Source organism: Erysipelatoclostridium sp. DFI.2.3, assembly GCF_019132535.1.
Classification (GTDB): Bacteria; Bacillota_I; Bacilli_A; order Erysipelotrichales; family Erysipelotrichaceae; genus Clostridium_AQ; species Clostridium_AQ innocuum.
In genome coordinates, this window is record NZ_JAHOOJ010000004.1 from 115,344 (window position 1) to 230,686 (window position 115,343).

Consider the following 115,343-nt stretch of genomic DNA (forward strand, 5'->3'; position numbering starts at 1 on the left):
GTCAATGCAATGCATGATTCTCTGACTCCCCTTGGCGGCATGATCACCATGTTTCTAATGCAGCTAGGCGAGGTCGTTTTTGGCGGTGTGGGCTGCGGCTTGTACGGTATGCTGGCCTTTGCCCTTTTAACGGTGTTCATGGCCGGGCTGATGGTCGGACGCACACCGGAATACATCGGCAAGAAGATCAATGCCTTCGACATGAAGATGGTCTGCATCATCATTCTGGTACCGCCGCTGTGTCTGCTGCTGGCAACCGCAATCACCACCCTTTTCCCGGCAGCACAGCAGCTGCAGGCTGACGGCGGGTGGCTGAGCAACACCGGAAGTCACGGCTTCTCTGAAATTCTGTATGCCTACACCTCCATGGCGGGGAACAACGGAAGTGCCTTTGCCGGCTTCCAAGCCAATACGGTGCTCACCAATGTGATGGGTGGTACGGTGATGCTGCTGGTACGCTTTCTTCCCATGGTTGCGGTTATCTATCTGGCGCAGAGTCTGGCCAGCAAGAAATATGTACCGGCCGGTTCGGGTACACTTGCGACAACATCCCCGCTGTTTGTCGGATTTCTGATTGTGATTGTGCTGATTGTCGGAGCGCTGACATTTTTACCGGTTCTGGCGCTTGGGCCGCTTGCGGAATTCTTTACGCAGCTGCATGTACTCGGTTGAAAGGGCAGGTGATATGCTATGAAGCAGGTAAATAAACAGGCAGTATACAGGGATTCCATACTGCAGGCATTGAAAAAGCTAGCACCCGCTGTTCAGGTGCATAATCCGGTTATGTTTATCGTATATATCGGGGCAATCTTTACTACCATATTGTTCATTGCCAATATCGCGGGGATAACGGATGAACCGTCCTGGTATGTATTCGTTATCGCGCTGATTTTATGGTTCACCGTGCTGTTTGCCAATTTTGCGGAGGCAATCGCAGAGGGCAGAGGACGGGCACAGGCGGAAAGCTTGAAAAAGTCAAGGAAGCAGGTAATTGCACATAAGCTCTCAAGCATTGCAGAGAAAGAAGCATATACCGATGTATCCTCCTCTGAATTGCAGGTGGGTGATATCTGCTATGTAAAAACAGGAGAAATAATACCGATGGACGGGGAAGTGATAGAAGGGATTGCTTCTGTCGATGAATCGGCAATTACCGGAGAAAGCGCACCGGTAATACGGGAATCCGGAGGTGATCGCAGTGCGGTGACAGGAGGCACGACCGTTGTCAGTGACTGGATCGTACTGCGGGTTACTGCCGCAAGCGGTGCGTCCTTTCTGGATAAGATGATTGCCATGGTTGAGGGAGCGGCACGAAAAAAGACGCCCAACGAAATCGCTTTGCAGATTCTGTTGATCACTTTGACCATCATCTTTCTGATGGTTTGCGCAACGCTGCTTCCGATTTCCCGGTATGTGAGAGATATGGTGGGACAGGGATCGGCAGTATCCCTGAGCAATGTGGTTGCCCTGCTGGTGTGTCTTGCCCCGACAACGATCGGTGCCCTGCTGTCCAGTATCGGCATTGCCGGCATGTCCAGACTGAATCAGGCAAATGTACTGGCAATGAGCGGACGTGCCATTGAAGCAGCCGGTGATGTGGATGTACTGCTGCTGGATAAAACCGGTACGATAACGCTGGGAAACCGGCAGGCAGTTGCCTTTCAGCCCGTACAGGGGGTGCAGGAGCAGGAGCTTGCGGAAGCAGCTCAGCTTTCCTCTCTGGCGGATGAAACTGCCGAGGGAAGAAGTATCGTTGTACTCGCAAAAAAGAAATTCAATATCCGTGAGCATTCCATGCAGCAGCTTCATGCCAGATTTATCGAATTCTCCGCAAGAACCCGCATGTCCGGCATTGATATGGACGGCGGTATGGAAATTCGCAAGGGTGCGGCAGATGCGATCAGAAGATACGTGGAGGCCGGTGGGAACACATATCCGAAGGAGTGTGAAGAAGCGGTTCAATCCATAGCTGAGCAGGGGGGGACACCGTTGGTTGTCGCTAAAAACCATAGGGTGCTCGGTGTTATCTATCTGAAGGATATCGTAAAGGACGGTATACAGGAAAATTTTGAAGCGCTGCGCAAAAGCGGTATCAAAACGATTATGATAACCGGGGATAATCCGATGACCGCCGCAGCCATTGCAGCGGAAGCAGGCGTGGACGATTTTGTCGCTGAGGCAACACCGGAAACCAAGCTGGAGCTGATTCGGGAATACCAAAGAAAGGGGCACTTAGTTGCTATGACCGGGGATGGGACAAATGATGCACCGGCCCTTGCACAGGCGGATGTCGCTGTGGCGATGAATTCCGGTACACAGGCAGCGAAGGAAGCAGGCAATATGGTGGATCTTGACTCCAGCCCGACCAAGCTGATTGAGGTTGTTCGCATCGGAAAACAGCTGCTGATGACACGCGGGGCACTGACCACATTTTCCATTGCCAACGATGTAGCGAAGTATTTCGCCATCATACCGGTGCTGTTTATGGGAATCTTTCCAAATTTGGCCGCTCTGAATATCATGCATCTGACAAGCACGACCACGGCAATTCTTTCCGCGGTTATCTACAATGCCTTTATCATTATCGCATTGATTCCCTTATCCCTGCGCGGCGTGAAATATCGGGAGCTTCCGGCGGATAAACAGCTGCGGCACAATCTGATGATATATGGTGTCGGAGGAATCATCCTGCCATTTATCGTTATCAAGCTGATTGACATGGCACTTACCATGTGCGGCATTGCTTAGGAGGTAGAAAGATGAAAAAAGGAAAAAAGACATGGATCGCGGCATTGCTCTGTATGTTGTCGATGACGCTCATTTGCGGATTGCTCTATCCGCTGGTTATGACTGTCTCGGCATCGCTGCTCTTTCCTGAACAGGCCAATGGCAGCCAGCTTACGGTGACAAGGAATGGCAAAACGCAGAATGTGGGATCCGCCCTGATCGGACAGTCCTGGACAAAGCCGGAGTATCTGATCGGACGACCAAACAGCGGCGCACCGACAAACCGCAGTGCTGTTTCCGACGAGCAGCAGCAGGCGGTTGCTGATTCTGTGGCATGGTGGCATGCATTTGATCCTCAAACAAGGGGAAAGGATATACCGGAGGATCTGGTAACGGCATCCGGCAGCGGTGTCGATCCGGAAATCAGTCCGCAGGCTGCCTATTTTCAGGTGGAGCGCATTGCCCGTGTACGAAAGATATCACAACAGAGTGTTCGCAAGATTATCGACAAATACACCACAGGCAAAACCTTCGGATTTCTGGGAGAGGAACGCGTCAATGTGTTAAAGGTCAATCTGGAGCTGGATGGTTATACGATCAGTGAGTAAAGGTATTTGCATCATCTTAACATCACCTCCTATCTGCTAACGGCACATTAACCTGACCGCTGTTAGAATATAGGTGTAAGGAAGGTGATGGATATGTTGAGTACCATCGATATCGTAATCAGTGCGGGAGGTATTCTGCTTGCGGCTGGTCTGCTGTATGCAGCCTACCGTCTTATGAAATCTGCCGTTGATACCAAGCAGTGCCATATGCACTGAAGTAAGACATTTTAAACAAAGCAATAACGATGTAAAGGAACCCTGGCGGTACCTGTAAAAGTAGCGTGTAAGCACACAGTGTCCTACATGCTCTAGCAGGTACCTTTTTTTATAGAAATCTGCTGCAGCTGAAAAACAGCACGGATAAAAGAAAGCGCCCGCATCTTGTCGAGGAACAGAGAGAACCCTACTTGTTCATTTCATTTTATACTGAAAAAAGCACCTGATCGTATCGGTGCGTTCATTCACTGTACGTACAGGTGCTGATTGAAAACAGTGCTGCGGTTTCCCTGTTTTTTGGATGATCATCTGCCATGGCGGTATGCACGCTCCAGCGCTGTATACGGTGCACCTTGCGCGCTGTACCTGCGAGCATGTAAATCACGATCACGATCACGATGCCCAATACAAGGCAGAACAACCGGTTTTCGATGGCTGTTTTGGTGTCCAGAATGACAAGGGATGCATTCAAGGCTGAAATGGCATTGATCACCTGCTTGTATTTGTATTCCGGTAGAAAGAAGCCGATATAACCCAGAAGCATGATGACCAGCATTGCATACTGCTGAGGAATCAGCAGCTGGAAGAAAACGAAGAACAGCACGATCCCGGCCAGTGTACCGATGAAACGGTGGCGTATCCTTTCCAGTGTTTCGGAAAATTCCAGCTGTGTCAGGGACATCACGACGATGCTGATCCATAACGGCTTGGAAAGCTGGAGGATGGAGGCGATGAGCATGGCAAGCGATATTCCCAGCGACATGCGAAGAATATAGCTGCGATGCAACCTACTGCGCTGAAACTGCTCTTTCAGGGTACAGCCGTCTCTGCCGATGCCCTTTCGTTTCCAATTCAGGACGATACAGCCGCAGATCAGCAGTGCTCCAAAGCTCACGCATGCCAGGCGTGCAGGAAACTGCGTCCAGGGAACATAGGTGGATTGTGAAAATACAAAGCAGAGCAGAAAGGAGATGTTCGCCTTCATTTCCATTGGCTCACTGATGAGTGCCAGCAACAAAACGAGAAACCAGAAATTGATGAGGAAAGCGAGAGCGGGGTGCAGCAATGCACTCTGCGCAGCGATTCCCCCGCCGATATACAGCAGCAGAACAATGCAGCATATAGCGCCGGGGCGTACATGCAGCTCGCTGTTGGGAAGCATGGTGAAGCCTACGGACAGGGCTACGGCAGTCAGCGTATTCTCCGCATGAAACATCATTTGAAACAAAAAGATAAAGCCGACATTGATAACAAACCGAAAAGCATTGTAGAGCGCTTCTTTAGCAAAGGACATACTGATTTTGCGCATGACATCACTCCTTTTTTAACCTTTTCTTGCTTTTTTACAAAGTTTCCGTTATGATGTGCATATAGTAAATATCAATGAATAGTACATAATCATGTACTAATTGTATTGTATCCGTTTTTGAAAATATGTCAATACCAAACGAAGGAGGATATCACCATGAACCACACGACTTCCATGCAGGAACTGATTCGATTGCTGCCGCACTGGCACTATAAAGTAGAGCGCAGCATCCGCCGGCAACAGAAATCAAGACAGATCAGCTATGAAACTTATTTCTGTCTGATGACGCTGAAAAACTGCGGACAAATGAAAATGGGAGAGCTCGCAAAGGCAATGCGTCTCAGCAAGCAGCAGGCTACCCACATGATTGACAGTCTGCATCGCTATGGTCTTGTGGAACGAAGTGAAAATCCTGGCGACCGGCGAAGCATCTATATAGGAATCACAGCACAGGGCTTTCGCTTTCTAAAGGAAAATGCGCTGGATGCCACAGCATTATATGAACAGATGCTGCAGAAGCTCAGCGACAGGGAAATCGCAGCTTTTGAACAAGCCGTCCATACCATGCTGGAGGTACTTACAAAGCTGGATTAGCAGGTAAGTGCTGAATACAAATAGTTGCAGCGCAGCATTTCCATATAGAATAGAAACCGGTTACTTTATGAAGCTATATCAAAATGGGGAAAGGAAGCTGATCACCGGTGTAAACCATCATTCGCTTCCTTCTGCATGGGCTGAGGCATTTCAAGTAAGAAGCCTTTAGCCACAATGAAAAGTAAAATGCTGTTTCAGAGCTGAAAAAAAGCGTGTAAAACGCAGGCGATCGTTAAAGCAAAAGAAAAAAGACGCTTCATGATTTCAAGTTCTTTCTAATTTAGGGTGTTTGCGGACAGAGGAAATTCAGCTTCCATTGATAAAAGTGTTGAATCTCCTGTTTAAAGTTACCCAAATCGTTTAAGAACCGATAGCAGATGAAACGCCTTTTTTTAATGCTGCTTGATAAATCGAAGTCCTACGAAATCCACCCGAATTTCAGGCATGCCTTATAGATGCCGTCATCGACATTGCGCTCGGTAACGTAATCCGCCTTTTTCTTCAGCGCATCGCAGGCATTGCCCATAGCAATACTGAACCATGCATCATCAAACATAACCAGATCGTTATAATCATCCCCGAATACGACAACATCCTCCACAGGGCCGCCAAGGCGCTCCATCATATCCAGAATGCCTTCCTTCTTGCGGTCATGCTGAAACATCAGATACGTCTCGACAAAGCGAAGATTCCCCAGCGTATCCTTTTTCGTAAGTCTGTGCTCCTCCTCTTTGGGAACGGATATGTAAAGCTTATAAATATCCTTTACCTGATCAATGTCAAAGTCCGCATGGAATATGTAATTGGTTGGTTCCTTCCGCTCACCGCACTGCCGCAAGAAACGATCATCCACATCGTACACATCGATCGAATCATCCAGCATCACCAGTGCACCATAGCCCAGAGCGCGTGCTTCCTTATAAACTGCGATTGCCTTCTGCCGGTCTAGCGGTGTATTCATGATCAGCTCATCATTGATCACCAGACCGTTCCCTCCGCAGCATACCATGTTATGCAAACCCGAAGCTTCCATAAAGCCCCTTGCTTTATAGTGAGCTCTTCCTGTGGCGATTGCGACAAAATGTCCTGCCTCCTGCAGTCTGTCCAGCGTCTTTTGGGCACTGGGAACAATTTTTTTCGTCGCATTATCCGTCAGCGTACCGTCAATATCGAAAAACATATACTTTTTCTTCATGAAATCCATCCTCCTTTATCGTCTTTATCATAACGGCTAGGAGGGAAATTGACAAGAAAAAAACGATGCTGGGCAGCGATTGCAGGCTGTTGTCTTTCCCTTACCGACAGCTGTAGGCATCCTGTTTTTCAGCGTTTGCTCATAATTTTTCAGCTTATGCACAAGCTAAGTAAAGAGAAAAGGAGTTGTGTTTATGAAAATCGGATACGCCTGTATATGCCTTGATGCGCAATTTCATTTTGAAACCTGCATCCAGAAATTTGCGACAGAGGACCGTCTGCGCAGTATTATCCGTGCTAATCTGGAAACACTGCAAAAGCTGCTGGAGTATAATGCAGGGCACAACATCCGTATGTATCGTCTGTCCTTCGACCTGATTCCCTTTGGCTCCAGTCCGGTCAATACCATACCCTGGCTGGATGAATTTGCTGCGCAGTTTCAAAGCCTGGGGGACTATGTACGAAAAAACAATATGCGTGTATCCCTGCATCCCGGTCAGTACTGTGTGATCAATTCACCGCGAGAGGATGTCGTAGAGCGCAGTATCGATGAGCTACTGTATCATGCGTCCATTCTGGAGGCGATGGGATTGGATGCAACACATAAAATGGTGCTGCATGTCGGTGGCATCTATGGCGATAAGCAGCAGGCGATGCAGCGCTTTGCAAGGGTATACCGGCGTTTGGATCCCATCATTCAAAAGCATCTCATAATAGAAAATGACGACCGCTACTATACAGTAGAGGATGTCTTGTATTTGTCAGCGCAGCTTTCGATTCCGGTGGTATTCGATAATCTGCATCATGCCATACTTCCTCCACCAGTAGAGCGCACACAGCTGGAATGGCTCCGTCTGGTATCCGGCACATGGAAAAAAGAGGATGGCATCATGAAAATACATTTCTGCCAGCAGGATGTGAAAAAGCGTAAGGGAGCACATGCGATGCACATTGATGCCGATACATTTCTGGAGTTTATCCGCGAGCGGGAAGGGCTGGATATGGATATCATGCTGGAGGTAAAGGATAAAAACATATCCGCAATCAAATGCAGGAATCTGTTAGAGAAAACGCTGCAGGATGCACAAGCGGAGTGGAAGCGATACCGGCTGTTGTTTTTACTCGACAGTACCCGCCTGTATGAGGTCTGGAATACGCTTATGCACAGCAGCTGTGGGATTCAAAGTCTTGATTTTTATCATGTATGCGAGGATATCGGCAGAAGAGTGCACACCGCTTCGGATGTTTCGCGTATGCTGCAGCATGTAATACAGAATACGGACTGGACACAGCGTACAGCTAATCTGCTGCTACGTGCTGTAACGGCATATGAAGCCCGGGAAAAAAGCCTGGAGCAGCTGCTGGACACCCTGCTTCGAGCGTGTGAGCGTGAACAACGGTATGACCTGTATGATGCGGTGCTGCTTCTGAAAACCTATGAGGTATAAAACCGTAAGGATGAGACATACTACCTATGACAGGAGGCTGGAATATGAATAAACTAGTACAGAAAGCAGCGTGTATCGCGCTTTTGGCAGCACTGATGGGCGGCTGCAGTATGAATGACAAGAAGGATGCAAATACGAAAACAAACGAGACCAAGGAAGCTGCGGAAAAAAGCGTAAAGGACGCCAAGAACAAGACGGAAGACAGCATTGATAATGTCATGAATTATTTCAAGGATAAAGGTCTGAAATATGAAAATTCCAAGGCGATCACCGATATTGACTTTGCGGCTTATGAGGGCAGAAGCTTTGATTACAACGGAAGCACCGGATATTTGTATCGCGTGAAATCCGATGATGACAATATGAAAAAGGTCCTGAAGGAAGCAAAGGATAACGGCAAGGTGAAGGTCAGCATCAATAATAAGGAACAGGAATACGGTGCCAAGGTAAACGGTGATTTCCTATTCCTCTACGATACCAATGCAGATTGGAATGATGTTGTCACGGCATTCCCGAATTATACCTATGCAGGTACGGGGACAACCGGAACCAACGGAACAAATGGTGTAAGCGAGCCCTCCAATCCGGGGACTACGAAGAATGCGAATGAGCAGAACAGCAATGTCAATACACCAAATGATGCCAAAAACGGAATGGAAGACTAAATAGCTTACATAGAAAAGCGGATGCACCTCATTGTGAATCTGCTTTTTTTATACAGCCATCGTATGAATCTTTCAAATATAGGGTAGGGAAGCTCACTTGCAGTAATAGCATGCATTTTTTTATATAGGACAGCGTATAGGGTAAGCCGCTATGCTGATGATATTGCTGTGTTCCCATATTTTTATAGATAAATTGCATTGTTACATGTATAATGTAACAATAGGGCATATCATAAAGACATCAAGAAAGGATGTGCCTTATGATGAGTGATAGAAAACTGGCAACAATGATGTTGAATGCTGTATGGAATGAGGATGTCAGAGGTCTGCGTCGCGTACTTCGCATGGGAGCGGATCCAAACTGGATATTCAATGGATATCCGATTCTGATTCATGCTGTTTTCACAAGAAATGAAAAAATTATGATGCTGCTGATCAAGGCAGGGGCCGTGCAGGTTGAGGAGGCACTGGGCTTTGCACTGGATCGCTGTGTGGGAGAGATGATATTTCCGCTGGCATTTCTGGGAATCGTGCCAAAGGAGGAAGAGGTCAAGGAGGAATTCGGACCTTACCCGTCCCGGTACTGTCCGCTCGATTATCCGCTTCCTGCACGAGCATAGACGGGAGGAATTATGAAACGATGTGCTGCCTGTATCCGTATGCTTCAGCTTTTGCGTTCCCGCGGGTTTATGACGCGCGAGGAGCTGGCACAGGAGCTGAATACCAATGTTAGAAATATTCTGGAATATCGCAAGGAGCTGGAGGAAGTGGGGTATGTGATTGAAGGGACGACCGGAAAATACGGCGGTTATCAGCTGAAATCCGGAACGCTTCTTCCCGTGGCGGGGCTGTATGAGGAGGAGCTGCGCTCCCTTCAGGAATCCAGACGCTATCTGGAAAGCCACCGTGATTTTCTGCCTTATGCAACATATTGCAGAGCAATTGATAAATTTCTGGCAACAACCACGCTGCAGGTGCGGGAAAGCGGCGTGTATGTGGAAGAGAGCGCGGATGTAACCGGTGCAATGATATCGATGATACGCATCTGTGAGCAGGGAAGAGATGCCCTTTTTGCAGTGGAGCTGCAATATAAAAGTCTTCATGCTTCTGATTTTGAAACCATCGTCATTCAGCCCTATGAAATCATCAATGTAAAGGGCAGCTATTATTGTCTTGCATATTCGCTGAAGGCCAGAGCTTATCGAAACTTCAAATTCAGTGAGGAGCGTATGCGGAATGTGCGGCTGACCAGACGTCCGTTTGTACGGGATGCGGACTTTCATATCCGTGATTATATCGGGAAGACAGGACTGATCCGTGATGAAATCATCGAGCTGAAGCTGTATGTCTATGGAGAAAGCGCCCGCCTGATCAGTGAAAAAAAGCCCGGTATTTCTCCGGTGCTGGAATGGGTGGATGAGCAGACACTGTATCTGACCACCATGATGGAGGGAAGAATCAGTGCGCGTAATTTTCTGCTGTCGCTGGGAAACCAGTGCCAACTTGTCAGTCCGCAGGACCTGAAGCAGGAAATCCATGCGATTGCAAAAGATATGCTCGCTTTATATTCCTAATTTCTCTTACATCTGGTATAATTTTACCTGGAGAGTGAGTTGATACGCAATGCTGCATCTTACAGATATAAAGAAATATGAGCGCTGTCCCAGAGCCTTCTGGCTGTCACGGCGCCAAAAAAAGGAATTTGTTCCCTTTGTAAATTATAATGAAAGCATGAGCGAGCTGGTAAAGCAGCTGCTGATGATCCGCGAAGAGGATGCGTTCGTCGGACAGGCGAATGACAGTGGGGAACTTGCATTACAGGCGCTGCATGAGAAAAAAGTGCTCATCCACGCCCGCTTTGTCTATGAAGATTTAAGAATCAACGTACCGTTTCTGGTACAGGAGGATGGCAGGCGTATTCTTTATTTCACCTATCGCAGCTGTTTTCCCAAGGAGCATGAGGCTGTCCGTATGGCACAGTATCTGGCGGTGCTGGAAAAGCTGGGGGTCTCGATTGATGCAGTGTATGCCATTCATCTGAATGCGGCGTATGTCCGAGGAAAAGAGCTGGATGTCAGACAGCTGCTGATCGTTGATGAATATTTATACAACGGTAAGAACAAGGCGCACAAAACGATTCGGGAATTGCTGGATAAGCAGGAAATCGATTTGGATGCCATGCTGGAAAAGCTGCATGCCTGTGAGGCTATGGACGATATCCCCGTCAAGCGAAGTCATGTGTGTACACGCGGCGGCAAGTGTATGTATTATGACGACTGCTTCCCGGAAGTGCCGGCGGATGATTCCATTTTGAATCTGGTGCAGGCTGCTCAAAAATATGAAATGCATGAGGAGGGGATCACCACCCTGCGGGATGCGGATATCGATCGAATCGAGGGAACACGTCATCAGTATGCGCAGATCATGGCGGCCCGCAATCACGGACTGTATGTGGATAAGGGAGCGCTGCGCTGCTGGAAGAAGGCACATATCCAGACACCGGTTTCCTATCTGGATTTTGAATGGGAAACCTATGCGTTTCCTCCGTATGAGGGTATGAAGCCCTTTGATGTCCTGGTTTTCCAGTATAGTCTGCATATTGAGGAGCAGCAAAAGCTGCGTCATGTCGGCTTTATCGGAGAGGGGGACTGCCGCAGGGCTTTCCTTGAGCATCTGCTTGCCCATATTCCGAAGACGGGAACGATTCTCGTCTATAATATGGATGGGGCGGAAAAGCTGCGTCTGGTACAGCTGGCACAGCAGTTTCCGGAATATGAGGAGCGTTTACGTGCTGTGTGGGAGCGTATGGTTGATCTGTCACTTCCGTTTTCAACCGGAAATGTCTATGATATCCGGATGGCAGGCTTTTACTCGCTGAAGAGGCTGGTACCTGTATTCTCTGATTACAGCTATCAGGATCTGGAAATTTCCTATGGTATGGATGCGGTTGAAAAATGGAGGGAATACTGTACGGCTGACGCAGAAAAAAAGCAGGAAATCTATGGGCAGCTGGAGCAATACTGTGCCATGGATACCTATGCTGAATATATCGTGTATCATGCCCTGGAGGATATGATGCGTGACTAAGCGACATATGGGAGCCTATTTGTGTGCTCTGCTGTTATTTGGCACACTGGGTCTGTTTGTACGGCAGGCGCATGTCGCAGGTGATGTGCTGGCCTTTCTGCGAACGCTCATCGGTGCCGCGTTTCTGGGTGTTCTTCTTTTGCTTCAAAGACATCGCATACAGAAAATCGGTGGCAGGCAGCTGCTGTATGTACTGCTGTCTGCCGCCTTTCTGGGCTTTAACTGGGTCTTTCTGTTTGAAGCCTATGTCGCAGCTACGATTTCCATTGCAACGGTGATATATTATACAGCACCGCTGCTGGCGCTTCTGGCGGCGGTCTTCCTCTTTCATGAGTCTGTAACTTTGCGTATTGTATTGGGCATCGTACTGACGATGGGAGGCCTTTTGTGCATAACGCAGGTAACGGGCACTGCTGTGCAGCTCAAGGGAATACTGTTTGCGGCTGCCGCTGCACTGTGCTATGCGGGTGTGTTGCTTACAAACCGGTTCCTTCATGATATCGACGGTCTGTACTTTACCTTTTTGCAGCTGCTGTGCTCTGCAGGTATTCTGTTTGTTTATCTGCTGCTGGAAGGACGCATTCAGCTGATACCAGAGCTTCCGGCAGCCTCATGGCCCTGGATCATGTGTATCGCCGTGGTGCATACCGGAGTCGCCTATGCGCTGTATTTTACTTCACTGCATCATCTTACCAGCTCGCAGGCAGCCGTTGGCAGCTACCTTGATCCCTGTATAGCGCTTCTATTGTCGATTTTTCTTCTGCGTGAGCCGTCCACCCTGATGCAGGGAATCGGAATTGCTGCCATAGTAGGCGGTATTATAATCAGTGATTCACCAGCATGAACCGTGTCTGGTGAATTTTTTTGTCAGCAGTCTTTCTGCCACTGCAGTTTCTTTGACAAAGGCTGTACAGCGGGTGAAGACTGCCTGTGCTGTTCATAAGGGGGTTCATCAAAGAGCTGTCAGTACAGCTGCACAGTGAATACGGGCGGTACTGCCGTAACTTCAGGCAGATGTATCACCTGCAGAAGCAGGGACTCCCATGGACATAAGAGCCTTGTTTCCTATGAATGCTGGAATCATCCGGACAAAGGCGGGTAAGGGTCACAGGGATACTCTTTCAAATTCCGCCAAAGCTGTGGTACAATAAGCAAAAGGAAGTGAGCATATGCTGTATGATCTTTACCGGAAGCAAAAGACTTCCCCACAGAAAGCAATGGAAGGTCAATTTCTGTTTGGCATATACAGGCTGGAGGAATGGAAGGGTCTGGTAGAAGCCTTCGGGTTTTCACCGGGGACCCTTGTGGAGCTGAATCACATGGATCAAAGCCGCACGCTGCATAAGCTGGACAGCTATTACGGCTACTGCTTTGGCTTTGTACATCCGCTGAAAGTCCGTAAGGAAGCCGCAGCAGGTATTGGTTTATACTGCCGGCAAAGGGAAGTGATTCTAATCAGTGAGAATACGGATCAGCTGCTGGATTTTTTTCGGCTGCTTCAGCAGCTTCCGGCAGCACAGCTCAGTGCTGAGCATATTCTTTCGCTGTTCTTTGAATTCCTTTTGAAGAAGCATAAGGAGGAGCACGATCAGCTCGAGGATTTGATTGAGGAGCTGGATAATGATGTTCTGAATGATAATCTGCAAAATTTCAATCAGCGGATTACCGGAATCCGAAACAGGATTCGCTACCTGCTGCAATATGATGAGCAGTTCAGCGATGTATGCGAGGAGCTGCTGGAGGATGAAAACGACCTGTTTGCCCGAGAGCAGCTGCACCATCTTCGCATCTGTTCCGATCGGGTGGAACGACTGGGACAGCATACCCGCACCCTGCGCGATTACAGTGTGCAGGTTCGTGAATCCTATCAGGCGCAGGTGGATATCCGCTTGAATCGCATGATGTATATATTTACGATCGTTACGGTGATTTTCCTTCCGCTGACACTGATTGTCGGCTGGTATGGCATGAATTTCACAGGAATGCCGGAGCTGCATTGGAGGTATGGATATCCCTTTGTCATCATTCTTTCTCTTGTTTCCATCGGTATCTGTGTATGGTCTATTTACCGAAAACGGATACGAAAATAAGAGGGAGGAAGACTTCACGGATAGCGTATGCGCGTCACTCTGGCTGTATTGCATAGGGGAAACGTATGAGATGGAGCGGTATGTGTAAGGATTTAGACAGGCTTTGCAGAGGACAGGTCATGGATACTCATCGGTTGTCTGTTATAGACCTTGTGGGACATCGGTAGAAACAACGATATAGAAATTACTGCCACGCATATATTTGTTTTCGCCCTTATTCAAGCTGTTTTAAAGATATAAAGCGGTGAATGGTAACGAAACATAGGAAGGAATGTGTAAAAAATAGCGGAAATAAGTTGACAAAGGCTAACAAATTGCATATACTAAAGGAGAAGTTAGACAAATATAACAAGATTGTGGTACATTCCTTCTCACGTACTGTATTCTTTTTCCTCTATAACTTTACAACCCAATGATAATCAGCTCTGACTTCTATTTATAAAGGACGGTTCCTCGACCGTCCTTTTATCTGGAAGACGTGGAATTCAAATGGTGAAATCCACAATGCAACGCCCAATCAAATGCTTAACTAGACTCGTGAACTGTCTTTTGGACGCAGGACTCTATATTTCATTGTAAGATAGATACGCCTGCTTACCGGAAGAGGTGGTGTAATTTTTAAAATAAAAGTTGACAAAGGCTAACACATGGTGTATTCTATAGGAGAAGTTAGATAAAACTAACAAGACTGCAGAGCGTTCCTTTCTCACGTGCTGCTGTATTGTATCCTCTATAACTTTACAACCAATACTATCATCTGACTTCTTTTCTGAAAGGCGGTTTCCTCGACCGTCTTTTTTTAGTCCCTTTAAGAAGCCATGCAGGCAGCCAGACGGGATTAGCATCCTGTCTTATCTCTGGGACAGGCAAGTGTAAGGGCTATCTTAAAAAACATCATCAAAAACACGTAAAATCCGATGGGAGAAGCCGGAAAAGTATGGTAAGATTATAGCGCAAGTGAGGAGTGTGTATTGCTATGGCTTTTTTACCAACGACCAGAGAGGAAATGCTGGAGCAGGGATTCGAGAGTGTTGATTTTGTTTATGTGAGCGGAGATGCCTATGTGGATCATCCGTCCTTCGGCTGTGCAATTATAACGAGAACATTGCAGGCATACGGCTACAGCTGTGCTATTCTGCCGCAGCCCGACTGGCACAACGATGAGGAATTTACACAATTCGGTGAGCCGCGTCTGGGGTTTCTTGTATCTGCCGGAAATATTGATTCCATGGTGAATCATTATTCTGTCAATAAGCGAAGAAGAGATAAGGATTCCTACAGTGATGAGGGAGTTATGGGAAAGCGGCCGGATCGCCCGACCATTGTCTATACGCAGATATTAAAGCGTCTGTTTCCGCATAAGCCGGTTCTGATTGGCGGTATTGAGGCAAGTCTGCGGCGTCTTTCCCATTATGATTACTGGGATGATAAGGTGCGCAGAAGCATCCTCATCGATTCACAGGCTGATTTATTGATGTATGGGATGGGAGAAAACACCATCATCGAGGTTGCCGATGCATTAAACAGCGGATTGCGGGCAGAGGATCTCTGCTATATCCGGGGAACCTGCTGGAAAACCAAAGCTCTGGAATACCTGAGCGATTATGTGCTGCTGCCCTCCTATGAAGCGGTGTGTGCAGATAAGCATACGTATGCAAAGAGCTTTCACATACAGCATGAAAACATTGATGCCATCGCAGCCAGTGTGCTGGTGGAGCCATATGACGGCTGGTATGTCGTACAGAATCAGCCTCCGCTGCCGCTGACGCAGGAGGAAATGGATTTCACCTATTCGCTGCCCTACGAGCGCACCTATCATCCTCGCTATACATATATTCCTGCGATTGAAGAGGTACAGTTTTCCATTGTCAGCAACCGCGGCTGTTTCGGCTCCTGCGCTTTCTGTGCAATTACGCATCATCAGGGACGCGTGATTTCCACAAGAAGCAGGGATTCCATCGTCGATGAAGCGAAGCGTATTACGGAAATGCCGAATTTCAAGGGCTATATTCATGATGTCGGAGGACCGACTGCCAATTTTTCAAGAGAAGCCTGCGATAAGCAGCGGGAATACGGCGCGTGTAAGAATCGGGAGTGTCTGTTTCCCAAGGGCTGTGCAAATCTGAAGGTGGATCACAGCCGCTATCTGGAAATTCTTCGGACAGTGCGCGCACTGCCAAGAGTGAAAAAGGTGTTTATCCGTTCCGGTATCCGCTATGATTACCTGATGTATGATAAAAATGATGAGTTCTTCGATGAGCTTGTACAGCATCATATCAGCGGTCAGCTGAAGGTCGCTCCTGAGCATATCAATGCGGCAGTGCTGGATAAAATGGGGAAGCCGAGAAAAGAGCTGTATCTGAAATTTGTGGATAAATTCAAGCAGAAGAATGAGCAGTTCAACAGGAATCAGTTCATTGTTCCCTATCTTATGAGCTCTCATCCCGGCAGTGATCTGCAGGCGGCGATCGAGCTTGCCTGCTATCTGAAAAAAATCCACTATACGCCGAAGCAGGTTCAGGATTTCTATCCGACTCCGGGGACACCGGCAACCTGTATGTATTATACCGGTCTGGATCCGAAGACGATGCGTCCGGTTTATGTTGCACGAACCTATGAGGAAAAAGCGATGCAGCGGGCACTGATGCAGTTTACCTATCCGCAAAATTATGATCTTGTCTACAAGGCGCTGAAGACAGCCGGCCGTATGGATCTGGTGGGGAATTCACCGAAATGTCTGATACCGTATCGCAAGGGGCATACCGGAAATAAGTTTGCAGGAGGAAGACAGAAGGAGCAGCACAGAAAGTCCTATGCAAATAAAGCTTCGAAACCGCAGCGAAGGGGGAACCGCTCATGAAAATCTTTCGTGAGGTGCTCGTGATCTTCGGACTGTATTATGTCGGAGAGCTGATCAGTACGACGTTGTCCCTGCCGCTTCCCGGAAGTCTGGTCGGTATGATTCTGCTGTTTGTGCTGCTGCAGCTGCATATTGTTGAGCTGGAGCAGATTGCGACGGTTTCCGATTTTCTACTGGGACATCTGCCGTTTTTCTTCCTTCCTGCCGGTGTGGCGCTGATGGCCAGCTTTTCTGCGATGAAGGGCTTATGGATCTGGATGATGGTCATCTGTCTTGTGACAACGATCATCACGATGGGCTGCAGCGGGCGTATCATCCAGCATATGATGGAAAGGAAATCAAAGCCATGAAAGAGCTGCTGAAAAATCCGATGTTCGGCATCCTGCTTTCGCTGGCAGCCTTTGAGGCAGGACTCTTACTGCAAAAGAAGACAAAGCTGATTTTCCTCAATCCGCTGCTTACCGCCATCATGATGGTCATCGCTGTGCTCATGCTGAGTGGAATCGGGCTGGAAACGTATCAGCTGGGTGGTGATATCATTTCCTTGTTTCTTGGTCCTGCCACCGTGGTTCTGGCTGTTCCGCTGTATCAGCAGGTGCACAGCCTGAAAAACTATTTTGTTCCGATCATGGTAGGGATCGTCTGCGGAATTGCTGTCGGACTGGTATCCACGCTGCTGTGTGCCTGGCTTGTACAGATGGAGCCTGCCATCATCGCCAGTCTCGTGCCGAAATCCATTACAACGCCGATCGGCATGGAGCTGAGTGTTGAACTGGGCGGTATTCAGGCAATTACCGTACTTGCTATTCTGGTCACCGGCATCATCGGTGCCGTTGTGGCTGAATTTGTTTTCCGTGTTTTTCGCATCGAGCATCCGATTGCGCGGGGAATTGCACTGGGCTGCAGTGCCCATGCGATCGGAACCAGCAAGGCTTTGCAGCTCGGGCATGTGGAAGGCGCAATGAGCTCTCTTGCGATCGGTGTATGCGGAATTCTCACGGTTTTTCTCGCACCGCCGGTATGGAGTCTGGTATCTGCTTTACTATAATTCCATAACTGCATTGCATATGTATAAAAGGCAGGCACACGCATAGTTCGCGAGCCTGTCTTTTTCGTATCGGTATGCTTATATGGGAGGAATATTCAGCTCTTCACTGATTTCAAGCAGTAATCTGCAGTCACGATTATGCAGTGTGCCATCAATGGGAAGTGCAAGCAGCCTTTGGAATGCACATACATTTTCTGTAAAGGAGGCATTGCTTTGGCTCTTGTCATAGGCCTTCAATACCTTCCTTAGCAGCATCTCCATGTCCGATTCCTTCAGCTGTTCACATAAGGCAGGGGGCTCACGCTTCAGAATATCAGCATCCTGCAGGCTGTGGTACAGGTGTTTTGCTTCCTTTTTCAATACCTGCTGCCATTCCGCTTTGGAAGCAGCTGTCCTGCTGCTTTGGCACTGGGCGAGCCAGGCATACAGAAGCGATTTTCCAAGAAACAGCTTCAGTATTTCATAGCTGCCATTTGTCTCTTGCAGCAGCAGCTCCCATGCATCCCATGGCAGAAGCTGTGCAGGCTCCTTTGGCAAAGCATTTACAAGCGCCTGCAGTGCGCGCTTCCTGCTGTTAATTTTATCCTTGGCTGCGGCACTGTCTGCACCACCGGCTTCTATATGAAGCTGGTTGTACAGCGCAGCTTCGCTTATCTCCTGCTCATCTGTTGCACATACGGGAACACAGGTCTGAAGAAAACGCTGCCACTGTTCTTGCTCGTGTGTCGTGGAAGAGGCTGTCCCGCAGGCAGCAATCGACACAGAGCAGGACATATGCTTCTCAAAAACCTCCTCAGCGATTTTATATACGCGCTGATGAAGGAGAAGCCAGGGCGGCAGGAACGCCGGATTCGTCTCCCTTGAAAGCTGCATCCAGATATCCTCCGCGCGCTGACGGAGCAGCTCCGCCGGCAAGGTAGGATTCAGATAGCGCAGAGCATACAGGAAGGCTTCAAAGGAAAACGACGGTTTGTTTTTTTCATGCAGCTTGTGCAATGATTGTAGCATTGGCTGAGTCTGTATATGCAGCTTTGGCATCATATAAACGATGAGCTCACTGTGTACGCCCGGATACAGGTGCAGGACGATATGAGCGGCATGGAAGTGCTTTGCACGGATATCGATTTCATATCCGGCAGTCTGTGTTTCGTCCACATACAATGGGATTTCAGGTGTTCTTCCATCCTCTTTTGTCATGAAGAAATCTTCATAGACAAGAACGCTGTTGTGCTTCATTGTAATGCGGAGCATGGCATTCGGTATATTGAAAAGTCCCAGACCACAGGTGGCATGGATCTGTAACGTACCTGTTGCGATAGTATCACCCCCTACTTTACGGTATGTGAATGCAAAGAAACGGCATGGTGGTTTCGCCTACATCTTTATGTGAATTATGGGATGATTGCATGGAATTGTGGATTTCAAAGTACAGCTGTTGACCATCCAGGGCTTCCGTATTATAGTATGTGTAAATGTTTCATGCAGGGAATATGAAAGGCAAAGGTACGTGCTTTTATAAGAAATGAGGAAGTGATTGCTCATGTACTTCGCTGCAAAATAGCAGTCCGATGGATACGATAAATCCTTTGTGCACAAAGGAACTGCGCATGAAAGAAAAGGCGAAGCACAGGATGATGAAGCACTCGATCATCCGTTTTTATAAAGCGTATGGTGTTACACAGCCTACATTTGAAGAAGACACAGCCGGCAGGCTGAGCGACTTGTTTATCGAACAGGCAGGAAGCTCCACCAGACTCTTTATTTCAAAAGCTCAAAGAACGCCGGATTACGGAATTGCGGATTCCTGGCGGCTGCCGCGGTCCTGCATCAGGAGGTGCAAACATGAATAAACAAAAGAAACCCTTATATTTTTATTATCTGCTGATACTGATTGTCATTGTTGCGGGAAATATGCTGTTTTCCGCAATGGAACAGAGTCGAATCAAGGATGTCAGCTACAATACCTTTATTAAACAGACAGAACAGAAAAAGATCGACAAGGTGGAAATCGGTGATCAAAGCATCAGCTATACGCTGAAAAAGGATGAAAAGACGATTTATCAGACGGAAACGATGGAAACGGATACCGCGCTGTCTCAGCGGCTGTATGATGCCGGGGCAACCTTTACAAGAGTACACACGAAGGAAATGAATCCCTGGCTGTCCTTCCTGATAACGGGTATCCTGCCGATTATTCTGCTGTTCTGGTTCGGTAACCACATGTTTAAGAAGATGCAGAAGAAAATGGGCGGTGATGCCATGAGCTTTGGGGGAGGCGGCTTAGGCGGCTTTGGAAAGAGCGATGCGAAAATATATGTAAAATCACAGACAGGGAAAACCTTTCTGGATGTGGCTGGACAGGAGGAAGCCAAGGCTGCGCTGCAGGAAATGGTGGAATTTCTCAAAAGTCCCCAGCGCTATACCCAGATCGGTGCACAGATGCCAAAGGGAGCTCTGCTTGTCGGGCCTCCGGGTACCGGGAAGACACTGCTTGCGAAAGCGGTGGCAGGGGAAGCAAATGTACCGTTTTTCTCAATCAGCGGTTCGGAATTTGTCGAGATGTTTGTCGGGCGCGGAGCTGCCAGAGTCCGTGATCTGTTCAAACAAGCCAGAGAAAAGGCACCGTGTATCGTGTTTATTGATGAAATCGACACCATAGGAAAGAAGCGGGATGGTGCAGGTGTGGGTGGTAATGATGAACGGGAACAGACGCTGAATCAGCTGCTGGCGGAAATGGACGGCTTTGACGGAAGTACCGGCGTCATCCTTCTAGCTGCTACCAATCGCCCGGAATCTCTGGATCAGGCACTGCTTCGTCCGGGACGCTTTGACCGGCGCATACCGGTGGATTTACCGGATCTTGCCGGGCGTCAGGCCATTTTGCAGGTACACGCCAAGGATGTTCGCATGGGCAAGAATATTGACTTTCGTGCAATCGCAAGAGCGACTGCCGGTGCGAGCGGTGCGGAGCTGGCCAATATTATCAATGAAGCTGCCCTGCTTGCGGTCAAGGATAACCGGACACAGGTCATCCAAAAGGATTTGGAGGACAGCGTGGAAACGGTGATCGCCGGATATGAACGTAAAAACGCTGTCATATCAACCAAGGAAAAGCTGATTGTATCCTATCATGAAATCGGCCACGCACTGGTTGCGGCCAAAGCGAAAAACAGTATGCCGGTAACGAAAATCACGATCGTACCGCGAACAAGCGGTGCACTTGGCTATACCCTGCAGGTTCCGGAGGAGGAAAGCAACCTGATTACCAAGGAGGAGGCATTCACCAAAATCATGACCTGCTGCGGCGGACGTGCTGCAGAGGATCTGGTGTTCCATTCCATCACCAGTGGAGCCAGCAATGATATCGAGCAGGCAACCAAGATTGCCAGAAGCATGATTACGCGTCTGGGAATGAGTGAAACCTTCGGGATGACAGCACTGGAAACCGTGAATAATAAATATCTGGGCGGCGATACCTCGCTTGCCTGCAGCGATCAGACAGCAACCCGTGTCGATGAAGAGGTCGTCAGGCTGATACAGCAGGCCTATGAGGAAGCACGCCGCATTCTGGAGGAGAACAAGGAGAAGCTGCATGAGCTGGCAAAATTCCTGTATGAGCGTGAAACGATAACAGGAGAGCAGTTTATGGAAATCGTCAATCGCGTTCCTCAGCTCGAAACAGCACAGAATTTGTAGAAAGAAAGCGAAAAGCAGCGCTTTCTTTTGCGTTATGAAAGGCGTGCTGTGCTATAATAGAGTATGTAAATACGTGAAGCAAGCACAAGGAGGGTTCTATGCCAAATATTATTACACATAAGATTTTTGCGGAAGAAGTGCTGAAGAGCATGACCAAGCACGATATCCGTTCCATGATAGAGCGTCATCCGCAGATATTCTACATCGGCAGCAATGGTCCTGATTTCCTGTTCTTTTCTCATATCAAGCCATGGGAATCCTATAAAAGTCATGCGCTGAACAGGCTGGGCAGTGCCATGCATGCACATGGTATCAATGCGTTTTATGAAACAGCAATCGAATGCATCCGTGCACAGAAGCATGAGGATGTAAAGGAGCTGATGAGTGTTTATCTGTTTGGTCACCTGTGTCACTGGGCGCTGGATAAGACGACACATCCCTATATTTTCTATCGTACAGGGAACTGCCGGGGTGTCAGTGCAGGTCTGCATCACCGCTTTGAGTCTATGATGGATACCATGATGCTGAAAAAATACCGCGGCTTGAGTATCCGGGATTATCCGTGCTATGAAATCTGTGCATATGATGAGGATATTCTGAAGGCGATCGCCCGCATATACGTACCAGCTGCACGCAAGGTTTATCACCATGAGGTTAAGGTACACGATATCAGGGAAACCCTGAACTCCTGGTATGATGTACAGAAGCTGCTGTATGATCCTGCAAATATTAAATATCCGCTGTTAAAGGGCTTTGAGACGCTTGCACGCAAGCCCTGGGCTGTCAGCGGCAACGTTGTCCGTCCGTCTGTGGATGAGCGCTATGATGTATTGAACGAAGAGCATGCGATCTGGAAGCATCCGTGTGATGATACGATCACATCCAACGCTTCTTTTATTGATATGTTCAACGAGGCAATTGAAACGGCTGTTCGTGTGGTTGACAAGGCATACGGCTGTATAGAATACGGAGCTGACAGTCAATCTGTGCTCGAGCTTCTGCAGGATGCCGCCTACGATACCGGAATGGACGGCAAGCGGGATATGAAGTATTTCGATATTATCTATGACTGATGTAATTGCTGGTAAGGGGCATGTCCATGGTGCTATACATACGACATGCTCTTTTCTATAGGAGAGCTGTCAAAGATTGTGCATATACTGAAGGAAGAGAGGAGAATGTACTATGAAGCTGTTTGATTTGCATGCGGACATCGGATACGATGTCATGCAGAAGAAGCACACGGAAACAGATATACTGAACCGCTTTCATCTGCAGAAGTTTTTAGAGGGTGAGGTTTCTTATATCGGTATGGCATCCTTTTTTGAGGGAAGTGAAACGTGGGACTATATGCAGGATATGGTTTTGTCACTGAAAAAGGAAATCGAGCATTGCGAGATGATCGATTTGGTGCTTTGCGGGGAGGATTTAACGGAAAACGGACATATCAAGGCAATACTGACTGTGGAGGGAATGTGCGGTATCAAGGAGCATGCCAGAGAAAAAATCGAGTGGCTGTATGCGCAGGGTGTACGCATTGCCTCCTTTTGCTGGAACGAGGAAAATCTGCTGGCAACCGGCGTAAAGGGGAATCCGGAGCATGGCCTTCATCCGCTTGGGGAAGAGGCACTGCAGGCAATGATTGACTGCAATATGCTGGTGGATGTATCCCATGCCAATGAGCGAACCTTCTGGGATATTATGGCACATCCCTCAGCACGCGTTATCGCCACGCATTCCAATGCGAGAGCGTTGTGTGATCATCCCCGGAATCTTTGGGACGATCAGATTATCGCTATCGCAAAGCGGGGTGGAATCATCGGTATGAACAGTGCACCGGCGTTTGTCCATGAGCGTCCTGAAAAACGCGATATCCCTCATCTGGTTGCTCATATGCACTATATAAAGCAGCTGGCAGGAATCGAAGCACTGGCACTGGGGCTTGATTATATGGATTTCTATGAGGGCTGTGAGGAGCTGCATACAAAAAATCTGGAGGATTGTTCAAAGAGCCAGCGTTTGATTGAGGGAATGCTGACCCGGAATTTCAGTGAGGAAGAGGTAAGATTGATTGCCAGTGAGAATGCTCTGCGTAAGCTGAAAGAGGTTTTGTAAAGAAAGTTAAAAAAAGTTTTGGGCGCCCCTGAGCGCTTTTTTTTATCCTTTTAACTGCTTGAAGTCCTTTGTTTCTCATTGTATGCAAGGTTTGCATCACATAAGAATAACACGATAAATACCATGCTTGCTCGTAATGGTACTTGTTTTTATATAAGAGAAAAAGTATAATAAACACGACTTTTGTAAAATATTGTATTTGCGGTTGGAATGCCGTTTAACATTATGCAAAGGGAATGATGGAAATCGTGAAAATGGCGGGATAAGGGATTTCAGGAGGATGATGGTTATGGTTAGAGGTATGAAACGTCTGATGGCATTTTTCGTAGTATTTACACTTTTGTTTCAAATGACAGATATGCCGCTGCATGCGGAAAACAGCAGGGATGTCAGTGCTTTACTGACAGTTAAGGAAGCGTATATTGAAACAAAATCATAAGGATGTTGTGGAAAACAGGATGTTGACAGATACCGATCCGGTATCTGTATCTGTTAATTTTAAGGTGCCCGTTTTAGGAGACGGATTGACAGAAGAGGATTCTTATGTAAGAAAAGGAGATACTGCTGTAATTGAGCTTGCAACGAAGTATAAGCTGGCAGATACCGCTTCTCCAAGCTTTGCTCTGACAAGAAAGGTTGAGGAAAACGGCGGCAGCAGAGAAGTTAAAATCGGATCGCTTCGCATTGTTACAGACACTGATGCGAATAAAGTATATGCCCATATCGTTTTTGACGGTGATGATGAGGTGTTTGATGGACAGCCCATAGCCGGGGGAGGCGCCTGGTCAAATGTCAATTGTAAATTCTCAACAACTCTGGAATATAACGGTATAGGAGATGGCGCCAAGCCTGGAGAACATGCTGTAACCATTTTGGGAAAAAGCTTTTCTGTAAAGGTGCCGGAACCGCCTGTTATTATGACTAGGAAAAAAGCGGAGCTGTTGAAGGAAAGTTTGTCAGCTGGAAGGTCAAAATAGATGCGCAACAGGCAGGAGCAGCTGCAGATTTTGGCGGCTATGTATTTCAGGATAATCTGAAAAGCGTTGGAAGCTATGTGGACAGATCCTTTAAAATCGGAACGGCAGAGGATGGCAGTGATGCTGTAGAAAAAGAGGTTTCCTATGAAGCTTCACTGCTGCAGCACACATTTCCGGAATCGGCAAAAGGGATTTGCTATGTGTTTTTCAAAACGGAAATCCCGGATGCTATTTATTATGCAAACAGCGAAAAAACGATAAGAAATATCGCTGTCATCCTAAAGGATAAGGAGCAGGTCAGTACATCCAGTGCCAGTGTGAACTATGATGGAACCTGGATAAAAAAGGAATTGAATGGAATTAACCATAAGGATGGAACGATATCATGGACGATTACAGCAAATCAGCCTGCTGCATCGTTAGCGAATGCAGTCATTACGGACAAGCTGGATAGTAAATTGAACTGGCAGTCTGCAGCTTTGGAGATATATAATGGAACCTCCTGGGACGCAGGATCTGCTTCTTTTTCCAATGAACCGGCGGATGGAAAATATGAAATTGGTACTATAAATGCCAAGGTTCGACTGACAATCACGGCACAGCTCAAGGATAAATCGGAAATAGAGCATACCGTGGTATCGGTAAATAATAAAGCAACACTCAGCTGGGAAGGGAATACAGGAGTTGGCAGCAATTCTGTCTACAGCAGCATCGGATTCAATCCGATCACCAAGACGAAAGGAGCCTATGATGCGTCTGCACATACGGCGACCTGGAATGTGAACGTGGAGCAGTCCGATGTGAATGATGATTTACGTGTGCTGGAGCTGCTTGTGTATGATGCATCCTTTACCTGGGATGATGCTTATGAAATCACAGACAATACTGGAACAGACTTAACGACAGTAAGCAAAGAGGTTGTAAAGAGCTTGACTCCCAGCTGTAATCAGCGGTATGTAAAGGATTCCTTTGCTACGGAAGCTGACAGTGCTGCTGTTCCTACACTTCATCATATCAAAAAGAATGGTACGGTGATTGCGGATGTTCTGGTCGTCACAGGGACGGATGTTAACGGGCTGGCTGTGGATAAACATAATCAGAGCTTTTCTTATAAATCCCAGATTACCAATCCGAATATTTATTTGAGTAATGATAATCAGAGCGGAAACAGTGTGAAAAATACAGCTTTTCTTTATAGTGGCAATAAACTTGTGAATCAGGCAAATGCAACTGTCAGCTGTCCGAATACCATACTGTTAAAGGATGCTTTGACAGCTGTGGATGGTGCAAAGGATCTGACGAATGCTGACAATGTTAATAAACAGGCCTCAGCTGCTGATAAGCTGTATAATTATAAAGATGGCTCTGCAGTTTTCCGCCTTCAGGTCAATGCAAGCGATTTGAAGGATATGACCAATGATGTAACAACTGTCGACGGCGAACAACTGGGAGACATTACCGTGAAGGATATCCTTCCGAAGGGATGGGAGTTTCAGAATATCACAGCGGATAAAAAGTTTTTGATATATGAAGGGGTATCCGCGAACGGAAAGGTTACGGTGAAAACACTTGTTGAACCGGATTATATTACCAGTGATTTCACGAAAGCAGGAGAAGCTGCATTCACCTTTTCCTCATTGCAGAAGCCATATGTGATCCTGTTGAAGGCAGGACCAAATGAGCAGACGGCAAAGGGATATTTCGATAAGAATCAAAAGATTAGTCTTGAGAATGCTGCTTCCCTGACCGCAGAGCATATGACTGCGGAAAAGCATGTAAAGCAAAGCATACAGATAAAAAGCACCACAATATCCAAAACAAAGCAGCGACCTGACAATGGAATTCTGCAATGGAAAATCACCTACAATCCCTATATGCAGAAATATGGGAATGCGCTTATTCAGGATACCTTGTCTGAGGGAATCGAGCTGCGGATGAAATCTGATGGAGCTCTGGATATGGATGAACAAAACATAGCCATACAAGAGCTGGATATGGAAGCAGACGGTACCCTGAAGGCAGGGAAACCACTGAAGGATATAGCAAAATACATACGACATAATCCTGTAAACAGAACCTTGTATTTTACAATCCCTGATGAACAGAAAGTCTATCAGCTGATTTATCTGACCGATATAACAGGGGATTATCAAAGTACGCTATCCAATCACGCTATCCTTGCTTCCGGTCATACAGAAGAATCCGGAGTTACCGTGAATGACCAGGTTTATCGCTCAGATGCCCAATCTACAATGCAGCGCAGCGGCTGGCTGGAAATCACCAAGGTCAATGAGAAAAATATTCCTTTGGAAGGAGCGGAATTTACCGTATTCAGTAAGGAAAATGATGCTGTCATTCGAAAGGGAGTCACCCCGGTGAGTGGTGTTTTGACAATCCGGGGTCTGCCGATTGGAAGCTATTATATGAAAGAGACAAAAGCACCTGATAATTACCGGCTGTCACCGGTTGTTTATCAGATTGAGGTCATAAAGGAAGATGCATCCGTTCTTACAAAGATCAATGGAAGTAAAAACACGCTAACCCTGGTCAATACACAGGAGGGAACGAGCGGTGATTTAAAGATACGCAAGGAGCTGAAAGGAAATGATACTGATTCTGATATGGAATTCAAATTCAGAATTCAGGCAGGTAAGCTAAACAAGGAAGTAGCCTATCTTGGAGAGGGAGGAAAAAAAGACGGCACGCTTGTCTTTACGGATGGTAAAGCGGAATTTACCTTATGCGGAGGGCAGAGTATACAGCTGGTGAATCTGCCGAAGGATACAGATTATACGATTGAGGAACAGGAATATCAGGAATTGGGGTATCAGATTGAAAAACAGAATGATAAAGGAACGATCAAAGCAGACGTGCTGCAGGAAGCGGTCTTTACCAATATTCGAAACAAGGTGTTATCGCCTGTATATTATCAGATGAATGTACATATTTCATTAGATGGACAAAAGCCGCAGAACGGACAGTTCCGGTTTCAGCTGAAGGATGAGATGGGGGTAGTGCTGCAGACAGTGAAAAATGATGGCAGTGTGATTAAATTAAAGGAATTGAAATTCAGCATTCCGGGTGTTTACACCTATCAAATTACACAGATGACCAATGCTGTGGATACGATTCGATACGATGAGGGCTTGTACACCGTTATCATCACCGTCATTGAGAAGGATGGTCTTCTTACAGTGGAGAGTGTTGTATGGGAAAAGGACGGGAAATTCTACAAATCAGATACACCGCTGTTTTCAAATACGACATCACAGGAGGAAACACCACAACAGCCGATTGCACCGGATGAATCACAGGAAGATGCAACATCGGATACAGAAGAGAAGGAAACACTTCCTGAGAAAGAGCCGGTAAAGATAAAGGAGCAGCAAACAGGGGATAAGAACAAAGGAGCAGTAAAGCATGAAAAGAAAAAGGCGACAGCTGAAACCTATGACAGCACGCATATGACATTATGGCTTTTGACTGCTTCTGTATCTCTTGCCGTGCTGGGAATCATCAAACTGTATGGGATGCGGAAAAAAAGCTAGATTATATCCTGCAACCACACGAACTATCACCAGCATCAAAAAAGAGGAAACTATGATACGGAATCAATCAGCGCTGTTATAGTATTTAGATTGATGATTTCCACAGAGGAACGACGCAGCAATCTGCATATGACTGCCGCAAAATGAGATAATTTAGATTCATGCATCTGAAACGAGCGATTGCAGTAGCTTCGGGAATGAAACGGATATGGTTATTCAGCGTTTCCTGCTTCAATGAAGCAGCAGACATCTCTCTTATAAAGGAAAACAGAGTATATGTCTGATGATGTAATCTTTATGGAAATATAAAAAAAGGGAGATTCTTCTGTTGATGTAAATCAACGGATGCGATATCTCCCTTTCCTTCCTGCTTGAATATTATGCGTGCTGCTCTGCTTTCATGCTTTTCACCTTTGCATTAAGCAATCGCTGCGCAGCTGCCGGATCATTCACATCCATAACACACGCTTCCATCGGACACATACCGGTTTTGGTACGGTTGATGATATAGGGAACCTGTTCGTCATAGGTTACTGGTATGTTGTACAGCTGGAAAATTTCCAGGGCATGCGAGGAAATGACACAGGCATGTACCTGATGTACGTCTCCGCGGACCATTAACAGCGCTGCTGCTTTGCCAATAACTTTGTCAACCAGCTGGGCACCCTGCAGATGTCCCTGATCCAGCAAATGCAGGATGGGAAGGATGCCGTTCGCATGTTCCTTGTACAGCCGCTGCTTCTGCAATACGACACAGGTAAGCTCCTCCGCTTTCAGAATTCTAATGAGTTCATCCATGATTTTCTCCTTTTGTTGTAAAAAAACAGGTCATTTTCCTTGCTTTTTCAATAAAATCGTGAAAATGAAACTGTATGAAAAAAGACGATATGCATCATCGCCCTTACAATACTAGTCTATCACAAATCCATGGAAAATGTAAGCCTGTTAAATCTAATTTTTTTGCGTATAATAAAGATATACAAACAAGGAGGGATTTTATATGAAAGTCCAGATCTACGGAAAAAACATTACAGTAACTCCAGCGATTGCTGAAAAAATCGAGAAGAAATTAAACCATCTCGAAAAGTATTTCATAATTGATGAAAACGTAGTCGCTAATGTGGTGGTGCGGGTGTATCCGAATAAACAGAAAATCGAGGTTACGATCCCTACAAAATTTGCAGTATTGCGTGCAGAGGTTGTACAGGACGATTTATATGCAGCTATCGATTTGGCGATTGATAAATTAGAGGATCAGATTCGTCGTCAGAAAACAAGACTGACAAGAAAAAATAAAGAGAAACTGGCATATGCGTTCATTGAAGAAGAGGAAATTGAGGAAGAATTTGACGATACCGATAATGAACTGGTTCGTACAAAATCACTGGTTCCGGATACCATGGAGCTGGATGAGGCAATCATGCGTATGGAAATGCTGAACCACAGCTTCTTCATTTACCGTGATGATGAAACCAAGGAAATTGCGGTTGTCTATAAGCGTCATGACGGCGGTTACGGATTGATTGAAACAGAATAATAGAAATCAAAAGGCGATGTGCTACCAGCGCATCGCCTGTTTCTATGCTGAAGGAGATTATACACATAATTCACTATTGTATCAAAATGCATTTCACACGATGAGGCTTTCAATTGTAAACGTACCGGATCAGCGAGTGAGATGCTGACGGTGTTATCATTATCACTGTTCAGCGGTATTCACGGGAGGAACCGCTACCTACAGCTTTAAGAAAGAGACAATTACACGATAGAGAAAGTGTGTAACACATATAATGTACAGCGGATAGGGTAGATGTGAGCTCTGCATAAATCGATTGATAAGCTATGATACGCAACAAAAATATAAAATCAAGATGTAAGCCGGCTTTGACAGTTTGTGATAATGTAAACTCTTTTACAACTTTGGGTTGATTTCATCCGCTTTCTATCCATTGTTATCAACTGGCATTTTATTTATAATGGGAATGTAGAAAGGTTGTGATCATATGGAGATGACGCTTGGAGGCAGAATTCAGACACTGCGAAAGCAAAGAGGAATTACACAGGAGGAGCTGGCCAAGGCTATGCAGGTATCGACACAGGCAGTATCCAAATGCACCAAAGGCGCGCAGAGCGGGAATGCGGCGGAACACCGGATGCCATGCTGTTACCGCGGCTGGCAGATTATTTCAATGTTTCAATTGATTATTTGTTTGGAAGAGGAAAACAGGAGCCGGAAAGACTAAGTGATCTTGTCTTTCAGAAGCTGAAGGGGCTAAAGCGAAGCAAGCAGCTGGAGCTTGCGTTTGAAATCTGCTATATGATGGAAAATGCAATCGGTAAGATTCCGCATCATGAGGCACTTCCCGATCAGGAAAACTTTATGATGCAGGAGGGCGCAGAGCCCCTGCTGTATCAGGTTTTGCATGATGATGTATATTCCTGCATGCGTCTGAATGAGGAATTTCATTATTTTTTATATGTACCGCAGCCGTCCTGTGGTTTTTTACATGCACTTCCCGCACAGGAGGAATTTGAGGAGCTGCTGGCCTTTTTGGATAAACCGCATTGCTTTGCGATGCTGTATCAGCTATCAAAATGTCCGCAGGGAAGAGGCTTTCAGGTAAAAGGGCTTGCGAAAAAGCTGAGCATTGAAGAAGCTGATGCCGCACAGATTTTACAAGATTTAAAAAAACGGCAGATTGTTCATGAAATTCAGCTTGAGAAGGAAAAGGGCTTGGAGCCGATTTATGTACTCAGTGAAAAGCCGGGCTTTCTGCCCATGCTGCTGTTTATGGCCGCCTACATACAGTCAGGTATATTATACGGATACTTCGCCATGGATCGTGAGCTTCCTATATTGAATGGGGAGGTGTCCCATGAATAGCATCAAATCTGCGGTATACAAAAAGAATCGGCTGAATTTTATCCTTGCCTTGCTGGGCTCGATTGGTAATGCAGGAGTTGCTGTAGGGGTTGCCTTTTTACTGCGTGAATTTGTTGATATATCAATCAGCGGTTCCATGGATGCTCTTTACCGTATGCTCAAAATGTTTGTTCTGCTTTTGCTTGCAATGGTGCTTGTGGATGTCATCAGCTTTATATTTACCAACCGCTTTATCTGTCGTGGAATGCGTCAGTACAAGCATATACTTTTTAAAGGGCTGCTGCAGCGTAGTATTTCGTCCTTTCAAAAGGAAGCAGTTGCACAATGCATGTCCGCATTGAGCAATGATGCGACGGTGATCGAAAAAAATAATCTCGAGGCAATTTTTGAAATCTGCACGTATGGGATGATGCTTGCTGCAGGTCTTGGCTCTATGCTGTATCTGGACAGCTATTTAACAATCTGTGTGATTCTGGCAAGTATGGTGCCGCTGCTGGTTTCCGTATTCTTTTCCGGCGCTTTGCAAAGAGCAGAGTGTTGTACATCGAAGCACCATGCGGACTTCATTGCTCTGCTGAAGGATTTGTTCAGTGGTTTTACGGTAATCAAAAGCTTTCAGGCGGAAGCTGTAGTGCTCGATGCTTTTGAGCAGGAAAATGCAGCGCTGGAGAAATCCAAAAAACGTCGCAGGGATCTGATTTCCATACTGATGCTGCTGTCGCAGATATCCGGATTTCTAGTGAATCTGGTCGTTTTCGGTCTAGGTGCCTGGTTGTGTATCCAAGGCAGAATTACTGCAGGGACGGTGATTGCATTCGTCCAGCTGCTGAATTATATTACACTGCCGATTGAAAAGCTCCCTGCACTGTACTCAACAAGAAAGGCCAGTGCCGCCCTCATGGAAAAAGGGGAAGCTGCTTTGCATGTGAAGGAGGAATCGCTTCCTGAGAAAACAGTAACAAAGTTTCGGCAGGCTGTAGCATTGGAGCATGTGAGTTTCTCATATGAGGAAGGGAAAAAGGTTTTGTCTGATATCAACATTCGTTTCGAAAAGGGAAAGCGATATGCTGTTGTTGGAGCGAGCGGAAGCGGGAAATCCACTCTGCTGCAGCTGTTGCTGGGATATGATCGAGGCTATGAGGGAAAAATTTTTCTGGATGAAGTAGAGCTCAATGCATTAAGCAGAGAAAGTCTCTATCGTCTGGTATCCATGGTGGAGCAGAATGTTTTTGTATTCAATGCAACACTCCTGGATAATATTACAATGTTTCAAAGCTTTCCTCCGGCAGTCTGTGAACATGCCCTAAAGCGCAGTGGTCTGGATGCATTTGTACGTGAAAAGGGTGCCGAGTATCTGTGCGGAGAGAACGGCTGTCTGCTATCCGGTGGGGAAAAGCAGCGCATCAGTATAGCACGCGGTTTCATTCGCAATGCACAAATCCTTATGATGGATGAAGCAACGGCGGCACTGGATACTGCAACCGCCCGTTATGTAGAGGAGTCAATCCTGCACCTTGACGATGTAACCGCAATCGTGGTTACCCATAAGCTGCATGCCGATATTCTGAAGCAATACGATGAGATTCTCGTTATGAAGGATGGACGAATTGAGGAAGCAGGAACATTTGAGGAGCTGTATGCAAGAAAGGGATGCTTCTATTCCCTGTATCGTCTAAGTGTCTGATATGAAAAAGGATCTCTTATAGAGGTTCTTTCGTGCGTTTTACATAAAAAAGCAAAAAATAGTTGAAATCCGAAAGAAAATTTGCTATTATTATTAGGCGTTGAGATGTCTACATAGCTCAGCTGGATAGAGCACACGCCTTCTAAGCGTGCGGTCGCAGGTTCGAATCCTGCTGTGGACGCCATTCGAAAATACAGGGCTTTCCTTTCATGTTAAGGAAAGCCTTTATTTATTGTAATAGTATATCCCCCTCGCAGGAGGCATTTATCCTGTTAGGAAAGCGTTCGCGCCTGTAGATGCCCCAATAAAACCTGTTTCTGACAGCATCAAGTTTTTCGAAAATATGAAAACAGCGTGTAAAATTATATAAAAGCATTTATAATAGAAGCATAGCCGATGGGAGAGGATTTCTATGGATAAAAATTATGAAAGCTGGAGTCTGGAAGATATACAAGCTGAGATCATGCATGTACGCCTTATCGATTTGAAGCGGGAATATGAGCTGTGTATGATATTATCAGAAAAGGCAAAGCTGTCCAATGACATTTATGCACTGGCCTTTGCCTATACCTTTATCAGCGATTTTTATCTGGCCTCAAAGAAAAATAAAGATTGCATCCGTTATCTGGAGCGTGCAAGAAAGCTGTGTGAAAGCACGGAATACACTGAGCTTCTAGCCAGAATATACAATTTCTATGGAATGTATTATAATTCGAATTATGAAGAAATCAAAGCCCTGGAGGCATATCTGAAATCACTGGATGCAGCTGAAAAATGTCAGAATCTGACCCTGATGTCAAGCGCATATAACAATATTGCGACATGCTTTGAATTAAAACGCAATTATACAGAAGCAATTCATTATTATAAAAAATGCTATGAGCTCCTGCAGTCTATGGAAAAGAACAGCGCCTATTCCAAAGCTATCGTGTTATCAAATCTGTGCAACTGTGAGTATAGATTAAAGGACGCTGCAGCATTGCATGCTTATTTTTCCCGCTTTGAAGATCTGGACCGGCAGAGCTTTGAGGAATCGATGAATCTTTTGTATCTTTTCTGTAAGCTGATGTATCTGCGTCTTCATGAAGCTGTATCTGTGCAGGCTGTTATGGAGGAGCTGCTGATTGAACAGGAGAAGGTGGAGAATCGTTTACTTGTTTACCAGATCTTAAAGAATATATGCTCCATAATGCTGGAAATAAACAATCAGCCGTATTCGGAAAGGCTGCTGAAAATTCTGCAGGCTATTGAGGATGAGGATGATATCAAATCCAGAAGAGAGCTTCAGAAGCTAATTGTCAGCTATTATGAAAAATTCGGCACAAAGGAAGAGCTGCTGCAGGCATATCGCGAGTTCTATACCATTATCCTTACGATTGAGGATACCGATATGGAGGATAACAGCAGTGGGCTTACCGCGGCTTTGGAGCTTTACCGTACGAAGGAACGACAGGTATCCCTGGAAAAAGAAAATGAGCAGCTAGAACGGCTCATGAATATCGATGATTTAACCAATATCTATAATCGTCGCTGCTTTAATGAGGATATTACAGCTACTGATTTACAAAAAGAGAAAATTGTGGCAGTGGCGATGCTGGATATTGATTATTTTAAGGAATATAACGATATTTATGGACATCAGATGGGGGATCAGGCATTGGTAAAAATCGGCCGCTGTATGAAGCAGTATGAAAAAAAGGGGGAGATTCAGTTTTATCGGTATGGAGGGGATGAGTTTTCTGCTATTTTCATCGGGCAGTCAGAGGAATCCGTACGGAAAACGATGGCGGCACTTACGCATGATATCCGTGAACAAAAGATTCCCCATAAGGGCTCAAGGACAGCACAGATTTTGACCCTGTCCTTTGGTTATGCGTTCAGCTCACAGGAGCCTGTGGATATGACAGTTCTGATCAGGCAGGCAGATGAACAGCTGTATCAGCATAAAAAGCTGCGTCGACAGCGGTGTAAACATGCAGATGCAGTTACAGGGAACGTACAGTAAACCAATGGAAAAGGAAGCAGAGCGTTAGTGTTATAAATAAAAAATTTAAAGCGATAGCGACGTTTGCTCAATATAAAGGATATAAGTATAAGTACATTTTACAGGAATGGAATATACTCCTGTAAGGGAAAATTTTCTGATATGTCAGATACAGAAGCAGAGACGCTCACATTTGATAGCTGCTTCTGTTTTTTTTCTTCTGTCTCAAGGTCTGTACATTTATAACAGAAAAACGGTACGTTTCTATTAAGAGTAGACATAACATGTATCTATTCCCATACCATTGAAATGATTTTAAACTGTATGTAAATGCGATACATCCTTAGAAAAGCTACATCTTGTATAAACGAAGGTAAAAATTTCTTTTTATAATAAGTAGGAACGTTTTTTTATTTGTGGATTTGTTTCCATGAAAAGAATATAATAAAGATATAACAATAATCGCCATTAAATATGAATCCGTAAAATTGCAGATGGAAAGGAAGAGGACCATGTATCATGAACATGTAGCTGTAACTGTTTTATCGACCACCTCTGATATACAGGCCTGTCTGGAACAGGGTATTGCCCGTGATCTTATGCATTGCCATATTCAAACATCCGGTGCACATGGTGCCTGGCATAGCAGTGACATCATTCTTTGTGAGCTTTCTCTGTCCAGTCTGCAGCCAATTCGCAGCCGAATGAGGGAGGATGCCTATCTGCTGTATATCTGTGATGCTGATGCTGCTTCCTGTGCGGATTGCTGGGACGTTGCAGATGAGGTGATTTGCCGTCCGCTGTCTATGGCATATCTTGAAAAGCGTATCCGTTGTCTATATGAGTGCTATCGGCAGAAGGAGCGTGCATGGCTGCTGGATACATATCTCAATACCCTCATTGACAGTATGCCGGATCTGGTTTGGTTTAAGGATGAGGAAGGCTCTCATGTCAAGGTAAACAGCGCTTTCTGTCATACGGTGGGAAAAAGCAGAATGGAGATTGAGGGAAAGAATCACTGTGCAGTGTGGGATGTGGATGTTGATGACTGTGCCGAGACAGAGGATATCGTACGACGGGAAAAGAAAACCTGTCAATTCAACGAGCTGGTGAAAAGCCCGCATGGACTGCGGCAGTTTCGCACCTATAAATCGCCATTATTTGATAAACAGAACAGGATTATTGGCAGTGTTGGCATCGGGCATGATATCACCGATTTGGAAAATATGAGTACCGAGCTGGAAATCCTGTTAAACAGTATGCCATTTGCCATCCTCATTCGAGATCAGGCGGGGACTGTGCTTAATGTCAATGATAAATTTACTGAATTTTTTGCTGTATCCAGAGCTTCCATCCTCGATGTAGCATATGATGACTGGTTTTCGTCCCTGCTGAGGGAAGGCAAACAGCTGAAAAAGGAGTCGAATGGAAAGGCGATTCTGACATTTGAGGGGAATCGCAGAATTTTGGAAATCAGCAATGAAACAATTTATGATATATTCAAAAGTCGCGTCGGGGATTTGTGTATCTATCGTGATATGACGGAGGAATACCTTCTTGAACAGCAGTTGAGCAGTAATTCCAATACCGATTATCTGACTGGTCTATACAACCGCAGATATTTTTATGAGTATTATGCCGATTTACGGAAATTTAAGCAGATATCCATACTGTATGTGGATCTGGATTATTTTAAAACGGTGAATGATACCTATGGACATCAGGTAGGTGATGAAGCGCTGCGTATCAGTGCAGAGGTGCTGAAGAAAATGTTTCCAAAGGATCTGATTGCACGTCTGGGCGGTGATGAATTTCTGGTATCCATGACAGCAAGCATGAGTGCGCAGGAGCTGCTGCGGCAGGGGAACCGGCTCATTCATGAACTGCAGAAGCACTTTGAGAGGAATGCTTATTATATGAATCTGTCGGCCAGTGTCGGAATTTCGTATACTACAGATCCCGTAATGCGTATTGATGATTTGATCCGAGAGAGTGATACGGCATTGTATAAGGCGAAGCAGCAGGGCAGGTCAAAATGTCAGCTGTATGAACGGGCCGCAAGCAATACGCGATATTTGAAAAAAGCCATCCGCTGAGGTGGCTTTCATATGGAAAAAGAAGCTTAGACCGTCACTTATATAATATATAGGAAAGGCATCTGTTTTCAGAAGGTAAATTGCCGTGGACGCTCACTTGCTTTTGGGGTTAATCGTAAAAAACATCCCGGCTGCTTCCGCATGTTTCCTGGAATGTGTGCGCTGATACGGATACAGCGGGAATCAAGACGAGGCTTCATGACTGCTCAGGGACGGCAGGCGGAATCAAGCTGTATATGCTCACACAGCAAGGTGTGCTATCGATGTTATGCGAACGTGCGAAACGAATGAGTGTTTTCGAAGATTTTGTCAGGATTATGTGAAACTGTAGAGAAATGTTACGAAAATGGGTTCAGAAGCTACTTTATAATTGATAAAAACGAGCGATTATGCTATATTAGTGTATGTTTAGTCGTAAAGGAGAAACCATGGATACTTATTATGAGGATATTCTAAAAAAGGTGGAAACTCTGATGAAGGATGCGCAGTTTGCCGAAGCATATGCCATTCTGGATGAGGAACTCTCCATGCCGTATATTCCAAGGGAATATGAGGAACCATTGATCGCATACTATAACCAGTGTCGCAGTGAGTGTAAATGGAAAGATACCGCAGTTCGGGAAGAGGACATTGAAACTCTGCTGAAAGGTTCTCTGGAGGAAGCGTTTCTTGCGATTGAACAGCTGAAAAAAAGTAATATTCGTAATCACATGGATGCTGTGGCGGACTATCTGTCTCAAAACCCGCACTATCTGGTTCGTTCTCTGATGATCGAAGCCATGATGGAACAAAACATTACCGATGAGGTCAGTGTGGATATCGACGGTCTTGAGGTTACCTTCTCTCCGTGCAGTCTGGATGCGCCTATGGAAAGCGAGGGGGCACTGGAAGCGGTGAATTATCTGAAGGACTGGTTTGAAAACGACAATCCGACATTTACGATGATGTGTGTGGAAACTTTGGTGAAGGAGGCGTATCTGCGTCTGCCCTTCAATATTGAAGAGGATGAGGCACTGCCGCTGGCTGCTGCTGTGACTGCCTATGTGTTTCATGCCTATGAGGAACATGAGGCATGGATGCTCTTTGAGGAAGAAAAAGGTCTTGCACAATACAGGGGTTATGAATTATTATTAAGGAAGCATGAAATGTAATGCTGTGTGCGAAGAGATTGATACGTAGGAGGTATGAACAATGAGTTCAACATGGGAATTAAAAGAAAAATCAACAGGTGAATTAACAGCGACTGTCGAAGGTGATACCTGGAAGGATGCTCAGAAAAAAGCATTCAGAAAACTGGCAAAGAAAGTAAATCTGCCGGGATTCCGTCCGGGTCAGGCTCCTGAGAAACTGGTAAGAAAGCAAATCAGCTCTCAGAATATATTGATGGAAGCAATCGATGAGGTTGCAGGAGATGCATTAAGTGCAGGAATCAAGGAACATGATTTGTGGGTGATTTCCCGTCCGGCACTGGATATCGAAAGCATCGATGAGGATAAGGTAACATTCAAATTCAACGTAACAGTAAAGCCGGAGGTGAAGCTGGGAGCATACAAGGGCCTGGATATCACAAAGGAAGCTGTTGAAGTAAGCGATGCGGATGTTGAAGAGGAAATCACACGTCTGCAGGAGCGTTTTGCGGATCTCGTAGTGAAAGAAGAAGGCAAGGTTGAAAACGGAGATACTGCTGTGATTGACTTTGAAGGCTTCAAGGAAGGTGTTGCATTCGAAGGCGGTAAGGGAGAAGCATACCCGCTCGTAATTGGAAGCGGAAGCTTTATTCCGGGCTTTGAAGAACAGGTTCTGGGCATGGGAATTGAAGAAACAAAGGATATCAATGTAACCTTCCCGGAAGATTATCAGGCAGAGGAGCTTGCAGGTCAGCCGGTTGTCTTTAAGGTGACTGTTCACGAAATCAAATCCAAGGTACTTCCGGAAGCAGATGATGAACTGGTAAAACAGGCAGAAATCGAGAATGTGGAAACACTGGAAGCATTCAAGGAATATTCCCGTAAAAACCTTGAAGAAAGCAAGAAAAACCAGGCGGAGCAGAAATTTGAAAATGAAATTCTGACAGCCGTTACAGAAAATGCCGAGGTGGAAATTCCACAGGTTATGATCGAAGAGGAAACAGACAGCCTTGTGCGTGATTTCGAACAGCGTCTGCAGTCTCAGGGATTCGGTCTGGAGCAGTTCAAGCAGGTAACTGGGCAGACAGATGAAATGATTCGTGAGGAAATGGGCAAGGATGCCTTCAATAAAGTAAAAGTGCGTTTAGTTCTGGAAGCTATTGCAGCGGAAGAAAAGATTGAAATAAGTGAAGAGGATGTCAACAGTGAGCTGGAAAATATCGCCAATATGTACCAAATGCCGGTTGAGCAGGTAAAACAGTTGATTTCCAACGATGCGGTGTCGTATGATTTACGTATCCGCAAAGCATTAGAGCTTGTCAAAGAAGCAACGGGCAAGTAATCATGCTGCAAAAGACGCTGGAGCGCGTCTTTTTTGCCTATGGAAAGGAGTGTAGGAATCATGAATGAAAACGATGCAAATCCAATTGTACAGCTTCCTTTGGTCTGTACGCGCGGTGTTGTAGTGTTTCCGAATCAGGAAGTCATCATCGATGTCGGTAGAGAAAAGTCTACGCGTGCAGTAGAAGAAGCACAGGAAAAATACGAAAGTCAGGTCGTTCTGGTAGCACAGCGGGATCTGGCACTGGAAGAGCCTGATGTGAATGACGTATATTCCTATGGTACTCTTTGTCAGATCAAGCATATCCGCAGAATGGATGGTTATCTGCGTGTGAAGTTCAGAGGTATGCAGCGTGTGGAGCTGCATACGATCATCAACGATGATACACTGATGAGTGTAACGGCGGAAGTCAAAACCGATATTGCGCAGGATCCGATGGAAGAGGTTGCTCTGGTAAGAAAAATCGCCAAGCAGTTTGAGGAAATCGAGGCGGTTTCCCAGACCATTCCAAAAGAAATGATCAATGAACTGGCAAAGGGCGTTTCCGCACCTGTGCTTTCTGATCAGATAGCACAGCTGTTTCCTTTTACGCTTGAAAAGCGACAGGAACTGCTGGAAACATTAGGTGTGAATGAGCGTCTGTACCTGATTCTTCAGGAAATCGAGAGTGAAAAGGAATTATCACAGATTGAGAATAAAATCAATGACAAGGTAAAAACAAGAATTGAGGAAAGTCAGAAGGAATACTACCTGCGGGAGAAGATGCGTGCCATCAAGGAAGAGCTTGGTGATGTGCCGGATACCGATAAGGATGTGGATGCGATTCGCAAGCGTCTGGAAGAAAATCCGTACCCTGACAGCATTAAGGATAAGATCAGAGATGAACTGTCCCGCTATGAAATGCTGCCAGCCGCAAGTGGAGAAACCGGTGTTATCAAAACGTATATCGACTGGATGATGGATCTGCCGTGGTGGCAGGAATCCAGGGATAACGAGGATCTGAATCTGGCAAGTGAGATTCTGGATGCGGATCATTACGGTCTGGAAAAAATCAAGGAGCGTATTCTGGAGTATCTGGCTGTCAAGCAGATGACGAATTCTCTTCGTGCACCGATCATCTGTCTGGTTGGTCCTCCCGGTGTCGGTAAAACATCCCTTGCGAAATCCGTCGCAAGAGCACTCGACCGCAAATTTGTGAAAATATCACTGGGTGGTGTGAAGGATGAATCTGAAATCAGAGGACACCGCAGAACCTATCTGGGAAGTATGCCGGGAAGATTTATCCAGGCAATGAAAAAAGCAGGGACGGTGAATCCTGTCTTCCTGATTGATGAAATCGACAAGATGGCAAGTGATTACAAGGGTGACCCTGCAAGTGCCATGCTGGAGGTATTGGATCCGGAACAGAATTCTCTGTTCTCCGATCACTATATCGAAGAGCCGTATGACTTAAGCAAGGTACTCTTTATCGCAACGGCAAATTATCTGGAGAATATACCAAATGCGTTGCGTGACCGTCTGGAAATCATCGAGCTCAGCTCCTATACCGAGCTGGAGAAAATCGAGATTGCCAAGCGTCATCTGGTGCCGAAGCAGATCAAGGAAAACGGTTTGAAAACATCGCAGCTGAAAATCGATGATGAAATGATCAGCTTCCTGATTCGATATTATACAAGAGAAAGCGGTGTTCGACAGCTGGAGCGTGTGATTGCAACCGTCTGCCGTAAGAGTGTGCTGGCAATCCTGAAGGACAATAAGCGCAGTATCAAGGTAACCAAAAAGCTGGTGAAGGAATGGCTCGGTCATGAGAAATTCGAATACGGCAAGCGGGAAACAAAGGATCAGATCGGTACGGTTACCGGCCTGGCATATACCTCCTTCGGAGGCGATGTGCTGCAGGTTGAGGTCAATCATTTTGAAGGTAAGGGAAAACTGGTCATCACTGGTCAGCTAGGGGATGTTATGAAGGAATCCGCAACCATTGCCTATGATTATGTACGCGCCAATGCCAAAAAATACAAAATCCAGCCGGAGGTGTTCGAAAAGAACGATATTCATATCCACGTACCGGAAGGGGCCGTTCCAAAGGATGGACCAAGCGCCGGTGTAACGCTGACAACCGCTCTGGTATCCTCTTTGAGCGATACGCCGGTCAAAGCCAATCTGGCAATGACCGGAGAGGTCACACTGCGTGGAAATGTCCTGCCAATCGGCGGTCTGAAGGAAAAATCCATGGCGGCACATCGTTGTGGAATTACGACAATCGTCATTCCCAAGGCCAATGTCAAGGATTTGGATGATGTACCGGCAACGGTAAAGGAAAGTGTCAACTTCGTACCTGTGGAACGTGTGTCTCAGGTGCTGGATGTTGCCCTGGTTAAATAGCATGATACAATTTCAGAAAGCGGAGCTGGTCATTTCCGCACCGGATAAGAAATCATGGCCGGATACGACACTGCCGGAAATTGTTCTGGCTGGCCGAAGCAATGTCGGCAAAAGCAGCTTCATCAATGCCATGTGCGGACGCAAAAAGCTGGCCTATGTCGGGAATACGCCCGGCAAGACCAGACTGCTGAATTTCTTCAATCTGGATGACAAGTATATGTTTGTAGATGTTCCCGGCTACGGCTATGCGAATATCTCGAAAACACAGCTGATCAAATTCGGACAGATGATGGAGGATTATTTCTCTGAACGAACGCAGAAAAAAGGTGTTGTGATTCTTGTGGATGCCAGACATAAGCCGACGGATGATGATATGACGATGCTGGAATTTGCCCGTTATTATGAAATCCCTGTTGCAGTTGTGGCAACTAAGTGCGATAAGGTGCCGCCGACCAAGCGCGCCCATCATTTCGCAAACATCCGTAAGACACTGAAGCTGAATGCGGATGAGCCCCTGTTTCCTTTCTCAGCTGTTGAAAAGCAGGGAATGGAGGAAATCTGGAGCTATCTCATACCGCTGTTCACTTCCTGATAAGAAGCACCGAGTCTTCTCTAACTAGAGGAGGCTCTTTTTTTAACAGCGTAAAAAAGGAAAGTAAGCGTTGGATATCGAAATTCGCGTAAGATGCGCAAAATCCTATAATAAGTTGTAACTGTAAAGGGAATGTCATATAATGAAGTTAACCATAAATAGGAGCGACCCATGGAGGACTGCTTATGTATACAGACGATAGCAAAATCTGTCATACTGCCTTGTGATGTGTATGCGGATGGGGAATATGCTGCCCTTCATAGAAGGTCCGGTATGCTCCTGCTTTGCTACTTTGAACAGGATAGCATACAGGTTGAACATTTCCTGCAGCAGCATAGAAATGAAAGCAGTCTGTGTATACCCTATTGTGACATTGATCATATTGATGTGCCAATTTCCCGAATACCTTACGGCAGTCTGTATGGAGTCCGATATCATATCACCCTGAATTTCATCGTATAGCAAACAGATGGGGGAAGCTGCGAGATAGAATCCACTGCATTTTCTTTAATCGACGATTTGCAAACGCTGCTGCGTGAAAAAGGAATACCTCTGTTCGATATCATTGCAATGACAGATATCCTACATGCTGTCTCTATTGAAGAACTTCAGGTATATCTGAATGAAAACTATGAACTGTATATGAAAAAGTATGGGATTGGCAATATGAGAATCACAAGGAAGCGGAAAGCCTGATACATGCAGATGTACGTTAAAAATATGAAGAAGGAGGAGATGCCATGGAAACGCTACTTGAAATTATTATGGAAATCGTAATGGAAGGAACGTTGTATACTGCAGGAAACAAGAAAGTTTCTCTCTGGATTCGCATACCGCTGATCTTGGTATTGCTGCTGTTTTTCGGCTTTATCATTGCGGGCAGCTTTCTGACAGGCATAATCATTGTGAAGAAAGAGGGGTTTTTCAAGGGTCTGATCATGCTTGGTATCTCCGTTCTGATGCTGGGAGTCCTGATAAAACTGATTGTTGATTATAGAAAAAATTGGAAGTAGTCTTTAAAACAGCCTAACAGGGGCAAGAAATGTTTTGAAATGCAAAGGCATGTGACAGCACGCTTTGCGCCTTTTTTGTAGGGATAGTATTTAAAAAATATGAATATATTTGTATATCCATGTAAGGGACATTGGCAGGCAGCTATGCTGCATGGATTGATAGCCGAAGACAGGAAGCAGGATGTAAGTGTTTGCATGTGTTCGGGACATCCTTTTGTTGTTGTCACAGTTTTTCAGAATAAAAGAAATATCGCATTTGTTAGAAAGCAGGTTCTTTCTTACTTTAGGGTGTTTGCGAAAGGGAGACTTCAACTTCTATTGATAACTACAATCGTATGGATGTCTCCCTATGTTAAGTTTACCCACAATCGAGAAAGAACCAGAAAGCGATACGATACGTTCTTTTACATTTGCATCGTAGTCTGATTGTTAACAGGTGAATTTTACAGGTATGCACTTGCCGTGAATTGTGAAGACTCTGTATTGATTTAGATTTGATTTAGATTTGTTCTGCCAGCTATTGACAGTTTACTGGAATCGTATTATTATTTATTTAACTAATTAGTTAAATAAAGAAACAGGAGGAATTCTTATGGTGTTCTTGAAAAAATACGGTGCTTATGGTATTCCGGTGTGCTTACTGCTTGTTTCCCTGCTGTTGTATCCACGCCTGCCAAATGAGCTTCCGATGCAGTTCAGCTTGAGCGGTGAGGTAAATCGAACCATGAATAAGGAATTCGCAATTTGGTGTATTCCTGTACTGGAGGCTGTTATTCTTCTATATACCGATTGCACGGATAACCGTATTGCAGGACTTGCGATTGCAATTCTGCTGACAATCATTCAGCTGGGCATTATGCTGCTGGTTATGAGGTAAGTATATGGATATGTTTAAAGCGATGGCAGATCCGACAAGACGGCGGATTCTGCAGCTGCTGAGTGAAAAAAATCTAAGTGCCGGAGAGATTGCTGAAGAATTCACAATGTCAAAGCCGGCCATATCCAAGCATCTGGATATATTGAAGACCAGTGAGCTAATCACCTGTGAAAAACAGGGACAGTATGTAATTTATGCGATCAACACATCTGCTGTGGAACAGATGTACTGCCGCTTTCTGGATGTGTTTGATGGAATGTCCTTTCATGGAAAGGCGCAGAAGCATGAAAAATGATCGCTGGATGATGCTTTGCTGTGGAGGTATTCTGCTCTGCGTGTGTGTCTCACCATGGCTTCCCTATACGGAATGGGGAATTCTGCTGTTCTCTGTCCTCAGTGCTCTTCGGCTGTATTTTGCGAATGATGTGATAACCGGACTCGATCAGGCAAATCCGAAGAACCGTACCGTACAGGAAATGGCTGTGGTATGCATGTTTTTTATTATGATGATGGCGGTAATCGCTGCTTTATATGCATGCGGACAGCTACAGGAAGCTGTAAAAGATAAACTGCAGTTTTCCATGGTGCTGTTTCTGGTACTGGTATATGGAAACGCTGCACCAAAGCTTCCCTGTAATCGTCATCTTGGTCTTCGGCTGCCATGGACGACGGCAGATGAAAATACGTGGCGGTATGCACATCGCATCTGCGGCTATATGAGCTTTCCGACAGCTTTTTTCATGCTGTGCGGATTTGCAATGCACCATACCGGTGTTCAGGCAACTGCTTTTGGGTTTGGCTTTGTCGGGATTCCGGCATTCCTATCCTATCGTTATGATCAGAAACAGAAAAAAGACAGAATCTAAACGGTTTGCAGGTCGGCGAACTGTTTTAGGATTCTGTCATTTCTATATTATTTTTCTTCTACCGCAAGAATCAGCTCTTTCGCATAGGGCAGTGATGCGATCCAGTCGCACACGGTATGCCATTCATCCAGCTTGTGGTTTCTTCTTGCATAATAAATGTTCATCAGCGTTTCATAATTCAGCGTACAGGTACGCATCTGATGGTAGCTGCTCGGCAGCAGCTGAATCATACTGTACCAGGTTTCCTTATCCTTTGTTTCCAGATAGTCTTTCCGCAGATCCTCCAGGACGGAAACGGTATGTGCCAGCGCCTCCTGTGCCTGTGTATTCATACGCTCATGGGAAAAATCATCCAGCGTAAAGGGCTTGCTGGCAATCTTGTGCATGGTGGAGGTGGAGTTGGCCACGGTTGCCACCTTGTATGTATCGTATTCCTTCCACCAGTACAGCGGGGCAGTAAAATCGACAGAAACAAATATCTGACGGATGAATTTACGGTGATCACTGCCTGCACGTGCCAGACGCTGTGCCAGATTCAGATCGTTTGGTCCCATAATGAAGTTTCCCTGTTCATCATAAAAGCTATCCATGCGATTCCAGCTGTTCATCGGATTACGGGCACCGCGAATGGCATTTTCAAAATTCATTACACTTGTTCTTTCAATGGTAATCATGTTAACATCCTCATTTCTTTCCAATCCATTCTATCATATTTTGTCACTTGTGGACAGAAAAAGACCAAGAATTTAAAAACGGCAGTCAGGCTGGCGGAAGCAGTGCAGCCTGGCAAAGAGCAGACCTGCAAGGAATCTGTACAGGCAGGCATACTTTGTGTTTCTGCGGCATACATAATGATAGGAGGCTACGCTATGAAAACAATGAAAATAGAAAAAGAGCTGCAGTTCGCAGATCAGGTCAAGGAGCCGCGTTCCCTGCAGGTACGGGAATCACTGGAATACCATAAGGAAGCAGAGGGCATTCGTGCAGTAGGTCCCCTGCGTGTACAGGGAAGCTATGTGAATGATGAGGGTGAGCTGCAGGAATATGAGGAAGTATTGGATATGGATGTACTTGCACCGAATCACAAGCTGTCACAGGAGCGTTTTTATCTTGATATACAGGAATATCAGAGTGTTCCTGCCAATGGCGGTTTGAATTTGACGATTCTTATGGGAATTCACGGATTGCAGGAGCAGCCGGCACCTGTTCAACAGACGGTTGTTGAACAAGACAATGTGCAGCCGGAGTTTTCAGCATCCCGGCAGCCGGCACCTGCTCAGCCAGAGATGCAGGACAATACCCTGCATACACTTGAACAGCTGTCTGCTACAGGCTCGCAGGAAAATGAAGAAGTGGCACAGGAGGAAGAGACACCACAGGAATCGGACACCACAGCGATGTCGGAATTTGAAGATTTGTTCGAAGACGATGAAACAACGTATACATCCTACCGTATGGTCGTCGCCAGAGGGAATGACTCCTATGGAACCATAGCACAGCGCTATGATGTGAAGGAAGATGCTTTGCGTCTGGCCAATAACAATAAGGAAGTAAACGAACGTACGCTGGTGATTCTTCCCTCTGTCTGAATTTGGCGGACGCATGAGTATATGAAATATGCAAGCAGTTTATGCGGGGACAAAAGCATCAATATAAATGGTGCTTTTGTTTTTTTTTGTATATCTGCGGTTTTCACCAGATGTCTGCCTTCTTTCACGCTCAGGAATATGTGAGGGAATGACTTTGTCGCCGGAATCGTGTGTGCAGTTGGGATATATGGATAGCATAAGCAGCCCCTGTGTATAGGACTTGACAGATTTTCTGTACAGGTTGTGAATGTTTCATTATCGTTAACTCATCCCCATTTTGCGCGCGGAAACACACGGCATGAATGCTGTCTTAAATTTCTTGTTTTATCATAAATTGGATGTTCTTTCACACTACCTGTCACGACATGCCGGTCAAGAGCCTTTACAGGAAGGAAACAGCTCCTTGATCCGATAATCAGCAAGAGATGCCTGTGTGCGGTGTTAAAAGCCTCAGCTGCCCGCAAAACTAAAAAAGAGGTTGAAAACCGCTGGACTTTTGTTTATAATAGAAAAGTAAAATGCGTTAGAAAAGAAGGAGTACCACAGATTTTCAGGTAGAGAGAGCTTTCGGCTGGTGGAAGAAAGTGCTGAAGCTGCGGGAAGGTAGTCTTGGAGCAGATATTCTGAAAGAGAAGTAGGAGTATTCGTAAAGCACGGCGTTAACGTGGTCGAGGCACAGCACAGCTGTGTAAAATAAGGTGGTACCACGTGAAAACGTCCTTTGCGGGACGCTTTTTTTATATTCGGAGGTGATGGTATGCGCTTGGATATGCCCTGTGTGGAAACTGCACATCTGCTGCTTCGTCCTGTAGAAGAAGGGGATGTATGTGACATGTTTACCTATTACAGCGACCCTTTGGTCATGCGGTATTTATCTCTGCATCCTCATACGGATATAGAAGAGACACTGAACAGTATCCGCAGTTATTTTCTGACCTGGGAAAAGCGCGGTGTACCGCAGGCCTGGGTGATGGTACATAAGCATGATGACAAGGTGATCGGTAATCTGGATATCCATACCATTGATGGGGATATCGGCGAAATTGGTTATCTGATGCATCCGGATTACTGGAATCAGGGCTTGATGAGAGAAGCTGTCAGCGCGCTGGTGAAAGCTGGCTTTGCGCATGTCGGGCTGCGCCGCATGGAAGCCTATGTGGCTGTGGAGCATCCGGCGAGTGCAGCGGTTTTAAAGCATTGCGGCTTTGTACAGGAGGGAATCCTTCGCAAGCTGGCATTGCTGAGTGATGGACGATATCACGATATGGTGTTAATGAGCATTCTGAAAGAAGATATTCTTACAGAAAGCTTCCGTTTGGACAAGTAAAGGAGAAGTGCGTTATGAGAAAAACATTAGATACGAAATATGATCATCTTCACGTTGAGATGGACCACTACAAAAGCTGGATCGATCACGGCTATTTTACAGCAGGAGATAAGAGCAAGGACCCCTTCTGCATCGTAATACCTCCACCCAATGTAACCGGAAAGCTGCACTTGGGACATGCATGGGATACCACCCTGCAGGATATTGTTTCCCGCTACAAGCGTATGCAGGGCTATGACATGCTGTGGCTGCCGGGCATGGATCATGCCGGGATTGCGACCCAGGCCAAGGTTGACGAGCGTCTGAAATCCGAAGGTATTTCACGATATGATATCGGGCGTGAGAAGTTTCTTGAGCGTGCATGGGAATGGAAGGAGGAGTATGCCTCCACGATTCGCAAGCAGTGGGCAAAGATGGGACTGTCCCTTGACTATTCCAGAGAACGCTTTACGCTGGATGAGGGACTGAGTGATGCGGTACGCAGAGTATTTGTGGACTTATACAATGATGGTCTGATTTATCAGGGAGAGCGTATCATCAACTGGGATCCGCAGGCTAAAACAGCCCTTTCCAATATTGAGGTTATTCACAAGGAAATTGAAGGTGCGATGTACTATTTCAAATATAAGGTAGTGGAAACCGGAAAAGAGCTGGTGATTGCGACCACCCGTCCGGAAACCATGTTTGCGGATCAGGCGATTTTTGTACATCCGGAGGATGAACGTTATAAGAATATCGTCGGAATGCACGTTATTAACCCTGCCAATGGGGAAGAACTGCCAATCATGGCGGATGATTATATCGACATGTCCTTTGGTACGGCGGTTATGAAATGTACACCGGCACATGATCCGAATGACTTTGCTCTGGCGAAAAAATATCATCTGGCAATGCCGATCTGTATGCATCCGGATGGTACGATGAATGAAATGGCACACAAGTATGCAGGAATGGACCGTTTTGCCTGCCGTAAGGCACTGGTTGCCGATTTTGAAAAGGATGGTGTTGTGGATCATATCGAACAGCACATGCATCAGGTTGGACATTCGGAAAGAACCGGTGTCATTGTGGAGCCTTATCTTTCCAAGCAGTGGTTTGTCCGTATGGAGCCGCTGGCTGAAGAGGTATTAAAAAATCAGGAAATCGAAGAACAGAAAATTCACTTCTATCCGCAGCGCTTTGAAAAGACCTTCCATCAGTGGCTGGAAAATATCGAGGATTGGTGTATCTCCCGTCAGCTGTGGTGGGGACACCGCATTCCTGCCTGGTATCATAAGGAAACCGGTGAAATCTATGTAGGGATGGAGGATCCGCAGGATTTGGAAAACTGGATTCAGGATGAGGATGTTCTGGATACCTGGTTCTCCAGTGCACTGTGGCCGTTCTCCACGCTGGGCTGGCCGAAGGAGACGGATGATTTGAACCGTTACTTCCCGAATGACGTGCTTGTGACCGGCTATGATATCATTTTCTTCTGGGTTGCCCGTATGGCTTTCCAGACACGCTACTGCATGAAAAACCGTCCGTTTAAGGATGTATTGATTCACGGTCTGGTACGGGATGCGCAGGGACGTAAGATGAGTAAGTCGCTGGGCAACGGTATTGATCCGATGGATGTGATTGCGGATCACGGTGTCGATGCACTGCGCTTCTTTTTGACAACGAATTCCACACCAGGACAGGATTTGCGCTACATCGATGAAAAGGTCGAGGCAAGTGCGAACTTTATCAATAAAATATGGAATGCGAGCCGCTTTGTCCTCATGCAGATTCCAGAGGATATGGAGGTTTCCGACATTGATTTGAGCAATGCCTCCATGATCGACAAATGGATTTTGAAGCGCTTCAATGAGGTGCTGGAAAACGTGACGGCGAATATGGAAAAATATGAGTATGCGCTGGTTGGAAATGAATTGTACAGCTTTATCTGGGATGATTTCTGCAGCTGGTATATCGAGCTGAGCAAGGCAGGTCTTTCCAGCGATGATGAAACACTGCGCAGGGCAACACAGTCCACGCTGGTAACGGTGCTGAGCGGTATCGTACGTATGCTACATCCGTTCATGCCGTTTGTGACAGAGGAAATCTATCTGGCAATTCCGCATACTCAGGAAAGCATCAATCTGGAGGCCTGGCCATGTGCAGTGGATGCGGCGATGAGCGAAGAGGAAATGACAGCGATTCGTCAGCTGATTACAATGATCGAGGCAGTGCGCAGTCTGAAGGTGGATTACAACCTGAAGCCGAGCATGGACATCGAGGTCATCATACGGGACGAAAACGGTAAGAATATGCCAAGTGTTTCCTATATCAATGCCATCCTGCAGAAGATGTGTCATGCGACATGGATCGATGAGGACAGCGCTGTGGAAATGGCAGTGCGTCCGATTCTGAACGGTACGCTGAATGTTCCACTGGCCGCAATCATCAATGTGGAAGAGGAAATCGAAAAGCTGAGCAAGGAAATCAAACGTCTGCAGCAGGAAATCAAACGTGGAGAGGGCATGCTGAGCAATCCGAATTTCGTAAACAAGGCTCCCGAAGCAAAGGTCAACGCAGAGCGTGAAAAGCTGGAGGGTTACCGCTCCCAGTATGCGATCGTTGAAAAACAGCTGGAGGAAATGAAGAAGAAAGCATAGCTTTTCTATAAACGGGCATCTGCATATTATGATTCGTAAAAAAGCAGATGCCTTTTTCACATTTCTTACGGTACGTAAAGTCTTGCCGAGCGCTTGTTCCGCGCAAGGCTATTCCCTGTACCTTTCCAATGCATAAAAAAACCGGCAAATTTTGAAGTGCCGGTTTTTACTGTGACCTTATATCGAAATGGACAGTCGCTTTTCCCTTACCAGAATATGAAGTGCATGCAGAACATCCGAATCGTACAGCTGCTGCTCCTGTTCCATGATAGACAGAGCCTGTTCATAGCTGACGGGATTGTTGTAGGAGCGTTTACTCGTAATGGCATCAAACACATCCGCAACCGCAATGATGCGTGCATCCATCCGGATTGCATCTGCGTGCAGACCGCGGGGATATCCGCTTCCATCCATTCGTTCATGGTGCTGCAGGGCTATCTCTGCAATTATTTCTCCATGTGATTCCATCAGCAGCTGCCAGGAAGCCTGGGGATGCAGCTTGATAATGGAAAATTCCTCAGGAGTTAATCGTCCCGGCTTTTGCAGAATTTCAATTGGTGTATAATATTTACCAAGATCATGGAAGGTTGCGGCTGCGCCCAGTGTCAGAATATCATAGCCCGGATCCAGCTGCAATGCAATGGACATGGAAAGACTGCTGACCCGTCGGCTGTGTCCAATCGTATAGATATCCTTCAGTTCGACCTCCCGCAGCTTTTCAAAGCAGGCGTTGGTCGCATTCACCTTTTGATAGGAGCCGCTCGTACTGAACAGCATCAGACGGCAGGGTGTTTTGGAAATTCCGTGAATAGCAGTTGCTTCATAGCTAAACAGTGCGCTGTCATCCTTTTTTAAGGAAAAGACTTCACTGCTGGATTGAAACTGCATTTCTCCCTCCAGCATGTATAATACAAATACTGCATCCCGTTCGTTTTCCTCCCATGTGATACCAATATGGGTATCGCTGCGAATATTATACAGTCCGGTCTGCAGTTGCTGTACGGCATGGATTTCTTCAGCATTCTGGGGACCCTGCTCCCAGAAGCTTTGGTTATGCTTGATTTCTACTGTCATAATGTGCCCTCTTCCGTGTTTAGTAAAAGTATAGCATAAATTTATAAAAGTTAGTATTTTTGTCCGAAATACCTGTAGAAAATAATATTGCATCCCATACGCGGAAATATGGAATTCCATTACTATTACATTGCATAATCGTGGCTACTGAGTGTGTACGTAAATAAAGAAAAACAGAATATACATCAGATCATAACGATCACTTCGTATATGCCACAGAGATACCGATAAATGCACAACTGATGTTCTATCTGCGCTGGAGATGTTTAAGCCTGATATTCAGCCAGCATGCCGGCAGGCTTCTCATCGCTTTCGCAAATAGCTTTTTGCCGGAACAGAAGGTGTTCATCCGATCAGGAATCATCCAAAGACCCCGGCAGGGCAAAGGTACACTTATGAAGCATGCAATCCCGACACAATGGCTGTGTTGCTTCGGACGCTCCTTGACTCCCATAAAGGTCATCAAACTGGTATCTATCATTCGCCTTTGGTTATGAAACTATTCTGTGTCTCACTGCGGATTACGGATTGTCAACATTTGAATGTAAGGAGATGAAATACTCTTTGCTGATTTACATCTGTTACATTTTTACTTATTGCTATTACTATGCATGGGTTGATTGGAAGGGGAGCATCATAATATGGTACGGTAATAGAGAAATGCACAGTCTTTTGAAATAAAAATGAGAGAGAATGTAAAAATATGAAAGAATGTGGTTGACGAAATTGCAAAAAGGGTGTAACCTATGAAACATAGAAGTTGTGATTAGGGAGGATTCGTATATGAATATCGAAATTATAGAAGCATCACAGAAAAAAGAAAAACCGGACTGGAGCAGTGATCTGGGCTTTGGTAAAATCTTTACCGACCATATGTTTACCATGGATTGGACAGCAGAGCAGGGCTGGTGCAATGCCAAGATCGAGCCGTATGCGCCGATCTGCATGGATCCTGCAAGTCTGGTTCTGCATTATGCACAGGAAACCTTTGAGGGGCTGAAGGCCTATAAGACAAAGGATGGCCGGGTGCTGCTGTTTCGCCCGGAAATGAATGCGCGCCGCTTCGCCAATTCCAACCGTCGTCTGTGTATGCCGGAAATGGATGAGGAGATGTTTGTAGAGGCGGTAGCTGCGGTTGTAAATTATGAAAAGGACTGGATTCCGACTGCCGAGGGTACCTCACTTTATATCCGCCCGTTTATGTTTGCGACGGAAGCTGCGGTTGGGGTACATCCAAGCAATGCCTACAAATTCATGATTCTGCTTTCTCCGGTTGGAGCGTATTATCCGGAGGGTGTAAATCCTGTGAAAATCTATGTAGAGGATGAATATGTGCGGGCTACCAAGGGAGGCACCGGATTTACAAAGTGCGGCGGCAACTATGCGGCCAGCATTGCTGCGCAGGTCAAGGCGGAAAAGCTGGGGTATACCCAGGTGCTCTGGCTGGATGGTGTGGAGCGAAAGTATGTCGAGGAAGTCGGAACGATGAACGTCATGTTCAAAATTGATAATAAAATCGTTACGGCACCCTGTGATGGAACAGTATTGCCGGGTGTTACCAGAGATTCCATTCTGCAGCTGTTAACCTCCTGGGGCTATGAGGTGGAGGAACGCCATCTCGCTATTGATGAGCTGATGCAGGCTGGTAAGGAGGGCCGTCTGGAGGAAGCGTTTGGTACCGGAACTGCAGCGGTTATTTCTCCTGTCGGAGAGCTGAATTTCAAAGGGGAAATCACGGTGATCAATGATTTCAAGACCGGAGAGCTGACACAGAAGCTGTACGATACACTGACCGGTATCCAGTGGGGCGATGTTGCGGATACCTATGGCTGGACACGGGAAGTAAAATAATCATACCAGGAATCATCCCAACGGTTGATTCCTTTTTTTGCGCCTTCTTATACAATAGGGATGTTCAAGGATGGATGAGGAGGAGTTTAGAAGGAAGTATTACGTATACATGCAGTCACTGGTCTATATGATGCAGTATGGTGAGGATAAGTAGCTGTGGCGTATGAAGCGGATACTGCAGTCTCTGGTATCCTTTTTCTCTTATCTGGGTGGTATGATTGCATTTACCATGCTGTCTGTGATTCTGTCGGCCTTTATGACGCTTGCCGTGTGCCGGCTGTTTGGTGCTCAAATCGGCTTTTCCCTGCCGGTTTATGCCGGTCTGCTGTTTGTTTTAGCTTTGTTTGCGACAGCCTTCGCCCTGTTTTTGAATATGCTGTTTGCACAGAAGGTTACAGCCAATATGCTGGGAAGTGCACTTGCTGTTTTGGCATCCATTATCTCGGGTGGCTTTTATGAGGTGGCTCATGAAGGAGGAATTCTGGATACCATTGCATCCATGCTGATGACCAAGGCTGTTTTACAGCTGAGTGAATCACTGGAGGCAGGGCTGACAGCACAGGCTGTGGAGCATCTGGGTTTTGTTTTGCTGTGGGCAAGTGCCTTGTTTATCGCGACACTCCTTGTGCAGTGGATGCATAAAACAGCCGCAGATTGATTCTTTAACTTAATGACATTGAGACTTAACCTTTTATTTTCCTGTAATTCAATTGTATTACAGGCCACATGTGAAAAATCACAAAAGCACTATACTTATGTGGTATTTAATGTAAACACATACAATATTGTTATTTGCATTGACAAATAGGTATATTAAATATAATAATCTATTTGATAAGATATATTCGATACTCATAATTCGGTGGAGGTGAAAGAAAAATTATAATGTTAATGATATATTATCTTGATGGAGGGAAAATATGAAAAAAATTCTATCAGTTGTATTCTGTTCATTATTAGCATTCTCAATGAATAGTTTTACAGGGGCAAAAGCTGAAGAAAACGACATGTTGTATTACAAAACTATTAAATCAGAAGTTGCTGATACATATGCAAAGGAAACAGTTTATGATTTTTTGATTGCTGAAAACACAAATTAAGCCAATCTTAAATGAGAATATAACTATGGGACAGGGTATTTATGTTCAGGAGACGAGCAATGATAGCATCCCAACTTATTATTATCCTATTTATATTGATAATAAGTTAACTTATGTTTATAGAATTTTTCGATGATGGAACAGGAAATTATACAGGTATTTTTAGTGAAAATTTTGTAGATGATTTAACTAAATATGCTGGAAATACCCCTGAAGATGCTCCTATTATATCTTTAGACCCACAAAATAACCAGGAGTTATTTATAAGTGATAATGGAACAACGATTGTAAACAGTAAAACTGGAAGTGTAGAAGCATTTCGAACAAAAGCAGAATTTAGAAGTGCTTCTGCTTTCAAGCCAGTTGATATTTCAGACAAAACCAGCTTTTTCGTCAAACCACAAACTAGAGCTACAAGTTATAATTATATGCTAAATATAAATATTCTTGAAACGCAGGGAAGTACAAACTGGTATTTTGCTTATGTTACTGCTACAGCCTTGCGCTATAAGGATAAGAATGTGCGAGCCTCAACAATAACTAATTATTTTAATTTCGGCACACAGACAGCCTTATCAGTTGACAATGCGAAGAAGTATCGTAAAACAAAGGGTGTTACATATGATGGAAGGTACTCAGGCTCTATTATGAATTCTTCTCTTCATGGTTATTTAAGGGGGGGCAATCCGGTACATTGGTCTATGGATGTATCAGGAGGAGGTAATCATGCTTTACTTATTCATGGTATAGAGGGAAGCAGAAGAAGGGTATGGAACCCTTGGTATTCGTACTCTGAATGGTCTGTAGATGCAGTAACTTATAAATCTGCGGGTGGAACAACCATGAAAACACGTGGTTATGGCATGTATTTTTAAAATGAAATTAAAATATTTATTGACTTTCGCTTTCATGATTACATTCACTGGGTGTTCTACACCTCAGGAATCACCTCCGGTTGTTTATTCGGATGCAACTTTGCCATTTGTGTTGCCTGAAGGCATTTTCTATCAAGACAAGATTTATTGGAAAAGTGATGTAGACACTCAAGAAGAAATAAATGGACAAGAATTGGGTGTAATAAAAGAAAGTGTATCACGATAAGAATTTCCAACAAGTAACCTAAATGTAACAAAATCTGCTAAGAAATATATAGGGGACAAAGTAATAAAAAATGACAACTCATTATTCGTTAAACATGATAATAAAATACTACATTTTATCTATACAGACAAGATGGAACTTGGCGAAGAGATGAATGTATTTGACAGCAATAATTCTGAGGATGCCTCGTATCCACCACATTTTATTTATAATGGTATGCGTTATTTACCAGCAACAGTAACTGAACCAGATATCTTTGAAGCGATTCCAGATTCATTTCAGTATGTTGGTAAGATGAAAGAAGAGATTGCTGTATATGCTAGCAGAAACTATACAGGGGTTCACATTAAGAGAAATACAAAAATGTATATTGGAAAGAACCAAAATCGGTTTATGCTTTTACAACATCCGAATGGATTTATTGAACTTTATGAATGTATAGCATATAGGGAATTGAATAATCAAAGAATTTACTAAAAAACTCACGGCTCTATCGTGAGTTTTTTAGTAAATTAACATTATGATAGAAAGCAATAGCAATTTTCACCTAAGCTTATCTATATACCATATGTCATAAGAAACAATACTATGTAAAATGTTTATACCTTTTATTTAAAAAGTTTCTGCTTTTTATGGCATTTTATGAATGCTTCGAAATCAATAAAATCAACAGACTCTAATCATAAAGAGCAATTCAATGTAGAATGCAGAAAATCAGTATTGGATAAACGAGACTGCTTTCTCCATGCAGTTCAAATCACTGGAACAGGGTGATTTTTTTGACTTTTACCAATCCTACAGGTAACGGTCCATCAGCTCTCCTTGATTTTATCCTTTAAACCGTCGCTAAAGACAATTTGATATCCCTTAACACTGATGGCATCCGTACCATTCTCCGGTTTCTGGATATCATCGTACACCCAGATGGCATTGACCTGAATGTTTTCTTCCTTCTGCAGGCGGTTGATCAGCTTTACGCCTTCCTCATGGCTCATCGTATACAGCGTTGTGGAAAGGATGTCCGCTATGCCGCTGTTGTCTGTGATTACCGTAACAGAACGGCTGTGCCGAGCCGGCATCAATGTATCAGGGTCAATGATATGATGCATGATCTTACCCTTATACGTATAATAGCGCTGGTAATCACCGCTGGTCACAAAGGATGTGTCGCCCTTGGATTTTACAGAGATTAAAGAATCGGTGGACTGTGCTTTCAGATTTGGAATCTGGATGCCGACGGACCAGGCTTCGTTATCCGGTTTATCGCCAATCAGACGGATATTACCACCGCCGTTGATAATGGCATGCTGCAGACCGTCCTTTTGCAGCTGATCGGCAATCAGTTCCACTGCATATCCCTTGGCAACACCGCCGACATCCAGAGATACATCACGATCGTCGATATATACCGTGCTGTTTTTTTCGTCGATCTGTACATGCTTCCAGCCGCTGTGCTTTGCGGCTGTCTGCAGCTCCTTCATGGAGGGGATACTGCTTTCCTTATTCTTCTGGTTTGCCAGCGTTCCCGCCTCACGGTAATCATGCCATATGTTTAAAACACTGCCCATCGTGATATCAAACTGATGATTGCTGATCGTATCGTAGGCTTTTGCCAGCTTTAAAAGATCCAGGATGACAGGCTCGACCTTGACCGGCTGCCTGCCGGCATTGTCATTGATGGTTTTGATGTTATTCACACCGTCGTAGCTGTTGTATTTGTCAAACAGACGGTCGTAATAGCGAAACTGCTTTTTCAGCTCGGCACTATAGCTGTTGAAGGCAGCTTCATTCTCCGTATAGGCGGTAAAGCTCACCACGGTATCAAAGCCGATATCCGTTGCCGTCATGGAATATTTATGGAGTGCCTTTTCACTGCAGCCGCTCAGCAGCAGCGCACCCAGCAGAATGCTTAGTATTTTTTTCATGTTATCACCGTTTGACATTATACCATTATTTCCACGAATTTAAACCGGGATGCATAAGAAAACTTTATCATTTCCTACAAGAGCGAAGCATTCGTTTTCAGTAACAATTTAACATTTTTACAAAAGTCCTTACCTGTATGGAAAGCGAAGGAAACCGGAGGGAAACTACCAGAAAAATCCTTAAGAAAATGTTAAATTTCCGCTTTTTATCATGGTATGAAAATGCTATAATAAAACCGGTATGTAAAATGTGTCAGCACATTCACATATGATATGGAAGAAGTAAGAGAAAGGTAAGGTGACTGTGATGTCATTGTTTAAAGGACCGATGCGTCAGCACATTCCGGGCCATAAGGAACTCAGCGACCATGTAGACATCATGGAAGTGAAAGCCGGCAGCAAGGTATTTATCCCTTTGATCTGCGGGCCTTCTGTGAATCTGGAAATACTGGTTAAGGAAGGTGACCATGTTTCCATTGGTACAAAAGTTGCCCAGTGCAATGAACGTAATGTTGTTCCTATTTTTGCAAGTGTTTCCGGTACTGTGGCAGGTACGCAGAAGCTTATGCATTCTTCCCTGAAGCCGGTGGAGCATCTTGTTATTGAAAACGATGGATTGTATGAGCGTGTACGTTCGTTTGAACCGCTTGATTATAAGAGCGCGGATCGTACAGCGCTGATCGATTTCATGATGAATGCGGGAATCATCGGTCTGGGTGGTGCAGGCTTCCCTGCATATATCAAGTACAAATTTGCAAAGGATGTAAAGAAGCTGATCATCAATGCGGTGGAATGTGAACCGTTCATCACTGCGGATTATAAGATGATTCAGGCGCACAAGGAAGAATTTGTTACCGGTGTGGCAGCCATGAAGAAAATGGCGATGGCACCGGAGGCAGTAATCGCAATCAAGAAGACGCATCCGGATCTGATTCAGTTTGTGGAAGAAGCAGTCAAGGGCATGGAGGGCTTCAGCGTAGCGGCTGTGCCGGATGTGTACCCGATGGGCTGGGAGCGTGTTTTGGTGCGTGAAATCATGCATGCGGAATATGAAAAGCTGCCGGGTGAGGTTGGTGCCATTGTCAATAATGCGACAACGGCGATTGCATTTGGCGATGCACTGCTAACAGGAACGCCAATCGTATCCAAGACGCTGACCGTATCCGGAAATGCGATAAAGAAGCCGGTCAACGTACAGGTTCCGGTCGGTGTACCGGTATCTGAAATCGTAGCGGCATGCGGCGGCTATACCTGTGAGGACGTAAGGCTGATTGCCGGAGGTCCGATGATGGGGAAAACGATTGTCAACGACAAATTCGTGATCGACCGCAATATGAATGCATTGACCATTCTGGAAAACAAGCCGTTTGACAGCATTGCCTGTCTGCGCTGCGGGAAATGCTCCGACCACTGTCCTGCAGGACTGCAGCCGGTGCGTATTGCACAGGCGGTAAAAACAAACGATAAGAAAGCCATGGAAAAGCTATGTGCCATGGATTGCATCGAGTGCGGTCTTTGTACATACATCTGTCCGTCCCGTCTGGATGTGACGGAGAATGTTCGCCGTGCAAAGCGTCAGCTGATGCTGGCTAAGAAGTAAGGGAGGGTATTTTATGAAATTTACATTCCATGCATCACCGAACTTACGTCAGAAGCAGAGCACACAGCAGATTATGCTGGAGCTGATGATCGGGTTACTTGTGGTGTTTGCATTTTCACTAATTTATTATAATCAGGCATATAGCTTTGATCATATGCTGCAGGCAATCAAGCTGCTTGCGGTATCCCTGCTTGTCGCATTTGTGACTGAGCTTGCCTGGGCATTCTTTATGAAGAAGGATCAGAAATTTGATCTGCCGTATATCAGGAAGTTTATGGGAGGCTCCTTTGGATGGATCACAGCGATCATCTTAACGCTGATGTGTCCCATCAGTATCCGCCCCTATGCGCTGGGAGTCTCCACCTTCTTCGCTATCTTCTTTGCGAAGCTGTTGTTTGGAGGCTTTGGAAACAATATCTTCAATCCGGCTGCTGTGGGAAGAGCCATCGTCTTTGCGACCTTCATGGGGGCAACGACGGATGTCATCACCTCAGCAACACCGACAACCGTTATCGCGAGCGAGTTTAACTGGCTGGTGACAAATCCGGAAATGATCAAGGATATGATGAGTGAAATCGGCGGTATCGGAAAGCTGCTTACCGGCTGGTATCCGGGTGCGATCGGTGAAACAAGCGCAATCATCATTCTACTGGTCGGTGTTGTATTGTCCATTCGCCGCGTTATTGACTGGAGAGTTCCTGCTGTGTATCTGGGAAGCATCTTTGTTCTGGCGGCCGGTATCGCACTGCTGCGCGGTGTAGGAAGCTATGACGGCATTCCGGGCTTTATCTGGTATCCGCTGGTTCATGTATTGACCGGTGGTGTTGTCTTTGGGGCAGTGTTTATGCTGACCGATCCGGTGACCTCTCCAACGAGTGCACAGGGGCGCTGCATCTTTGCGCTTGGAGCTGCCATCATCACCGTGCTGATCCGTGTAAAGGCAAATCTGCCGGAGGGATGTCTGTATTCCATTCTGATGATGAATATGCTGACACCGATGATTGAAAAAGGGCTGGAAGGAAAACAGCTGGCTCTGCGCAAAAAAGCGACGATCATCTTCAGTATTGTTGCAGTTGTCGGTATGGGAAGCGTACTGCTTGCCGGAAGCGTTATTGAAGCAAAGGAGCCGGCTCCTGCTGTTATGCTGAATACTGCGGACAAGGATGTCAATAAATTTGAAGCCAAGCTGAGTGGAAAGACAGAAAACAGTGATGGCACCGTGACCTATCATGTGGAATCACAGGGGTACGCATCCACAGAGGATCCAACCATCTATAACAAGTTCGATATCACCGTGAAGGATGATAAAATCGTCACGGTTGTACCGACGGAAATCAATGATACACCGTATCAGGGTGATAAAATTGACAATCCTGCATTCCTGGATCAGTTTATCGGACAGGATTTGAAAAAGGATGTCGAGGTAGAAAAAAATGATGCGGTAACAGAAGCTACGTTCTCTTCCAAATCAACGGTACGCGCCGTTGAAGAGGTACGTAAGGCTCTGGGATATTAGGAGGTAAGAATATGAAAAAGATACTACATCTGACTGTCTTCTTAGCTCTGATTGCTGCCCTGGCCGGAGGAGCGCTGGCGTTTGCCAATAACATGACGGCTCCTGTCATCGCTGCCAATGAGCTGGCTGCGGAAAAGGAGACACTGAAGGAGATCTATCCGGATGTGAGTGATGATGCATTTGTAAAGGTGAAAGACAATGCTTCCAAAACCATTGAGAAAATATTCGAGGTGGAAGGAAAGGGCTATATCTTCAAAATGAAGGTAACCGGATATAAGGACGGTACCAGCTATTTGGTGGCTCTGAACAAGGATGGAAGCGTGTATGACTATGTTGCGATTTCCAATGGAGATACACAGGGGCTCGGCTCCAAGGTAACGGAGAAGCCGTTTCGTGAATCTTTAAAGGGAAAGGATGCAGCAGGTGAAGAGATTCTGGATGATACGATTACCGGAGCAACGGTTTCCAGTAAGCCGGTTATTGAAGGAATCCGTGAAGCAGCCAAATATCAGGCTGAGAATCTGAAGTAGGAGGTGGATGAAGAATGAACCGTAAAGAGAATTTTACAGCAGGATTCATCCGTGAAAATCCTGTATTCTCCCTGTATCTGGGACTTTGTTCCACCCTGGCCATTACGACCACGCTGAACAATGCCATCGGTATGGGAGTTGCTGTTATCGTAGTATTGATCATGTCCAATGTGATCATTTCCCTGATTCGTAATATTACACCATCGGAAATCCGTATTCCGGTGTATATCGTTATCATTGCAACACTTGTAAAAATCATCCAGATGCTGATTAAGGCATATGCGCCGAGTCTGGATTCTGCGCTGGGTGTCTTCATCCCGCTGATTGTTGTAAACTGTATTATTCTGGGCCGTGCGGAAGCCTTTGCCAGCAAAAACGGTGTGTTTGATTCTGCACTTGACGGACTTGGCATGGGACTTGGGTACACCGTATCCATCATCCTGATGTCCGCAATCCGTCAGATTATCGCAACGGGAATCCTGTCCTTTGACAATCCGTTCGATGCTGCACAGAATATTTTCTCAATCCGTATTATTCCGGAAGACTTTGCAATCTCCATGTTCTCTCAGCCGTTTGGTGCATTCTGTACGTTTGCATGTCTGGCTGCGGGACTGGCTGCCTATAAGTCTCACCAGCAGAATAAGGCGAAGAAGCTGGAAAAGGAGGCGAAATAAACGATGAACTGGAGCAATTTATTTGTGATGCTGATTACGTTTGTCTTCATTAACAACGTCGTCCTGAATCAGTTCCTTGGTATGTGCCCGTTTATGGGGGTATCCAAGAAGAGCAGCTCTGCCATCGGTATGGGTGCTGCCGTTACCTTTGTAATCGTAGCTGCATCATTAGTTACCTATGGTTTGTATTATATGGTACTGGATCCGCTGGGACTTCAGTATATGGATTTGATCACGTTCATTCTGGTCATTGCCGCACTGGTTCAGCTGGTCGAAATGATCATTAAGAAGCTGAGTCCTTCCCTGTATAAGGCACTTGGTGTCTACCTGCCGCTGATCACGACAAACTGTGTCGTATTGAATGTGACACTGAATAACATCACCAGCGGTTATAACTTCGCGGAGATGCTGACATATTCCATTGCGATTCCTGTTGGTTTCACGATGGTGCTGTACATCTTCTCTACAATACGTGAGCGTCTGGATGCCTGTGATACGCCGCTTTCCTGGAAAGGAAATCCGATTGCCCTGATCGTTGCAGCAATCATGGCACTTGCCTTCAGCGGACTGATGGGTCTGGTTTAATATGAAGGCATTACTTCCCGTCCTGTATCTGGGGGCACTCGGTGCAGTTTATGCGCTGGTGTTTTACTTCAATCACAAAACACCGCTTCCCAAGGGATGTGAGGATTTGAAAGCACAGTGCAAGGGCTGTCATGATCATTCCTGCTGCAACAACCCTGCACATGAGGAATAGAAAGGGGTCGTCACATGGTAACTGCAATCGTTATGATGCTTGTTCTGGGGGCAATTCTTGGTCTTGGGCTGGGAATTGCGGATAGATTCTTAAGCGTTGAAGTCGATGAGCGTATTGAAAAGGTCAGCAGCATGCTGCCAAACTACAACTGCGGCAGCTGCGGGTATGCGGGCTGCAGCGGACTTGCCGAGGCACTGGTAGAGGGTGAAGTCACTGTTGTCGGTACCTGCAAGCCTTGTAAACCGGATCAGAAAGCAGCCATCGCTGAATATCTGAACACAACACCGGGACCGGATGGTACCTGTGTTAAGGTAAAAGCTTAATCAATGAAGTCAAGGAGTATTCTTTCGCAATGAAGGATGCTCCTTTCATATTTTAAGGAAAATACGGTGAACAGAGAATTACATATGGTTGAAAGTGTGCTATAATGAAAAAAACAATCGAATGGCAGGAGGATCGGTTTATGTATGAAAGAATGTTGAATAAGCAGGAACAGCCTCAGTATAACGAAATGTGTATGCACTGCAAGGAATGTGGGGAGCTGTTTGCCGGTTTGAATACATGGCTCATGGAAACATTTGCAACGCATCAGGACATTACCTTTCCCTATGGTAACCATTACGGCTGGGGAATTGCGCATCGTAAGCGTAACAAGCTGATGTGCAATGTGTTTCCGGAAGCGGGTGCTTTTACCGTCATGCTGCGGTTATCGGATACACAATTTGCATCGGTATATGAGCAGCTGCAGCCTTATGCAAAGGAATATGTTGATAACAGATATCCCTGTGGCAACGGCGGCTGGATACACTATCGTGTATGTGAGGAAGCTCATATGGAAGATATTCAGCGACTGCTCTTTCTTCGCTGTGACTAAAGATGCAGTAGTATGGAAGTAAGGAGTGAGAAAGTTGAAAACATGGGGATATATGGTTCTTCTGTTTAGTATCTGTATCCTTGGCGGCTGCAAGGATACAGAGGCTGAGACCGTCCAGGGGAAAATAGTGAAAGCGGAAAGCAGTGAGCAGCTGCTTATGGTAAACGGACAGCTGTATTACAATACGAAGAAAACCGATAATGAAAGTCTGCGCTGCGGTATGATGGATGGAGAAATCGACAGCATGGTAGGGCGGACAGAAATACCGAAAAAGGATAATCAATCCAACTTCGCTATCGGTATCAGCTATCAGATAGGGGATCAGGAGATAGAGCTGGCTATGGATGGGGGCTGGGTCATATTCAAACCATGGAAGCCAGTTGTTCCATTGGATATAGAGGAATAAAAAGCGAACGTATACACCACTGGGCAGAAGGACTGCCAAGCTTCTATAGTTTCACATCTGCCGAAATAGGAGGAATGAAAATGCTTCGTCCATATTGCGGTAAGGAAATGAAAGCAGGGTTTGTACAGGCCGCTTCCAATAGTATTTTCTCTGAAAAAAAGCACCTTGTGAGGATGCAGCCTGCAAATGATCAGGAGGTGCTGCTGGCAGAGCAAACCTTGTATCCCGCTGCTATAGCTGCATATTACTGCACAGTCTGTCACCGGGTTATTATGAATGGCGAAGAAAGATTATAATACAAAAATAAGTGAATTACAATGTAGTCAGTTACGTTTATAGAGAGGAGTGTGAGAAATGTTATCCTTAAAAAAAGTGCTGTTAACGGCAATTGCATCCTTTCTGGCATTTGCAATCCTTGCAGGTATATTTGCCGATTTATTACTGCTTATGCTTGGTCTGACAGGAGTGAGTTTTGATATGTATAGAATTCAGATCTGCCTTGCATTTTTATGTTCCGTAATGGTAACATGTACCTATATCATTATCCGTAAAATTTATGAGCTTTCTCTGGATTTCAGCCGATGGAAGAATAAGGATAAGATGCCGTTTTAGCACGATATGAAAACATTACTCTTTTTCCATGTCTAGTCATAATGAAGACAGATAGGATACTATACGAATGTTAAAGAGGTGATGACGGCATGGAAAGCTTTCAGGAATGGCTGGATTTTGTATTGGACATGCCATTACCTGACGATAGCGCTGCAGTGAATTTCAATTTATGTGAACAAGAAGAAAAAATCTAATCAATCGAATTCGCAGGTACAGGAGGCTTTGATCCACAGGATGATGACTAGTAAGGAGATTTTTGTAACACGTGAGGCATTGTCCGGCTGAAAACAGGTCCTTACGGAAATGATTATAAGGCTTTAAGCATATCTATCCTGCGGCTGATATACGGAAACACTGAAGGCATATACCGGAATCGGTATCGGTTTTGTGGTTGGAGATATCTACATACTGTATCAAAATGAAGCTCAATGTCATATAACAACAGGTAATAGAGTTTACACCATGCAGAAAGGTGCATACTATATCATGGTGATGAATATGACAGTTATGGTACGTCCCTGGGATGTAGAGGATGCGATGGAGCTGCACAGCTTGTCCATGCATCCGTATTATTTAAAAAAAAGAGTCTGGAAATTCCTGTATCCGGATACCTTTCTTAATGCCGTATCAACGATTCATTTTTATCAGCATGCAGATCCGCAGCGGTATTTATTTCGTGCGGTGGAGCTGGACGGCAGTGTTTGCGGCTTTCTGGAATGTGAAAAAAAGACCAGCAGCAGTGCGGAGCTGTCCTATTGGCTGGGTGTACATTACTGGCATAAGGGAATCATGCAGCAGGCGGTTCGTGCTTTGTGCGAGGAGGCCTTTGATACGCTGCAGGTGCTCTCCATTTATGCACTGGTTGAAAAACGCAACACCGCTTCCATGCATGTGCTGGAGGCAAATGGATTTCAAAGAGAGGAATTCGGAAAGCTGTACATGTTTAAAAAGTATAAGTAGGACATGTGTGTTGTATTCTTTTACAGGCTGTGTATGAGAAAATGTAAACGGATGAAATAGTGTAGGCAAGAGGATAAAGAACGTTTGAATTTCCAAGCGTGTGACATCCTCTTTTCTTGTATCTCTCCGATATGCGAAAAGCTGATTGAATCGTGTGCTTCCTTCTGTATATATTGAAATGAAAGGAATTGTAAATTAGTTAAGAATATTGAAAAATATTTCAAAAAAAGATATATTTTGGAAATAAAATCATGTATAATAAGAAGGTATATGAAAGAGGAGTGAAGCTATGGCAGTTGAAGATCTGATCATACCAAAATATTATGAAAACAAGCTGGATATCATATCCACGGAAATCGCCATCAAATATGTCAAGGACCTGTTTGAACGTCGTCTGGCGCATCATTTGAATCTGATGCGTATATCCGCACCCCTGTATGTTTCCAAAAGCAGCGGATTGAATGATGATTTGAACGGTACTGAGCGTCCGGTAGCGTTTGATATCATGGAAATTGAGGGTGAGGACTATCAGATTGTTCATTCTCTTGCGAAATGGAAGCGTATGGCTTTGAAGCGGTACAATCTGAATGTAGGTAAAGGAATTTATACCGATATGAATGCAATCCGACGGGATGAGGTGCTGGATAATCTGCATTCCTGCTATGTCGATCAGTGGGACTGGGAAAAGATAATCAGTCGGGAGAATCGGACGATGGAGTTTCTGAAAATGACTGTACGTAATATTATGAAGGCATTGAAGGAAACGGAGAAGGAGCTGGATATCGTTTATGAAAATCTCATGCCGTTTATTCAGGAGGATGTGTATTTCATCACTGCACAGGAGCTGGAGGACCGCTTTCCTGATCTGACACCAAAAGAGCGCGAGTATGAGATTGTAAAGCAGCATAGAACTGTCTTCCTGATGAAAATCGGAGATACCCTGAACAGCGGGGAAAAGCATGACGGACGTGCCCCGGATTATGATGACTGGGCATTAAACGGTGATATCCTTCTGTATTATCCGGTGCTGGATACCGTACTGGAAATAAGCAGTATGGGGATCCGCGTGGATGCTAAAGCATTGGCAGAGCAGTTGAAAAAAGCAGGCTGTGAGGAGCGTAAGAATCTGCCGTTTCACAAAATGCTGTTGCAGGATGAGCTGCCGTTAACCATTGGCGGAGGTATTGGTCAGTCCAGAATTTGTTTGATTTTATTAAACAAAGCACATATCGGAGAAGTACAGGTTTCCCAGTGGAGCGATGCCATGCGGGAGGAATGTGAAAAGCATAATATCGTATTGTTATAGGACATGAAGGTGTCCTATTTTTTATTCTGCAAGGAATGCTGTCTTCACGACATGAAAAAAACATTGTATAATGAATATAGACATAAGAAATTGGGAATTTCTTGATAGGGAATATATAATATTTTGATTGCGAAAGGAGAATGACGGGCATACAGTTGTCTGTCGTAGTTGGGGTATGGAAAAGAGATTGGAAAAAAGGCTTGATGAAATATCAAACTATTTACTATCGCATGGGAAGGCAAGTGTTAAGGAACTATCCGACTGCTTTGGAGTGACAATGGAAACCATTCGTAAAGATTTGGAGTTCTTACAGAGAAAAGGCATTTTATTTCGTACGCACGGCGGTGCTGTTTTACGTAATTCATTTACCGATGTACCGATCGATGTTCGAACACAGGAAAAAATTGAGATAAAAAAGGCAATCTGTATGGAAGTAATCAACTTTATTCACGATGACGATGTTGTTTTCGTTGACCCCAGCTCTACAGCACTTCCGCTTGGGAAGCTCTTTAGCTTTCGCAAGAATTTACTGATTATCACGAACTGTTTTGAAATGATGAATGAATTAAAGGAAAGCAGAAATGAGGTAGTCTTTCTCGGTGGGAAGTATTCACGAAGCGGAAATCGTACAGAGGGGCAGTTTGTATCCGATATGGCGAGTCGGTTTTCTTATGATGCTGCGATTTTTGGAACGGATGGCTGTCTTGGATTTGATGGTCCCGGGACACAGACAGAAGATGCAATGTTTTTAAATGAAATCATATTGCGAAGAAGTAAATGTAAAATCTTGATTACGCTGGCAGTTAAGTTTGAACGAACATCACGTTATCAATATGGCGTGTTTCAGGATTTCGATGCTCTGGTTACAGATAAGATTGATCGTGATCTTAATCATAAGTTAAAGATTGGTAAGATCATAGAAGTTAACCGTTTTGATACTGAATAAAGAAATACGGGCATGTCTGATGATATGTCTTTTTTTTATGTGCTTGTAAATTTTTGAAACAAAACAATTCGGAAGTGATATAAATTTTGAATCAATAGTAAAAAGATTTGATTTCAGAATTAAAAAGAAATCTATTGACTAATATACTGTAAAATATACAATGTAATTGTAAATGGAAACGATTTCATAAAAACAGATTTAATTAAAAACTTTTGAAACAAAAAGGAGGAGTCAAAATGAAACATATCGTTATTGGAGCGCATGGGAATCTGGCAGAGGCCTTTTTAGAAACTGTTCGGATGATAGCCGGAACAGAACAGACGTCCTGTATTCATGCCATCGGAATGAAGGAGAATATGGATCCGCAGGCATTTATCAAAAAGGCAGAGGAGCTGATCGATGAGGATCGAGATGGTGAATATTTGCTGTTGGCGGATTTATTCGGAGCAAGTCCCTGCAACAGTCTGCTTATGGCATTTCAGCATTGCCGCTACCGTCTGGTAACCGGCTTGAATCTGGGAATGGTCTTAGAAGTATTATTTCAATTCGATGATATGTCTTTGGAAGAAGCGGCAGAGCACATGGTAGAAATAGGGAAAGGAGGTATTCAGAATGTGATTTTGCCTGCATAAGGGATGGAAGACGTATGCATACATTAGAAAAAAGGAGAGGAAAAAATGACATTATTACAAGCAATCTTACTTGCGATGCTGTATTGGCTGGCAGCAGGTGAAATCTTTGTACCGTTCACCTACTGCTTCTGTGATTTAATGCTTATCTCACTGCTTACCGGTGTTATTTTGGGGGATCCGGTAAAGGGCTGTATTGTTGGTGGAACTATTCAGCCGCTGTATCTGGCACTCACTGCCGTTGGAGGCGCTATGCCGGTGGACAAAGAAGCGGCCGGTATTGTGACGACGGCCATGGTCATAACGGCAGGCATATCGCTGGATCAGGGTCTGGTGATTTCTTCGGCAGCTGCACTGATCATGGCGCAGCTGCACACAGTAAAGCGTTTGGCTATGGTTTGGACGGTACATCATGCGGATAAAGCAGTGGAAACCGGAAATGTAAAAGAGCTTACCCGTACCTCACTGCTTTACGGACCACTCATTCGTGCGGTGATTTTCCTGGTGCCGATGACCATCGTATTGAAATACGGCGTAAACAGTCTGGGTGTTCTGATGAACGGCCTTCCGGATTGGGCAAACAACATGTTCTCTCTGGCAGGCGGACTGCTGCCTGCACTCGGATTTGCCATGGTCATTCTGGTCATCGGAAAGGGACAGCTAATACCGTTCTTTATCGCAGGCTTCTTCTTTGCTCAATATTCCGGTCTGGGAGCGGTACCGGGCTGTCTGCTTGGTATTTTTATTGCCTGGCTCTATACGATTTTTACAAAAAAGGAAACAGACAATGGAAGCCTGTTTGCGGATTTACTCAATCTCAAAAATGCGGAATCCAAGGCAACACATATTCTTAGCAGGAAAACCTTGAAAAAGGTTTGGTTCAACTGGCGCCTGCATGTCTGCCATGTGGATAATGTTGAGCGTTTACAGGCAATGGGGATGTGTTTAACCATGGCACCGGCATTGGAAGAGCTGTATCCGGATGACAAGGAAGAACAAATCAAAGGATTGAAACGACATATGCAGTTCTTTATCACAGAAAATATGATTGGTGGTATCATTCCCGGTATTATTACATCACTGGAAGAGCAAAGAGCGATACAAAAGCGGGATCAGGTGCCTGAAGATCAGCTGATTTCCGAAGATCTGATCAACAGTGTTAAAAACGGCATGATGGGGCCTTTTGCCGGTGTTGGTGATACCCTGAATTATGCGACATTGAAGCCACTTATCTCCACCTTCTTTATGGGCTTTGCGCAGCAGGGGATGCTGTGGGCACCCATTGTAGATGATATTCTACTCTATGTCATTCTCGTATCGGAAGGTAAATTCATGTTCAACATGGGCTATAAGCTGGGAACCGATTCAGCAATGAATATACTGCAAAATAATGCAGTGCAGAAAATCGTAACCTTCTTCTCTATTGTCGGATTGTTTGTGATGGGTACTATGGCAGCACAAAACGTCAATGTAGCTGTTATCTATGAAATTCCATACGGGGCAAAGGATATGATCAGTATTCAGGAGCTGCTGTTTAATCCGATTGCCCCGGGTATACTCTCACTTCTTGCAGTCTTTGGTGTTTACGCTTATCTGAAGAAAGGCGGCACCGTGTTAAAGGTTACGCTGGTACTGCTGGTAATTGCCATCGCACTTGGAGGTCTGGGTATTCTGGGTGTGTAATTCAAAAAGGAGGAAGCAGAATTGACTATGAAAAAATTTATCAATCAGCCGGAGCGCTTTATTGATGAAATGCTGTACGGGCTGTATGCGGCACATCCGTCGTATTATACGTGTGTGAATGAGGATGCGCATTGCCTGATAACCAAGCATAAAATTGCAGGAAAGGTAGGAATCGCAACAGGTGGAGGAAGCGGTCATCTTCCGCTGTTTCTGGGATATGTCGGTAAAGGAATGCTGGATGGCTGCAGTGTAGGTGATGTCTTTCAATCACCAAGCTCAGAACAGATGCTTGACGTCACAAAAGCCATTGATTCCGGAGCGGGAGTTCTCTATATCTTTGGAAATTATAACGGGGATATCTTTAATTTTCAGATGGCTGCGGAAATGGCAGAGATGGAGGAGGATATTGAAGTATGTCTGTCGATTGCCGGTGAGGATGTGGCAAGCGGTCCACGTGCAAAGGAACAGGAAAAAAATATTCGTCGAGGTGTTGCAGGCATTTTCTTTGTGTATAAATGTGCAGGTGCAGCTGCTGCGGAAATGCTGCCACTGGATGAGGTGTACCGGATTGCAGAAAAAACAAAGCTACTCGTGGCAACCATGGGTGTTGCTTTGAGCCCCTGCACTGTCCCAAGAATCGGTCATCCCAGCTTTACGATAGCGGATGATGAAATGGAAATCGGTATGGGAATTCATGGAGAAGCAGGGCTTCGCAGAGGAAAGATTTGCTCGGCGGATGATATCGTAAAGGAAATTGTACCGCCTGTTATGCAGGATTTGCAGCTGCGGCATGATGATGAGGTGTGTGTATTGATCAACGGTCTGGGAGCTACTCCATTAGAAGAACAGTATCTGATTACTGGGCTGGTACACCGTTTGCTAAAAGATGCGGGAATACGAGTCCATAGAACGTATGTCGGAGAATATGCGACATCACTGGAAATGACCGGCTTGTCTATCTCTTTACTGAAGGTTGATGAGGAACTGAAGCGATTGATGGATGCTGCGGCAGATACCCCGATGTTTAAACAGTTTGGAGAGTCAAAATGAAAACAGAGGGTATAAAGCGTGTATTCCACGCATGGAATTTGATATTTCAGGAGCATGTAGAGCAATTGACTGCGCTGGATTCTGCTGGTGGAGATGGAGATCTCGGTGTTGTTATGCGCGATGGATTTCGCATTGCGGATGAATTTGTCACGGATAGTGATGAACATGATATTGGTAAAATGATATATATGGCAGGAAAAAAATTTAACAGCATCGCCTCATCTTCCATGGGGACACTCATTTCCAGCGGCTTTATGAAGATTGGAAAACAGCTGAAAGGAAAAGAAGAACTGAAGGATGCTGAGCTTGCGGTATTGTTTCAGGCAATGATAGAAGGTGTCATGACACTCGGCGGTGCAAAAGAGGGGGAGAAAACATTTCTTGATGCGCTTTGTCCGGCACAGCGTGCCTATGCTGAGCATGTAGATGAAGGGAAAGCAAGAGCCTTGCAATGTGCTGTCACTGCTGCAAGAGAAGGTGTGGAGAAAGCTAAAATGATGCAGGCAAGGCATGGAAGGCTGGCATTCCGTCAGGAAAATTCCATTGGTATGGTCGATCCGGGAAGTGTAGTTGCTGCATTGTATGTGGAAGGAATACAACAGGGGCTCCGTGATGAAGAATAAGAAACTGCTGTTCGTTAAGCTGACAGGGCTCACACTTGCAATTTACTGGTTTATCAGCAAGGGGGGGACACAATCTGTAGACACCTCTTTCGGATTGCAGGAAAAACGAGAAGCATTTGATATGTTTGATGTTGCATCATCCTGGATGATCTGGCTGGTTATAGCATATCTAGTCTTCGTTGCTCTGCGCAATCTGTATTCGAAAAATGTTAGAAAACCAAAAAGCAATATGCAGAAAAAATATGCAAAATTAAGGAGATAGGCTTATGAAGCTGCAGGAATACCGTTTTTTAAGCGGAGATGGCGAGGATGAGCTATATGGTTGCGCATGGCTTCCAGATGGCCCGGTGAAAGGTTATATACAAATTTTACACGACCTATATGATCATATTGAGCGCTATATGCATCTGCTTCAGTTTTTTGCCGAACATGGTTATGCAGCCTTTGGACACGATTTGGTTGGTCATGGAAGGTCTGTATATAGAAACGGTCCCGGTCAAATCAGTGCAAGACATACCTATAGACACTTTATCGAGGATGCGGAAACAATGTTTTATCTGGTTGTTAAGGATGCCATGCCAAAGAAGGAACAGAAGAAGTCCTATATTCATGCATTGATCGGCTTTGGTTTCGGCAGTATGCTGGCAAAGCAGTATGCAATCATGACAAGCAATTGCAATGCATTGATCTTATGCGGTGACTACGGTTTTCCCTCTCTGTATAGAAAGGCAATGAACATATATGCAAAGGAATGTCGCAAAAAAGCGGATACGGAACCGGCTGAAAAAACGGAAGACTATATTCTCTCCCATTATGGCATTGATAATATGGATACCTTTCTTGAAGAGAGAGTATCAAAGCCTCGTGAACAGAAAAAGCTGAAACGTGACGCCTGCTGTCAGCTTTCTTACTCCATGCAGTATATGTTAAACAGAATTACACTGTGTTCTCTGTATATGACGGAAGACTGGATTTCACAGCTTCCCGAATATCTTCCGATTTTATTTATGAGCGGGTATGAGGATGTGTTTTCCAATTATACCCGTGAGTTGGATGTCGTCATACGGAAATTAAACTATGCCGGTGCAGAGAATATCTTTTATAAATATTATGAACACAAGAAGCATGAGTTGCTGTTTGAAGATGCTGCAGTGAATGTCATGCAGGACATGCTTAAGCTGATTCGGCGTCTGGAAGAACATAGCATAGAAAGGAAGGAATGAAATTATGTTGGTATCAATGTTGGAAATCTTAGAAAAGGCGAAGGAAGGGGGATATGGTGTTCTGGCACCGAATGTTTTTAATGAAGACTCTGTCAGAGTTTGTATAGAAGCAGCTGTTGAGCTGGATTCACCTCTTATTATTGATGTTTTGCCGGATAATCATAAGGATATTGTTTCCTTTGGAAAACTGATTTGTTCAATGGCGAATGAGGTACGGATACCGATTGCACTGAATCTGGATCACGGAGATAGCTTCGAAGCCTGTGTAAAAGCGATTTATGGCGGATTTACAGGTGTTATGGTGGACCGCAGTGCATTGAGCTTTGAGGAAAATGCACGGCAGGTCGCGGAGTTTAAGAATATCTGTGCACCTCTTGGCATCACAGTGGAAGCGGAATTTGGACAGATTGCGGATGGTTGTGATTACGAAGAAAAGCGCGATGAATATCTGACAGATCCTGTGAAAGCAAAAGAGTTTGTTGAGAAATCAGGCTGTGACTGTCTAGCGGTATCCATTGGTGAAGCACACGGAGAGTATACCGGAAAGGGACCGGATATTGATTTTGAGCGATTAAAGGAAATAAAGAACCTGGTGGATGTACCTCTGGTATTCCATGGCGGCTCATTCTCAGGGTTTGAAAATATTGCGGAATGCTGCCGAATTGGTACACAGAAGGTGAACATGGGGACTGATGCTTATAATTATGGACTGGATTGTCTGTTCCATGACGGGCGTTATCAGAACGGAGAGAATATTGGCGCAAGAATGGCAGGCGATATTATGTGGGCAGGCTATAAGGAGCGCGTGATGGATTATATGAAGGTAACAGGTTCTGTCGGTAAAAACTGGATCAAAATTGAAAACTAAGGAACGGTGATGAAAAATGGCACGCATAGGTTTAGTCAGAATAGACAGTCGTTTGATACATGGGCAGGTATGTACGCAGTGGTTGTACAGGACGAATAGTAAAAAGGTGTATATTGTTGATGATGAAGGTGCGAGCAATTCCTTTTTGTCCAGCATTTATAAAATGGCATGTCCGGTAGGTGTTGAACTGGAAACGATATCGACAGAGGAAGCCGGAAAGAGATGGCAGCAGGATCAGTTAGGTGATCTGGAACCGATTTTCGTCCTGTTTAAAAATATGCCGATGGCCTACAAGGCTTATAAGGCAGGCTTTCGCTATACTACCCTGCAGGTAGGTGGAATTGGCGGTGGTGTCGGACGAAAAAATATTGTCGGACCGATTTCGTTTGATGATAACGATGCAAAAATGCTGGATGAAATGTTCCAGGATGGATTGGAGGCTTATTTCCAGCCGGTACCGGATAATCAAAAGGTATCCTGGATTGATGTAAAGGCTAAGCATTACCCGAATTTATAAAGGAGATTATGATGAAAGATGTATACATAAGAAAGCCAAATGATAAGGAACGCAGGCTCTTGGAATCCTGTCCGATTTGGGAACATGAGCCTGCTCAATGGAATGCGGAATATGATGAACGTTGTGAAACATGTCTGATAATCGAAGGAACAGCAGTTGTGAGTGGCAGTGACGGCCAGTCCTATGCGTTCACAAGGGGGGATCTTGTGACCTTTCGTCCGAATATGAGCTGTGTATGGAAGGTACTGGAGAAAATCCGTAAGCATTATCTATTTGATATGGATACAGACGAACATAGTGCTTCGTCATGATTGAGAACTGATGAATCTGTAAAAAAGAAGTAATAGCCCCTTACAAGAGGAAATTTACTTCTTTTTTTCAACAATGATGCCTGCACCCTGAAGCATATAAGAATTAATGAAAGGGTCAAACACAATGCAAAAAACGATTCCTGTTCGGGTATATGACTGAATTGAGGATGTCTTTCTTACATGTTGGAAAGCTATACGTATGATGGCTTGTGAGAACCATTGCAATGTGGTATAGTATCTATATGCTTTTATAGTAATGTAAGAGGAGATGAAGCAGTATGCAGAAATCACAAAAGCTTACCGCATCGATTTTACTGGTTGCCTGTATCACCTATAGCCTGTTTTTTCCTGATTCTGTCAATACGGCACTGGTCTTTGTTTTGTATGCCTGTCTGCTCATGTATCTTTTCAGCAAACGGGAGCTGCCGGTTCTCTCCCGTATGAAAATCATGATAGCAGCATTTATGTTCAGTATGCTGATGACGGCAGTGTGTATTGCTGCGGCAGAGCTGCTTCGCGGCTATTTCCTTTTTGATGGTGTTTTGATGGGCTGTCTGATGTTTCTGGCTATGGGAGCTGTCATCCAGACCTTTTTTTGATTTTGCAGGAATTTCTGCCGGATGTGGTACAGGTCGTGCTGCTGGTGCTGGCGGGCCTTTATCTGATTAACATCGGGGTCTTGAGTGCAATGATGTTTTCTACATTATCCAATATCGGGTTAACAGGCGCGAATACGGAGTATATATTGCCCTGGGATCTGCTGGGCATCGCATTGTGTATTGTGCTTGCTGAGGGGGTACTGTTTGCAGGAATTCACAGGCTGCGCCTGTATTTTCAGAGCCGATAACAGCATGTGATCATTAGGAGAACAGGTACTGCTGATTCTTTCTCTCAGGATATGGAAATCGTGAAAAAAACAGCTGCGCCGTACATGGAAAAGGATGAATTCGTTTTGCAGTTCAACTGTGTATCAAAGATTTCATCTGTTTTTCGTATAAGAAAAGCAGGAAGAAAATAAACCTGCTTAATATAGAATTGAAAAAAATAATTGAGATAATGAAATTGTATCCACAGAAAAGAGTATCCGCAATAGGTTTGATTTCCATGACAGAAAGCCAGGATGTATACTTAAGTTTTTTCTTACTTTAGCAACAGGGAGAATTCAACTTCTATTGATAAAACCAATCGTGTTGAAGCCTCCCGTTTTAAGCTTACCCGCAATCGGGAAAGAAGCTAACATTATTCCAGTCTTCTTTTATGCAGATACTGGACCATTCCTCAGGTAAGAAGAAAGAACCCCATATCAGCATATACGGATACAGGGATGGGGAAAGCTTTTAGGATACAGGCATCTATGCGAACTTCTGTAAAGCTGTTGTTTCTGCCTTCATCCTTTTAGTGCTTTTTCTGTGTAATCAGATGTTCGTCGATCAGTTTTTGAATCTGTGCCGGTTCCGGATCGATATAAATGGTTTTGTAATTTGACAGGGAAACAAAGCTGCCCTTGTTTCCGGGAATCTTTTTCAACTGGCGAATCGTGCAGTAATTCACAGGAACACTGGAGGAATAGCGGGCGTTGCTGTACCAGGCGGCAAGCATGGCGGCATTGCGCAGAAGCTCCTCATCCGGCTGCTCACAGGTGATTACCACATGGGCTCCATGCACATCCTTGGTATGCAGCCACATATCGCTTTTTTTTCCCAGACGCCAGGTAACGTAATCATTTTGCAGATTGTTTTTACCAACATAGATATATACGTCATCGAATGCAAAGGTCTCATAATGTGGAAGCTCCTGCTTCTTTTTCTTTCGTATGCGGGTTTTAACAGCCTTGACATAGCCCTGTCGTGCCAGCTCCTCCCGAATTTCCATAGCATCCTGTACGGTCGCCTGTTCCAGCTGGACCTCCATGGATTCAAAGTAGCGGATTTCCTTTTCGCATAGGGCAAGCTGTTCCTGAAGGATAGCCTGTGCCCGCTTGCTCTTGTGGTATTTCTGATAATAGCGGTTGGCATTTCCCTTGATATCAAAGCGCATGTCCAACGGAATATGGATATCCTTACCAGTTTCAAAAGAGGGGAGTGTGACGGTTTCCCTGCGCTCGATACTTCCCATGTAGGCAAACAGTAAATCACCGTATTCCCTGTATTTATCGCAATCCATTGCCTCCTCCAGCGTCTGCTGCAGTTTTGGGTATTTTGAAGTATTCTTATGCAGCTCCTTGCGCACGGCACGAAACAGATCACCACTCTGCTGCTTGATGCGAACCTTTTCCTCCTTCTGGAAAAAGAGCAGATCCATACCCTTCATCAGCGGATACTGCCGTGCTTCCACCTCCAGATGTGTCAAAGGTATGCAGTGAAACTGGGTTTTGTCCTGCACGTCACTCAGATACAGTGTATCGGATGTACGAATCTGTTCCAGAATTTCATCGAAGTTTTCACCCTGCGCCATACGATACTGCACTTCTCTGGAAAGCAGCGGAGAAAACCCGTGAAACTGTTTGGTAAAGGATTCACTTGGATCTATTTTTTCATAATGATAGGGATCCTGCTTTCCGGTATGCGGTGCAGGCAGCTGATAAAGCGCTCCCGGATGAATGGTGCGGCGGTTGTTTTCAAACGGCGGAATGCGTTTTAAGGCATCCAGAATATGCCCCTCCTCATCCACCAGAATCATATTTGCATATTTCCCCATGAGTTCGATATAAAGATGCCGGTCATGGATATCACCAAGCTCGTCCCTTGCCTCGATTACCATATGCAAAATGCGATCCAGACCGACCTGATTCAGAGAACGAAGGATTCCTCCGTCAATCTGCTTTCGCAGCAGCATGAGAAAATTTCCCGGTGTCTCCATCGTGGTATATGATTCCTGAGTCAGATTGATACGGTTGTATACGCTGTGTAAGGAAATCATCAATCGTCGTGTTCCCTTTGGTGTCCGTATTGTAAACAGCAGCTCGGTATCGCTGATCTGTTGCAGCTTTGTAAGCTTGGCAGGCAGAAAGCTCTGCAGCTCTTTCTGTACCTGATGAAGCAGTAATCCATCTAATGCCATAAAATCACCTCGCTGCTCCATTATATCATACCAAAAGGGCATGCTGAGCGCTAACTTTCATATGTTTGCGGCTGATAAATAGAGAATTGAGCATTATACTATAGGAAGAGACACATGTGCAGCTGCTTTATGGAATAGCGAAGCTTGAATACGATCATAAAATCGAAATAGCTTTTCTATCATGTAAGGTTTTCTATTTCTTATACTGCTCTTATTTTTTAAGCTTTGTCTGCGAACTGTTTTTTGATTCGAAGTGAATTCTTGCGTGATATGTGTGACTATTTCCAAAATGGAATCTGTGTTTCTTCTTTCTCAAGATAGGATTTTCTTTATAATCTGTATTTTCGACAGAATATATGCTACACTGTAAATACAAAAAAAGGAGAGGTCGGTCTATGAGAAACTATATAAATAATACATTGCATTCACATCTAATTTATCCGCAAAAGTCCCGGCCTTTCGGTAGCTCAACCGCTTGCTAGAAGCGTTTTTTCTTATGCTTTTAACAGTTTAAGTTATTCTTTGCGATCCTCGTGTAACACGCTGCACCTGAGCACCGCTTGTCGGCGGTAAGGACTGCCTTGTTTTTGTCGCATCCATTCCTGCGTATGATACGAAACAGCAGGAACCTCTATATGCTAAATAGGTTCAAAAAAAGCAAAAACATTTGACCAGATAAGGGAATTCACTAATGCTTTTTATGACTGTTGAGTGAAAAAATCAAGAAATGAGCAATCTTTTTTACGATTATAGCTAAAAAGTAGTTAATTTATTCAAAAAGCCTAAAAAAAACAGAAACACGTTTGACATACCCTGCCTGCACTAGTAAAATAAATGTAAGAATAGTAAGGGGTGTGCTCATGAAAAAAGGTTTATTGATTATTATCAGCGGACCAAGCGGTGTAGGCAAAGGAACTGTGCGTAATTGCTTTATGAATGATGAATCCTTAAAGCTGGCGTATTCCATTTCCATGACAACCAGATCACCAAGACAGGGTGAACAGGATGGCGTTGATTACATATTTACAACAAAGGATGAATTTGAACAGGCGATCCATGACGGCGAGCTTTTGGAATGGGCAGAATTTGTAGGGAACTATTATGGTACTCCGATGTCACAGGTAGAGAAGCTGCGCAAGGAAGGCAAGAATGTATTGCTGGAAATCGAGGTACAGGGCGCTACACAGGTACGTGAAAAATGTCCGGAGGCGCTGACCATCTTCATTATTCCGCCAAGCATGGAGGAATTGGAAAAACGGATACGGGGCAGAAGAAGTGAGCCGGAGGAAATTGTACAGCAGCGTTTAGCCAAGGCAAGTAAGGAAATCAAAATGGTTAATAATTACAAGTACATCGTATGCAATGATGATCCGCAGCTGGCAGCGGATATGATTTCCACAATTATTAAGCGTCATATGGAGATTGACGAATAAACACACGATACAGTGTGTTTTTTTATGGAAATCCGACATATTCCACATGCACAAAAAGAGTATACCGGTGACATTCGAAAACACCAATCGCATTCCCTGTATCATGGACAAGCATTGCTTTTTGAAAGACATAATACGGTTTTCCAAAAGCAGACACGTGGATGCTGTTCATGTATACGGATAAATCCTTTGTGATTAGGAATGCTCGAAGCTTCATGGCACCGCTATACGTGCAGCATGTATATACCAGGAAGATAGCGATGATGATCCATAGAATGCGTTTCTTTTTCATATCTATCCTTTCTGTAAGTTCCGCATGGATGCTTACTTAGCTGTTAACAGTATAGCACAGATGACATAGAGAGTATTGAATGTCATGGAATCGTAAAAGGTTTGTAAGAAAAGAATAAAGAGTAAAAGGAATGGCTATAAGAAAAGCAGCTGTCTCATGACAGCCGCCTATCTTTTTTTACTTATACGATACCCTGATCAATCATGGAATCAGCAACCTTGATGAAGCCTGCAATATTTGCTCCGGCCATATAGTTTTTACCAAGACCGTATTCCATAGCAGTATCAGACACTGTACGGAAGATGTTTTCCATGATGTCCTTCAGCTTGGCATCCACCTCTTCAAAGGTCCAGGACAGACGAGCGGAGTTCTGTGACATCTCCAGTCCTGAGGTTGCGACACCGCCTGCATTGCTTGCCTTGCCCGGAGCATACAGAACATTATTTGCCTGTAATACCTCAATGGCATCCGGTGTTGTCGGCATGTTGGCACCCTCGCATACAGCGATACAGCCGTTTTTGATCAGCGTCTCCGCATCCTTCTTATGCAGCTCATTTTGTGTCGCACAAGGCAATGCGATGTCACATGGGGTATTCCAGATGCTTTCTGACGCATGGAAAGTCGCACCGGCAACCGCATCTGCATATTCCCTGATACGTCCGCGTTTTACTTCCTTGATTTCCTTCATCACATCCAGATTCACACCGTTTTCATCAACGATATAACCGCTGGAATCGCTCATGGCAATTACCGTTGCCCCCAGCTGTGTTGCTTTTTCCGCAGCATAGATGGCTACGTTTCCGCTTCCGCTGACAACGACTTTCTTGCCCTGGAAGGATGTGCCGTTCGCCTGCAGCATGGCCTCTGTGAAATAGCACAGACCATAGCCGGTTGCCTGTGTTCTGGCAAGAGAACCACCCCAGTTTAAGCCCTTTCCGGTCAGAACACCGGTGAACTCATTACGAATGCGCTTGTATTGTCCGAACATATAACCGATTTCACGTCCACCGACACCGATATCACCTGCAGGAACATCAGTATCCGGTCCGATATACTTGCACAGCTCTGTCATGAAGCTCTGGCAGAAGCGCATGATTTCCGCATCGCTTTTTCCCTTCGGATCAAAGTCGCTTCCACCTTTTCCTCCGCCCATTGGAAGACCGGTCAAAGAGTTTTTGAATATCTGTTCAAAGCCCAGAAACTTGATAATAGAGATATTTACACTCGGGTGGAAACGAAGTCCGCCCTTGTAAGGTCCGATTGCAGAATTGAATTCCACACGGAATCCTCTGTTTACCTGCAGCTTACCGCTGTCATCAACCCAGGGTACACGGAAGATGATCTGGCGCTCCGGTTCGACGATTCTTTCGAATACGCCTTTTTCGATATATTCCGGATGTTTACCTGCGACTTTTTCCAGTGACAGCAGGACTTCATCAACAGCCTGAATGAATTCTGCGTCATTCGGATTGCGTTTGACGACTGCTTCTTTAACATAATCTAGCTTAGCCATAGTAATTTCCTCCTTTAGCCTGTTTATATTATATACGCAAACCTTCAAAATGAAAATAAAAAAATGAATTTTTTCATTTGAATGAAAATATATTCACAAGAGATGAAAAATAGAACCGCGTTTCATCGTCTTTTTATGACGGTGTTTTTTCAGTATGCATACTATACTGAGAAACAGGTGATGAACTATGAAGCTATGTGATGCAGCAGTGGGAAAAACCATGGTCGTTACGAACGTCCATATGTGTAAAAAAGAGAAGGACCGCCTGTTTTATCTTGGGATATATCCGGGTATGCAGATACGCAAGCTGCGCAGTGCGCCAATGCAGGATCCGTGTCTGTATTTTGCGGCAGGTAATCAGCTGATTCTGCGTAATAAGGATGCGGCTTGTATCGAAGGGGAGGTGCTGGAATGAACTATCATGTGGCCTTTGTCGGAAATCCGAACGTGGGAAAGAGTGCGTGGATCAATGCGCTCAGCAATGCGGATTTCAAGGTTGGAAACTGGCCGGGGGTTACCGTTGAAAAAAAAGAAGCCAATGTATGCTGGGGAGGAGACAGCTATCATATTATAGACCTTCCGGGTACCTATTCCTTGACGAATAATGGCAATGAGGAAAGCATAACGGCAGCATATCTTCAAAGTCAGCAGGTCGATTTGATCGTCAATGTGCTGGATGCGACCAATCTTCAGCGAAATCTCATGCTGACGCTGTTTCTGCGTGAGCTGCAGATTCCCATGCTGTTGATTTTCAATTTCATGGATGAGGTTAAAGACTATGGTATTCATATCGATACAGCAGCCCTTTCAAGGCGCCTTGGAATGGAGATACTGGCGTATTCCGCCTTTGACCGCAGACATTATCGTGAGGTGCGTCAGGCAATTCAAAGGCAGGTGGAACAAAGGACGGTGTTTTATCATCCGTTGCTGAATGAGGAAGAAGATGAAATCTATACATCGTTGTATACGTATATCGAGCAGCATGGACCATCGCATGCAGAGGCTGATGCACGCCTGCTGCATCATCTTGCCATGGGCTGTATGCGGGAGGACGTGCTTGTCATGAAGCAACTGGAGGCCTGGCATATGGATCCGGTAGTGCTGCAGAAGCTGTGTCGGGATATGAACGAAGAGAACGTGCGCGCAGGGTATTGCCGTGCTGTGGAATCCCTGATGCACAATGTGGTACAGGATCCGAAAAAGCGATATGCGAAAAGTGAACGTATCGATGCTTTCGTATTGCATAAATGGCTGGGGCTTCCTCTGTTTCTGCTCGTTTTTTCCTTTCTTCTGCTTTTCGTCTTTCAGGCCTCCGCCCCGCTCAATGATTATATCGGCTATCTGCTGCAGGATGTGCTGGCTCGCTATGTTTCCTTTGCCCTGCAATGGGCGCCGCATGTCCTGCGGCAATTTCTGCTGCAGGGAATTCTTGCGGGCGTCGGTGGTGTACTTGTGTTTGTGCCGTTGATGGCACTGCTGTATTTTGTGTTATCTTTACTGGAGGAAAGCGGCTATATGGCACGCATCGCCTTTTTGCTGGACCGGCTGATGAATTCCTTCCATCTCAGCGGAAAGAGCTTTGTTTCCCTCATGCTGGGCTTTGGCTGCAATGTGCCTGCCATCTATGCGACCCGCACGCTGGATAACGAGCAGCAGAAGCGTCTGACAGCCTTGCTGGTGCCCTTTATGTCCTGCGGTGCCAGATTGCCGGTATATGTACTGTTCGCCTCTGCCTTTTTTCCGGATAAGGCGGCACTGATGATGCTGAGCATCTATGGAATCGGTATCCTGCTTGCTCTTGTACTCGCGCTGATCGCATCCCGCTTTCCGATTTTTCATGATGATGCGATGCTGGTACTGGAGCTTCCACCCTACCGTCTTCCCTCGCTGCGTGTTGTGCTGCACAAGGTGAGGGAGGAGGTGAAAAGCTATGTGCGCAAGGCGTGCGGCATCGTCCTATGGGCCATGGTGATATTATGGGGGCTTACCTACTTTCCGGGCGGAAGCGTGGAGGACAGCTATCTGGCTCAGGGGGCCAAGCTGGTACAGCCGATCTTTGCACCGCTTGGATTTGGCGACCGTTGGGAATGTGTTGCTGCGCTGCCCGGCGGGATTATCGCCAAAGAGACGATCGTCGGCTTTCTTGACACCGTGCTGCAGCCGGCAGTGCATGAGGAAGCTACTACTGTCAATATCAGCGAGGATATCCGTGATATTCTCTATAAGGGAGGTACTGCGTTAAAGGAAAGTGCCACCTTCTTTCTGCACACCGATGTAGCCGTCAAGCCGCAGGGAGATGCTCAGGTATCCCATATCCGTGCTCTATGGACTTCCAGGGATGCAGGAATCCGCTCCTTCAGCTTCATGGTATATGTCCTGCTCAGTATCCCCTGTATTATGACCTTGCAGGCGGTCTATCACGAATATGGGAAAAAGCTTTTGTTCCTAACTCTGACAGTTATGCTGCTCGTTCCTTATCTTGTCTCCCTGTTTATCTTTCAGTTCTTTTCCTTATTTTTATGAGGATCAATTAGATCTGTTTTCATAACAGTTCTTATCTGCTTTCGGACTATATCAAATCAGGATCAGCTGTATCTTCAAACGATATCCCTGATCCTTTTTTGCGCTGCTTTCTTTTCATAGCCGCCTATGAATGAAAAACTTCAGGGCTTCGTTTTTCTTTTTCTGCTGTTTCCTGTATAATGAAACAAAAGGAAGGGGAATGATTTTATGAGACTGTTATTCAAACAGCGCATGTTTACCTGGTTTGACAGTTATGATATATACGATGATGCAGGGCATACCATATATACAGTGGAAGGAAAGCTGTCCTGGGGACATCGTCTGGTTATCTATAATGCAATGCGGGAGGAAATCGGAGAAATACGGGAGGAGGTATTTACCTTTCTTCCACGCTTTCGCATGTATATGAATGGAAGCTGTATTGGCTTTATCGAGAGGGAATTTACGTTTTTTAAACCAAAGTATCACTTGTCCTGCAACGACTGGAAAATCGAAGGAAATTTCATGGCATGGGATTATGATGTCATCAGTGAGCAGGATGGATGCATCATGCATGCCAGTAAGGAAATTTTTCACCTCACAGATACCTATGTGCTGGATATCCGACAGGATGGACACGCGTTGTTATCACTTATGATCGTTCTTGCCATTGATGCGGCAAAATGCTCGGGAAACGGGTAAGAATGCGCAATCTGCATGTTCATCCATAAACAAAAAAGTAGTTCGTAGGCATGGCAGCGGAGCGTGGATGAGGGATCCTTCGAAGGGATCATAGAAGCAGGAAAAAGGATTTTACAGGAAGGAAACGGACATTGATAAGTGGATGTGAAGTAATCGGTGATTCGTAAAAGAAAAAAGGATTTATAATGCAAGGCGTGTGGAAGAGAAACAGTATACTGCATATAAAATGGCAGGAACCTGAAAATACCGTATCCGGCAGTTTTTCGCCTATCAGAATTTTACAACTGTTATACGAATGATGAGCAGGCCGTAAGCTTACAGGAAAATGAAATGCAGGGAAAATGAAATTGCGGAAAATGAAATTTTGTGTATTCTGTTTCAAATTGAAAAAAAAAAGACTATAATAAATATCGTATAGGTAAAAGTTTAAAGGAGATTCTCTATGGCTAGAGTAAGTAAACAGTTTTTAGAAGCATATAAGCCTCTTTCCACGAAGGAGCTGAAGGATCCTGTTATATTCGTTGTGGATATGATCGAAGGCTTTGTACATGAAGGAGCCCTGCATGATGAGGAAATCAATGCGGCAACCGTGCATATTGAAGCCCTGATACGTGATGCAGAGCAACGGGTTATTTTCATTGCGGACTCCCATCCGCCAAAGACGCGTGAATTTAATTCCTACCCCTCTCATTGCGTCATCGGTACGAAGGAAAGTGAGGTTATTCAGGAATTACAGCCGTATGTGCAGGAGCTGATGCGTAAGAATTCTACGAATACCTTTACGTGTCCGGATTTTCAAAGCTTTTTAACGGAGCGTATGGACAGTTATCGTGATATCGTCATCACCGGCTGCTGTACCGATATCTGCATTCTGCAGTTTGCGTTATGTCTGAATGCATGGCTGAATGAGCATAATAAGACAGACCAGCGGATCATCATACCGCTGAGCTGTGTGGATACCTATCATATTGAGGGAGTGCATGATGCTGTATCCTGCAATGAATTCAGTATCCGCAACATGGAGGCAAACGGTATCTGTATCGTTTCCTCACTGGAAAGAGAGGATTGATTATGAAAAGTCTGGATTATAAATTTGATTTTCGTGATGAGCGGAATCTAAGTCTGGTCATGGATTTTTATGAGCTGACCATGAGTCAGTGCTACTTCAATTCCGATCATAAGGATCGTGTTGTCACCTTTGACCTGTTTTATCGCAGAAATCCGGACAGCGGCGGCTATGCGGTGTTTGCGGGGCTGGAGGAAATTATCGGATATATCCAGAATCTGCATTTTGAGGATAGTGATATTGCATACCTGCGTTCGCTGAACCGCTTTAATGATGAATTTCTGGAATATCTGCGGCATTTCATTTTTACCGGTGATATCTTTGCGGTGAAGGAAGGAACACCGGTGTTCCCGTATGAACCGCTGATTCGCGTAAAGGCGAAGATTATCGAAGCACAGCTGCTGGAAACGGCAATGCTGTTGTGTGTCAATCATCAGACCCTGATTGCAACAAAGGCAAAGCGTATCGTCAAAGCAGCGCAGGGCAGAGCCATTATGGAGTTTGGTGCCCGTCGCGCGCATAACTTTGATGCAGCGAATTATGGTGCCAGAGCTGCCTTTATCGGCGGTGTGGCAGGTACGGCAACCACCTATGCCGGACAGAAATTCGGTATGCCGGTTCTGGGAACCATGGCACATTCCTTTGTACAGTCCTTTGATTGTGAATATGATGCATTTCTGGCATATGCAAAAACGTATCCCGACAGCTGTACGGTGCTGCTGGATACCTATAATACCTTGAAAAGCGGTCTGGTGAATGCGATTCGTGTGGCGAAGGAATATCTGGAGCCAAACGGCTATCGTCTGCAGGGTGTGCGCATCGACAGCGGGGATATGGCGTATTTATCCAAGAAAATCCGCACGGCACTGGATGCGGCAGGAATGGAGGACTGTAATATCGTAATTTCGAACTCCCTGGATGAATATCTCATCCAGTCCCTGATATCACAGGGGGCGCAGATCAACAGCATGGGGGTTGGCGAAAATCTGGTTTGCAGTAAATCCGCGCCGGTATTCGGCGGTGTGTATAAAATGAGCTCTATTTTTGACGGGGATACCATGATACCGAAAATCAAGGTTAGTGAAAATGTTGAAAAGGTAACAAATCCCGGCTATAAGGACCTCTACCGTATTTACGATAAGGAAAGCGGCAAGGCTGTTGGGGATCTTATGACCATACACAAAGAGAGCCTTGATCCGAATCGTGATCTGACCATCTATCACCAGATGAACAGCTGGAAAAACAAGACGATTCCAGGCGGCAGCTATGTTTTGCGTGATTTACTGGACCCGATCTTTCTAAACGGGGAGCTGGTGTATGAGGTTCCGGATCTGCAGGAAATCCGTGCGTACAGTGAACAGGAATTTTCCTGTATGTGGGATGAGATTCTGCGCTTTGAATATCCGCAGACCTACTATGTCGATCTCAGCAAGCAGCTGCTGGATCTGAAGCTGAAGATGCTGGAGGATGTAAAGCATGCAGGATAAGCTGAAGCGCCGTGAGATTCTGCTGAAGAGAATTCTGTATATCTGTGCGGCTGTTTATATTGTTACACTGCTGTATGCGTTTTATCACAATTATACGGTCAGGGATATGAATGCACTCGGTATGACCTTCGTCGCTGTGCTGACGCCCCTGATTGTACCGGTTGCCTTCAAGCTGCTGCATTTCAAGCCGGTGTATGAAATCTACATCGTGTCTACGATCTTTACGTATTTTGCCTCCCTGATTGGAAGCAGCTATCACTGGTATTCCTACCTTGGCTTTGATAAGGTCCTGCATTTTTCCAGCGGCTGGTTCATCACAACGCTGGCGGTGATTCTGTATTTCTATCTGAAAAAGACGAATGAATTTCCGGATAAGAAGGATTATCATGTATTTCTCGTCTTTATCAATGCTGTGAATATCGCTGTCGGTGAAATCTGGGAATTCTATGAATATGCCATGCTGATTTTCTTCAACAATGACTGCATCAATCATTATTCACAGGGCGTGCATGATACGATTACCGATGTCCTGTGTGCCACGGTGGCAGGGATTCTGCTTACGCTGCTGATTATGCGCTATCACAAAACAGGAAAGGGAAATTTCTTCACCAATGTCTATGAGAAATTTTATGAGCGCAACATTGCGGGGAAATAGACAGGATCTGACAATATTCGGTTAACCGGGGTATGCTGCATCACAAATATGATGACAAAAAATGGAAGCGGATGAAGGCTTCTGTTTTTTTTAGCTGCCATATGGAAAATGCCTGATGAAAAGGAATTGCACAGCATACGAGTTCCCTGTATAATAGAATAAGGTAAGGAGAGATCGCTATGAAATGTAAGCAATGTGGTGCAGAAATTGAAAACAGCAGATGCTGTCCGTACTGCGGCAGTGAGAATGCGGATTATGATGCAGCAGCGGATGCAATACAGCAGGATGAAGCAAGACAGAATATACCCGGACAGGGGAGAGGACGCGAGGTTTATGACAGTGATAAGAGTAAAATGGTTACATTTTTGTTAGCCCTGTTCAGCGGTCCCCTGGGGCTTCATAATTTTTATACAGGAAGATGGGGACGTGCATTGTTCTACATGGTAACCATGGGATTTCTTATGTTTGGCTGGCTCTATGACCTGTTTATGATCGCAACCAATAAGTTTAAGGATGCAAACGGTGATTATATTGTACGATAGGAGGATGCGCTAATGGGATTCAGTGATCTTTTGATGGGGCAGTTTATCGATGTAATTGAAAATGATAAGGATATGAGTCACCTGATCGTTTTGAAATATCAGAGAAACGGCCGTGATAATGAAATCAAGCAGGGGGCAAGGCTGATTGTCAGAGAAAGTCAGGCTGCGGTGTTTATGAGCAAGGGAGAGCTGGCGGATGTGTTTTCCGCAGGCTCCTATACGCTGAATACGGAGAATATGCCGATTCTATCCACACTGCAAAGCTGGAAATACGGCTTTCGATCACCGATAATCAGTGATTTGTTTTTTGTTAGCTTAAAGGCACTGACAGATAATAAATGGGGAACGAGAAATCCGTTTATCATAGAGGATCCAACCTTCGGCGTGGTTCGGGTACGCGGCTTTGGAACATTCTCGCTGCGGGTCGTAGATGTTGAAAAATTCATGCGGGAGCTGGTCGGCGTTCAGATGATTTATCAGACAGATGATGTGATCGAGTTTGTTCGTTCGATCGTGATTGAAAGCCTGATTGATGTGATCGCCGAAGAAAAAATCCGTGTTGTTGAGCTGGCAAGCAAGCTGCGCGAGATATCCGAAGCTGCCAGAGACAGTGCGAACGAGAAAATGGAAACGATGGGAATCAGCCTGCTGATGATCAATATTGAAAATATCTCACTGCCTGAGGAGGTTGAGAAATTTATTGATGAGCAGTCCGGAATCAATCTTGTTAGCGGGAATATGCAGAATTTTCAGCAGTGGCAGCAGTCGCGTGCAATGCGGGATGCAGCGCAGCAAAGCCAGGGTATTGCGGGTATCGGTGCAGGCTTTGCCTTTGCCCAGCAGATGAATACCACGGCAGCACAGCCTCAGGAGCCGGTTGTTAAGGAAGTGATCCGTATCAAATGTCCCAACTGCGGAGAGCTGAACAAGGAGGATGCGAAATTCTGCTGTGAATGCGGAACGTCCCTCATCACGAAGAAATACTGCCCGCAGTGCGGCGGGGAAGTGGAGACCGACAGTAAGTTCTGCAGTACATGCGGACAGAAGCTGTAAACGAAGAAAGCGTTGACAGAAGTCTAGCGCAGAACCATAGAAGAAAAGGAGTGTTTTTCACGCTTGGCAGCGTAAGGGAAGCACTCCTTTTGTGTACAGGTAAAATCAGTAACTCTTTCTCAGTGGGAATCGCGGTATGGTAATAAAATGAATATCGTGGAGAGTTTGTTGATGAAAGCCATGAAGGAAGCTATATTTTCGCACCGGCATCTGCTTGACAGCTATCGGTATGCTGCGATTCATCAGTCTGCACGCGAAGCGGGTTCAACGCCGGCTCCTGTGATTGCTTTTCACGCTCTCTGCGCTTTTTCTCCTCCAGTAGGGCCCCCATGATATCCTCTGCCATCACCGGTTCGTTATCCGGCAGGAGTACGCCCTCGAAAAACAGCTTCATATTCTGATAGCATGTCCAGCTGACCTCCGGATCCATCAGCAGACGATGATGCCCGTCATGTAGAAGAATCAGCTTTTTGCGGCTGTGTGGAATTTTATTGTAGGCCCACAGGGAGCTTTTTACAGAAATGACCTCATCGGCATTCCCATGAATGATAAAGACCGGACACTCCACAAAGCCGATATATTTCTTCAGGTTTTTTACCAGCTCCGTAAAGGCGCCGTAAAAGGCACGCGGGAGCTGGATTTCCTCTTTCTTTTCATTTCCCATCAGTGAGGATGCGGATTTTGTAAGGACACCGGTGATTATATCAACATTCATATAGCTGAATGCGGGAGCCAGCAATAGAAGGCGCTTTACGGGGCATACAACAGCCAGGTAGGAAGCAATCACACCGCCCATCGAGAAGCCGGCAAGATAGATATCTCTACCGCTGTCTCTATAGGAATCTACGACCTCCTTCGCTCTGGAGACCCATTGCATCCAGTCATGATCCTGTTCATCAAACAGATCATACATGTCAAACTGTATGATATCAAAGCCGTCCTGTTTACCCCAGGCAGCGAAATTATCAAATTCATTTCTGCGTCTTCTGCCATAGCCGTGTATCGTGATGATCACAGGCTTTTGTACGGCAGGCGGCAGTTCTTCTTTCTTTAACAGATGTTTCAGCCAATCCAGCATATTTCTCACCCTTTCTGTTTCAATTATACCATAATTCTTTTCCCATTCGACGCTTTTTGACGTATAATAAAAGAAGTCAATGTGAGGGATGTCCGTGAAGAAACGAGCTACGCTGCTTATCATAAATCTGGAAAAGATCTACACGATGGATATGGTCAACAAGCATCCGCTTGTTTTTCAGCACGCCTTTATCGCCATCCACCATGAGCGGATTCTGGCGGTCGGCTGCGGCAGCTGGCGGGAATATGCGGATAAGGATACCCGGATTCTGGATGGCAGAGGTCATATTGCAGTACCTGGCTTTATAGAGGTAGAGGCGCAGCTGAGTACAGCCTCCGAACGCGATGGTCTGCGCAGACAGCTGGAGGAGGGTATGGCGTATATGCGAAACGGGACGCTGACACTTGCCTGCAGGGGTGGCGGTGCAGCAGCCCTTCGTGAACAGCCCTGCTTTGAGATACTGGATGCAAACCCTGCGTGCATACCGGTTATGTATCCGTATGCAAGCCTGTTCCAAAAAAACAAGAAGCGTCTTTGCCGCTTTTGTATCAGCGCAGCCGGTAATTATGCGATTCAGGATCAGCTGTGTGCGGCACAGCTCATGGGGATGGCGGAGGTCTATGATGCATGGACATTGCTGCAGGCACTGACTGTATGGCCTGCAAGAGCACTGGATCGCGGCGAGCTTGGACATATCCAGCGAAATGCACAGGCGGATATCCTTTTGTTTGCTCACACGGATATCCATGCACTCTTTCATACGCTGGGCAACCGATACCTGGCACAGGTTATAAAAAAAGGTATTCGCTTCTTTCCGGATATTCTTGTTTCATGAGGAAATTCGACAGTTTTCCTTACTCCTGTCATATAGTATGGTAGAGAGGTGAAAACTATGGAAATCATTCAACATGAACAACAGAAGCATAATATTCTTCTGACATCGGATTATTGTCCGAATCAGGCGATGATCAATGAATTTCAGACCATTTTTTTTACATGCAAGCTGCAGCGGATCGAGCTGTGTGAAAAGGAGCTGAAGGATTTTATCGTCGATGACGGTGCCAGATTTCTTATGCTGCATGTGACGATACGAAATATAACCAATGAGATCCTGACAATGTATAAGGATGACTTCATGATAACCTTTGATAATGAGGGGCCGTTTGAGGCTGAGGATAATTTCGGAATCCGCAATCAGCTGTCGGACGAATATGCCCTGAAGCCGCAGGAGGAAATCAGTGGCTGTCTGGTGTTTATCATCTCCTCCTCGGCGAAGAAAATCATGCTGAGCTATACGGAGTATTTTGATGATGAAAGTGAAGGCAAGACCTATAAGCTGAAATATAAAATCGGCTGATTTACAGGAAAAAGTTTCATAAAAAGAAAAAAAGAGAAAAAGACTTGACGATTTGATTAAAATAAAGTAACATAATGGGCAGATAAACAATGACATAGAAAAGAAGAGTAAGCACGTAGGCTTTTAAAGAGAGTTTCCGTTTGGTGAGAGGAAATAAAGAGGAACTGCTGAAAATGGTCTTGGAGTCGCGCAGTCGAACAAGGTAGGCTGCGACGTGTTCGCCCGTTACAGCGATAGGGTATAACTTTCCTTCAGGAAAGCGTACTTGATGAGGTTTCCACTGTGAGGTGGGAATAAACTTAGGTGGTAACACGAAATTCAGCTTTCGTCCTATGGGATGAAGGCTTTTTTATATGTAGAATACAGGAGGAAGAGGACATGATCAGATTAGAGCATGTCAGTAAGACATTCGACAGCAGGGCGGGGAACGTGCATGCCGTGCAGGATGTTACACTGACGATACAGGATAAGGAAATCTATGGAATTATCGGCTTCAGCGGTGCCGGCAAATCAACACTGGTACGCTGTATTAATCTGCTGGAGCGTCCAAGCAGGGGAGCAGTCGTGATTGATGATCAGGATATCACAAAAATGAAGGATAAAGAATTAAGAGCGATGCGCAAGAAGATCGGTATGATTTTTCAGCATTTCAATCTGATGCGCAGCCGTACCGTCTATCAGAATATCGCATTTCCATTAAAGGGAAGCGGATTAAGCAAGGCGGAGATGGATCAGAAAATTCGCAGATTGCTGGAGCTGGTGGATCTCAGCGATAAGGTCGATGCTTACCCGTCGCAGCTCAGCGGTGGACAAAAGCAGCGCGTGGCGATTGCGCGGGCACTGGCGAATGATCCCAAGGTGCTGCTGTGTGATGAAGCAACAAGCGCACTGGATCCGCAGACGACCAAAAGCATTTTAAAGCTGTTGAAAAGGGTGAATGAGGAGCTGGGAATCACCATCGTATTGATTACGCATGAAATGGCCGTTATCAAGGAAATCTGTGACCGTGTGGCGGTTATGGAAAACGGATATGTTGTGGAGGAGGGAAGCATTATCGACATCTTCTCAAAGCCGCAGGCAGAGGTAACGCGCAATTTCATCGCTTCAACCAGCAATGCCCATCGTGTGCAGGAAATGCTCGATGCCGGTGCCAGTGTGACGAGACTGGAAAAGGGACAGCGCATGGTGAAGCTGAACTATGATTCCGTCAGCACAAGCAAGGCGCTGATTTCGGAAATATCCAGACGGTTTCTGGTGGATACCAACATCATTTTCGGAAATGTGGAAATTATCAAAAATACACCGCTTGGTGATTTGATTGTTATCCTAAGCGGGGAGGAAGCACATATCGATCAGGCACTTGCCTATCTGAAGGCGCATGAAGTAGGCGTGGAGGTGATGAAATCATGCTAGAGCTTTTGAATCAATTCGTACCGAATATCATGGATAAGCTGCCGGATTTCTGGACAGCAATTCTGGAAACCTTCATCATGCTGGGAATCGTCGGAGTGATTTCCTTGTTGATCGGCACCCTGTTCGGTGTCATTATGGTCGTAACCAAAAAGGAAGGTATCCTGGAGAATGCAATTCTTTATTTCCTGATTGGAAAGGTGATTGATTTCTTCCGGGCCATCCCCTTTATCGTACTGATTTTTCTGATAGCACCAATGACCCGTGCCATTGTTGGAACGACCATCGGATTGCGGGGAGCCATGCTTCCACTGGCAGTCGGTGCCATCCCCTTTGTGGCCAGACAGATTGAAAGCGCGTTATCCGAGGTGGATAACGGACTGATCGAAGCGAGTCAGGCAATGGGCTGTTCTCCGCTGGAAATCATATTCCGCGTATATCTGAAGGAAAGTGTACCGGGCATTATCCGTGCAACAACGATCACGCTGATCACGCTGATTGGCTATATCGCCATGGTAGGAGTCGTTGGCGGCGGCGGACTTGGTGACTTCTGTATCCGTTATGGTTATAATTCCTTCCAGTTTGATGTGATTTATGTGTGTGTTGCAGTGCTGCTGCTGATTACTTCACTCATTCAGGGAATTGGAAATTTTGCGATTCGTAAAACCACGCATTGATGTGGTAAGGGAGGGACACTTGTGAAGCACATGCTGAAGCAGAATTGCCGGATCTGTCGAATGTGCAGCTCACAGATTCGACAGAAATAATCCGGAGCCAGATGTGTGTATGCAGATACACAGGCTCTGGCGCATAAATTAAAACAATATAGAAAGTTGAGGGAAAGAACATGAAATTAAAAACATTGGCAGTTGGATTATGTACGATTGCACTGCTGGCAGGCTGCGGTGCAAAGGGCGATGATGCCAAAAGTGAAAAAGAGGACAAGACGATTCGCATCGGTGCGAGTGTAACACCGCATGCGGAAATTCTGAAGCATGTGAAGCCGGCACTGGAAAAAAAGGGCTACAAGGTTGAAATCGAAGAATTCACAGATTATGTAAAACCGAATCAGGCACTGGTCGATGATGAGCTGGATGCGAATTTCTTCCAGCATAAGCCGTATTTGGTCGACTGGGCAAAAAAGGCTAATGTCTCAGACAAACTCACAAGCGTGTTTGCGGTACACTTTGAGCCGCTGGGTATCTATTCCAACAATCATACATCATTAAAGGAGGTTGCTGACGGACAGAAAATTTCCGTGCCGAATGACCCTACCAATGGCGGACGTGCGTTGAAGCTGCTGGCAGATAACGGAATTATTACTCTGAAAGAGGGCAAGGGTGTCGATGCGACGAAGCAGGATATCAAAGCATATAATAAAAAGGTGGAAATTATTGAAATGCAGGCAGAAACCTGTGCGACAAGTCTTCCGGATGTTGATTTTGCAGTTGTTAACGGAAACAATGCCCTGAATGCAAAAATCAGTGACAAGGTGCTGGTGACGGAATCCAAGGATAGTGAGGCTGCGCAGACCTATGCCAATATCATTGCGGTACAGACAGCTCACAAGGATGATGAGAAAATCAAGGATTTGATTGCGGTGCTGAATACCGAAGATGTAAAGAAGTTTATCGAGGAGAAATATAACGGGATCGTTGTACCACTGGTACCGGTAAACGAATAAAAGAAGAGAGATATAGATGCTGGATTTATCGGTATTCTATATCTTTTTCTTTTCTCTGCCTGCTGATGAAATGAAATTGTAAGTGTTTTCTTTGTGTAAAATGATGTGATTTCCCATGAATATGACAAAAATCAGTAGCTTTCTACTATGGAAAACAGTATAATAGAGAGTACATAAGGAGGGCATATGAAAAACATTAAGACATATCTGAAAAAGAACGGCTTTTTTGTTTTCTTGCTGACTGTCATACTGTTGATTATCATTGCCTTATCCGTCTATATCTTTGTAAATACGCAAGCGCAGCAGGAACCGGTGAAGCCGGTGGTGACAACACCGGAGCCTGCACCTGCAAAGACAACAGCGGAAATCACGCAGTTTGAAGGAGAATATCGAAAGGATTTGCGATATATCGATGTCACCTGGAGCTATGAAAAGCATTCTTCCACAATCAACAGTGTAGAATTGTACATCAACAATACGTATGTTGACAATGTATCGGACTACAGCAGCTATCAGATTTCAAAGGATGCATACAATTACGCAACCGGAGAAAATGTGCTTCGCCTGATTCTGAATTTATCAAATGGAAAGACTGTGGAAAAAAAGACAAAGGTTTTTGTTAATTATGTAATCAGTATGGAGCAAAGCGTAAGGCAGGTTGGCAATGCCACGGAGGTAACACTGAAATATCAGTATGATAAAGTGCATCCTGTCGATGTGCCGAGCATCTTTATAACCGATGCCAGTATCGTCAGCGGGGAAATTAAGTATATCGGCACACAAACCAAAACCAGAGATGGCAGCGTGTATGCGGAAACGACCTATCAGATCAACTGGCCGGAGGCAGTGGTCACCTATCAGCAGTTTGATGTCCGCTGGTCCTTTAAGGATATACAATACAGTAAGGATTTTCTGGCAGAAAAAGGAAAAGCAGTGGAACAGGCAACGGAGTAGGGCAGATAAATCTGCCCTGTTTTCAGGTAAGGAGGACAGGAATGAGAGTATTACATACGGCAGACTGGCATTTGGGAATGGATCTATATAAGGTGACGCTGATGGAGGATCAGCGCTGGTTTAAGCAGCAGCTGAAAGCGATTATCGAGGAAGAATGCATCGATGCCGTGCTGGTGGCGGGAGATGTGTATGATACGATCCTGGTCAGTAAAGAGGCGATTGAATTATATGATGATATCATGTATATGCTGTGTATGGAGCTGAAAAAAAAGGTGATTGTAATTGCCGGTAATCATGATTCGGCAACCCGTCTGGCATCCCTGTCAAGGCTGCTGGAGGGGATGGGGCTGTATATCATCGGAAGTCTGAAGGAAAAGGTGAAGGGAATCCGGGTGGATGACTGTATGATATACCCGATTCCGTATTTCCATGTGGAGCAGGTAAGAAAGGTCTACCAAAAGGACGTGCATTCACAGGCGGAGGCTTTCAGCTGTATTTGTACGGATATTCTTTCTACGGCAGACCATGCATATCGGCCGATTGCCATGGCGCATGCCTTTCTGGCAAATGCCGAGGTATGCGAGAGTGACCGATTTGCGAATGTGGGTGGAGCGGAGCTGGTTCCCTCCGCTATATTTGACGGGTTTTCCTATGTGGCCATGGGACATCTGCACCGCCGTCAGCATGCCGGTGGGCGTGTTTGGTACAGTGGCTCACCGTTGCCGTATTCCTTTTCGGAGGCTGATCAGCCCAAGGGTGTGCTGATTTATGACAGTCAGACGGATACGGTAACAAAACGGGATATTCAGCCCCTGCATCCACTGCAGGTATGCAAGGGAAGCTATGCGGATTTAAAGGAGAGAATGCTGAAGCATACAGTGCCGGATCATGCCTATGTGAAAATTGAGGTCACGGATTTGCCGGTATCCTATGAAATGCTGGATTACTTTCGACAGGGCTATGAGAATCTTCTGCAGCTGAGTGGAAAAAGCATGGAGCAGGAACAGACGAATATCACGATACGATTACAGGATTTGGAGACGATATCCGATTTGGACATTGTACAGCAGTTCTTTCAGGATTATTATGGGGAAGAGCTGAGTGAAGCAGCGAGGCAGCTGTTTTTACAGGCACAGCAAAAGCTGGAGAAAGAGGAAATGTATGCGACCTGAAATATTGAAGCTGCAGGCCTTTGGTCCTTATGTAAAACAGCAGTGCATCAATTTTCATGTATTTGACGAACAGCATCTGTTTCTCATACAGGGGGAGACAGGAAGCGGAAAGACGATGCTGCTGGATGCGATGACCTATGCGCTGTATGGGAAAAGCAGCGGTTCTCAACGGGAGGATCTGTATAGTATGCGCTCCCGTTTTGCCGAGGTGCAGGATGCGACCGTCGTTGATTTTCAATTTCAGCTTCATCAGCGAACCTATCGGTTTGTGCGAACGATTACGATGCGTAAGAAACGCAATCAAGAGCTGACTCCTCAGATGCAGATTGATGCCGGAGAAATAGTCGATGGGGAATTTGTACCTTTCTTTGAAAATCCAAAGCTGAAAAATGTTGAGGAAAAGGCGGTGGAGCTGCTGGGTTTGAGTTATGCGCAGTTTGTACAGGTTATGATCCTGCCGCAGGGGAAATTCGAGCAGCTCTTAACAAGCAAAAGTGAAGAAAAGCAGGAAATATTGAAAACACTGTTCCAGATGGAGCGCTGGACCGGAATCAATCAGGTTCTCAGCGATACCATGAAGCAGAAGCGGGAACAGCTGGATATGAAAAAGCAGCGCAGGGAGGCATTGCTGAGCGGAATAGAAATGCAGAGTCCTGAAGAAATCACAGTATGGCTGAAGCATGCCGGAAGCACGCGCAGAATACTGGAACAGGAGGTAAAGCAGAAGCAGGAGTTGCTGGAGCAAATCAAGCAGGAAGCAGCACAGCAACGACTGAGAAAAGAACAGCTGACACTTTTGCAGCAGGCAGAGCTGGACTGGGAGCGACTGCTGCAGCAGGAAGAAGACATGAAGCAGCTCTATGTTTATCTGGAAAGACAGAAGGAGCTGATAAAGGTGCTGCCGGAATGGAATACATTGCAGCAATGCCGCAATATATGGAAACAGCGCGTCGATAACCTGCATGCTGTGGCGAAGCAGCATGAGCTTCTAAACCAGCAGAAGCAGGCAGCCCCGCTATGGCAAACGCAGCTGCAGGAGTATAAGGGGCAGGAGCAGAATCTGCGTCAGAAGCTGCATGAAGCACAGGAGCTGCGCCCGCTGGTTCAACAGCTGCAGCAGCTGCTTGTTAAAGACAATGCTCTGCGGGAATTGCAGGATAAACAGCAGCAGCTGGTGGAGCAGAAACAAAAGCATTGCAGCGAGCTGAACAGCAACAAGGAGCAGCTTCGACAGAAAATAGAGACAGCTCAGCTGACACTGGATGGACTAGAGCATGCTGCGCAGCACTTTGCGGTATGGAGGCAGGCGGATTACCATGAGCTGCAAAGAATCCAGCTTTCCGGTATGCTGAAGGCTGAGGAAGCCGAAGAAAAAGAGCTGATTCTGCAGATAAAGCTGCGGGAAGAGCAGCTGATACCGCTGCAGCAGGCCTATGATGAGGCGATGCGTACCTATCTGAACAACAGTGCGGTACAGCTTGCGGCTTTATTAAAGGAGCATGAGCCCTGTCCTGTATGTGGAAGTACGACGCATCCCGCACTCGCTGAAACGAAGGCGGCGTATCAGGATGTTGTGCAGCTAAAGCAGCTGCAGGAACGTTTGGATCAGGAAAAGGAAGCAGTGCAGGGAATACAGCAGCAGCTGGAGCATGTGCGATTATCCATACAAATGAGACTTACTGCCATGCAGGAGCATCAGAAAGCCATACAGACTCTTTTGCAGCAGCCGTTTTCCCAGACGGAATTTACCAGACTGCAGCAGAAACAGCAGCAGGCTGAACAGCTGAACCTGGTTCTTCATGAGCTTCTGCAGCAGCAGGAGCGATTACAGCAGAAGCAGCAGGAGGAGGATGCCGCATTGCAGCAGCTGCAGCAAAAACAGCAGGAGCTGCATACGGAGGCTTTGTTGAACGATCAGCAGAGAACAGTACTGCAGGACAGTATTCCCTGTGAGCTGCGCAGTCCGCGGGCGCTCAGTGACTGTTTGCAACAGCTGCAGCAGGAGCTCGACCTCACAGTCGCACTGGTGGTAAAGCAGGAAACAAGGCTTCGACAGCTGGAAATCAACCTGGCACAGCAGCAGCGGGATCATGAGCATGCACAAAAGGAAGAGCAGCAGGCACAGCAGGCACAGCAGGCTGCAGAAATATCTTGGCAGGCAGTGGCACAGAACAGGATTCAGGAGGAGGAAATGCAGGGGCTAAAGCAGGAGGATCTGCAAAAGCGGGAACAGCAGCTGCAGGAATATGCGCTGAAAAAGGAACAGCTGAAAACAAGGATACAGGATCTTCAACAGCGCTGTGCTGCGATTGCAGAACAGAATCTGGAGGCATTGCTGGCACAGCAGGAGCAGCTGATGCAGGAGGTGGAGCAGCTGCAACTAAAGCTTGCGGATATTACGACACATGAAGCGATGTATTTACAGGTGCAGGCCTCCATCACGCAAATTCAGAAGGAGCTGGATGTTGAAGAGCCTGCATTTGTAGAGCTGGCTCATTTCGTCAGAGCCATGCGTGGCGATAACGGTATGGGGATTGAACGATATGTTCTGGGAATCATGCTCGGCAGCATTACGCAGCAGGCAAATCAGCTGCTAAAGCTTGTTCATAATGGACGCTATCAGATTTTCCGCAGTGATGAGGCGAGTGGCAGAACACGAAAATATGGTCTTGAACTATCCATATATGACAGCTATACCTGCAATACCCGCAGTGTCGTTTCCCTGAGCGGCGGTGAGAAATTCCTGGTTTCGCTTGCGCTGTCACTGGCATTATCCGCCGTTGTACAGGCAAGAAACGGCGGTATTCAGCTGGACACCATGTTTATCGATGAGGGCTTTGGAACGCTGGATGAGCACAGCATAGCAGATGCACTGGCTGTATTGCAGATCATGAGCAGCAGTCGCGGCTATGTCGGTATTATTTCCCATGTTGAATTGCTGAAGGAAAATATACCGGCCGGTATTCTGGTGGAGAAGAGCAGAGAAGGCAGTCATGTACAGATCAGAAAGGTGTGAAGCATATGTATGATGAACTAAAAAAAATACTGACACAGAGTGACAATATCGTTTTTTTCGGTGGTGCGGGTGTCAGTACGGAAAGTAATATTCCGGATTTTCGATCACAGAGCGGTATTTACAGTAAGAAGACCTATCCGTATCGTGCAGAAACGATGATCAGCAGTGAGTTCTTTCATGAACATCCCGAGCAGTTTTATGATTTTTATTTTCATGAAATGGTCTATGAGCGGGCACAGCCAAACGATGCGCATCTGGCGTTGGCAAAGCTGGAGGAAATGGGAAAATTAAAGGCAGTTATTACGCAGAATATTGATGGTCTGCATCAGAAGGCCGGCAGTCACAAGGTTTTGGAGCTTCATGGCAGCATACACCGCAATCGCTGCCAGCGTTGCCGTGCAGAGTATGATCTGCAGGAAATGCTGAAGCAGAAGAAGCAGGTGCCGCGGTGTCCGAGCTGTAACGGCATCCTGAAGCCGGAGGTTGTATTGTATGGAGAAAGTCTGGATATGCAGGTCATGGAGGAGGCGATCCTTTTCCTTTCACAGGCAGATGTGCTCATTGTCGGAGGAACCTCCCTTGTGGTGTATCCGGCAGCCGGGCTGCTTCAATATTTTCGGGGATCAAAGCTGATATTGATTAACAAAGAGGAGACTGCGATGGATCATAGAGCGGATCTGGTTATTCACGACGCTATTGGAAAGGTCATGAAAGAGGCAGTTTTGGTATAAAGTAAGGAAATCTGAAAAACAGCTTTGGCGATAAGCTGTCGCATACTATCAAAGTAAAGTCTGTCACAATTCCTGTGTTCTTTCTTACTTCGGGGTGCTTGCAAAAAAGAGAATTCGAATGCTATTGATAATATACAATAGTGTGGAATTCTCTTTTTTTATGTATTCACGATTGTGTAAAATCCGATTCCTGTACAGCTTTTTTATGCTTACCGGCGTTTGTCCTTTAACACGGTATACAGCAGCCACATGCCCAAAAATACGGCGGTCATATAGCCGATAAACCCAATGGCGGGTATACCGAGCACCTTGGGCGTCATATCGGTTGTACAGATCAGGGAGCTTGCCATGAGCAGACCGCAGGATACGATTCCGACAACCAGCTTATTGACCATGTGATTGATGGTTTTTAAGGGTACGCTGGAATCCATGATTTCCAGATTCAGCTTGATGCGTCCCTTGGTGATCATCCGCATGAGCTCACTGAACTGGATAGGAATATCGAGTGTGCGCTTTCCGGCCTCATAGAGCTTTCTTCCCGCATTTACCGCTTCCTTTTTGGCATCCAGTTTTTTGAATATATGCTCGCTGACATGGGCTGCCGCTATCTGAATGATATTCGTCTTCGGATCCAGCAGCGTCATGGTGCTTTCCATGGTTACGAGTCCTCTTGCCAGCATGCTGATGCCTTTCGGCATGGATATACGGTGCTTGTGTGCAATGGTAAAGACCTCCTGAATCGCATCCCCCAGATTGATCTCATTCAGGTCCATATGGATATATTTCTTCATGAAGATTTCCATATCGTCATAAAACAGCGTGTAATCAATCCGGCCGTCGTGAACTCCCAGCGTCAGGATGACATCGACCATCAGCTCGGTATCATTGCTTCCAATGGCCTGTACTGCCTTTTTCATAAGGTCCTTGTCGCTGCGCTGCAAGGTTCCCATCATGCCAAAATCAATCCAGATGATCTTTCCATCCCGTATGCGAAGATTTCCAGGATGCGGGTCAGCGTGGAAAAAGCCGTCGTCCACGATCTGCTTGATGTAGTTCTCTGCCAGCTTGGAGGCAATTTCCCGAAGGTCATAGCCGCCTTCCTCCAGTGTTTTGCGATCGTCAATGACAATGCCGTCAATGTATTCCATGACCAGCACCCGGCTGGTCGTGTAGGCCTGCTCAATCAGCGGCGCACCGATATAGGTGATAGACTGATGATTCCGGGCAAATTCCATGGCAAAGCGCGCCTCATTCAGAAAATCCATTTCCTGCTTTGCGGTAAACCAGAATTCATCCATCACGATATTGATATCGATGACGCTCCCCAGCACCTCACTCAGACGCAGCAGCTTTCCAGCTCTACGAATCAAGGAAATATCCCGTTCCATCATCTCATAGATGTAAGGACGCTGCACCTTGACAACGATTTCTCTTCCATCGAGCAAAGAGGCCTTATGCACCTGCGCAATGGAAGCGGAACCCAGCGGTATACGCTCAAAGCTGGAGAATACCTCCTGCATGGGACAGCCGTATTCTTCCTCTATGACGCGCTGTACATCTGCAAAGGGCAAAGGTGCGACATTATCCCGCAGCTTGACAAGCTCCTTGCAATAGCGTTCACTGAACATATCCTGCCGGCTTGCCATGATCTGTCCGATTTTAACGAAGGTAGGACCCAGATCTTCCAGAATTTCCCGAAACTTAACCGGATCAACTCCCTTTGTGATATGATGCTTTTTCAGAATTCCCAGAATCTGAGCAAGCCGGCGTTTACTGCTCAGCGTTTTCGCTTCATTCGGATTGCTCATTCTCCATGCCTTTTTCGAGTTCTTCAATATGGGCCTTCAGCATTGCAAGGTCGTCCCTGCTGATCTTTTCCAAATCCTTGCGGATGCTTTCCGTATCAGCCGGAGTTCTCAGCTTTTCCCGAAGGTCATGCTTCAGCTCCTCGTTCAGAATTTTACCCTGTTCAACTGTTAATTCACCTTTTTTCACAAGAGCATCAATTACGTCCTTTGATTTTTCTGCTGTAGTGGCAACGGCACCAATGCCTGCCAGCATGATTTTCTTAATATCCTCACTGATGGTATTCATAAAAAATGCCTCCTTTTATTTACATTTATTGTAACACGTTTTCTGTAAAAGTATGAATCTTTTCTGTGAAAAGAATTTCTACGTATGTGCTGCCTGCGATACACGCTTGTGGATGGATTAACAGCTATTTGCGAATCCGGCACTTATCTTCACATAGTCTGCCTGTGTCTTCATTATCGTGGGGTAATCAACTGTCTATATAAAAAAAAGAAGTCAATTGACTTCCTGATTGTTTTCTATGGGGCGACTGATGGGAATCGAACCCACGAATGACGGAGCCACAATCCGTTGTGTTAACCACTTCACCACAATCGCCATAGCGTTCCTGACGTTTTATCAGGCGAGTTATATTATAGCCTATTCATTATGTTTTGTAAATACTTTTATTGAATTTTTTTGTAGAAATGTTATAATGCCTTTTAAGGAGTGATTCCATGAAAAAAATAGCGTTGATGTGTGATTCCAGCGCAGATATTACCAAAGAAGAGGCTGAAAAGCTTGGGATACATGTTTTACGGATGCCCATTACCATAAATGGAAAAGAATTTATCGAGGAAGAAACAATTTCCGATCAGGATATTATCGAGGCACTTGGTCAGAATAAGAGTGTTAAAACGGCACAGCCGATCATCGGTACGATGACACGTATGTGGGATGAACTGCTGGAAAGCTACGATGAAGTATTTTACATACCGCTGACAAAGGCTTTATCCGGCACCTGCCGTGTTGCGATGGGGATAGCGGAACAATCACCGTATCAAAATCGCGTGTTTGTTTTGAATTCTGATTTCGTGTGTTATCCGGTTGTTCATATGCTGTTAACCGCTCGCGATATGTTTGAAAAAGGATATACGTGTGTACAGGCAAAGGAAAAGATTGAGCAGGAGGGTGAGCTGTTTGCTATTCTGATTCCGGAAACTCTGACCGCATTAAAAAACGGCGGACGCATTTCGCCTGCTGCCGCAGCGCTGGCAGGATTATTGAAGATACAGCCATTGCTGAAGGTGGAGCATGGGGCGATTGATCTGGTTGACAAGGTGCGAACCCTGAAAAAAGCTTACAAGGAGGGAATCGAGGTTGTTTTAAAGGATATCGATCCAAAGGAATATGACTGGATGATCATTGATGCCTATAATCGAAAGGTCAGTGATGAACTGAAGGCAGCATTGGAGGAGGCGTGCGGACAACCGGTTGAACAGCGGATTTTCAAGTCTGTCATCATGTCACATACCGGACCGGGAACCATCGGCTTTGGAAGAATTAAGAAAATTCGTTATTAGAACTCAGGCGGACTGAGTTTTTTCATAAAAACCAGGAGGGAATGTATGGATGGACATATTACATTAAAGGGGAATTATCACAAGGATGTGCTGGATGCTTTTGTGGAGCAGGCGCAGAAAACAAAGCTGTCACAGCTGGTGATTCTGGAGCCTTCCAGTATGTTTCTTGAGTGCGCTTCCTTATATAAAGAGGTTAGGGCGACATATCCCTGCCAGCAGGAATGGTATCAGGCGCAGAATATCTGTTCCATTATGGACTATCATGCGTTCATAGATGCGATGCGCAGGGAATCGTTTCCAATCCCTGTGAAATTTGGTATCTGTGCCGATTATTTTACACAGCATGAAATACTTTTATCTCAGATGAAGGCGGCCTATTCCTATGATTGCTTTGTGGGATGTATTCGCTTTATTGACAATATTGCATATTCCTGGGACCCGCAGTCAAAGGAGATGCTCTGGGATAAATACAATGCGGCATTTTTATACCGGCGCTATTATGAAATGATGTATGCATTGATCACCTCCCGTTTGTTTGACGGAGTGAGCGGCTTTGATAATATTCATCATATGCAGATGAAGCCGGGATATTCCCTGCAGCATACCTATAACAAGCTGGCGATGCTGCTTGCCCTGCAGCATATGTATGTGGAGGATGATGCAAGGGATGTGCTCAGTGTGCGGGGAAGCAGCGGAAGACTGAGTGAGGCATTTCGTGAAATATGCATGGCAAAGCATATACGTATCGTCCCCTGCAGCTATGCGGAAAGACCGGAGGAAATGTGTTACTGATCTTTTTGATACCGGCAGCTCATGCTGCTGTTTAATAGGGCTGCTATGCATTTGATTCAGGTGAACAATTTAGAAAAGTATGATACTGCTTATGCAGGGGATCCGTTTGCTTTCCTCTTTTCAAGCATGCAATTCACATTCAAGAAAGAGTTCCTGATGTCGATTATCAAGCTGAAATTCATTTTGTATATAGATCAAGGAAACCATAAACCGAACTCACAGCGCCAGGGCACACAGGAAATAGAAGATCAGGTCTAAGTTTGAAAATCGTTTACGGGTATTGGAAAGTGATATAATTTAAAAAATTATTATAACAATTCAGATGATGCAAAATAGGATCATTCAGTTTGTGAATGGAATAAATTTTCAAAAGATTTTGCCAGGATCAAAGAAATGCTCGATTCACGACAAATGGAAGGCTGCTACTATTCTCTGGAACGTTGTTAATGAGTCATCATCACCTAACATTCATTCCTATGATTTCGTTTCGTCATACAATATAAGGATGTAGTATACAAAATTAAGAAATTATATTAGGTTATCAGCGATTCGTCATCAGATAGTAATCGCTTTTTTTTCGGAAAGGAGTGTTACATGACACTTCTTAATTATCGAAAAAGCGTAGCAGTGCTTTTGCCTGATACCTTGTTTATAGTTACTGTGTCGGTTATTCATTTTTTTGTATGCTGTGCGGAACATAAATTCGATATGATTATCTTGTTTTCTGATAACAGCATGCCTGTGTTTTGCATAAGTATCTTTTACCCTGATTTTCAGTCAGCGTGAGCATAAAAAAAACGTCCCGTATGGGACGTATATTATCAATGGCGGAGAGCATGAGATTCGAACTCACGGTAGCTTTCACTACGCCACCTTTCCAAGATGGTGCCTTAAACCGCTCGGCCAACTCTCCAAGGTTACCTCTATTATTTTACTTATTTTCAAAGAAATGTCAACAATAAATTGTATAATTTCCTATTTTTTTGTTTATTCAAAGCTGCTGTTCGCCCGTTTTATTATAAGTATAGCTTTGATAAGGAAAAAAATACCGTCTGGCAGTAATCTCATACATAAAGGAGTATCCTCTATCGTATCCCTGAGCGATGCGTGATGACTGTTCAAACAGGGAGAAGTGATGTTCTTAAGTATACGGTATTGTGATTCCTGCTCTGCTGCTTAATACTACCTCCATTTTGTACTATGTATGCATTCGAAATCTACATACTGATAGAGAATCTATACAGCGGTATGCAGATTCCTTCATATTTGTTAATCTGCATATTAGCGCTTATCGTTTGTGCGAATGGCTTTGGCAACCCGGAAGAGGTCTGCTTCAAATAAAAAACAGAAGCTTTTCAGGGCTTCTGTCCGTTACTGCTCCTGCAGCAGATTGAGATTTGCACTCAACAGCTTTTCCAGCTGCGCATTATCACTGCTCACCATCCAGACATCCTCTGATTTCTTCAGCTGTATCTGAACATCCGTAGTTTTCATGACATCTGTTTTCTGCAGACTTTTAAAGAGAACAGTTGCGATGGCTGCTTCGGTTTCCGCATCGCTGACATCCTTTTTGCTAAGCTCCTGTACCTTCTTCTCTGCCTGCTCCATACCGGATTTCAGAGTTTTTGAGAAATCGTACTGCTTGATTTTCACTGTGACAGTTGCCTGATTGTCCTGGATGGTTTCCTTGCCTTCCTTATGCTCAAAATACATCATTTTCTCATATGTCTGCTTCTGCAGCTTTTTGTCAACAGAATCCATATAATCACTGTCATCGACTGAAAATGCTTTTATATTGAAATCCTTCCAGTCACTGGAAGCTTTTACCGCATCACTGTCCTGATTTTGAATGCCGTTTAAAAAGGCTGCCGTCGTTTCCGCAGGGGACCGTGGTGTTTCTTTTTTTGTACAGCCGGATACAGTACAAAGACACATCAGTGCAAGCAGTGCAATCCATTTTTTCATATCGGTACCTCCATATGCGTAATTGTACCACAGCTTTCTGCTTTTTTGATATCTGTGATTGGAAATAATAGAAAGATTTACATGAATTAGCGGATTTTTTAGGAGTTTCCCGATTTTAAATCGTATAGATATAGTGTAAGGAGGTGTTTTATCCTTTCCTGTCGAATGAGGTATGTGTCAAATGCGGGATGCATATGGTTAGGGTGAGGTGATGCATGTGGAAAATAAACGGCTGATTATGCTGTTCGGTATTCTGTTTTCCGTGGTATTCTGTCTGATGTATTATGTGCTGTTTTCCTTTACGCTGGGAAAAGCGAATGATGATAAGCGAACGCTGTATATGAATCAGGTGGGATTATATGAAAAGGCACAGAGTGTGCAGGATATGCAGGAAAAGCTGGAAAAGGAAGGTCTGAAAAGCTATACGATGAAGCAGGATAAGCTGACGGCTGTCGTCTGCGGTGTAAGCAGTGATGAAAAGGAAAGTCAGCAGGTTCAGCAGAAGCTGAAAGCGTTGAAATACAGCTACATTCCGAAAGATGTTACCGTAGAGAATTCCGATGTGGTCAAACTAATTGATGAGCAGGCATATGACAAGGCACTGGAAAGGATTGGAAAATGAAAGTAAAGGAATTAAACAAGGAGGAGCGTCCAAGAGAAAAGGCGCTGCAGCACGGAATAGCGGCGCTTTCCAATCGGGAGCTGCTGGCTCTGGTATTACGCAGCGGCACGCGTTCCATGTCCGCACTGGAGCTGGCAGATGAGGTGCTGAGGCACTGGAGCTCCATGGGGGATTTGGGAAAGGCGAATATGCAGGAGCTGATGGGACTGTCGGGAATCAAGGAGGCGAAAGCCATTTCTCTTCTGGCGGCATTTGAGCTGGGACGCAGAATCGCCTTTGATGAGGTGCTGCATGCACCGGGCATCCATCATCCGCAGGATATTCTGGAATGGGTCAATCAGCAGATCGGCTTTGAACAGCAGGAGCATTTTCTCGTATTGTTCCTCAATCAGAAAAATCAGCTGATCAGCAGCCGCGTGATGTTTGTCGGCACCCTGACCAATGCGAGTGTGCATCCCAGGGAAATCTTTCGGGAAGCGATGCAGCTTGGCTGTGCGAAAATCCTATGTGTCCACAACCATCCGTCCGGTGATCCGCAGCCATCCTCGGCGGATATCTCTTTGACCAGAAGTATTGAGGAGTGCGGCGTCATGACGGCGATTCCACTGATGGATCATATTATTGTCAGCCGCAATACATATTTCAGCTTCGCACAGAAGGGACTGCTGCAGCCGGGACTTTCCTAAAGTTTTCTTAAGATTTTGACAAAAACCAGATTGTCATTGAACTATTTTTCTTTCCCCTATATAATATATGGGAAACATGAAGAAATAGGTGAGAGCATGTCAAAATTGAATCGTTTTCAAAAAATAATCTTAGGCGTTATCGCGTTCTTTGTGATGATAGGTATCCTTTTAAGGAGTATGAGCGGCTCTGTAACAAGCAATATCGGCTATGATGTAGTCACGATGCTGAAATATGCACTGATTGATTATCCGACAGAAACCGTAAAAAATCTGTTCAGTGATTTTGCAAACCTATGGAGCGTGAATGAGGAAAATGACCGGCTGCGCTATGAGCTGAGCAAAAATCCTTCCTACAAGGCAAAGTATGTCAATGAGAAACAAAAAAATGCAGAGCTTGAGGAAGCATTGGGCATCAAAACGAGTGATGATACATATAAACGGACATGGGCGAAGGTTATTCTGCGTGATCAGGCTACCTGGAACAATGAGATTACCATTGATAAGGGCAGCAAGGAAGGCATTAAGGCCGGTATGGCAGTAGAAAGTACGAATGGCATGGTTGGAAAGATCAAGAGTGTTTCCGCTCATACCAGCGTTGTCAAGCTGCTGACCAGTGAAGATAAGCTGAATTCAGCATCCATTAAGATTCTGCTGGATGAAAAGAAAAGCTCTCTGGGTGTTTTGCAGAGCTATGATGTCAAGCGCGGCTGCTATATCGTTTTGCTGTTTGATGACAGCAGTGAAATCAAAAAGGGAATGCAGGTCGTCACAAGCGGCAAGGGCGGCGGCTATCCAAGCGGACTGCTGATCGGCACCGTGGACAGTGTGCAGGCGCTCTCCAATCAGACCGGACAGACCATCTATGTTCGGCCAATTGATGATTTTCAGACGTTCTCAATTGTTAGTGTCATCGTTGAAAAGGGAGATGAGTAGGCATGGCGCATATCGTCTTTGTCATCATCTGCTTTCTGATCGATGAAATACTTACCGTGATTTTTCCCAACAGCTATCTGATTAACGATCTGCTGTTCATACCGAATCTTGGCTTCTGTGCCATGGTGCTGACAATTCGTAAATTCAGTTTTCTGGATTCCTGCCTGTTCGCTTTTGGCTGCGGTATGATTTACGATTTCTGTTTTGCGAACACGTTTCTGCTCTATGCGATTATTTATACCGTCATAGCGTGTCTGCTGCAGCTGTGGAGCAAGCATATGACGGAGACGCTGATTGAATCGCTGGTTCTCTGTATTGTGACAATTTTCGTCAAGGATCTTCTGATATACTGCTATATGAACTTTCAAAGAATTACCAGTATGTCGCTGATGCTGTGGGCGGAGCGTTATGAGCTAATGACCTTGCTCGCTAATGCGATTCTTGTCATGGTTATTGTATTCCTCATTCGTATCAAGGACGACTATCTGGAAATGAAAGCACTCCGTATACGAAAAGGGGAGAAGGTCGAATGGTTCAGATTAAAATCAAAGGAATAAACGATACCTATCACATTTATGCGCAGTATGATGATGCATCTGCGTTTTTCCAGCAGCTGAAGGAAAGACTCAAATTCTGTCAGAATAAGAACGGACAGTATTTTGAGGCTTTTTTTCATATCGAAGGCTTGAAGCCGCAGCATCTGCAGGAGCTGTTTCAGCTTTGTGCAGATTGTCACACCCTGATTGCCGGCATCAATGAGCTGCCGCAGGAAAAGTCAAGGCGCATTCTGGAACAGGAGCTGCGGGGTGGAGAGCACTACCGCTTTCATGAGCCGCTGCTTTTGCTGGGCAATATCCGTAAGCAGGCCTTCGTGACAAGCAGTGAATCGCTGTATGTACTGGGCAGTGTGCAGGGCAGTGTGGATTTACTGCATGAGGATTGCGTGCTGGCGGCTTCGCATATCGATGGAAATGTGCGGATATGTGATACTCATTTCCAAAATATGACATCCTTTGCGCCCTGCAAAGTCTATTATGAGAACAGACATTTGGAAATGAAGGAATATAAGGAGGAGAGAATGTGGGAGAGGCAATAGCAATTACTTCCGGAAAAGGCGGCGTTGGAAAAAGCAGCGTCTGTATCAATATGGGCATGGTCCTGGCGCAGAAGGGCTACAGGGTTTGTCTGATCGATGTGGATTTGGGCTTGAAAAACCTGGATGTTATGCTGGGGTTGGAAAACCGTGTAATCTATGATTTAAAGGATGTGATGGAGGGGCGCTGTACCCTGGCAAATGCGATGATTCGTGATAAGCGTCAGGATAATCTGTACCTGCTTCCGGCATGCAAAACGATACATATACAGTATTTCCACGGTGAGGATTTAAAAATCGTCGTAGAGGAGCTGAAAAACCAGTTTGATTACATACTGCTGGATACACCGGCAGGAATCGAAAGCGGCTTTATACATTCGATTGCCTGTGTGAGCAGAGCAATTGTCGTAACGACACTTGATGTGACGGCATTGCAGGATGCAGACCGTATCATCGGTATTCTGATGAAGGAGGGAATGGAGCATATTTCCTTTATCGTCAACCGCATGAACGTACATCATATGGATCGGGGTATCAGCGTTTCGCTGGAGGAGGCGAAGCAGTGGCTGTCCATCGATTTTCTCGGCTACGTATTCGATGATGAGAATATGATGCGCTCCAACAATCATGGCAAGCCGATCGTATTGCAGCGGGAAACGCAGACCTACAGCTGCTTTGACAGCATTGTCCGCCGTATGCTGGGACAGCGCTGTCCGCTGCCGAAATATCGTGAAAGGAAATTTTTGCAGAAGCTGTTTGGATGAACGGTTGTCTGCTGAGGCTTATAGAGGCTTCTGACTTGCATTGCAAGGTGAGTCAGAAGCCTTATGCATTCTGCAAGGAATTCTGAAGCTGAGGATATCCGGTATACGCATCGCTGGATGGCAAAGCAGTTTCGGCAGAAACATCATCATATGTCACAATGCACGGCAGGCAATATCCCGTCAGAATTTGTTCAAGCTTGCTTCGCTGGTTTTTTTTCCTTCGGCATGGTAGAATAGAAAAGTGAAAGTATGGTGGTGTTATGTTAAAAAGATTTCTGAAAAAAATAGATCAGAGGTTTTCTATTTATACCCTGTGCAAGGTGATCTGCGTGTTACTGATTCTGTTCCTGCTGATTAAGACACAGGTTGTATGGGGAAGCTGGTACCGGATGCTGCGATCCATTCTGCAGCCGTTTATCATCGGCTTTGTCCTTGCATATGTGATGCATCCTCTTGTGGAATTTCTGGAAAAGAAGGGGATACCGAAGAATTTTTCCATCATTGCCATATGGGTGTGCGTACTGGTGTTTCTAATCGTGATGCTTGTTATGCTGATGCCGGTACTGTATGATAAAATCAATGAATTTATGACCAGCATGATTGACGGTGTTGTCTGGATTTCCAATAAGATCAAGACTCTCGGAAATATGAAGGATTTCTCACTGGTAAACAGCATCACCAATAATATTGTCAATATCCTGCAATCCTATGATGACTGGGTTCCGCAGCTGGTATCCAGTCTGCCGGGACTGATGAATACGGTTTTGAATGTCGTTACGAACGTTCTGTTCTCTATCATCATTGCAATCTATATGCTGTTTGACTTTGAGCGCATCAAGCGCGGTCTGCGGAAATTTGTTCACCTGTTTTTCAAAAACAGTGATATATATCTGCATGAAATCGATCAGAATGTCACTGTATATCTGAAATCCCTGATTATTCTGATGTTGATTAAATTTATTGAATACTCTGCCTTTTATTTTATGATCGGACATCAGGACTGGCTGATTATCGGCCTGCTGACATCGTTTGGTGTCATCATTCCCTACCTGGGTGGTACGATTGCCAACAGCATCGGTATTATCACAGCACTGACACTGCCGCCGAGTAACATCGTGGCTTTGATTATCGGTATCATGATCTTATCCAATGTGGATGCCTATGTCATCTCGCCTCTGGTTCATGAAAAGCGCAGTGCCATGGGGCCGCTGATTACCTTATTCGCTGTGTTCGCAGGGGGTGTCATCATGGGAGCTGTTGGGATCATGGTGAGTGTACCTGCAGCGATCGCCATTAAAACCGCTATCGAGGTTTATGAGCAGAAAACGGACCGCAGGCTGTACGATAATGCTGTGGAGCCGGACGTATAAAAAGTAAGCGGTGAAGTGCCTGCCGGCATTACAGAAATAAGGGTACGCAATATACATATAACCATAGACCTGTCAGTTGCACTGGCAGGCTTTTTTATCTTGTGGGAAAGATAGATTCGGGAAGGTGCGGCCAACGACATTTGCGGTTTATGCCTCTGTGTTCCTGATTTTCTGCCTGAATAATCTCAGCATTCCTCATACCAGTTCCATTTCGCTATACAGCACGTGCAAAAGCACAGACTGGAAAGCGGCTGCGGCACTTCTATTTCCAGCAGCGTGCGCATATAGTGTTAGCAGGAGGGATGATATGGACGATTTAAGAAGAGTTAGAAAACGAATCAGAGGCCGAAGATTTGACGGAGCAGGGGCGCAGGAACAGAAGCAGCGTCCGTTCATCCTGTTTCGTATGATCTATCATGCGGTCATGCTCATGATGTGCATCTGTGTTGTCGTACTGGCTCTGCTGCTCAATCAGAAGCTGAATCTGGTAAAAATGCCTGCCGTGATACAGCAGTTCCATCTGGAGGATCTGGGAAGCTGGCTGCCCTTTGAAAACTGGTTTTCACTGAAGGAGGAACCGGTTTCCACATCACCGGTGTATACACTGCTGAAGGACGATCATTATTCCAACGGTACCAATCAGGCACGCAGCGGATATGCCGGTGTCGTGCTTCATGTGCAGAAGCAGGCGGATAAAAAAAGCAGCGTCACCGTAAAGCAGGACAATGGTGCAGTGGTAACCTATGGAAATCTCAATGAGGTCAAGGTAAAGCAGGATGACCGCATTCTCAAGGAGGCTGTTCTGGGGACGGCTGACAGCTATGTAACCATCAACGCATTGAAGGATAATGAGAAAATCAAGGTGAGCGATGCATTTTCATAAGCTGCGGATACGGATATCTCTGCTTTGGCTGCCGTATCTGCTGATGCTGCCGTATCTGCCTGTAGCCCGTCTGATCGGATGGATCTTTATCATGCTTACCATTCATGAGATGGCACATATGTTATGTGCCATTCTCTTTCATTACCCGATTGAACGAATCAATATATACCCCTTCGGACTGGCGGCAACCATAACGCATATCGGTCACGGCTCTTTGGTGAAGGAAATTCTCATTATTTCCGCAGGTCCGCTGATGCATGTTCTGTTTCCATCCCTGTTTCAATTCTGTGTGGCAAAGGGGATCCTGTCACCGTCCTTTGCATCCTATCTGCATACGATCAATGCTTCCATTCTGCTGTTTAATCTGCTGCCGATCTATCCGCTGGACGGAGGACGGCTTATGCAGACTTTTTTTCACTGCTTTTTACGCTTTCGTACAGCGGAATATGCAACCCTTATTTGCTCCCTTATTTCCATCACAGCTGTTTTTTACTTTCATTTGCTGCAGGGAGTGAGTGCTGTCATCGTACTGATCTTTCTGATTCTGCAGATTTTCCTGTCCTGGCGCTCGCTTCCCCTGACACAGCTGCAGTTTTTTCATTATCGCAGGCTGCATCCGGTAGCTTATGATCCGATCCTGAATGAATCCTTCGATTTATACCGCGGTCGAAGGAATATCATAAAGTACGGCAGAGGCTGGATTGATGAGAAAGACTGGCTCAGGCAGCGCTTCGGCAGCGAGAAAAACAGTAGGCGTCCGTAAAGAAATGTGATATACTCAAAGGGTATGCGGTACCCTTATGGCAGGTGCTGTAAAGACTATTGTACCACAGGGGCATGTAATGGTATAATGGAACGCAAGGGAGGCAGGATCTATGAAGATAAAACTATTTCTTGTATCTGTTCTGGCGCTGTTTCTTGTCAGCGGCTGTGAAGAGAAAAATCCAAGCATTGCCACAACCGTATATCCTGTACAGTATCTGGTGGAAAGAATCGGCGGGGATGATGTAACCGTGAGCAATATAACAGAAAATACGATGATTCAGCGTGCGCAGATCAAATCCAGCTTTCAGGATATATTGAAGGACAGCGATGCCCTGTTTTATATCGGTGGTTTGGAGCCGTATATGGATTTGTATGTGGACGATATCCGGGATACCGGAGTGGATATGGTGGATCTTGCGACCAAGAGTGCAATTTATAAATTTGAACGCTATACCTCAACAACGATTGACGGCATTACGGCAGGAACGGAAGGCCCGTATTACGAAGGAGAGGAATTTGCCAATCTGGATACCTATGATGCAGACCCCATGCTTTGGATGGATCCGGTAGCGATGACCAGCATGGCGAGTGATATTCGTGACTATCTGGTACAGAAGTATCCGCAGTATAAGGACATTTTCGATGAGAACTACGATGCTCTGGAATTGGATCTGGCCCGGCTGGAGGCAGACTTTCAGGCTATCCCGGACGGTAAGATGAACATCAGCTTTGTTTCCATGACGCCATCCTTTGGAAACTGGCAGAAATCCTATGGCATTAAGGTATATCCGATAACCTTGTCCAAATACGGAGCACTTCCGACAAGCGATCAGCTGGCAGCTATGAAAAAGCGTATTAAAAGCGATCATGTGCGATATATAGCAATCGAACAGAATCTGAGTGAGGATATGGAGAAGCTGCAGCATCAGCTGATTGATGAGCTGGCACTGATACCTGTGAATTTGAACAATCTCTCCAGCATTTCAAGTGAAGATAAAAAGGCCAGCAAGGATTATCTGACAATTATGTACGATAACCTGAAAGCACTGGAATCGATAGCATCCTAAAGGTCATAACCGGACCTTTTTCTTTTGAGTTGGATAATTTATCAGGCATCCTTCTTCTAAGAAGCGAAAACTGTGGTAAAATAAGAACGTATGGAGGAACCCCCAATGAAAAAACTTTTACTGATTGATGGAAATTCCATGCTGTTTCGTGCATACTACGCGACAATATATGGAAGAATGATGAAAACGAGCAATGGTGTGCCGACCAATGCAGTATATGGCTTTATTACGATGATCAACAAGGCGCTGTCCATGGTGGAGCCGGATGCGGTGCTGGTCGCATGGGATGCAGGCAAGTCGACCTTTCGGCATGAGACGTATACCGAATATAAGGGAACCAGAAAAGAACTGGATCAGGAGCTGATCGTACAGTTTCCGATTGCCCGTGAATTTCTGGATGCCTATGGCATGAAGCGCTATGAATGCGAGGGTATTGAGGCGGATGATATCATCGGAAGTATGGCAAAGAAATATCCGGATGTGGAAATACATATCTTATCCAGTGACCGTGACCTGCTACAGCTGATTGATCCGACAACGGATGTCTATCTGATGAAAAAGGGTATCACGGAAATGGAAGTCATGGATGAGGCAAAGCT

Annotated in this window: 116 protein-coding genes, 3 tRNA genes and 2 other annotated features (2 of these 121 cut by a window edge); of the genes, 103 read left to right on the plus strand and 16 right to left on the minus strand. The window is 45.3% G+C overall.

Features of this window, described 5'->3' with window-relative positions:
* The 4 genes from kdpA to KSZ58_RS23155 form a co-directional block, all read left to right on the plus strand.
* On the plus strand, positions 1–672 hold the 3' end of the coding sequence (gene kdpA, locus KSZ58_RS05790; protein WP_074747975.1) for a potassium-transporting ATPase subunit KdpA. Its footprint begins 1,047 nt before the window's first position; 672 of the gene's 1,719 nt are visible here — the last part of the coding sequence; the start codon falls outside the window, past its left edge; it ends in the stop codon at positions 670–672.
* Positions 673–690: 18 nt separating this feature from the next.
* Positions 691–2,748: a potassium-transporting ATPase subunit KdpB gene (kdpB, locus tag KSZ58_RS05795; protein ID WP_009269350.1), complete on the plus strand. Its 2,058-nt coding sequence runs from the start codon at positions 691–693 to the stop codon at positions 2,746–2,748.
* A gap of 11 nt (positions 2,749–2,759) precedes the next feature.
* Positions 2,760–3,335 (plus strand): potassium-transporting ATPase subunit C, encoded by a 576-nt coding sequence (locus tag KSZ58_RS05800; protein ID WP_002608534.1) that lies wholly within the window; start codon positions 2,760–2,762, stop codon positions 3,333–3,335.
* A gap of 93 nt (positions 3,336–3,428) precedes the next feature.
* A complete protein-coding gene (locus KSZ58_RS23155; RefSeq protein ID WP_009587526.1) occupies positions 3,429–3,551 on the plus strand; it encodes a hypothetical protein in 123 nt (40 codons plus the stop codon).
* 241 nt (positions 3,552–3,792) lie between these two features.
* On the opposite strand, the gene KSZ58_RS05805 is transcribed toward KSZ58_RS23155, so the two are convergent.
* Positions 3,793–4,860 (minus strand): FUSC family protein, encoded by a 1,068-nt coding sequence (locus KSZ58_RS05805; RefSeq protein ID WP_074747978.1) that lies wholly within the window; start codon positions 4,858–4,860, stop codon positions 3,793–3,795.
* A gap of 156 nt (positions 4,861–5,016) precedes the next feature.
* On the opposite strand from KSZ58_RS05805, the gene KSZ58_RS05810 reads away from it, so the two are divergent.
* On the plus strand, positions 5,017–5,454 hold the full coding sequence (locus KSZ58_RS05810; RefSeq protein ID WP_002608537.1) for a MarR family winged helix-turn-helix transcriptional regulator: 438 nt from the start codon (positions 5,017–5,019) through the stop codon (positions 5,452–5,454).
* Positions 5,455–5,872: 418 nt separating this feature from the next.
* On the opposite strand, the gene KSZ58_RS05815 is transcribed toward KSZ58_RS05810, so the two are convergent.
* Entirely contained in the window at positions 5,873–6,649 is a 777-nt protein-coding gene (locus tag KSZ58_RS05815; RefSeq protein ID WP_008819494.1) for an HAD-IIB family hydrolase, read from the minus strand.
* 193 nt (positions 6,650–6,842) lie between these two features.
* Here KSZ58_RS05815 and uvsE point away from each other — a divergent pair, with 193 nt between their 5' ends.
* The 10 genes from uvsE (at position 6,843) to KSZ58_RS05865 (ending at position 17,846) form a co-directional block, all read left to right on the plus strand.
* The gene (gene uvsE, locus KSZ58_RS05820) at positions 6,843–8,096 is read left to right on the plus strand and encodes a UV DNA damage repair endonuclease UvsE (RefSeq protein WP_009587485.1); all 1,254 of its coding nucleotides are present in this window, start codon (positions 6,843–6,845) and stop codon (positions 8,094–8,096) included.
* A gap of 44 nt (positions 8,097–8,140) precedes the next feature.
* Entirely contained in the window at positions 8,141–8,761 is a 621-nt protein-coding gene (locus KSZ58_RS05825) for a hypothetical protein (protein ID WP_008819492.1), read from the plus strand.
* A 260-nt stretch (positions 8,762–9,021) separates the two neighbouring features.
* Complete coding sequence (locus tag KSZ58_RS05830) at positions 9,022–9,381, plus strand: hypothetical protein (protein WP_002608541.1); 360 nt, start codon at positions 9,022–9,024, stop codon at positions 9,379–9,381.
* 12 nt (positions 9,382–9,393) lie between these two features.
* The gene (locus KSZ58_RS05835; protein WP_009269347.1) at positions 9,394–10,335 is read left to right on the plus strand and encodes a YafY family protein; all 942 of its coding nucleotides are present in this window, start codon (positions 9,394–9,396) and stop codon (positions 10,333–10,335) included.
* A gap of 49 nt (positions 10,336–10,384) precedes the next feature.
* Entirely contained in the window at positions 10,385–11,848 is a 1,464-nt protein-coding gene (locus KSZ58_RS05840) for a DUF2779 domain-containing protein (protein ID WP_008819490.1), read from the plus strand.
* Positions 11,841–12,692 carry a DMT family transporter gene (locus tag KSZ58_RS05845; RefSeq protein ID WP_009269346.1) on the plus strand — a complete coding sequence of 284 codons (852 nt, stop codon included), beginning with the start codon at positions 11,841–11,843 and terminating at the stop codon, positions 12,690–12,692. The genes KSZ58_RS05840 and KSZ58_RS05845 overlap by 8 nt, the downstream gene beginning before the upstream one ends.
* A 325-nt stretch (positions 12,693–13,017) precedes the next feature.
* The gene (locus tag KSZ58_RS05850) at positions 13,018–13,938 is read left to right on the plus strand and encodes a CorA family divalent cation transporter (protein WP_008819488.1); all 921 of its coding nucleotides are present in this window, start codon (positions 13,018–13,020) and stop codon (positions 13,936–13,938) included.
* A 976-nt stretch (positions 13,939–14,914) separates the two neighbouring features.
* On the plus strand, positions 14,915–16,798 hold the full coding sequence (locus KSZ58_RS05855; RefSeq protein WP_009269345.1) for a YgiQ family radical SAM protein: 1,884 nt from the start codon (positions 14,915–14,917) through the stop codon (positions 16,796–16,798).
* Positions 16,795–17,148, plus strand: a complete 354-nt coding sequence (locus KSZ58_RS05860) for a CidA/LrgA family protein (RefSeq protein ID WP_009269344.1) — start codon at positions 16,795–16,797, stop codon at positions 17,146–17,148. The genes KSZ58_RS05855 and KSZ58_RS05860 overlap by 4 nt, the downstream gene beginning before the upstream one ends.
* Positions 17,046–17,846 (plus strand): LrgB family protein, encoded by an 801-nt coding sequence (locus KSZ58_RS05865; RefSeq protein WP_254884705.1) that lies wholly within the window; start codon positions 17,046–17,048, stop codon positions 17,844–17,846. Before KSZ58_RS05860 ends, KSZ58_RS05865 begins: the two co-directional genes overlap by 103 nt.
* Positions 17,847–17,924: 78 nt before the next feature.
* On the opposite strand, the gene KSZ58_RS05870 is transcribed toward KSZ58_RS05865, so the two are convergent.
* A complete protein-coding gene (locus tag KSZ58_RS05870) occupies positions 17,925–19,043 on the minus strand; it encodes a hypothetical protein (protein ID WP_224727320.1) in 1,119 nt (372 codons plus the stop codon).
* Positions 19,044–19,414: 371 nt separating this feature from the next.
* Here KSZ58_RS05870 and KSZ58_RS05875 point away from each other — a divergent pair, with 371 nt between their 5' ends.
* The 7 genes from KSZ58_RS05875 to KSZ58_RS23365 all read left to right on the plus strand — a co-directional run bounded on the left by KSZ58_RS05875 (position 19,415) and on the right by KSZ58_RS23365 (position 28,182).
* The gene (locus KSZ58_RS05875) at positions 19,415–19,696 is read left to right on the plus strand and encodes a hypothetical protein (RefSeq protein WP_224727321.1); all 282 of its coding nucleotides are present in this window, start codon (positions 19,415–19,417) and stop codon (positions 19,694–19,696) included.
* Positions 19,689–21,542: an ATP-dependent zinc metalloprotease FtsH gene (gene ftsH, locus KSZ58_RS05880; protein WP_002608551.1), complete on the plus strand. Its 1,854-nt coding sequence runs from the start codon at positions 19,689–19,691 to the stop codon at positions 21,540–21,542. Before KSZ58_RS05875 ends, ftsH begins: the two co-directional genes overlap by 8 nt.
* A gap of 98 nt (positions 21,543–21,640) precedes the next feature.
* Complete coding sequence (locus KSZ58_RS05885; RefSeq protein ID WP_021420260.1) at positions 21,641–22,615, plus strand: zinc dependent phospholipase C family protein; 975 nt, start codon at positions 21,641–21,643, stop codon at positions 22,613–22,615.
* A 112-nt stretch (positions 22,616–22,727) separates the two neighbouring features.
* On the plus strand, positions 22,728–23,657 hold the full coding sequence (locus KSZ58_RS05890) for a dipeptidase (protein ID WP_009269342.1): 930 nt from the start codon (positions 22,728–22,730) through the stop codon (positions 23,655–23,657).
* A 289-nt stretch (positions 23,658–23,946) separates the two neighbouring features.
* Positions 23,947–24,096, plus strand: a complete 150-nt coding sequence (locus KSZ58_RS22605) for a hypothetical protein (protein ID WP_009269341.1) — start codon at positions 23,947–23,949, stop codon at positions 24,094–24,096.
* Entirely contained in the window at positions 24,080–24,634 is a 555-nt protein-coding gene (locus KSZ58_RS22610) for a hypothetical protein (protein ID WP_233104354.1), read from the plus strand. Before KSZ58_RS22605 ends, KSZ58_RS22610 begins: the two co-directional genes overlap by 17 nt.
* A 77-nt stretch (positions 24,635–24,711) precedes the next feature.
* Positions 24,712–28,182 carry a SpaA isopeptide-forming pilin-related protein gene (locus KSZ58_RS23365; protein ID WP_233104353.1) on the plus strand — a complete coding sequence of 1,157 codons (3,471 nt, stop codon included), beginning with the start codon at positions 24,712–24,714 and terminating at the stop codon, positions 28,180–28,182.
* Positions 28,183–28,560: 378 nt separating this feature from the next.
* Here the strand turns inward: KSZ58_RS23365 and KSZ58_RS05900 are convergent, their stop codons facing one another.
* A complete protein-coding gene (locus KSZ58_RS05900) occupies positions 28,561–28,980 on the minus strand; it encodes a DUF1893 domain-containing protein (protein ID WP_008819479.1) in 420 nt (139 codons plus the stop codon).
* A 202-nt stretch (positions 28,981–29,182) separates the two neighbouring features.
* Here KSZ58_RS05900 and hpf point away from each other — a divergent pair, with 202 nt between their 5' ends.
* The 16 genes from hpf (at position 29,183) to KSZ58_RS05980 (ending at position 45,032) form a co-directional block, all read left to right on the plus strand.
* Complete coding sequence (gene hpf / locus KSZ58_RS05905; RefSeq protein WP_002608556.1) at positions 29,183–29,719, plus strand: ribosome hibernation-promoting factor, HPF/YfiA family; 537 nt, start codon at positions 29,183–29,185, stop codon at positions 29,717–29,719.
* Positions 29,720–30,191: 472 nt separating this feature from the next.
* Entirely contained in the window at positions 30,192–30,425 is a 234-nt protein-coding gene (locus KSZ58_RS05910) for a helix-turn-helix domain-containing protein (protein ID WP_138921621.1), read from the plus strand.
* The gene (locus tag KSZ58_RS05915; RefSeq protein WP_217752636.1) at positions 30,341–31,066 is read left to right on the plus strand and encodes a hypothetical protein; all 726 of its coding nucleotides are present in this window, start codon (positions 30,341–30,343) and stop codon (positions 31,064–31,066) included. Before KSZ58_RS05910 ends, KSZ58_RS05915 begins: the two co-directional genes overlap by 85 nt.
* Positions 31,059–32,750 (plus strand): ABC transporter ATP-binding protein, encoded by a 1,692-nt coding sequence (locus tag KSZ58_RS05920; RefSeq protein ID WP_008819477.1) that lies wholly within the window; start codon positions 31,059–31,061, stop codon positions 32,748–32,750. Before KSZ58_RS05915 ends, KSZ58_RS05920 begins: the two co-directional genes overlap by 8 nt.
* A gap of 107 nt (positions 32,751–32,857) precedes the next feature.
* Positions 32,858–32,934: transfer RNA gene (locus KSZ58_RS05925), tRNA-Arg, on the plus strand.
* Between the two features lie 228 nt (positions 32,935–33,162).
* Positions 33,163–34,755 (plus strand): GGDEF domain-containing protein, encoded by a 1,593-nt coding sequence (locus KSZ58_RS05930; protein ID WP_008819476.1) that lies wholly within the window; start codon positions 33,163–33,165, stop codon positions 34,753–34,755.
* Positions 34,756–35,246: 491 nt separating this feature from the next.
* Positions 35,247–36,830 (plus strand): diguanylate cyclase domain-containing protein, encoded by a 1,584-nt coding sequence (locus tag KSZ58_RS05935; RefSeq protein ID WP_008819475.1) that lies wholly within the window; start codon positions 35,247–35,249, stop codon positions 36,828–36,830.
* A gap of 428 nt (positions 36,831–37,258) precedes the next feature.
* Positions 37,259–37,981, plus strand: coding sequence for a DUF3196 family protein (locus KSZ58_RS05940; protein WP_008727539.1), 723 nt, complete (start codon positions 37,259–37,261; stop codon positions 37,979–37,981).
* 40 nt (positions 37,982–38,021) lie between these two features.
* Positions 38,022–39,299, plus strand: coding sequence for a trigger factor (gene tig / locus KSZ58_RS05945; RefSeq protein WP_009269338.1), 1,278 nt, complete (start codon positions 38,022–38,024; stop codon positions 39,297–39,299).
* Between the two features lie 60 nt (positions 39,300–39,359).
* Complete coding sequence (lon, locus tag KSZ58_RS05950; RefSeq protein WP_002608565.1) at positions 39,360–41,684, plus strand: endopeptidase La; 2,325 nt, start codon at positions 39,360–39,362, stop codon at positions 41,682–41,684.
* Position 41,685: 1 nt separating this feature from the next.
* Positions 41,686–42,276 (plus strand): ribosome biogenesis GTP-binding protein YihA/YsxC, encoded by a 591-nt coding sequence (gene yihA, locus KSZ58_RS05955; protein WP_009587511.1) that lies wholly within the window; start codon positions 41,686–41,688, stop codon positions 42,274–42,276.
* A gap of 171 nt (positions 42,277–42,447) precedes the next feature.
* Positions 42,448–42,738: a hypothetical protein gene (locus tag KSZ58_RS05960; RefSeq protein ID WP_008819472.1), complete on the plus strand. Its 291-nt coding sequence runs from the start codon at positions 42,448–42,450 to the stop codon at positions 42,736–42,738.
* A gap of 278 nt (positions 42,739–43,016) precedes the next feature.
* Positions 43,017–43,289 carry a hypothetical protein gene (locus tag KSZ58_RS05965; RefSeq protein WP_008819471.1) on the plus strand — a complete coding sequence of 91 codons (273 nt, stop codon included), beginning with the start codon at positions 43,017–43,019 and terminating at the stop codon, positions 43,287–43,289.
* A 592-nt stretch (positions 43,290–43,881) separates the two neighbouring features.
* Positions 43,882–44,166, plus strand: coding sequence for a DUF1648 domain-containing protein (locus KSZ58_RS05970; RefSeq protein ID WP_008819469.1), 285 nt, complete (start codon positions 43,882–43,884; stop codon positions 44,164–44,166).
* Positions 44,167–44,170: 4 nt separating this feature from the next.
* Positions 44,171–44,461 (plus strand): autorepressor SdpR family transcription factor, encoded by a 291-nt coding sequence (locus tag KSZ58_RS05975; RefSeq protein ID WP_008819468.1) that lies wholly within the window; start codon positions 44,171–44,173, stop codon positions 44,459–44,461.
* Entirely contained in the window at positions 44,451–45,032 is a 582-nt protein-coding gene (locus KSZ58_RS05980; protein WP_009269337.1) for an SdpI family protein, read from the plus strand. The genes KSZ58_RS05975 and KSZ58_RS05980 overlap by 11 nt, the downstream gene beginning before the upstream one ends.
* 47 nt (positions 45,033–45,079) lie before the next feature.
* Here KSZ58_RS05980 and KSZ58_RS05985 read toward each other — a convergent pair whose 3' ends face one another.
* Positions 45,080–45,706: a hypothetical protein gene (locus KSZ58_RS05985; RefSeq protein WP_002608572.1), complete on the minus strand. Its 627-nt coding sequence runs from the start codon at positions 45,704–45,706 to the stop codon at positions 45,080–45,082.
* Between the two features lie 195 nt (positions 45,707–45,901).
* Here KSZ58_RS05985 and KSZ58_RS05990 point away from each other — a divergent pair, with 195 nt between their 5' ends.
* The 3 genes from KSZ58_RS05990 to KSZ58_RS06000 all read left to right on the plus strand — a co-directional run bounded on the left by KSZ58_RS05990 (position 45,902) and on the right by KSZ58_RS06000 (position 50,587).
* Positions 45,902–46,621, plus strand: coding sequence for a hypothetical protein (locus KSZ58_RS05990; RefSeq protein ID WP_008819466.1), 720 nt, complete (start codon positions 45,902–45,904; stop codon positions 46,619–46,621).
* A 514-nt stretch (positions 46,622–47,135) separates the two neighbouring features.
* Positions 47,136–47,346: a binding site (T-box leader), on the plus strand.
* A 32-nt stretch (positions 47,347–47,378) separates the two neighbouring features.
* Entirely contained in the window at positions 47,379–47,948 is a 570-nt protein-coding gene (locus KSZ58_RS05995; protein ID WP_009269336.1) for a GNAT family N-acetyltransferase, read from the plus strand.
* A 14-nt stretch (positions 47,949–47,962) separates the two neighbouring features.
* Positions 47,963–50,587, plus strand: coding sequence for a valine--tRNA ligase (locus tag KSZ58_RS06000; protein WP_008819464.1), 2,625 nt, complete (start codon positions 47,963–47,965; stop codon positions 50,585–50,587).
* A gap of 177 nt (positions 50,588–50,764) precedes the next feature.
* Here KSZ58_RS06000 and KSZ58_RS06005 read toward each other — a convergent pair whose 3' ends face one another.
* A complete protein-coding gene (locus KSZ58_RS06005; protein WP_008819463.1) occupies positions 50,765–51,661 on the minus strand; it encodes an HD-GYP domain-containing protein in 897 nt (298 codons plus the stop codon).
* Between the two features lie 783 nt (positions 51,662–52,444).
* On the opposite strand from KSZ58_RS06005, the gene KSZ58_RS06010 reads away from it, so the two are divergent.
* The 6 genes from KSZ58_RS06010 to KSZ58_RS22625 all read left to right on the plus strand — a co-directional run bounded on the left by KSZ58_RS06010 (position 52,445) and on the right by KSZ58_RS22625 (position 56,190).
* Complete coding sequence (locus KSZ58_RS06010; protein WP_002608577.1) at positions 52,445–53,512, plus strand: branched-chain amino acid aminotransferase; 1,068 nt, start codon at positions 52,445–52,447, stop codon at positions 53,510–53,512.
* 163 nt (positions 53,513–53,675) lie between these two features.
* A complete protein-coding gene (locus KSZ58_RS06015; RefSeq protein ID WP_009269335.1) occupies positions 53,676–54,170 on the plus strand; it encodes a hypothetical protein in 495 nt (164 codons plus the stop codon).
* Between the two features lie 262 nt (positions 54,171–54,432).
* On the plus strand, positions 54,433–54,612 hold the full coding sequence (locus tag KSZ58_RS06020) for a hypothetical protein (protein WP_008819460.1): 180 nt from the start codon (positions 54,433–54,435) through the stop codon (positions 54,610–54,612).
* Positions 54,613–54,725: 113 nt separating this feature from the next.
* Complete coding sequence (locus KSZ58_RS06025; RefSeq protein ID WP_009269334.1) at positions 54,726–55,487, plus strand: hypothetical protein; 762 nt, start codon at positions 54,726–54,728, stop codon at positions 55,485–55,487.
* 1 nt (position 55,488) lies between these two features.
* Positions 55,489–55,713, plus strand: a complete 225-nt coding sequence (locus KSZ58_RS22620) for a hypothetical protein (RefSeq protein ID WP_157813419.1) — start codon at positions 55,489–55,491, stop codon at positions 55,711–55,713.
* A 132-nt stretch (positions 55,714–55,845) separates the two neighbouring features.
* Complete coding sequence (locus KSZ58_RS22625) at positions 55,846–56,190, plus strand: hypothetical protein (protein ID WP_009269333.1); 345 nt, start codon at positions 55,846–55,848, stop codon at positions 56,188–56,190.
* A 335-nt stretch (positions 56,191–56,525) separates the two neighbouring features.
* On the opposite strand, the gene KSZ58_RS06035 is transcribed toward KSZ58_RS22625, so the two are convergent.
* A complete protein-coding gene (locus KSZ58_RS06035; RefSeq protein WP_156344268.1) occupies positions 56,526–57,638 on the minus strand; it encodes an FAD:protein FMN transferase in 1,113 nt (370 codons plus the stop codon).
* A gap of 307 nt (positions 57,639–57,945) precedes the next feature.
* Here KSZ58_RS06035 and KSZ58_RS06040 point away from each other — a divergent pair, with 307 nt between their 5' ends.
* The 25 genes from KSZ58_RS06040 to KSZ58_RS06160 all read left to right on the plus strand — a co-directional run bounded on the left by KSZ58_RS06040 (position 57,946) and on the right by KSZ58_RS06160 (position 75,570).
* Positions 57,946–59,238 (plus strand): RnfABCDGE type electron transport complex subunit C, encoded by a 1,293-nt coding sequence (locus KSZ58_RS06040; protein WP_002608582.1) that lies wholly within the window; start codon positions 57,946–57,948, stop codon positions 59,236–59,238.
* Positions 59,239–59,251: 13 nt separating this feature from the next.
* The gene (locus KSZ58_RS06045) at positions 59,252–60,754 is read left to right on the plus strand and encodes an RnfABCDGE type electron transport complex subunit D (RefSeq protein WP_008819456.1); all 1,503 of its coding nucleotides are present in this window, start codon (positions 59,252–59,254) and stop codon (positions 60,752–60,754) included.
* A gap of 11 nt (positions 60,755–60,765) precedes the next feature.
* On the plus strand, positions 60,766–61,284 hold the full coding sequence (locus KSZ58_RS06050; protein WP_002608584.1) for an FMN-binding protein: 519 nt from the start codon (positions 60,766–60,768) through the stop codon (positions 61,282–61,284).
* A gap of 14 nt (positions 61,285–61,298) precedes the next feature.
* Entirely contained in the window at positions 61,299–61,958 is a 660-nt protein-coding gene (gene rsxE / locus KSZ58_RS06055; RefSeq protein ID WP_002608585.1) for an electron transport complex subunit RsxE, read from the plus strand.
* Positions 61,959–61,961: 3 nt separating this feature from the next.
* Positions 61,962–62,543 (plus strand): electron transport complex protein RnfA, encoded by a 582-nt coding sequence (locus KSZ58_RS06060; RefSeq protein ID WP_002608586.1) that lies wholly within the window; start codon positions 61,962–61,964, stop codon positions 62,541–62,543.
* Between the two features lies 1 nt (position 62,544).
* Positions 62,545–62,715 (plus strand): hypothetical protein, encoded by a 171-nt coding sequence (locus tag KSZ58_RS06065; RefSeq protein WP_009272898.1) that lies wholly within the window; start codon positions 62,545–62,547, stop codon positions 62,713–62,715.
* Positions 62,716–62,729: 14 nt separating this feature from the next.
* Positions 62,730–63,038 carry a (Fe-S)-binding protein gene (locus tag KSZ58_RS06070; protein WP_002608587.1) on the plus strand — a complete coding sequence of 103 codons (309 nt, stop codon included), beginning with the start codon at positions 62,730–62,732 and terminating at the stop codon, positions 63,036–63,038.
* Positions 63,039–63,178: 140 nt separating this feature from the next.
* Entirely contained in the window at positions 63,179–63,589 is a 411-nt protein-coding gene (locus KSZ58_RS06075; RefSeq protein ID WP_008819455.1) for a DUF3788 family protein, read from the plus strand.
* 25 nt (positions 63,590–63,614) lie between these two features.
* Entirely contained in the window at positions 63,615–63,995 is a 381-nt protein-coding gene (locus tag KSZ58_RS06080; protein ID WP_224727324.1) for a hypothetical protein, read from the plus strand.
* A gap of 80 nt (positions 63,996–64,075) precedes the next feature.
* Positions 64,076–64,291, plus strand: a complete 216-nt coding sequence (locus KSZ58_RS06085; protein ID WP_008819453.1) for a PF20097 family protein — start codon at positions 64,076–64,078, stop codon at positions 64,289–64,291.
* 58 nt (positions 64,292–64,349) lie between these two features.
* On the plus strand, positions 64,350–64,607 hold the full coding sequence (locus KSZ58_RS06090; protein ID WP_008819452.1) for a hypothetical protein: 258 nt from the start codon (positions 64,350–64,352) through the stop codon (positions 64,605–64,607).
* 462 nt (positions 64,608–65,069) lie between these two features.
* Positions 65,070–65,567 (plus strand): GNAT family N-acetyltransferase, encoded by a 498-nt coding sequence (locus tag KSZ58_RS06095; RefSeq protein ID WP_002608593.1) that lies wholly within the window; start codon positions 65,070–65,072, stop codon positions 65,565–65,567.
* A gap of 289 nt (positions 65,568–65,856) precedes the next feature.
* Positions 65,857–66,873 carry an aspartate--ammonia ligase gene (gene asnA / locus KSZ58_RS06100; protein ID WP_008819451.1) on the plus strand — a complete coding sequence of 339 codons (1,017 nt, stop codon included), beginning with the start codon at positions 65,857–65,859 and terminating at the stop codon, positions 66,871–66,873.
* A 175-nt stretch (positions 66,874–67,048) separates the two neighbouring features.
* Positions 67,049–67,819: a DeoR/GlpR family DNA-binding transcription regulator gene (locus KSZ58_RS06105; RefSeq protein ID WP_009587471.1), complete on the plus strand. Its 771-nt coding sequence runs from the start codon at positions 67,049–67,051 to the stop codon at positions 67,817–67,819.
* 236 nt (positions 67,820–68,055) lie between these two features.
* Entirely contained in the window at positions 68,056–68,451 is a 396-nt protein-coding gene (locus KSZ58_RS06110; RefSeq protein ID WP_008819449.1) for a PTS sugar transporter subunit IIA, read from the plus strand.
* 45 nt (positions 68,452–68,496) lie between these two features.
* Positions 68,497–70,131, plus strand: coding sequence for a PTS system mannose/fructose/sorbose family transporter subunit IID (locus tag KSZ58_RS06115; RefSeq protein WP_008819448.1), 1,635 nt, complete (start codon positions 68,497–68,499; stop codon positions 70,129–70,131).
* A 21-nt stretch (positions 70,132–70,152) separates the two neighbouring features.
* Complete coding sequence (locus KSZ58_RS06120) at positions 70,153–71,181, plus strand: dihydroxyacetone kinase subunit DhaK (protein ID WP_008819447.1); 1,029 nt, start codon at positions 70,153–70,155, stop codon at positions 71,179–71,181.
* Positions 71,178–71,804, plus strand: coding sequence for a dihydroxyacetone kinase family protein (locus tag KSZ58_RS06125; protein ID WP_008819446.1), 627 nt, complete (start codon positions 71,178–71,180; stop codon positions 71,802–71,804). The genes KSZ58_RS06120 and KSZ58_RS06125 overlap by 4 nt, the downstream gene beginning before the upstream one ends.
* Positions 71,794–72,066, plus strand: coding sequence for a hypothetical protein (locus KSZ58_RS06130; RefSeq protein WP_008819445.1), 273 nt, complete (start codon positions 71,794–71,796; stop codon positions 72,064–72,066). Before KSZ58_RS06125 ends, KSZ58_RS06130 begins: the two co-directional genes overlap by 11 nt.
* Positions 72,067–72,070: 4 nt before the next feature.
* Complete coding sequence (locus KSZ58_RS06135) at positions 72,071–73,027, plus strand: alpha/beta hydrolase (protein WP_008819444.1); 957 nt, start codon at positions 72,071–72,073, stop codon at positions 73,025–73,027.
* A gap of 4 nt (positions 73,028–73,031) precedes the next feature.
* A complete protein-coding gene (locus KSZ58_RS06140) occupies positions 73,032–73,895 on the plus strand; it encodes a class II fructose-bisphosphate aldolase (protein ID WP_008819443.1) in 864 nt (287 codons plus the stop codon).
* A gap of 16 nt (positions 73,896–73,911) precedes the next feature.
* Complete coding sequence (locus tag KSZ58_RS06145) at positions 73,912–74,412, plus strand: PTS sugar transporter subunit IIB (RefSeq protein WP_008819442.1); 501 nt, start codon at positions 73,912–73,914, stop codon at positions 74,410–74,412.
* Between the two features lie 8 nt (positions 74,413–74,420).
* Positions 74,421–74,723, plus strand: a complete 303-nt coding sequence (locus KSZ58_RS06150; RefSeq protein WP_240140847.1) for a cupin domain-containing protein — start codon at positions 74,421–74,423, stop codon at positions 74,721–74,723.
* Positions 74,724–75,001: 278 nt separating this feature from the next.
* The gene (locus tag KSZ58_RS06155; protein WP_009269331.1) at positions 75,002–75,322 is read left to right on the plus strand and encodes a hypothetical protein; all 321 of its coding nucleotides are present in this window, start codon (positions 75,002–75,004) and stop codon (positions 75,320–75,322) included.
* Between the two features lie 2 nt (positions 75,323–75,324).
* On the plus strand, positions 75,325–75,570 hold the full coding sequence (locus tag KSZ58_RS06160; RefSeq protein WP_224720957.1) for a hypothetical protein: 246 nt from the start codon (positions 75,325–75,327) through the stop codon (positions 75,568–75,570).
* A gap of 548 nt (positions 75,571–76,118) precedes the next feature.
* Here the strand turns inward: KSZ58_RS06160 and KSZ58_RS06165 are convergent.
* A complete protein-coding gene (locus tag KSZ58_RS06165; protein WP_009269329.1) occupies positions 76,119–77,783 on the minus strand; it encodes an NFACT family protein in 1,665 nt (554 codons plus the stop codon).
* Positions 77,784–78,643: 860 nt separating this feature from the next.
* Between KSZ58_RS06165 and gmk the strand changes: the two genes are divergently transcribed.
* Positions 78,644–79,216 carry a guanylate kinase gene (gene gmk, locus KSZ58_RS06170; RefSeq protein ID WP_008819438.1) on the plus strand — a complete coding sequence of 191 codons (573 nt, stop codon included), beginning with the start codon at positions 78,644–78,646 and terminating at the stop codon, positions 79,214–79,216.
* Positions 79,217–79,238: 22 nt separating this feature from the next.
* Here gmk and KSZ58_RS06175 read toward each other — a convergent pair whose 3' ends face one another.
* On the minus strand, positions 79,239–79,508 hold the full coding sequence (locus tag KSZ58_RS06175) for a hypothetical protein (RefSeq protein ID WP_008819437.1): 270 nt from the start codon (positions 79,506–79,508) through the stop codon (positions 79,239–79,241).
* A gap of 181 nt (positions 79,509–79,689) precedes the next feature.
* Complete coding sequence (gene gdhA / locus KSZ58_RS06180; protein WP_002608610.1) at positions 79,690–81,021, minus strand: NADP-specific glutamate dehydrogenase; 1,332 nt, start codon at positions 81,019–81,021, stop codon at positions 79,690–79,692.
* A 187-nt stretch (positions 81,022–81,208) separates the two neighbouring features.
* On the opposite strand from gdhA, the gene KSZ58_RS06185 reads away from it, so the two are divergent.
* The 8 genes from KSZ58_RS06185 to KSZ58_RS06220 all read left to right on the plus strand — a co-directional run bounded on the left by KSZ58_RS06185 (position 81,209) and on the right by KSZ58_RS06220 (position 89,028).
* The gene (locus tag KSZ58_RS06185) at positions 81,209–81,436 is read left to right on the plus strand and encodes a FeoA family protein (RefSeq protein WP_009269328.1); all 228 of its coding nucleotides are present in this window, start codon (positions 81,209–81,211) and stop codon (positions 81,434–81,436) included.
* Positions 81,433–83,544: a ferrous iron transport protein B gene (gene feoB / locus KSZ58_RS06190; protein ID WP_009269327.1), complete on the plus strand. Its 2,112-nt coding sequence runs from the start codon at positions 81,433–81,435 to the stop codon at positions 83,542–83,544. The genes KSZ58_RS06185 and feoB overlap by 4 nt, the downstream gene beginning before the upstream one ends.
* 207 nt (positions 83,545–83,751) lie before the next feature.
* Positions 83,752–84,225 (plus strand): LURP-one-related/scramblase family protein, encoded by a 474-nt coding sequence (locus KSZ58_RS06195; RefSeq protein WP_008819434.1) that lies wholly within the window; start codon positions 83,752–83,754, stop codon positions 84,223–84,225.
* A 442-nt stretch (positions 84,226–84,667) separates the two neighbouring features.
* Positions 84,668–85,294 (plus strand): cysteine hydrolase family protein, encoded by a 627-nt coding sequence (locus tag KSZ58_RS06200; RefSeq protein ID WP_008819433.1) that lies wholly within the window; start codon positions 84,668–84,670, stop codon positions 85,292–85,294.
* Between the two features lie 2 nt (positions 85,295–85,296).
* Positions 85,297–86,778: a nicotinate phosphoribosyltransferase gene (locus KSZ58_RS06205; RefSeq protein WP_008819432.1), complete on the plus strand. Its 1,482-nt coding sequence runs from the start codon at positions 85,297–85,299 to the stop codon at positions 86,776–86,778.
* Positions 86,768–87,433 (plus strand): hypothetical protein, encoded by a 666-nt coding sequence (locus KSZ58_RS06210; RefSeq protein ID WP_002608617.1) that lies wholly within the window; start codon positions 86,768–86,770, stop codon positions 87,431–87,433. Before KSZ58_RS06205 ends, KSZ58_RS06210 begins: the two co-directional genes overlap by 11 nt.
* A 179-nt stretch (positions 87,434–87,612) precedes the next feature.
* Positions 87,613–87,975 carry a TM2 domain-containing protein gene (locus tag KSZ58_RS06215; protein ID WP_008819431.1) on the plus strand — a complete coding sequence of 121 codons (363 nt, stop codon included), beginning with the start codon at positions 87,613–87,615 and terminating at the stop codon, positions 87,973–87,975.
* A 12-nt stretch (positions 87,976–87,987) separates the two neighbouring features.
* Positions 87,988–89,028, plus strand: coding sequence for an SPFH domain-containing protein (locus tag KSZ58_RS06220; protein ID WP_009269326.1), 1,041 nt, complete (start codon positions 87,988–87,990; stop codon positions 89,026–89,028).
* Positions 89,029–89,218: 190 nt separating this feature from the next.
* Here KSZ58_RS06220 and KSZ58_RS06225 read toward each other — a convergent pair whose 3' ends face one another.
* Positions 89,219–90,106 carry an alpha/beta fold hydrolase gene (locus tag KSZ58_RS06225; RefSeq protein WP_002608620.1) on the minus strand — a complete coding sequence of 296 codons (888 nt, stop codon included), beginning with the start codon at positions 90,104–90,106 and terminating at the stop codon, positions 89,219–89,221.
* Positions 90,107–90,194: 88 nt separating this feature from the next.
* Here KSZ58_RS06225 and KSZ58_RS06230 point away from each other — a divergent pair, with 88 nt between their 5' ends.
* The 9 genes from KSZ58_RS06230 (at position 90,195) to KSZ58_RS06270 (ending at position 100,430) form a co-directional block, all read left to right on the plus strand.
* Positions 90,195–90,941 (plus strand): imidazolonepropionase, encoded by a 747-nt coding sequence (locus KSZ58_RS06230; protein ID WP_154410780.1) that lies wholly within the window; start codon positions 90,195–90,197, stop codon positions 90,939–90,941.
* A 57-nt stretch (positions 90,942–90,998) separates the two neighbouring features.
* Positions 90,999–91,463 (plus strand): DUF4352 domain-containing protein, encoded by a 465-nt coding sequence (locus KSZ58_RS06235; protein WP_008819427.1) that lies wholly within the window; start codon positions 90,999–91,001, stop codon positions 91,461–91,463.
* 86 nt (positions 91,464–91,549) lie between these two features.
* Positions 91,550–91,799: a binding site (T-box leader), on the plus strand.
* 42 nt (positions 91,800–91,841) lie between these two features.
* Entirely contained in the window at positions 91,842–92,876 is a 1,035-nt protein-coding gene (locus KSZ58_RS06240; RefSeq protein ID WP_008819426.1) for a methionine ABC transporter ATP-binding protein, read from the plus strand.
* Positions 92,870–93,550: a methionine ABC transporter permease gene (locus KSZ58_RS06245; protein WP_008819425.1), complete on the plus strand. Its 681-nt coding sequence runs from the start codon at positions 92,870–92,872 to the stop codon at positions 93,548–93,550. The genes KSZ58_RS06240 and KSZ58_RS06245 overlap by 7 nt, the downstream gene beginning before the upstream one ends.
* Positions 93,551–93,720: 170 nt before the next feature.
* On the plus strand, positions 93,721–94,557 hold the full coding sequence (locus KSZ58_RS06250; protein WP_008819424.1) for a MetQ/NlpA family ABC transporter substrate-binding protein: 837 nt from the start codon (positions 93,721–93,723) through the stop codon (positions 94,555–94,557).
* A gap of 186 nt (positions 94,558–94,743) precedes the next feature.
* Entirely contained in the window at positions 94,744–95,511 is a 768-nt protein-coding gene (locus KSZ58_RS06255; RefSeq protein ID WP_002608626.1) for a hypothetical protein, read from the plus strand.
* 41 nt (positions 95,512–95,552) lie between these two features.
* Entirely contained in the window at positions 95,553–96,683 is a 1,131-nt protein-coding gene (locus KSZ58_RS06260; protein ID WP_217752637.1) for an exonuclease SbcCD subunit D, read from the plus strand.
* The gene (locus KSZ58_RS06265) at positions 96,673–99,699 is read left to right on the plus strand and encodes an SbcC/MukB-like Walker B domain-containing protein (protein ID WP_008819422.1); all 3,027 of its coding nucleotides are present in this window, start codon (positions 96,673–96,675) and stop codon (positions 99,697–99,699) included. The genes KSZ58_RS06260 and KSZ58_RS06265 overlap by 11 nt, the downstream gene beginning before the upstream one ends.
* Before the next feature lie 5 nt (positions 99,700–99,704).
* Positions 99,705–100,430 (plus strand): NAD-dependent protein deacylase, encoded by a 726-nt coding sequence (locus KSZ58_RS06270; protein WP_008819421.1) that lies wholly within the window; start codon positions 99,705–99,707, stop codon positions 100,428–100,430.
* 209 nt (positions 100,431–100,639) lie between these two features.
* On the opposite strand, the gene KSZ58_RS06275 is transcribed toward KSZ58_RS06270, so the two are convergent.
* From KSZ58_RS06275 to KSZ58_RS06285, 3 genes are all read right to left on the minus strand, one after another.
* Complete coding sequence (locus KSZ58_RS06275) at positions 100,640–102,238, minus strand: AarF/ABC1/UbiB kinase family protein (protein ID WP_008819420.1); 1,599 nt, start codon at positions 102,236–102,238, stop codon at positions 100,640–100,642.
* Positions 102,222–102,524, minus strand: a complete 303-nt coding sequence (locus KSZ58_RS06280) for a phasin family protein (RefSeq protein ID WP_008819419.1) — start codon at positions 102,522–102,524, stop codon at positions 102,222–102,224. The genes KSZ58_RS06275 and KSZ58_RS06280 overlap by 17 nt, the downstream gene beginning before the upstream one ends.
* A 239-nt stretch (positions 102,525–102,763) precedes the next feature.
* A tRNA-His gene (locus tag KSZ58_RS06285) sits at positions 102,764–102,839 on the minus strand.
* A gap of 119 nt (positions 102,840–102,958) precedes the next feature.
* On the opposite strand from KSZ58_RS06285, the gene KSZ58_RS06290 reads away from it, so the two are divergent.
* Both KSZ58_RS06290 and KSZ58_RS06295 read left to right on the plus strand, forming a co-directional pair.
* Positions 102,959–103,804, plus strand: coding sequence for a DegV family protein (locus tag KSZ58_RS06290; RefSeq protein WP_008819418.1), 846 nt, complete (start codon positions 102,959–102,961; stop codon positions 103,802–103,804).
* Between the two features lie 45 nt (positions 103,805–103,849).
* Positions 103,850–104,596, plus strand: coding sequence for a hypothetical protein (locus KSZ58_RS06295; RefSeq protein WP_008819417.1), 747 nt, complete (start codon positions 103,850–103,852; stop codon positions 104,594–104,596).
* An 825-nt stretch (positions 104,597–105,421) separates the two neighbouring features.
* Here KSZ58_RS06295 and KSZ58_RS06300 read toward each other — a convergent pair.
* Both KSZ58_RS06300 and KSZ58_RS06305 read right to left on the minus strand, forming a co-directional pair.
* Positions 105,422–105,509: transfer RNA gene (locus KSZ58_RS06300), tRNA-Ser, on the minus strand.
* A gap of 458 nt (positions 105,510–105,967) precedes the next feature.
* Positions 105,968–106,561 carry a hypothetical protein gene (locus KSZ58_RS06305; RefSeq protein WP_008819414.1) on the minus strand — a complete coding sequence of 198 codons (594 nt, stop codon included), beginning with the start codon at positions 106,559–106,561 and terminating at the stop codon, positions 105,968–105,970.
* 211 nt (positions 106,562–106,772) lie between these two features.
* Between KSZ58_RS06305 and KSZ58_RS06310 the strand changes: the two genes are divergently transcribed.
* From KSZ58_RS06310 to polA, 11 genes are all read left to right on the plus strand, one after another.
* Positions 106,773–107,183, plus strand: a complete 411-nt coding sequence (locus KSZ58_RS06310; protein ID WP_002608636.1) for an SPOR domain-containing protein — start codon at positions 106,773–106,775, stop codon at positions 107,181–107,183.
* A complete protein-coding gene (gene radC / locus KSZ58_RS06315) occupies positions 107,180–107,869 on the plus strand; it encodes a DNA repair protein RadC (protein ID WP_002608637.1) in 690 nt (229 codons plus the stop codon). The genes KSZ58_RS06310 and radC overlap by 4 nt, the downstream gene beginning before the upstream one ends.
* Positions 107,870–107,965: 96 nt before the next feature.
* Positions 107,966–108,802, plus strand: a complete 837-nt coding sequence (mreC, locus tag KSZ58_RS06320; RefSeq protein ID WP_008819413.1) for a rod shape-determining protein MreC — start codon at positions 107,966–107,968, stop codon at positions 108,800–108,802.
* 2 nt (positions 108,803–108,804) lie between these two features.
* On the plus strand, positions 108,805–109,359 hold the full coding sequence (locus KSZ58_RS06325) for a hypothetical protein (protein WP_002608639.1): 555 nt from the start codon (positions 108,805–108,807) through the stop codon (positions 109,357–109,359).
* On the plus strand, positions 109,332–109,898 hold the full coding sequence (locus KSZ58_RS06330) for a hypothetical protein (protein ID WP_002608640.1): 567 nt from the start codon (positions 109,332–109,334) through the stop codon (positions 109,896–109,898). Before KSZ58_RS06325 ends, KSZ58_RS06330 begins: the two co-directional genes overlap by 28 nt.
* Positions 109,883–110,659, plus strand: a complete 777-nt coding sequence (gene minD / locus KSZ58_RS06335; protein ID WP_002608641.1) for a septum site-determining protein MinD — start codon at positions 109,883–109,885, stop codon at positions 110,657–110,659. Before KSZ58_RS06330 ends, minD begins: the two co-directional genes overlap by 16 nt.
* A gap of 260 nt (positions 110,660–110,919) precedes the next feature.
* On the plus strand, positions 110,920–112,029 hold the full coding sequence (locus tag KSZ58_RS06340) for an AI-2E family transporter (protein WP_002608642.1): 1,110 nt from the start codon (positions 110,920–110,922) through the stop codon (positions 112,027–112,029).
* A gap of 307 nt (positions 112,030–112,336) precedes the next feature.
* Positions 112,337–112,912 carry a peptidoglycan DD-metalloendopeptidase family protein gene (locus KSZ58_RS06345; protein ID WP_002608643.1) on the plus strand — a complete coding sequence of 192 codons (576 nt, stop codon included), beginning with the start codon at positions 112,337–112,339 and terminating at the stop codon, positions 112,910–112,912.
* Complete coding sequence (locus KSZ58_RS06350; protein ID WP_008819412.1) at positions 112,899–113,675, plus strand: site-2 protease family protein; 777 nt, start codon at positions 112,899–112,901, stop codon at positions 113,673–113,675. The genes KSZ58_RS06345 and KSZ58_RS06350 overlap by 14 nt, the downstream gene beginning before the upstream one ends.
* 112 nt (positions 113,676–113,787) lie before the next feature.
* On the plus strand, positions 113,788–114,744 hold the full coding sequence (locus KSZ58_RS06355) for a metal ABC transporter solute-binding protein, Zn/Mn family (protein WP_217752638.1): 957 nt from the start codon (positions 113,788–113,790) through the stop codon (positions 114,742–114,744).
* Positions 114,745–114,849: 105 nt separating this feature from the next.
* Positions 114,850–115,343 carry the 5' portion of a DNA polymerase I gene (gene polA / locus KSZ58_RS06360; protein WP_217752639.1) on the plus strand. It continues 2,092 nt past the right edge of the window, so only the first 494 of its 2,586 coding nucleotides appear in the window; the start codon lies at positions 114,850–114,852; the stop codon falls past the right edge of the window.

What these genes read in the sequence shown, in the direction of transcription:
- KSZ58_RS05975 (WP_008819468.1), top strand. Translation starts at nt 44,171, where the DNA reads ATGGATATGTTTAAAGCGATGGCAGATCCGACAAGACGGCGGATTCTG.
- KSZ58_RS05995 (WP_009269336.1), top strand. Translation starts at nt 47,379, where the DNA reads ATGCGCTTGGATATGCCCTGTGTGGAAACTGCACATCTGCTGCTTCGT.
- KSZ58_RS05860 (WP_009269344.1), top strand. Translation starts at nt 16,795, where the DNA reads ATGAAAATCTTTCGTGAGGTGCTCGTGATCTTCGGACTGTATTATGTC.
- KSZ58_RS06275 (WP_008819420.1), bottom strand. Translation starts at nt 102,238, where the DNA reads ATGAGCAATCCGAATGAAGCGAAAACGCTGAGCAGTAAACGCCGGCTT.
- KSZ58_RS06065 (WP_009272898.1), top strand. Translation starts at nt 62,545, where the DNA reads ATGAAGGCATTACTTCCCGTCCTGTATCTGGGGGCACTCGGTGCAGTT.
- kdpB (WP_009269350.1), top strand. Translation starts at nt 691, where the DNA reads ATGAAGCAGGTAAATAAACAGGCAGTATACAGGGATTCCATACTGCAG.
- KSZ58_RS05970 (WP_008819469.1), top strand. Translation starts at nt 43,882, where the DNA reads ATGGTGTTCTTGAAAAAATACGGTGCTTATGGTATTCCGGTGTGCTTA.
- KSZ58_RS05980 (WP_009269337.1), top strand. Translation starts at nt 44,451, where the DNA reads ATGAAAAATGATCGCTGGATGATGCTTTGCTGTGGAGGTATTCTGCTC.
- KSZ58_RS06340 (WP_002608642.1), top strand. Translation starts at nt 110,920, where the DNA reads ATGTTAAAAAGATTTCTGAAAAAAATAGATCAGAGGTTTTCTATTTAT.
- KSZ58_RS06175 (WP_008819437.1), bottom strand. Translation starts at nt 79,508, where the DNA reads ATGAAAAAGAAACGCATTCTATGGATCATCATCGCTATCTTCCTGGTA.
- KSZ58_RS05915 (WP_217752636.1), top strand. Translation starts at nt 30,341, where the DNA reads ATGCTGTTACCGCGGCTGGCAGATTATTTCAATGTTTCAATTGATTAT.
- hpf (WP_002608556.1), top strand. Translation starts at nt 29,183, where the DNA reads ATGAAAGTCCAGATCTACGGAAAAAACATTACAGTAACTCCAGCGATT.
- KSZ58_RS06135 (WP_008819444.1), top strand. Translation starts at nt 72,071, where the DNA reads ATGAAGCTGCAGGAATACCGTTTTTTAAGCGGAGATGGCGAGGATGAG.
- KSZ58_RS06090 (WP_008819452.1), top strand. Translation starts at nt 64,350, where the DNA reads ATGTTATCCTTAAAAAAAGTGCTGTTAACGGCAATTGCATCCTTTCTG.
- KSZ58_RS06085 (WP_008819453.1), top strand. Translation starts at nt 64,076, where the DNA reads ATGCTTCGTCCATATTGCGGTAAGGAAATGAAAGCAGGGTTTGTACAG.
- KSZ58_RS06305 (WP_008819414.1), bottom strand. Translation starts at nt 106,561, where the DNA reads ATGAAAAAATGGATTGCACTGCTTGCACTGATGTGTCTTTGTACTGTA.
- KSZ58_RS05875 (WP_224727321.1), top strand. Translation starts at nt 19,415, where the DNA reads ATGGATACGATAAATCCTTTGTGCACAAAGGAACTGCGCATGAAAGAA.
- KSZ58_RS06350 (WP_008819412.1), top strand. Translation starts at nt 112,899, where the DNA reads ATGCATTTTCATAAGCTGCGGATACGGATATCTCTGCTTTGGCTGCCG.
- KSZ58_RS05855 (WP_009269345.1), top strand. Translation starts at nt 14,915, where the DNA reads ATGGCTTTTTTACCAACGACCAGAGAGGAAATGCTGGAGCAGGGATTC.
- KSZ58_RS06020 (WP_008819460.1), top strand. Translation starts at nt 54,433, where the DNA reads ATGAAAAAAATTCTATCAGTTGTATTCTGTTCATTATTAGCATTCTCA.
- KSZ58_RS06235 (WP_008819427.1), top strand. Translation starts at nt 90,999, where the DNA reads ATGGAAATCATTCAACATGAACAACAGAAGCATAATATTCTTCTGACA.
- KSZ58_RS22625 (WP_009269333.1), top strand. Translation starts at nt 55,846, where the DNA reads ATGGAACTTGGCGAAGAGATGAATGTATTTGACAGCAATAATTCTGAG.
- KSZ58_RS06070 (WP_002608587.1), top strand. Translation starts at nt 62,730, where the DNA reads ATGGTAACTGCAATCGTTATGATGCTTGTTCTGGGGGCAATTCTTGGT.
- KSZ58_RS06075 (WP_008819455.1), top strand. Translation starts at nt 63,179, where the DNA reads ATGTATGAAAGAATGTTGAATAAGCAGGAACAGCCTCAGTATAACGAA.
- KSZ58_RS06165 (WP_009269329.1), bottom strand. Translation starts at nt 77,783, where the DNA reads ATGGCATTAGATGGATTACTGCTTCATCAGGTACAGAAAGAGCTGCAG.
- lon (WP_002608565.1), top strand. Translation starts at nt 39,360, where the DNA reads ATGAATGAAAACGATGCAAATCCAATTGTACAGCTTCCTTTGGTCTGT.
- yihA (WP_009587511.1), top strand. Translation starts at nt 41,686, where the DNA reads ATGATACAATTTCAGAAAGCGGAGCTGGTCATTTCCGCACCGGATAAG.
- KSZ58_RS06140 (WP_008819443.1), top strand. Translation starts at nt 73,032, where the DNA reads ATGTTGGTATCAATGTTGGAAATCTTAGAAAAGGCGAAGGAAGGGGGA.
- KSZ58_RS06060 (WP_002608586.1), top strand. Translation starts at nt 61,962, where the DNA reads ATGAACTGGAGCAATTTATTTGTGATGCTGATTACGTTTGTCTTCATT.
- KSZ58_RS05810 (WP_002608537.1), top strand. Translation starts at nt 5,017, where the DNA reads ATGAACCACACGACTTCCATGCAGGAACTGATTCGATTGCTGCCGCAC.
- KSZ58_RS06040 (WP_002608582.1), top strand. Translation starts at nt 57,946, where the DNA reads ATGTCATTGTTTAAAGGACCGATGCGTCAGCACATTCCGGGCCATAAG.
- gdhA (WP_002608610.1), bottom strand. Translation starts at nt 81,021, where the DNA reads ATGGCTAAGCTAGATTATGTTAAAGAAGCAGTCGTCAAACGCAATCCG.
- KSZ58_RS06260 (WP_217752637.1), top strand. Translation starts at nt 95,553, where the DNA reads ATGAGAGTATTACATACGGCAGACTGGCATTTGGGAATGGATCTATAT.
- KSZ58_RS05990 (WP_008819466.1), top strand. Translation starts at nt 45,902, where the DNA reads ATGAAAACAATGAAAATAGAAAAAGAGCTGCAGTTCGCAGATCAGGTC.
- KSZ58_RS05805 (WP_074747978.1), bottom strand. Translation starts at nt 4,860, where the DNA reads ATGCGCAAAATCAGTATGTCCTTTGCTAAAGAAGCGCTCTACAATGCT.
- KSZ58_RS05960 (WP_008819472.1), top strand. Translation starts at nt 42,448, where the DNA reads ATGGAGGACTGCTTATGTATACAGACGATAGCAAAATCTGTCATACTG.
- KSZ58_RS05900 (WP_008819479.1), bottom strand. Translation starts at nt 28,980, where the DNA reads ATGGATGAACTCATTAGAATTCTGAAAGCGGAGGAGCTTACCTGTGTC.
- KSZ58_RS06290 (WP_008819418.1), top strand. Translation starts at nt 102,959, where the DNA reads ATGAAAAAAATAGCGTTGATGTGTGATTCCAGCGCAGATATTACCAAA.
- KSZ58_RS05965 (WP_008819471.1), top strand. Translation starts at nt 43,017, where the DNA reads ATGGAAACGCTACTTGAAATTATTATGGAAATCGTAATGGAAGGAACG.
- KSZ58_RS05870 (WP_224727320.1), bottom strand. Translation starts at nt 19,043, where the DNA reads ATGACAAAAGAGGATGGAAGAACACCTGAAATCCCATTGTATGTGGAC.
- KSZ58_RS05830 (WP_002608541.1), top strand. Translation starts at nt 9,022, where the DNA reads ATGATGAGTGATAGAAAACTGGCAACAATGATGTTGAATGCTGTATGG.
- KSZ58_RS06330 (WP_002608640.1), top strand. Translation starts at nt 109,332, where the DNA reads ATGGTTCAGATTAAAATCAAAGGAATAAACGATACCTATCACATTTAT.
- KSZ58_RS06155 (WP_009269331.1), top strand. Translation starts at nt 75,002, where the DNA reads ATGCAGAAATCACAAAAGCTTACCGCATCGATTTTACTGGTTGCCTGT.
- KSZ58_RS06105 (WP_009587471.1), top strand. Translation starts at nt 67,049, where the DNA reads ATGGAAAAGAGATTGGAAAAAAGGCTTGATGAAATATCAAACTATTTA.
- KSZ58_RS06200 (WP_008819433.1), top strand. Translation starts at nt 84,668, where the DNA reads ATGGCTAGAGTAAGTAAACAGTTTTTAGAAGCATATAAGCCTCTTTCC.
- KSZ58_RS06270 (WP_008819421.1), top strand. Translation starts at nt 99,705, where the DNA reads ATGTATGATGAACTAAAAAAAATACTGACACAGAGTGACAATATCGTT.
- ftsH (WP_002608551.1), top strand. Translation starts at nt 19,689, where the DNA reads ATGAATAAACAAAAGAAACCCTTATATTTTTATTATCTGCTGATACTG.
- KSZ58_RS06265 (WP_008819422.1), top strand. Translation starts at nt 96,673, where the DNA reads ATGCGACCTGAAATATTGAAGCTGCAGGCCTTTGGTCCTTATGTAAAA.
- feoB (WP_009269327.1), top strand. Translation starts at nt 81,433, where the DNA reads ATGAACTATCATGTGGCCTTTGTCGGAAATCCGAACGTGGGAAAGAGT.
- KSZ58_RS06010 (WP_002608577.1), top strand. Translation starts at nt 52,445, where the DNA reads ATGAATATCGAAATTATAGAAGCATCACAGAAAAAAGAAAAACCGGAC.
- KSZ58_RS06215 (WP_008819431.1), top strand. Translation starts at nt 87,613, where the DNA reads ATGAAATGTAAGCAATGTGGTGCAGAAATTGAAAACAGCAGATGCTGT.
- KSZ58_RS06145 (WP_008819442.1), top strand. Translation starts at nt 73,912, where the DNA reads ATGGCACGCATAGGTTTAGTCAGAATAGACAGTCGTTTGATACATGGG.
- KSZ58_RS05815 (WP_008819494.1), bottom strand. Translation starts at nt 6,649, where the DNA reads ATGAAGAAAAAGTATATGTTTTTCGATATTGACGGTACGCTGACGGAT.
- KSZ58_RS06050 (WP_002608584.1), top strand. Translation starts at nt 60,766, where the DNA reads ATGAAAAAGATACTACATCTGACTGTCTTCTTAGCTCTGATTGCTGCC.
- KSZ58_RS06045 (WP_008819456.1), top strand. Translation starts at nt 59,252, where the DNA reads ATGAAATTTACATTCCATGCATCACCGAACTTACGTCAGAAGCAGAGC.
- KSZ58_RS22620 (WP_157813419.1), top strand. Translation starts at nt 55,489, where the DNA reads ATGAAATTAAAATATTTATTGACTTTCGCTTTCATGATTACATTCACT.
- KSZ58_RS06355 (WP_217752638.1), top strand. Translation starts at nt 113,788, where the DNA reads ATGAAGATAAAACTATTTCTTGTATCTGTTCTGGCGCTGTTTCTTGTC.
- KSZ58_RS05985 (WP_002608572.1), bottom strand. Translation starts at nt 45,706, where the DNA reads ATGATTACCATTGAAAGAACAAGTGTAATGAATTTTGAAAATGCCATT.
- KSZ58_RS05885 (WP_021420260.1), top strand. Translation starts at nt 21,641, where the DNA reads ATGCCAAATATTATTACACATAAGATTTTTGCGGAAGAAGTGCTGAAG.
- KSZ58_RS06245 (WP_008819425.1), top strand. Translation starts at nt 92,870, where the DNA reads ATGCTAGAGCTTTTGAATCAATTCGTACCGAATATCATGGATAAGCTG.
- KSZ58_RS06000 (WP_008819464.1), top strand. Translation starts at nt 47,963, where the DNA reads ATGAGAAAAACATTAGATACGAAATATGATCATCTTCACGTTGAGATG.
- KSZ58_RS05840 (WP_008819490.1), top strand. Translation starts at nt 10,385, where the DNA reads ATGCTGCATCTTACAGATATAAAGAAATATGAGCGCTGTCCCAGAGCC.
- KSZ58_RS06210 (WP_002608617.1), top strand. Translation starts at nt 86,768, where the DNA reads ATGCAGGATAAGCTGAAGCGCCGTGAGATTCTGCTGAAGAGAATTCTG.
- KSZ58_RS05910 (WP_138921621.1), top strand. Translation starts at nt 30,192, where the DNA reads ATGACGCTTGGAGGCAGAATTCAGACACTGCGAAAGCAAAGAGGAATT.
- gmk (WP_008819438.1), top strand. Translation starts at nt 78,644, where the DNA reads ATGAAAAAAGGTTTATTGATTATTATCAGCGGACCAAGCGGTGTAGGC.
- KSZ58_RS06280 (WP_008819419.1), bottom strand. Translation starts at nt 102,524, where the DNA reads ATGAATACCATCAGTGAGGATATTAAGAAAATCATGCTGGCAGGCATT.
- radC (WP_002608637.1), top strand. Translation starts at nt 107,180, where the DNA reads ATGAAAGTAAAGGAATTAAACAAGGAGGAGCGTCCAAGAGAAAAGGCG.
- KSZ58_RS05800 (WP_002608534.1), top strand. Translation starts at nt 2,760, where the DNA reads ATGAAAAAAGGAAAAAAGACATGGATCGCGGCATTGCTCTGTATGTTG.
- asnA (WP_008819451.1), top strand. Translation starts at nt 65,857, where the DNA reads ATGGCAGTTGAAGATCTGATCATACCAAAATATTATGAAAACAAGCTG.
- mreC (WP_008819413.1), top strand. Translation starts at nt 107,966, where the DNA reads ATGTCAAAATTGAATCGTTTTCAAAAAATAATCTTAGGCGTTATCGCG.
- KSZ58_RS22605 (WP_009269341.1), top strand. Translation starts at nt 23,947, where the DNA reads ATGGTTAGAGGTATGAAACGTCTGATGGCATTTTTCGTAGTATTTACA.
- KSZ58_RS05935 (WP_008819475.1), top strand. Translation starts at nt 35,247, where the DNA reads ATGTATCATGAACATGTAGCTGTAACTGTTTTATCGACCACCTCTGAT.
- KSZ58_RS06310 (WP_002608636.1), top strand. Translation starts at nt 106,773, where the DNA reads ATGCATGTGGAAAATAAACGGCTGATTATGCTGTTCGGTATTCTGTTT.
- KSZ58_RS06185 (WP_009269328.1), top strand. Translation starts at nt 81,209, where the DNA reads ATGAAGCTATGTGATGCAGCAGTGGGAAAAACCATGGTCGTTACGAAC.
- KSZ58_RS06015 (WP_009269335.1), top strand. Translation starts at nt 53,676, where the DNA reads ATGAAGCGGATACTGCAGTCTCTGGTATCCTTTTTCTCTTATCTGGGT.
- KSZ58_RS06220 (WP_009269326.1), top strand. Translation starts at nt 87,988, where the DNA reads ATGGGATTCAGTGATCTTTTGATGGGGCAGTTTATCGATGTAATTGAA.
- KSZ58_RS05825 (WP_008819492.1), top strand. Translation starts at nt 8,141, where the DNA reads ATGAATAAACTAGTACAGAAAGCAGCGTGTATCGCGCTTTTGGCAGCA.
- KSZ58_RS06110 (WP_008819449.1), top strand. Translation starts at nt 68,056, where the DNA reads ATGAAACATATCGTTATTGGAGCGCATGGGAATCTGGCAGAGGCCTTT.
- KSZ58_RS23155 (WP_009587526.1), top strand. Translation starts at nt 3,429, where the DNA reads ATGTTGAGTACCATCGATATCGTAATCAGTGCGGGAGGTATTCTGCTT.
- KSZ58_RS06225 (WP_002608620.1), bottom strand. Translation starts at nt 90,106, where the DNA reads ATGCTGGATTGGCTGAAACATCTGTTAAAGAAAGAAGAACTGCCGCCT.
- KSZ58_RS06295 (WP_008819417.1), top strand. Translation starts at nt 103,850, where the DNA reads ATGGATGGACATATTACATTAAAGGGGAATTATCACAAGGATGTGCTG.
- KSZ58_RS05890 (WP_009269342.1), top strand. Translation starts at nt 22,728, where the DNA reads ATGAAGCTGTTTGATTTGCATGCGGACATCGGATACGATGTCATGCAG.
- KSZ58_RS06205 (WP_008819432.1), top strand. Translation starts at nt 85,297, where the DNA reads ATGAAAAGTCTGGATTATAAATTTGATTTTCGTGATGAGCGGAATCTA.
- KSZ58_RS06130 (WP_008819445.1), top strand. Translation starts at nt 71,794, where the DNA reads ATGAAGAATAAGAAACTGCTGTTCGTTAAGCTGACAGGGCTCACACTT.
- KSZ58_RS05865 (WP_254884705.1), top strand. Translation starts at nt 17,046, where the DNA reads ATGGATCTGGATGATGGTCATCTGTCTTGTGACAACGATCATCACGAT.
- KSZ58_RS06095 (WP_002608593.1), top strand. Translation starts at nt 65,070, where the DNA reads ATGCAGAAAGGTGCATACTATATCATGGTGATGAATATGACAGTTATG.
- KSZ58_RS06255 (WP_002608626.1), top strand. Translation starts at nt 94,744, where the DNA reads ATGAAAAACATTAAGACATATCTGAAAAAGAACGGCTTTTTTGTTTTC.
- KSZ58_RS06240 (WP_008819426.1), top strand. Translation starts at nt 91,842, where the DNA reads ATGATCAGATTAGAGCATGTCAGTAAGACATTCGACAGCAGGGCGGGG.
- KSZ58_RS06025 (WP_009269334.1), top strand. Translation starts at nt 54,726, where the DNA reads ATGTTTATAGAATTTTTCGATGATGGAACAGGAAATTATACAGGTATT.
- KSZ58_RS05930 (WP_008819476.1), top strand. Translation starts at nt 33,163, where the DNA reads ATGGATAAAAATTATGAAAGCTGGAGTCTGGAAGATATACAAGCTGAG.
- KSZ58_RS06230 (WP_154410780.1), top strand. Translation starts at nt 90,195, where the DNA reads ATGTCCGTGAAGAAACGAGCTACGCTGCTTATCATAAATCTGGAAAAG.
- KSZ58_RS06035 (WP_156344268.1), bottom strand. Translation starts at nt 57,638, where the DNA reads ATGAAAAAAATACTAAGCATTCTGCTGGGTGCGCTGCTGCTGAGCGGC.
- KSZ58_RS05940 (WP_008727539.1), top strand. Translation starts at nt 37,259, where the DNA reads ATGGATACTTATTATGAGGATATTCTAAAAAAGGTGGAAACTCTGATG.
- KSZ58_RS06115 (WP_008819448.1), top strand. Translation starts at nt 68,497, where the DNA reads ATGACATTATTACAAGCAATCTTACTTGCGATGCTGTATTGGCTGGCA.
- KSZ58_RS06250 (WP_008819424.1), top strand. Translation starts at nt 93,721, where the DNA reads ATGAAATTAAAAACATTGGCAGTTGGATTATGTACGATTGCACTGCTG.
- KSZ58_RS06345 (WP_002608643.1), top strand. Translation starts at nt 112,337, where the DNA reads ATGGACGATTTAAGAAGAGTTAGAAAACGAATCAGAGGCCGAAGATTT.
- KSZ58_RS06150 (WP_240140847.1), top strand. Translation starts at nt 74,421, where the DNA reads ATGATGAAAGATGTATACATAAGAAAGCCAAATGATAAGGAACGCAGG.
- KSZ58_RS05835 (WP_009269347.1), top strand. Translation starts at nt 9,394, where the DNA reads ATGAAACGATGTGCTGCCTGTATCCGTATGCTTCAGCTTTTGCGTTCC.
- KSZ58_RS05920 (WP_008819477.1), top strand. Translation starts at nt 31,059, where the DNA reads ATGAATAGCATCAAATCTGCGGTATACAAAAAGAATCGGCTGAATTTT.
- KSZ58_RS05850 (WP_008819488.1), top strand. Translation starts at nt 13,018, where the DNA reads ATGCTGTATGATCTTTACCGGAAGCAAAAGACTTCCCCACAGAAAGCA.
- uvsE (WP_009587485.1), top strand. Translation starts at nt 6,843, where the DNA reads ATGAAAATCGGATACGCCTGTATATGCCTTGATGCGCAATTTCATTTT.
- rsxE (WP_002608585.1), top strand. Translation starts at nt 61,299, where the DNA reads ATGAACCGTAAAGAGAATTTTACAGCAGGATTCATCCGTGAAAATCCT.
- tig (WP_009269338.1), top strand. Translation starts at nt 38,022, where the DNA reads ATGAGTTCAACATGGGAATTAAAAGAAAAATCAACAGGTGAATTAACA.
- KSZ58_RS06195 (WP_008819434.1), top strand. Translation starts at nt 83,752, where the DNA reads ATGAGACTGTTATTCAAACAGCGCATGTTTACCTGGTTTGACAGTTAT.
- KSZ58_RS06325 (WP_002608639.1), top strand. Translation starts at nt 108,805, where the DNA reads ATGGCGCATATCGTCTTTGTCATCATCTGCTTTCTGATCGATGAAATA.
- KSZ58_RS06125 (WP_008819446.1), top strand. Translation starts at nt 71,178, where the DNA reads ATGAAAACAGAGGGTATAAAGCGTGTATTCCACGCATGGAATTTGATA.
- KSZ58_RS06005 (WP_008819463.1), bottom strand. Translation starts at nt 51,661, where the DNA reads ATGACAGTAGAAATCAAGCATAACCAAAGCTTCTGGGAGCAGGGTCCC.